The 115,343-nt window shown below is 33.5% G+C and carries 122 protein-coding genes, 6 tRNA genes and 1 pseudogene; 61 read left to right on the top strand and 68 right to left on the bottom strand.

Going from position 1 to position 115,343, the window contains the following annotated elements; genetic code table 11:
- Positions 1-29: 29 nt before the first annotated feature.
- Both BM253_RS07915 and BM253_RS07910 read right to left on the bottom strand, forming a co-directional pair.
- Positions 30-332, bottom strand: coding sequence for a cell division protein ZapA (locus BM253_RS07915; protein WP_091521903.1), 303 nt, complete (start codon positions 330-332; stop codon positions 30-32).
- 6 nt (positions 333-338) lie between these two features.
- Positions 339-635 (bottom strand): hypothetical protein, encoded by a 297-nt coding sequence (locus BM253_RS07910; protein WP_091521901.1) that lies wholly within the window; start codon positions 633-635, stop codon positions 339-341.
- A 158-nt stretch (positions 636-793) separates the two neighbouring features.
- Here BM253_RS07910 and BM253_RS07905 point away from each other — a divergent pair, with 158 nt between their 5' ends.
- The 4 genes from BM253_RS07905 (at position 794) to BM253_RS07890 (ending at position 6,444) form a co-directional block, all read left to right on the top strand.
- Positions 794-2,464: a M23 family metallopeptidase gene (locus BM253_RS07905; protein WP_091521899.1), complete on the top strand. Its 1,671-nt coding sequence runs from the start codon at positions 794-796 to the stop codon at positions 2,462-2,464.
- Between the two features lie 10 nt (positions 2,465-2,474).
- A complete protein-coding gene (locus BM253_RS07900) occupies positions 2,475-4,934 on the top strand; it encodes a TonB-dependent receptor (RefSeq protein ID WP_245758472.1) in 2,460 nt (819 codons plus the stop codon).
- A 40-nt stretch (positions 4,935-4,974) separates the two neighbouring features.
- Positions 4,975-5,697 carry a hypothetical protein gene (locus tag BM253_RS07895; RefSeq protein ID WP_091521896.1) on the top strand — a complete coding sequence of 241 codons (723 nt, stop codon included), beginning with the start codon at positions 4,975-4,977 and terminating at the stop codon, positions 5,695-5,697.
- A gap of 126 nt (positions 5,698-5,823) precedes the next feature.
- A complete protein-coding gene (locus BM253_RS07890) occupies positions 5,824-6,444 on the top strand; it encodes an outer membrane beta-barrel protein (RefSeq protein WP_091521895.1) in 621 nt (206 codons plus the stop codon).
- A gap of 207 nt (positions 6,445-6,651) precedes the next feature.
- On the opposite strand, the gene BM253_RS07885 is transcribed toward BM253_RS07890, so the two are convergent.
- The 3 genes from BM253_RS07885 to BM253_RS07875 all read right to left on the bottom strand — a co-directional run bounded on the left by BM253_RS07885 (position 6,652) and on the right by BM253_RS07875 (position 11,603).
- Positions 6,652-7,878, bottom strand: a complete 1,227-nt coding sequence (locus BM253_RS07885) for an MFS transporter (protein WP_091521892.1) — start codon at positions 7,876-7,878, stop codon at positions 6,652-6,654.
- 34 nt (positions 7,879-7,912) lie between these two features.
- Positions 7,913-10,384, bottom strand: a complete 2,472-nt coding sequence (locus tag BM253_RS07880; protein WP_091521890.1) for a hybrid sensor histidine kinase/response regulator — start codon at positions 10,382-10,384, stop codon at positions 7,913-7,915.
- Between the two features lie 79 nt (positions 10,385-10,463).
- On the bottom strand, positions 10,464-11,603 hold the full coding sequence (locus BM253_RS07875; protein ID WP_091521888.1) for an acyl-CoA dehydrogenase family protein: 1,140 nt from the start codon (positions 11,601-11,603) through the stop codon (positions 10,464-10,466).
- 93 nt (positions 11,604-11,696) lie between these two features.
- Here BM253_RS07875 and BM253_RS07870 point away from each other — a divergent pair, with 93 nt between their 5' ends.
- The 3 genes from BM253_RS07870 (at position 11,697) to BM253_RS07860 (ending at position 15,050) form a co-directional block, all read left to right on the top strand.
- Complete coding sequence (locus tag BM253_RS07870; protein ID WP_091521884.1) at positions 11,697-12,785, top strand: anhydro-N-acetylmuramic acid kinase; 1,089 nt, start codon at positions 11,697-11,699, stop codon at positions 12,783-12,785.
- 52 nt (positions 12,786-12,837) lie between these two features.
- Positions 12,838-14,064, top strand: coding sequence for a Glu/Leu/Phe/Val dehydrogenase dimerization domain-containing protein (locus tag BM253_RS07865; RefSeq protein ID WP_091521881.1), 1,227 nt, complete (start codon positions 12,838-12,840; stop codon positions 14,062-14,064).
- 104 nt (positions 14,065-14,168) lie between these two features.
- Complete coding sequence (locus BM253_RS07860) at positions 14,169-15,050, top strand: energy transducer TonB (RefSeq protein WP_245758471.1); 882 nt, start codon at positions 14,169-14,171, stop codon at positions 15,048-15,050.
- A 52-nt stretch (positions 15,051-15,102) separates the two neighbouring features.
- Here BM253_RS07860 and BM253_RS07855 read toward each other — a convergent pair whose 3' ends face one another.
- The 16 genes from BM253_RS07855 to tamL form a co-directional block, all read right to left on the bottom strand.
- Complete coding sequence (locus BM253_RS07855; RefSeq protein ID WP_091521877.1) at positions 15,103-15,750, bottom strand: NAD(P)H-binding protein; 648 nt, start codon at positions 15,748-15,750, stop codon at positions 15,103-15,105.
- Between the two features lie 69 nt (positions 15,751-15,819).
- Complete coding sequence (locus BM253_RS07850) at positions 15,820-16,842, bottom strand: cytochrome-c peroxidase (RefSeq protein WP_091521874.1); 1,023 nt, start codon at positions 16,840-16,842, stop codon at positions 15,820-15,822.
- A gap of 53 nt (positions 16,843-16,895) precedes the next feature.
- Positions 16,896-17,762, bottom strand: coding sequence for an MbnP family protein (locus BM253_RS07845; RefSeq protein ID WP_091521871.1), 867 nt, complete (start codon positions 17,760-17,762; stop codon positions 16,896-16,898).
- A gap of 93 nt (positions 17,763-17,855) precedes the next feature.
- Positions 17,856-19,814, bottom strand: coding sequence for a TonB-dependent receptor plug domain-containing protein (locus BM253_RS07840; protein WP_397334408.1), 1,959 nt, complete (start codon positions 19,812-19,814; stop codon positions 17,856-17,858).
- Positions 19,815-19,839: 25 nt separating this feature from the next.
- Positions 19,840-20,766 (bottom strand): hypothetical protein, encoded by a 927-nt coding sequence (locus tag BM253_RS07835; protein ID WP_091521867.1) that lies wholly within the window; start codon positions 20,764-20,766, stop codon positions 19,840-19,842.
- Positions 20,767-20,986: 220 nt separating this feature from the next.
- A complete protein-coding gene (locus tag BM253_RS07830; RefSeq protein ID WP_245758470.1) occupies positions 20,987-21,352 on the bottom strand; it encodes a hypothetical protein in 366 nt (121 codons plus the stop codon).
- Between the two features lie 106 nt (positions 21,353-21,458).
- The gene (locus BM253_RS07825) at positions 21,459-22,031 is read right to left on the bottom strand and encodes a YdeI/OmpD-associated family protein (RefSeq protein ID WP_091521862.1); all 573 of its coding nucleotides are present in this window, start codon (positions 22,029-22,031) and stop codon (positions 21,459-21,461) included.
- A gap of 86 nt (positions 22,032-22,117) precedes the next feature.
- Positions 22,118-22,203, bottom strand: a tRNA-Leu gene (locus BM253_RS07820).
- 44 nt (positions 22,204-22,247) lie between these two features.
- A tRNA-Leu gene (locus BM253_RS07815) sits at positions 22,248-22,333 on the bottom strand.
- A gap of 17 nt (positions 22,334-22,350) precedes the next feature.
- Positions 22,351-22,423 (bottom strand) — tRNA-Gly (locus tag BM253_RS07810).
- A gap of 22 nt (positions 22,424-22,445) precedes the next feature.
- Positions 22,446-22,531: transfer RNA gene (locus BM253_RS07805), tRNA-Leu, on the bottom strand.
- Positions 22,532-22,547: 16 nt separating this feature from the next.
- Positions 22,548-22,620, bottom strand: a tRNA-Gly gene (locus tag BM253_RS07800).
- Between the two features lie 67 nt (positions 22,621-22,687).
- Positions 22,688-22,773 (bottom strand) — tRNA-Leu (locus tag BM253_RS07795).
- Between the two features lie 210 nt (positions 22,774-22,983).
- On the bottom strand, positions 22,984-23,838 hold the full coding sequence (gene accD / locus BM253_RS07790) for an acetyl-CoA carboxylase, carboxyltransferase subunit beta (RefSeq protein ID WP_091521858.1): 855 nt from the start codon (positions 23,836-23,838) through the stop codon (positions 22,984-22,986).
- 66 nt (positions 23,839-23,904) lie between these two features.
- Positions 23,905-24,972: a class II fructose-bisphosphate aldolase gene (gene fbaA / locus BM253_RS07785; protein WP_091521855.1), complete on the bottom strand. Its 1,068-nt coding sequence runs from the start codon at positions 24,970-24,972 to the stop codon at positions 23,905-23,907.
- A 60-nt stretch (positions 24,973-25,032) separates the two neighbouring features.
- A complete protein-coding gene (gene tamL, locus BM253_RS07780) occupies positions 25,033-27,591 on the bottom strand; it encodes a translocation and assembly module lipoprotein TamL (RefSeq protein WP_177205748.1) in 2,559 nt (852 codons plus the stop codon).
- A gap of 36 nt (positions 27,592-27,627) precedes the next feature.
- On the opposite strand from tamL, the gene BM253_RS07775 reads away from it, so the two are divergent.
- Complete coding sequence (locus tag BM253_RS07775; protein WP_091521851.1) at positions 27,628-28,359, top strand: TrmH family RNA methyltransferase; 732 nt, start codon at positions 27,628-27,630, stop codon at positions 28,357-28,359.
- Positions 28,360-28,429: 70 nt separating this feature from the next.
- On the top strand, positions 28,430-28,924 hold the full coding sequence (locus BM253_RS07770; protein ID WP_091521848.1) for a hypothetical protein: 495 nt from the start codon (positions 28,430-28,432) through the stop codon (positions 28,922-28,924).
- A gap of 253 nt (positions 28,925-29,177) precedes the next feature.
- Here BM253_RS07770 and porT read toward each other — a convergent pair whose 3' ends face one another.
- A complete protein-coding gene (porT, locus tag BM253_RS07765; protein WP_091521968.1) occupies positions 29,178-29,891 on the bottom strand; it encodes a type IX secretion/gliding motility protein PorT/SprT in 714 nt (237 codons plus the stop codon).
- 4 nt (positions 29,892-29,895) lie between these two features.
- Entirely contained in the window at positions 29,896-30,624 is a 729-nt protein-coding gene (ubiE, locus tag BM253_RS07760) for a bifunctional demethylmenaquinone methyltransferase/2-methoxy-6-polyprenyl-1,4-benzoquinol methylase UbiE (protein ID WP_091521845.1), read from the bottom strand.
- A 135-nt stretch (positions 30,625-30,759) separates the two neighbouring features.
- Here ubiE and BM253_RS07755 point away from each other — a divergent pair, with 135 nt between their 5' ends.
- Both BM253_RS07755 and BM253_RS07750 read left to right on the top strand, forming a co-directional pair.
- Complete coding sequence (locus BM253_RS07755) at positions 30,760-31,350, top strand: hypothetical protein (RefSeq protein ID WP_091521841.1); 591 nt, start codon at positions 30,760-30,762, stop codon at positions 31,348-31,350.
- A 12-nt stretch (positions 31,351-31,362) separates the two neighbouring features.
- The gene (locus BM253_RS07750) at positions 31,363-31,785 is read left to right on the top strand and encodes a hypothetical protein (RefSeq protein WP_091521838.1); all 423 of its coding nucleotides are present in this window, start codon (positions 31,363-31,365) and stop codon (positions 31,783-31,785) included.
- A 32-nt stretch (positions 31,786-31,817) separates the two neighbouring features.
- Here BM253_RS07750 and BM253_RS07745 read toward each other — a convergent pair whose 3' ends face one another.
- The 5 genes from BM253_RS07745 to BM253_RS07725 all read right to left on the bottom strand — a co-directional run bounded on the left by BM253_RS07745 (position 31,818) and on the right by BM253_RS07725 (position 38,208).
- Complete coding sequence (locus BM253_RS07745; RefSeq protein WP_091521835.1) at positions 31,818-32,342, bottom strand: inorganic diphosphatase; 525 nt, start codon at positions 32,340-32,342, stop codon at positions 31,818-31,820.
- 176 nt (positions 32,343-32,518) lie between these two features.
- Positions 32,519-34,993 carry a DUF5686 and carboxypeptidase-like regulatory domain-containing protein gene (locus BM253_RS07740; protein WP_091521832.1) on the bottom strand — a complete coding sequence of 825 codons (2,475 nt, stop codon included), beginning with the start codon at positions 34,991-34,993 and terminating at the stop codon, positions 32,519-32,521.
- Positions 34,994-35,045: 52 nt separating this feature from the next.
- Positions 35,046-36,026 (bottom strand): pyruvate dehydrogenase complex E1 component subunit beta, encoded by a 981-nt coding sequence (locus BM253_RS07735; RefSeq protein WP_091521828.1) that lies wholly within the window; start codon positions 36,024-36,026, stop codon positions 35,046-35,048.
- A gap of 86 nt (positions 36,027-36,112) precedes the next feature.
- A complete protein-coding gene (locus tag BM253_RS07730; protein WP_091521825.1) occupies positions 36,113-37,378 on the bottom strand; it encodes a MutS-related protein in 1,266 nt (421 codons plus the stop codon).
- On the bottom strand, positions 37,378-38,208 hold the full coding sequence (locus tag BM253_RS07725) for a hypothetical protein (protein ID WP_091521822.1): 831 nt from the start codon (positions 38,206-38,208) through the stop codon (positions 37,378-37,380). The genes BM253_RS07730 and BM253_RS07725 overlap by 1 nt, the downstream gene beginning before the upstream one ends.
- Before the next feature lie 187 nt (positions 38,209-38,395).
- Here BM253_RS07725 and BM253_RS07720 point away from each other — a divergent pair, with 187 nt between their 5' ends.
- The 11 genes from BM253_RS07720 to BM253_RS07670 all read left to right on the top strand — a co-directional run bounded on the left by BM253_RS07720 (position 38,396) and on the right by BM253_RS07670 (position 46,425).
- Positions 38,396-39,142 carry an electron transfer flavoprotein subunit beta/FixA family protein gene (locus tag BM253_RS07720; RefSeq protein ID WP_091521819.1) on the top strand — a complete coding sequence of 249 codons (747 nt, stop codon included), beginning with the start codon at positions 38,396-38,398 and terminating at the stop codon, positions 39,140-39,142.
- Positions 39,143-39,167: 25 nt separating this feature from the next.
- Positions 39,168-40,136 carry an electron transfer flavoprotein subunit alpha/FixB family protein gene (locus BM253_RS07715; protein WP_091521817.1) on the top strand — a complete coding sequence of 323 codons (969 nt, stop codon included), beginning with the start codon at positions 39,168-39,170 and terminating at the stop codon, positions 40,134-40,136.
- 135 nt (positions 40,137-40,271) lie between these two features.
- Complete coding sequence (locus tag BM253_RS07710; RefSeq protein ID WP_091521814.1) at positions 40,272-40,499, top strand: type II toxin-antitoxin system ParD family antitoxin; 228 nt, start codon at positions 40,272-40,274, stop codon at positions 40,497-40,499.
- Positions 40,500-40,802, top strand: a complete 303-nt coding sequence (locus tag BM253_RS07705; protein WP_091521812.1) for a type II toxin-antitoxin system RelE/ParE family toxin — start codon at positions 40,500-40,502, stop codon at positions 40,800-40,802.
- A gap of 100 nt (positions 40,803-40,902) precedes the next feature.
- Positions 40,903-41,571, top strand: coding sequence for a bifunctional nuclease family protein (locus BM253_RS07700; protein WP_091521809.1), 669 nt, complete (start codon positions 40,903-40,905; stop codon positions 41,569-41,571).
- A gap of 3 nt (positions 41,572-41,574) precedes the next feature.
- A complete protein-coding gene (locus BM253_RS07695) occupies positions 41,575-42,399 on the top strand; it encodes a thymidylate synthase (protein WP_091521806.1) in 825 nt (274 codons plus the stop codon).
- Entirely contained in the window at positions 42,399-42,890 is a 492-nt protein-coding gene (locus BM253_RS07690) for a dihydrofolate reductase (protein WP_091521803.1), read from the top strand. Before BM253_RS07695 ends, BM253_RS07690 begins: the two co-directional genes overlap by 1 nt.
- 120 nt (positions 42,891-43,010) lie before the next feature.
- Entirely contained in the window at positions 43,011-43,784 is a 774-nt protein-coding gene (locus BM253_RS07685) for a hypothetical protein (protein WP_091521799.1), read from the top strand.
- 6 nt (positions 43,785-43,790) lie between these two features.
- Positions 43,791-44,405: a deoxynucleoside kinase gene (locus BM253_RS07680; RefSeq protein WP_091521796.1), complete on the top strand. Its 615-nt coding sequence runs from the start codon at positions 43,791-43,793 to the stop codon at positions 44,403-44,405.
- Between the two features lie 97 nt (positions 44,406-44,502).
- The gene (locus BM253_RS07675) at positions 44,503-45,582 is read left to right on the top strand and encodes an acyloxyacyl hydrolase (protein ID WP_177205747.1); all 1,080 of its coding nucleotides are present in this window, start codon (positions 44,503-44,505) and stop codon (positions 45,580-45,582) included.
- A gap of 111 nt (positions 45,583-45,693) precedes the next feature.
- Positions 45,694-46,425, top strand: coding sequence for a GIN domain-containing protein (locus tag BM253_RS07670; protein WP_091521791.1), 732 nt, complete (start codon positions 45,694-45,696; stop codon positions 46,423-46,425).
- A 61-nt stretch (positions 46,426-46,486) separates the two neighbouring features.
- On the opposite strand, the gene gldA is transcribed toward BM253_RS07670, so the two are convergent.
- The gene (gene gldA / locus BM253_RS07665; RefSeq protein WP_091521787.1) at positions 46,487-47,383 is read right to left on the bottom strand and encodes a gliding motility-associated ABC transporter ATP-binding subunit GldA; all 897 of its coding nucleotides are present in this window, start codon (positions 47,381-47,383) and stop codon (positions 46,487-46,489) included.
- A gap of 93 nt (positions 47,384-47,476) precedes the next feature.
- On the opposite strand from gldA, the gene BM253_RS07660 reads away from it, so the two are divergent.
- The 9 genes from BM253_RS07660 to queA all read left to right on the top strand — a co-directional run bounded on the left by BM253_RS07660 (position 47,477) and on the right by queA (position 54,988).
- Positions 47,477-48,412 (top strand): T9SS type A sorting domain-containing protein, encoded by a 936-nt coding sequence (locus tag BM253_RS07660; protein WP_091521784.1) that lies wholly within the window; start codon positions 47,477-47,479, stop codon positions 48,410-48,412.
- Between the two features lie 138 nt (positions 48,413-48,550).
- Entirely contained in the window at positions 48,551-49,633 is a 1,083-nt protein-coding gene (locus tag BM253_RS07655; RefSeq protein ID WP_091521781.1) for a chorismate mutase, read from the top strand.
- A gap of 6 nt (positions 49,634-49,639) precedes the next feature.
- On the top strand, positions 49,640-50,608 hold the full coding sequence (rsgA, locus tag BM253_RS07650; RefSeq protein WP_091521778.1) for a ribosome small subunit-dependent GTPase A: 969 nt from the start codon (positions 49,640-49,642) through the stop codon (positions 50,606-50,608).
- Positions 50,605-51,057 carry a D-aminoacyl-tRNA deacylase gene (gene dtd, locus BM253_RS07645; RefSeq protein ID WP_091521775.1) on the top strand — a complete coding sequence of 151 codons (453 nt, stop codon included), beginning with the start codon at positions 50,605-50,607 and terminating at the stop codon, positions 51,055-51,057. The genes rsgA and dtd overlap by 4 nt, the downstream gene beginning before the upstream one ends.
- Before the next feature lie 187 nt (positions 51,058-51,244).
- The gene (locus BM253_RS07635; protein ID WP_091521769.1) at positions 51,245-51,439 is read left to right on the top strand and encodes a hypothetical protein; all 195 of its coding nucleotides are present in this window, start codon (positions 51,245-51,247) and stop codon (positions 51,437-51,439) included.
- A complete protein-coding gene (locus BM253_RS07630; protein ID WP_091521766.1) occupies positions 51,439-51,765 on the top strand; it encodes a nucleotide pyrophosphohydrolase in 327 nt (108 codons plus the stop codon). The genes BM253_RS07635 and BM253_RS07630 overlap by 1 nt, the downstream gene beginning before the upstream one ends.
- Before the next feature lie 141 nt (positions 51,766-51,906).
- Complete coding sequence (locus tag BM253_RS07625; RefSeq protein ID WP_091521763.1) at positions 51,907-52,479, top strand: outer membrane beta-barrel protein; 573 nt, start codon at positions 51,907-51,909, stop codon at positions 52,477-52,479.
- A gap of 95 nt (positions 52,480-52,574) precedes the next feature.
- A complete protein-coding gene (locus BM253_RS07620; RefSeq protein ID WP_091521759.1) occupies positions 52,575-53,810 on the top strand; it encodes a 3-phosphoshikimate 1-carboxyvinyltransferase in 1,236 nt (411 codons plus the stop codon).
- Between the two features lie 128 nt (positions 53,811-53,938).
- Entirely contained in the window at positions 53,939-54,988 is a 1,050-nt protein-coding gene (gene queA, locus BM253_RS07615; protein ID WP_091521757.1) for a tRNA preQ1(34) S-adenosylmethionine ribosyltransferase-isomerase QueA, read from the top strand.
- 61 nt (positions 54,989-55,049) lie between these two features.
- Here the strand turns inward: queA and BM253_RS07610 are convergent, their stop codons facing one another.
- A complete protein-coding gene (locus BM253_RS07610) occupies positions 55,050-55,757 on the bottom strand; it encodes a DUF1003 domain-containing protein (RefSeq protein WP_091521752.1) in 708 nt (235 codons plus the stop codon).
- A 147-nt stretch (positions 55,758-55,904) separates the two neighbouring features.
- On the opposite strand from BM253_RS07610, the gene BM253_RS07605 reads away from it, so the two are divergent.
- Positions 55,905-57,233, top strand: a complete 1,329-nt coding sequence (locus BM253_RS07605) for a peptide-N-glycosidase F-related protein (RefSeq protein WP_091521748.1) — start codon at positions 55,905-55,907, stop codon at positions 57,231-57,233.
- Between the two features lie 277 nt (positions 57,234-57,510).
- Positions 57,511-57,906 (top strand): hypothetical protein, encoded by a 396-nt coding sequence (locus BM253_RS07595; protein WP_091521742.1) that lies wholly within the window; start codon positions 57,511-57,513, stop codon positions 57,904-57,906.
- A 13-nt stretch (positions 57,907-57,919) separates the two neighbouring features.
- Here the strand turns inward: BM253_RS07595 and kdsB are convergent, their stop codons facing one another.
- Together kdsB and BM253_RS07585 are read right to left on the bottom strand one after the other, a co-directional pair.
- Positions 57,920-58,657 carry a 3-deoxy-manno-octulosonate cytidylyltransferase gene (kdsB, locus tag BM253_RS07590; RefSeq protein ID WP_091521739.1) on the bottom strand — a complete coding sequence of 246 codons (738 nt, stop codon included), beginning with the start codon at positions 58,655-58,657 and terminating at the stop codon, positions 57,920-57,922.
- The gene (locus BM253_RS07585; protein ID WP_091521736.1) at positions 58,650-60,074 is read right to left on the bottom strand and encodes an ATP-dependent DNA helicase; all 1,425 of its coding nucleotides are present in this window, start codon (positions 60,072-60,074) and stop codon (positions 58,650-58,652) included. The genes kdsB and BM253_RS07585 overlap by 8 nt, the downstream gene beginning before the upstream one ends.
- 79 nt (positions 60,075-60,153) lie before the next feature.
- Here BM253_RS07585 and BM253_RS07580 point away from each other — a divergent pair, with 79 nt between their 5' ends.
- The 4 genes from BM253_RS07580 to BM253_RS07565 all read left to right on the top strand — a co-directional run bounded on the left by BM253_RS07580 (position 60,154) and on the right by BM253_RS07565 (position 63,872).
- Complete coding sequence (locus BM253_RS07580; RefSeq protein WP_091521732.1) at positions 60,154-60,945, top strand: DUF3822 family protein; 792 nt, start codon at positions 60,154-60,156, stop codon at positions 60,943-60,945.
- The gene (gene rsmD, locus BM253_RS07575) at positions 60,942-61,541 is read left to right on the top strand and encodes a 16S rRNA (guanine(966)-N(2))-methyltransferase RsmD (protein ID WP_091521728.1); all 600 of its coding nucleotides are present in this window, start codon (positions 60,942-60,944) and stop codon (positions 61,539-61,541) included. The genes BM253_RS07580 and rsmD overlap by 4 nt, the downstream gene beginning before the upstream one ends.
- A gap of 152 nt (positions 61,542-61,693) precedes the next feature.
- Entirely contained in the window at positions 61,694-63,061 is a 1,368-nt protein-coding gene (locus BM253_RS07570) for a PQQ-dependent sugar dehydrogenase (protein ID WP_091521966.1), read from the top strand.
- A gap of 94 nt (positions 63,062-63,155) precedes the next feature.
- Positions 63,156-63,872: a hypothetical protein gene (locus BM253_RS07565; RefSeq protein ID WP_091521725.1), complete on the top strand. Its 717-nt coding sequence runs from the start codon at positions 63,156-63,158 to the stop codon at positions 63,870-63,872.
- A gap of 320 nt (positions 63,873-64,192) precedes the next feature.
- Here BM253_RS07565 and bshC read toward each other — a convergent pair whose 3' ends face one another.
- Positions 64,193-65,776: a bacillithiol biosynthesis cysteine-adding enzyme BshC gene (gene bshC, locus BM253_RS07560; RefSeq protein ID WP_091521721.1), complete on the bottom strand. Its 1,584-nt coding sequence runs from the start codon at positions 65,774-65,776 to the stop codon at positions 64,193-64,195.
- A 150-nt stretch (positions 65,777-65,926) separates the two neighbouring features.
- Here bshC and BM253_RS07555 point away from each other — a divergent pair, with 150 nt between their 5' ends.
- The gene (locus BM253_RS07555; RefSeq protein WP_091521717.1) at positions 65,927-68,125 is read left to right on the top strand and encodes a B12-binding domain-containing radical SAM protein; all 2,199 of its coding nucleotides are present in this window, start codon (positions 65,927-65,929) and stop codon (positions 68,123-68,125) included.
- A gap of 156 nt (positions 68,126-68,281) precedes the next feature.
- Here the strand turns inward: BM253_RS07555 and BM253_RS07550 are convergent, their stop codons facing one another.
- The 9 genes from BM253_RS07550 to arsC all read right to left on the bottom strand — a co-directional run bounded on the left by BM253_RS07550 (position 68,282) and on the right by arsC (position 75,768).
- Positions 68,282-68,629 carry an SdpI family protein gene (locus BM253_RS07550; RefSeq protein WP_091521714.1) on the bottom strand — a complete coding sequence of 116 codons (348 nt, stop codon included), beginning with the start codon at positions 68,627-68,629 and terminating at the stop codon, positions 68,282-68,284.
- Complete coding sequence (locus tag BM253_RS07545) at positions 68,626-69,057, bottom strand: DUF3784 domain-containing protein (RefSeq protein ID WP_091521711.1); 432 nt, start codon at positions 69,055-69,057, stop codon at positions 68,626-68,628. The genes BM253_RS07550 and BM253_RS07545 overlap by 4 nt, the downstream gene beginning before the upstream one ends.
- Positions 69,057-69,509, bottom strand: a complete 453-nt coding sequence (locus tag BM253_RS07540) for a hypothetical protein (protein WP_091521708.1) — start codon at positions 69,507-69,509, stop codon at positions 69,057-69,059. The genes BM253_RS07545 and BM253_RS07540 overlap by 1 nt, the downstream gene beginning before the upstream one ends.
- A 1-nt stretch (position 69,510) precedes the next feature.
- Positions 69,511-70,866 carry an alpha/beta hydrolase family protein gene (locus BM253_RS07535; protein ID WP_091521705.1) on the bottom strand — a complete coding sequence of 452 codons (1,356 nt, stop codon included), beginning with the start codon at positions 70,864-70,866 and terminating at the stop codon, positions 69,511-69,513.
- Between the two features lie 11 nt (positions 70,867-70,877).
- Positions 70,878-71,450, bottom strand: coding sequence for a YIP1 family protein (locus BM253_RS07530; protein ID WP_091521701.1), 573 nt, complete (start codon positions 71,448-71,450; stop codon positions 70,878-70,880).
- A gap of 2 nt (positions 71,451-71,452) precedes the next feature.
- The gene (locus BM253_RS07525) at positions 71,453-71,725 is read right to left on the bottom strand and encodes a DUF2089 family protein (protein WP_091521699.1); all 273 of its coding nucleotides are present in this window, start codon (positions 71,723-71,725) and stop codon (positions 71,453-71,455) included.
- 129 nt (positions 71,726-71,854) lie between these two features.
- Positions 71,855-72,781, bottom strand: a complete 927-nt coding sequence (locus BM253_RS07520) for an EamA family transporter (protein ID WP_397334406.1) — start codon at positions 72,779-72,781, stop codon at positions 71,855-71,857.
- An 82-nt stretch (positions 72,782-72,863) separates the two neighbouring features.
- Complete coding sequence (locus tag BM253_RS07515; protein ID WP_091521691.1) at positions 72,864-75,326, bottom strand: TonB-dependent receptor; 2,463 nt, start codon at positions 75,324-75,326, stop codon at positions 72,864-72,866.
- A gap of 100 nt (positions 75,327-75,426) precedes the next feature.
- A complete protein-coding gene (arsC, locus tag BM253_RS07510; RefSeq protein WP_091521689.1) occupies positions 75,427-75,768 on the bottom strand; it encodes an arsenate reductase (glutaredoxin) in 342 nt (113 codons plus the stop codon).
- 60 nt (positions 75,769-75,828) lie between these two features.
- Between arsC and BM253_RS07505 the strand changes: the two genes are divergently transcribed.
- Positions 75,829-76,713, top strand: a complete 885-nt coding sequence (locus BM253_RS07505; protein WP_091521686.1) for a CPBP family intramembrane glutamic endopeptidase — start codon at positions 75,829-75,831, stop codon at positions 76,711-76,713.
- Between the two features lie 2 nt (positions 76,714-76,715).
- A complete protein-coding gene (locus tag BM253_RS07500) occupies positions 76,716-77,759 on the top strand; it encodes an AMP-binding protein (protein ID WP_091521682.1) in 1,044 nt (347 codons plus the stop codon).
- A gap of 116 nt (positions 77,760-77,875) precedes the next feature.
- On the opposite strand, the gene BM253_RS07495 is transcribed toward BM253_RS07500, so the two are convergent.
- Together BM253_RS07495 and BM253_RS07490 are read right to left on the bottom strand one after the other, a co-directional pair.
- Complete coding sequence (locus BM253_RS07495; protein WP_091521679.1) at positions 77,876-78,361, bottom strand: lipocalin family protein; 486 nt, start codon at positions 78,359-78,361, stop codon at positions 77,876-77,878.
- Positions 78,362-78,469: 108 nt separating this feature from the next.
- Positions 78,470-78,889 carry a nucleoside-diphosphate kinase gene (locus BM253_RS07490; protein ID WP_091521677.1) on the bottom strand — a complete coding sequence of 140 codons (420 nt, stop codon included), beginning with the start codon at positions 78,887-78,889 and terminating at the stop codon, positions 78,470-78,472.
- 99 nt (positions 78,890-78,988) lie between these two features.
- Between BM253_RS07490 and BM253_RS07485 the strand changes: the two genes are divergently transcribed.
- Positions 78,989-79,381 (top strand): group III truncated hemoglobin, encoded by a 393-nt coding sequence (locus BM253_RS07485; protein WP_091521673.1) that lies wholly within the window; start codon positions 78,989-78,991, stop codon positions 79,379-79,381.
- On the opposite strand, the gene BM253_RS07480 is transcribed toward BM253_RS07485, so the two are convergent.
- The 11 genes from BM253_RS07480 to BM253_RS07430 all read right to left on the bottom strand — a co-directional run bounded on the left by BM253_RS07480 (position 79,378) and on the right by BM253_RS07430 (position 88,824).
- Complete coding sequence (locus tag BM253_RS07480) at positions 79,378-79,737, bottom strand: VOC family protein (protein WP_177205746.1); 360 nt, start codon at positions 79,735-79,737, stop codon at positions 79,378-79,380. The two genes, BM253_RS07485 and BM253_RS07480, sit on opposite strands and share 4 nt — an antisense overlap.
- A gap of 5 nt (positions 79,738-79,742) precedes the next feature.
- A complete protein-coding gene (locus BM253_RS07475; protein WP_091521667.1) occupies positions 79,743-80,438 on the bottom strand; it encodes a hypothetical protein in 696 nt (231 codons plus the stop codon).
- 83 nt (positions 80,439-80,521) lie between these two features.
- Positions 80,522-80,734 (bottom strand): helix-turn-helix domain-containing protein, encoded by a 213-nt coding sequence (locus tag BM253_RS07470; RefSeq protein WP_091521663.1) that lies wholly within the window; start codon positions 80,732-80,734, stop codon positions 80,522-80,524.
- The gene (locus BM253_RS07465) at positions 80,712-81,821 is read right to left on the bottom strand and encodes a serine hydrolase domain-containing protein (RefSeq protein WP_091521660.1); all 1,110 of its coding nucleotides are present in this window, start codon (positions 81,819-81,821) and stop codon (positions 80,712-80,714) included. Before BM253_RS07465 ends, BM253_RS07470 begins: the two co-directional genes overlap by 23 nt.
- 4 nt (positions 81,822-81,825) lie before the next feature.
- Positions 81,826-82,332, bottom strand: a complete 507-nt coding sequence (locus tag BM253_RS07460; protein ID WP_091521656.1) for a DUF2975 domain-containing protein — start codon at positions 82,330-82,332, stop codon at positions 81,826-81,828.
- Positions 82,333-82,335: 3 nt separating this feature from the next.
- Positions 82,336-82,893, bottom strand: coding sequence for a DUF2975 domain-containing protein (locus BM253_RS07455; RefSeq protein WP_091521653.1), 558 nt, complete (start codon positions 82,891-82,893; stop codon positions 82,336-82,338).
- A 3-nt stretch (positions 82,894-82,896) separates the two neighbouring features.
- Positions 82,897-83,451, bottom strand: a complete 555-nt coding sequence (locus BM253_RS07450; protein ID WP_091521650.1) for a DUF2975 domain-containing protein — start codon at positions 83,449-83,451, stop codon at positions 82,897-82,899.
- A gap of 135 nt (positions 83,452-83,586) precedes the next feature.
- Positions 83,587-85,425: an ABC transporter ATP-binding protein gene (locus BM253_RS07445; RefSeq protein WP_091521647.1), complete on the bottom strand. Its 1,839-nt coding sequence runs from the start codon at positions 85,423-85,425 to the stop codon at positions 83,587-83,589.
- Entirely contained in the window at positions 85,425-87,155 is a 1,731-nt protein-coding gene (locus BM253_RS07440; protein WP_091521643.1) for a phospho-sugar mutase, read from the bottom strand. Before BM253_RS07440 ends, BM253_RS07445 begins: the two co-directional genes overlap by 1 nt.
- Positions 87,156-87,319: 164 nt before the next feature.
- A complete protein-coding gene (locus tag BM253_RS07435) occupies positions 87,320-88,276 on the bottom strand; it encodes a glycosyltransferase family 2 protein (protein ID WP_091521639.1) in 957 nt (318 codons plus the stop codon).
- Positions 88,276-88,824, bottom strand: coding sequence for a DUF4199 domain-containing protein (locus BM253_RS07430; RefSeq protein ID WP_091521635.1), 549 nt, complete (start codon positions 88,822-88,824; stop codon positions 88,276-88,278). The genes BM253_RS07435 and BM253_RS07430 overlap by 1 nt, the downstream gene beginning before the upstream one ends.
- Positions 88,825-89,057: 233 nt before the next feature.
- Between BM253_RS07430 and BM253_RS07425 the strand changes: the two genes are divergently transcribed.
- Together BM253_RS07425 and BM253_RS07420 are read left to right on the top strand one after the other, a co-directional pair.
- Complete coding sequence (locus BM253_RS07425; protein ID WP_091521631.1) at positions 89,058-89,309, top strand: type B 50S ribosomal protein L31; 252 nt, start codon at positions 89,058-89,060, stop codon at positions 89,307-89,309.
- A gap of 112 nt (positions 89,310-89,421) precedes the next feature.
- Complete coding sequence (locus BM253_RS07420; protein WP_091521628.1) at positions 89,422-90,594, top strand: GlmU family protein; 1,173 nt, start codon at positions 89,422-89,424, stop codon at positions 90,592-90,594.
- A gap of 46 nt (positions 90,595-90,640) precedes the next feature.
- On the opposite strand, the gene BM253_RS07415 is transcribed toward BM253_RS07420, so the two are convergent.
- The 3 genes from BM253_RS07415 to BM253_RS07405 are packed head-to-tail and all read right to left on the bottom strand — an operon-like array spanning position 90,641 to position 93,468.
- Positions 90,641-91,120: a GNAT family N-acetyltransferase gene (locus tag BM253_RS07415; protein WP_091521625.1), complete on the bottom strand. Its 480-nt coding sequence runs from the start codon at positions 91,118-91,120 to the stop codon at positions 90,641-90,643.
- A gap of 6 nt (positions 91,121-91,126) precedes the next feature.
- Entirely contained in the window at positions 91,127-92,968 is a 1,842-nt protein-coding gene (locus BM253_RS07410) for a BamA/TamA family outer membrane protein (RefSeq protein ID WP_091521621.1), read from the bottom strand.
- Positions 92,969-93,021: 53 nt separating this feature from the next.
- Entirely contained in the window at positions 93,022-93,468 is a 447-nt protein-coding gene (locus BM253_RS07405) for a DUF4268 domain-containing protein (RefSeq protein WP_091521618.1), read from the bottom strand.
- Positions 93,469-93,498: 30 nt separating this feature from the next.
- On the opposite strand from BM253_RS07405, the gene BM253_RS07400 reads away from it, so the two are divergent.
- The 3 genes from BM253_RS07400 (at position 93,499) to BM253_RS07390 (ending at position 95,682) form a co-directional block, all read left to right on the top strand.
- A complete protein-coding gene (locus tag BM253_RS07400) occupies positions 93,499-94,137 on the top strand; it encodes an NUDIX hydrolase (RefSeq protein ID WP_091521615.1) in 639 nt (212 codons plus the stop codon).
- A gap of 10 nt (positions 94,138-94,147) precedes the next feature.
- Entirely contained in the window at positions 94,148-94,786 is a 639-nt protein-coding gene (locus tag BM253_RS07395; protein WP_091521963.1) for an alpha/beta hydrolase, read from the top strand.
- Positions 94,787-94,866: 80 nt separating this feature from the next.
- Positions 94,867-95,682 (top strand): lysophospholipid acyltransferase family protein, encoded by an 816-nt coding sequence (locus BM253_RS07390; protein ID WP_091521611.1) that lies wholly within the window; start codon positions 94,867-94,869, stop codon positions 95,680-95,682.
- Between the two features lie 50 nt (positions 95,683-95,732).
- Here the strand turns inward: BM253_RS07390 and BM253_RS07385 are convergent, their stop codons facing one another.
- The 6 genes from BM253_RS07385 to BM253_RS07360 all read right to left on the bottom strand — a co-directional run bounded on the left by BM253_RS07385 (position 95,733) and on the right by BM253_RS07360 (position 100,452).
- Entirely contained in the window at positions 95,733-96,176 is a 444-nt protein-coding gene (locus BM253_RS07385; protein WP_091521607.1) for a hypothetical protein, read from the bottom strand.
- A gap of 157 nt (positions 96,177-96,333) precedes the next feature.
- The gene (gene tpiA, locus BM253_RS07380) at positions 96,334-97,083 is read right to left on the bottom strand and encodes a triose-phosphate isomerase (protein WP_091521604.1); all 750 of its coding nucleotides are present in this window, start codon (positions 97,081-97,083) and stop codon (positions 96,334-96,336) included.
- Position 97,084: 1 nt separating this feature from the next.
- Positions 97,085-97,666 carry a TlpA family protein disulfide reductase gene (locus BM253_RS07375; protein WP_091521600.1) on the bottom strand — a complete coding sequence of 194 codons (582 nt, stop codon included), beginning with the start codon at positions 97,664-97,666 and terminating at the stop codon, positions 97,085-97,087.
- Position 97,667: 1 nt separating this feature from the next.
- Positions 97,668-98,744, bottom strand: a complete 1,077-nt coding sequence (locus BM253_RS07370; protein WP_091521597.1) for an ABC transporter permease — start codon at positions 98,742-98,744, stop codon at positions 97,668-97,670.
- The gene (locus tag BM253_RS07365; RefSeq protein WP_091521593.1) at positions 98,744-99,835 is read right to left on the bottom strand and encodes a DoxX family protein; all 1,092 of its coding nucleotides are present in this window, start codon (positions 99,833-99,835) and stop codon (positions 98,744-98,746) included. The genes BM253_RS07370 and BM253_RS07365 overlap by 1 nt, the downstream gene beginning before the upstream one ends.
- A gap of 74 nt (positions 99,836-99,909) precedes the next feature.
- Entirely contained in the window at positions 99,910-100,452 is a 543-nt protein-coding gene (locus tag BM253_RS07360) for a DUF1599 domain-containing protein (RefSeq protein ID WP_091521589.1), read from the bottom strand.
- Between the two features lie 87 nt (positions 100,453-100,539).
- Here BM253_RS07360 and folP point away from each other — a divergent pair, with 87 nt between their 5' ends.
- The 3 genes from folP to BM253_RS07345 are packed head-to-tail and all read left to right on the top strand — an operon-like array spanning position 100,540 to position 102,422.
- Complete coding sequence (folP, locus tag BM253_RS07355) at positions 100,540-101,370, top strand: dihydropteroate synthase (protein WP_091521586.1); 831 nt, start codon at positions 100,540-100,542, stop codon at positions 101,368-101,370.
- Positions 101,360-101,812, top strand: a complete 453-nt coding sequence (locus BM253_RS07350; protein WP_091521583.1) for a hypothetical protein — start codon at positions 101,360-101,362, stop codon at positions 101,810-101,812. Before folP ends, BM253_RS07350 begins: the two co-directional genes overlap by 11 nt.
- A gap of 22 nt (positions 101,813-101,834) precedes the next feature.
- Entirely contained in the window at positions 101,835-102,422 is a 588-nt protein-coding gene (locus BM253_RS07345; protein ID WP_143095606.1) for a hypothetical protein, read from the top strand.
- A gap of 60 nt (positions 102,423-102,482) precedes the next feature.
- On the opposite strand, the gene BM253_RS07340 is transcribed toward BM253_RS07345, so the two are convergent.
- From BM253_RS07340 to BM253_RS07325, 4 genes are all read right to left on the bottom strand, one after another.
- Complete coding sequence (locus BM253_RS07340; protein ID WP_143095605.1) at positions 102,483-103,148, bottom strand: hypothetical protein; 666 nt, start codon at positions 103,146-103,148, stop codon at positions 102,483-102,485.
- 78 nt (positions 103,149-103,226) lie between these two features.
- A complete protein-coding gene (gene rlmH / locus BM253_RS07335) occupies positions 103,227-103,700 on the bottom strand; it encodes a 23S rRNA (pseudouridine(1915)-N(3))-methyltransferase RlmH (RefSeq protein ID WP_091521574.1) in 474 nt (157 codons plus the stop codon).
- A gap of 239 nt (positions 103,701-103,939) precedes the next feature.
- The gene (locus BM253_RS07330) at positions 103,940-104,281 is read right to left on the bottom strand and encodes a tRNA-binding protein (protein WP_091521571.1); all 342 of its coding nucleotides are present in this window, start codon (positions 104,279-104,281) and stop codon (positions 103,940-103,942) included.
- Positions 104,281-105,693 (bottom strand): T9SS type B sorting domain-containing protein, encoded by a 1,413-nt coding sequence (locus BM253_RS07325; protein ID WP_091521569.1) that lies wholly within the window; start codon positions 105,691-105,693, stop codon positions 104,281-104,283. Before BM253_RS07325 ends, BM253_RS07330 begins: the two co-directional genes overlap by 1 nt.
- Positions 105,694-105,878: 185 nt before the next feature.
- Between BM253_RS07325 and nadC the strand changes: the two genes are divergently transcribed.
- The 12 genes and pseudogenes from nadC (at position 105,879) to BM253_RS07270 (ending at position 115,252) form a co-directional block, all read left to right on the top strand.
- Positions 105,879-106,739, top strand: a complete 861-nt coding sequence (gene nadC / locus BM253_RS07320) for a carboxylating nicotinate-nucleotide diphosphorylase (RefSeq protein ID WP_091521564.1) — start codon at positions 105,879-105,881, stop codon at positions 106,737-106,739.
- Positions 106,740-107,669 (top strand): YihY/virulence factor BrkB family protein, encoded by a 930-nt coding sequence (locus BM253_RS07315; RefSeq protein WP_245758469.1) that lies wholly within the window; start codon positions 106,740-106,742, stop codon positions 107,667-107,669.
- Positions 107,666-108,091: a DUF2147 domain-containing protein gene (locus BM253_RS07310; RefSeq protein ID WP_091521561.1), complete on the top strand. Its 426-nt coding sequence runs from the start codon at positions 107,666-107,668 to the stop codon at positions 108,089-108,091. The genes BM253_RS07315 and BM253_RS07310 overlap by 4 nt, the downstream gene beginning before the upstream one ends.
- Before the next feature lie 141 nt (positions 108,092-108,232).
- A complete protein-coding gene (locus BM253_RS07305; protein ID WP_091521557.1) occupies positions 108,233-109,375 on the top strand; it encodes an erythromycin esterase family protein in 1,143 nt (380 codons plus the stop codon).
- 57 nt (positions 109,376-109,432) lie between these two features.
- Entirely contained in the window at positions 109,433-111,883 is a 2,451-nt protein-coding gene (gene priA, locus BM253_RS07300; RefSeq protein WP_091521552.1) for a replication restart helicase PriA, read from the top strand.
- Positions 111,884-111,996: 113 nt separating this feature from the next.
- Positions 111,997-112,353, top strand: a complete 357-nt coding sequence (locus BM253_RS07295; RefSeq protein ID WP_091521957.1) for a four helix bundle protein — start codon at positions 111,997-111,999, stop codon at positions 112,351-112,353.
- A gap of 154 nt (positions 112,354-112,507) precedes the next feature.
- Entirely contained in the window at positions 112,508-112,849 is a 342-nt protein-coding gene (rpsF, locus tag BM253_RS07290; RefSeq protein WP_091521548.1) for a 30S ribosomal protein S6, read from the top strand.
- Positions 112,850-112,854: 5 nt separating this feature from the next.
- The gene (gene rpsR, locus BM253_RS07285) at positions 112,855-113,151 is read left to right on the top strand and encodes a 30S ribosomal protein S18 (RefSeq protein WP_091096943.1); all 297 of its coding nucleotides are present in this window, start codon (positions 112,855-112,857) and stop codon (positions 113,149-113,151) included.
- Between the two features lie 63 nt (positions 113,152-113,214).
- The gene (gene rplI, locus BM253_RS07280; RefSeq protein WP_091521544.1) at positions 113,215-113,655 is read left to right on the top strand and encodes a 50S ribosomal protein L9; all 441 of its coding nucleotides are present in this window, start codon (positions 113,215-113,217) and stop codon (positions 113,653-113,655) included.
- A 67-nt stretch (positions 113,656-113,722) separates the two neighbouring features.
- Positions 113,723-114,292, top strand: a complete 570-nt coding sequence (locus BM253_RS07275) for a methylated-DNA--[protein]-cysteine S-methyltransferase (protein ID WP_091521541.1) — start codon at positions 113,723-113,725, stop codon at positions 114,290-114,292.
- Between the two features lie 120 nt (positions 114,293-114,412).
- A pseudogene (locus BM253_RS17610) lies at positions 114,413-114,472 on the top strand (hypothetical protein); the annotation flags it as partial.
- A gap of 93 nt (positions 114,473-114,565) precedes the next feature.
- Positions 114,566-115,252, top strand: a complete 687-nt coding sequence (locus BM253_RS07270) for a helix-turn-helix transcriptional regulator (protein WP_317040938.1) — start codon at positions 114,566-114,568, stop codon at positions 115,250-115,252.
- The last annotated feature ends 91 nt before the right edge of the window (positions 115,253-115,343 follow it).

Genomic DNA, 115,343 nt, shown 5'->3' with positions numbered 1-115,343 from the left:
CAGTATTTTTTAGCCTTAAATTAAAGCTGTTATTTTATATGATATTTTAATAAAATATGATCTAAACCTTTATTAAATTCAATTAGTTTTTCTTTAGAATTATCTAAACCTTCTTCGTTTTGTATTCTGTTTTGTTCTACTTGCGATGCAAACTGTAAAGCACAAAAGGCTAAAACATCTTGCTTGTCTCGCATTTCAAAATTTTCTTCGAGCTGTAAGGTCATCGTTTCTATTTTTTTTACTGCAGCGCGTATTCCTTCTTCTTGTTCCGGATTAACGGTTAAAGGGTAAACCCTGTCTGCAATAGAAACTTTTATCTTTAATTTTTCCATAAACAATTAATCTATTTTTGTTAATTGTGATATGCAATGATCTATTTCCCGAACTAATGAATTTATCTTTAGTTTTGTTTCTTTTTTAAAATCTTCACTGCCCAATAACGCATTTGCCATTTTTAAATTTTCATATTGTTTTTCTAATTCAATATGTTTTTGTTGCAAAATTGTCTGCTGTGTCTGGTATTGTAAAAGTTCACTTTTTAACTGATTATTCTCTTTTACAACTTTTTCCAAATGCTGTATCAATTTGTTTAACTTCGTTTCAATCGATAAAGTGATATCACTTAGTTTTTCCATTATTCAGCACTTAAATAATTATACAAATTTACTATTCTTTCATCGAAAATAAAAAAAAAAAATGAAATATCCGTGGTTTATTTGTTTTAATTTAATTCTGTATTTTTAAATTAGATAATTAAATTTTTGTTATCTTCTTCTTTATTAAAAAATTAAGTATGATTTACAGATTAATTTGTTTGTTGTTGATGGGTATAAATTGCTTTGCACAGCAAAAAAATATTCCGGAGTTCGATATTCCTATTAAAATTCCATTGCTAGTTGCAGGCAGTTTTGGCGAATTGCGTCCGAATCATTTTCACGCGGGTGTTGATTTTACTGCAAATTACAAAATTGGCGATCCTATTTACGCACCTGCCGATGGCGTTGTAAATCGATTGAAAGTAAGCAGCTTTGGTTATGGAAAAGCACTTTACGTAAAACATAATAATGGCTACACCACTGTTTATGGACATTTAAGTGCTTATGGCGACAAAATTGCTAACTATGTGAACGAAAAACATTACGAAAATAAAAAGTTCGAAATGGAATTATTTCCCCTTACAAACGAACTTCCTGTTAAAAAAGGCGATATTATTGGATACATTGGTAACACCGGCGGATCTGGCGGACCACATTTGCATTATGAAATTCGCGATACCAAAACCGAGCATATTTTAAACCCAATTGCTGTTTCTTTAAAAGATAAAATTACCGACACCGAACAGGCAATTATTAATGGTGTTTACGTGTATCCGTTAACAGATGAAACAATAATTAATAACGAAAATTCGTTTTTTGAAGTAGCTTTAAATAAGGTAAATAATACGTATAACAGCGAAACTATTCAGGCAAAAGGATCAATTGGTTTCGGAATTAACACGCACGATACACAAAATGGAAGTCGCGGTAAAAACGGAATCTATAAAATTGTGACTTATTTGAATGGATCGAAATATTTTGAAGTGGTTTTTGATGAATTTTCGTTTGATGAATCTAAATACCTTAATCAGTATATCGATTATAAATATTATCAATTGACAGAAAATCGAATTCAAAAATTATTCGTTATTAACGATTTGCCTTTAAGTTTAATCAAAACAAAAAAGAATAACGGACATATAAATGTAGAGGAAAACTCAGATTTCAATTTTAAAATAGAAGTTTTAGATGCACACGACAATAAACAAACCATAAATATTCCTATTAAATATTCCGATTATCAAACTGTAGAAAAACCAAAACCAGCAGGTAAGTATATCGATTATTTAAAAGACTATGCGTTTGAAGATAAAAATGTTTCGGTTGAATGGGATGCGCGTACTTTTTTTGAAGACGTTTATTTAAAAATGGATTTTGCAGAAAATATGCTTGTTTTGCATAAGGACGAATATCCGGTTCAGAAAAATATCAGCATAAAAATGATTGTTCCAGATGATTACCCCAACAAAGACAAAACGTTTATAGGAAAAACCGATGGTAAAAAAATCAAGTTTTTTGATAGTTGGAAGCGCGATAATGATTTTAGAATTCGAACAAAAGAATTGGGAACATACAAATTGGTACAAGATACAGAAGATCCCATTGTTAGTTTCACAAGCAGTCAAAGTGAATTTACGGCAGATGATGTTTTGGTGTTTGAAATTGAAGACAAGCTATCGGGAATTGATACTTACAACGGATATTTAAATAACGAGTGGATTTTATTTGATTACGATTACAAAACAAAGAAATTAATTCATAAATTAAGCGATAAAAAATTTACAGCCGGTACCAATACTTTACGATTAGAAGTTACCGACCGTGTTGGAAATAATACTACATTTGAACAAACTATAGTTGTTAACTAAATAAAATATTTTGAACAAAAGCATATATGTTTTTTCGGCTTTTATAATCTCTGCATTTGGGTTCGCGCAAACGGCTCAAATTAAGGGTGTTGTATTAAACGAACAAGATTCTCCCGTACAAAATGTGCTGGTACAGGCACAAGATAGGCAGGTTTACACCAACGCCAACGGATTTTATTTTTTAGAAGTTTCTCCGTCAGATCAAATTACCATAAAATTTCAGGCAGATGCTTACCAAACGGTTACCTATACAGAATCGTTAAAAGAAAATCAGTCTTTTGAGCTGAATATCCGTTTAAGCGATCATTCTGAAGAATTGAAAGAGCTGGTTATCGATAAAAATCTACAGCAACGGTTTGAAGGAACAACCATTATTTCGCCCGATGTTATCCGTAGAATTCCTGGTGCAAATGCCGGTGTAGAGAATATATTGAAAACACTTCCAGGCGTTTATTCTAATAATGAACTTTCATCTGGATATAATGTACGTGGAGGTAACTTTGATGAAAACATGGTCTATGTAAATGAAATAGAGGTATATCGACCTTTTTTGATTCGATCTGGTCAGCAAGAAGGTTTAAGTTTTACCAATAATTCAATGACCGAGAAAGTCGATTTTTCATCCGGTGGATTTCAAGCAAAATATGGCGATAAAATGTCGTCAGTGTTAGATATTACCTATCGCAAACCAAAACAATTCGGCGGTCAGTTAGATGCCAGTATTTTAGGTGGCGGTGTTACGGTTGATTTGGCATCGAAAGATCAAAAATGGACCGCAATTACCGGTTTCAGATACAGAAATAATGCGTTACTGGTAAATTCGCAAGATGTTGAAGTAGATTATAAACCGCGTTATTTAGATGCGCAATCGTTAATAACTTTTCAACCGTCGGCAAAATGGGAGTGGAGTTTGCTTTTAAATGCATCATCTAATGTGTACGAATATACACCGCTGGTTAAACGCACAAAATTCGGAACCATTGGCGATTCTAAAGAAATGTCGGTTTATTACGAAGGTTCAGAAATAGATAAATACCAAACATATTTCGGAGCATTTAAAGGTATTTTTAAACCTAATTTAGAAAACAGTTATAAAATAATTGCATCGGCTTATCATACAAAAGAAGAAGAATATTACGATATTTTAGGTCAGTACAATTTAGGAAACGTGAGTGGCGATTTAGGAGGAAATGCAGGAGAAGTAGAATATACCGTTGGTTTAGGTTCGCAGTTGAATCACGGTAGAAATAATTACGATGCCTTAATTGTGAGTGCCGAAGTTAAAGGGCAACATAAACTAGACGAAAATGAAATAGAGTGGGGCGTGCGTTATGTTAGCGAAGATATTCGCGACCGTTTAGTTGAGTGGGAAGTGGTAGATTCGGCAGGATTTTCGTTGGCACATCCGTATTTTTCAACACCAAACAATCAGCCTTACGAACCTTATCAAGGCGAATTATTACCTTATCAGAATGTTCGTGCGACAAATTTTGTAAAGATTAACCGTTTAAACGGATTTGCACAGTGGAGCAGACGTGGAGCAATCGGCGAGCACGAAACGTTTGTTAATGTCGGAGCAAGAGCGCATTATTGGAATGTTGGTGCAGAAGGATACGAAACATCAAACGCGCAATTTATTATCAGTCCACGAGCGCAATTTGCCATTAAACCTAATTGGGAAAATACCGATATGGTGTTTCGTTTGTCGGGTGGTTTGTATCATCAGCCGCCAAGTTATCGTGAATTACGTGCCATGGATGGATCGATAAATCCAAACGTAAAAGCACAGCAGTCAATACATATCGCTTTATCGAACGATTATAGTTTCAAAATAAAAAACACACCGTTTAAGTTGTTTACCGAATTGTATTATAAAGACTTATCAAACGTAAATACTTATACTTTGGAGAATGTTAGAATAAGATACAGAGCCGATAATAATGCCGAAGCCTATGTTTATGGTGCCGATATGCGTATGAATGGAGAAATTGTTCCTGGAATTGAATCGTGGTTTTCTGTAGGGTATTTAAAAACCGAAGAAAATTATAATAACAAAGGATTTATTGCCCGCCCAACCGATCAGCGTTTAAAGTTAGGATTGATGTTTCAAGATTACATGCCAACAATTCCTAATTTAAAATTGTATTTAAACTTGGTGTACAATACGCCGTTACCGGGCGGATCGCCATCGTATGTTGATCCATATCAATATCAGTTGCGATTAAAAAATTATATGAGAGCCGATGCCGGATTCTCGTACATTTTCAAGGATCAAACGTTCAAATCAGAAAAAAGATGGTTAAAACCGTTTGAAGAAATGTCGGTAGGTTTTGAAATTTACAACCTGTTTAACAACGAAAACGCCATTACAAATACGTGGGTTCGCGATGTTTATGAGAAAAAAATGTACGCCATTCCAAACCGAATGACCATGCGTACCTTTAATTTAAAACTAAATATGCGTTGGTAAACGTGAAATTCGTTATATTTGAATGAAGATTTAAAAGCTTATGAAATCGTACATAGCCCTTTTAGCAGTTAGTTTGGTAGCCGTTGTTTCTTGTAAAAAAGAAACCGAGACGCCAAAAGTAATTTACGAAAACGAAAAAAACACCGCCGAAGTTAATTATCAGAAAATTGATTCTACCGAAATTAAAATTGCCGATTTACCTATAAAATTTAGCGGTACCAATTACCTATTGCATCCAATTGGGAATGTTCGTGTATATAATACGGGATCGTCACGATCGGGAAGTTCAAAAATAAATAATCAGGTTAGTTATAAAATATCCAATTATTCTACTCCTGAAATTACCGGTTTTATCACAAACGTAATGTTTCAGCACAAAGATTCGTTAGATTTAAAACCACTGACAGAAAATAGAATGGAAATTTTGTCGATCAATTATTTAGACGAATTGGCATTAAAAACAAACAAACAGTTTTTGGTGTACACTTTGGTAGATGTTGATACCAATAAGGATGGAAGGTATGACGATAACGATATTAAAACGTTGTACATCTCTAAAATCAACGGAACAAAATTCACAAAACTTACCCCCGATTTGCACGAGTTGTTAGATTGGCAGGTGATTGATGAGAAATTGTATTTCAGATCGATAGAAGATATCAACAAAAATGGAGAATTCGATTCTAAAGATGCTGTTCATTATTCTTCTATAAACTTATTAAGCGAAGATTGGAAACCAGAACCGTATAATCCCTTAAAATAGAACCTTGATTATCAAGGTTTTTTTTATGAAATTGTTAATCTTTGCGATTAATGCAAATAAATTACATTTTAAATACTAAAAATTGTAAATTGTGCGTTTAAATGATTTAATCAAAAACAAAAGTTCATGAAAAGAAATTTTAAAGGTCTTTTAGCCATTGCTTGTTTAACATTTGCAGGTATAAATGTGCAAGCTCAGGCACAAACACAAGGTAGTGTATTCGATAATTTAAGTGTTGAAGCGCAATATGGATTAAACTCTGCATTAAGTCCAAACGAAGGAATTACAACAAGCGATTATAGCGGATTTAACTTTTTCCAATTAGGTCTTAATTACCACCTTAATGATGTTTGGGGAGTTCGCGGAACCTTTGCAAGCTCAAACTTTAAGCATAAAGATGTAGAAGATCATGGTGTAAAGTACAGCAGATTAATGTTAGAAGCTACTTATAATATTTTTGCAGCTGTTAACGGCGGAATGATGCAGCCTTTTGATGTTACCGCACATGCAGGTTTTGGTTTGGCTTCAGGTAAAAGTGAATTAGGAGGTGATAATGATTTGGCAGGTGTTGCACAAATTGGTATCATGCCAAAATACAACTTTACTTCTCAGTTTTCTGTATTTATCGATGGAACTTTTGTAAACCAATTCAGTCAGGATTACGGTTTTAACGGTGGCGCTATTAAACAAGGATCAGGAAGTTACTTTAATGTAGGTTTAGGTGTTCAGTATAAGTTTAAAAAGTAATTAAAATATATATTAAAAAAAAGGGATTGTTTTAAACAATCCCTTTTTTATTTCTTCTCGTTTTTAGGAAGATATTCGTTGGTTTTCTTTGAAGCAGTAAATTTTTTATAGCCAAATAAAGCCAAAACAATAGCAGCCATTGCTAAATATACATATTGCATAATACTTAATTTTGTAAAACAAATGTAGTATATTTTAAAACAGCTTTTACAAATTTTTGTTTTTTGATAAGTTCATTAATGCAGGTGTACAAAAAGAACAGATGCCTATTAAAATAATTACCAATCCAAGTATAATAAAAGTGTGATTAATTCCTATAAAATCGGCAATAAAACCTGTGAACAGTAATCCGATGATTGATGGAAGCACCGAAAAACTGTAATACAAAGAAAAAACACGACCTAACATATTGTGCTGAATTTCCTCTTGAATGATCGTTGTAAAACTGGCGTTATAAAGTGATGCGGAAATTCCACCGATTGCCGTTAAGATTACAAAAAACACAAACTGATTTGCCGATAACCAGCCCGACCAAGCAAACGTAACGCCAATAATTATGTGCATGAAGTTGATAATAATTACTTTGCTTATTGTTGGTTTCCAAATTCCTAACAAACCGCCGCCTACTAACATTCCCACGCCCCAAATGATTTCAATAATACTTATTTCGAATTTATCGCCTTTAAAATGATTGATCGTTAGCAACGGAAAAAGCACTGCAACCGGCATAATACAGAATAACCCCACGATGGAATATAAAAACAGATACCATAAACCTTTGTTGCGCGTAATTTCGTAAAAAGCCGTTTTCATATCGTTCCAGATATTACGGAAACTCGCAGCCGTTTTTTCATCGGGAATAGTATTGGGAATGTAAATAAACAACAGCGAAATAATGGCAAATGCTGCTCCGAAAATATCTAAAAGCAACACGTTACCAATAGATAACATACCAATGGCAAAAGCTCCTAAAGCCGGACCTGCGATTCCCGAAACCGATTGAATAATCTGGTTGATACCTGCGATACGCAATAATTCTGATTGTGGTGCCAATAACGGAATCGAAGCCTGCATGGCGGGCATGTGAAAGGCAGATCCTACCGATCGCAACCCCAGCATTACGTATATAAGCGGTAAACTTTCGTATCCGAAATAAAAACTTATCGACATAGATAATGTGCACAAAGCAACAAAACCATCGGCAAAAATCATGGTCTTTTTTCTATCCCAACGATCAATATAAACTCCCGCAAACGGACCAATCAATGCTTGCGGTAAAAGTGCTGCAATAGCAGCAAAAGCCAATACTTCGGCTGATTCTGTTTTTAAACTCAACCAAATAATTATGGCAAAATTTACGGCAGAACTACTTATTAAAGAAATAAACTGACCAATCCACAGAATGGTAAATTTTCTTTTCCAATTAGTATCCATAACAATAAATGAGTGTTTTATGTTTTGTAAGTTCTTAAACGATTACTTTTTCTATTTCTTTGATTATTGATGGTGTTTTTTCGCTAATTTCCAAAATTGTTTTCTGCATTTCTTCGGTAGATAAATCGGATGTTTTTTGTTCCAGAAGAATTAATTTATCTACAATTTCGTTTATTTTTAACTGACGGAACATGGGCAGCATTTTATGTGCGGTTTGTTTCACGGTTTCAATATCATTATTGGCGAACGAATTGTTTAAAACTTCGATATCGGCTTTAGAACTTGTAAAAAAAGATTCAACAATAAGCTTAACGGCTTCTTTGTCATTTTCCAACAAATTAAATAAATCGGTTAAATCAAAATCATCATAATTTAATTTCATAGTCGGAATATTTTGAGTTGCAGTTATTGCTGGTTCTTTCGTTTTAATACGCAAAATCTTATAAATGGTATTGTATAATGTATTGATATTTAATGGTTTTCTCATATAATGATTAAAACCAAGCTTTTTGTATTCATGTTCGTCAAAATCAATTTTTCCGGTTAGCGCAATTACAGGCGTATCTTTATAATTTTCTAATGATCGAATATCTTCTATCACTTTCAGTCCGCTGTAAAAAGGCATTTGCATATCGGTAATAATTAACTGATATTGTTCTTGTTGCAGAATTTCTTTTGCAAGCGCGCCGTTTTCTAAAGTGGTTAGCTTTTTAACTTTATTACCAAAAATTTCTTCGATTAATTTCAATTGCAGCTGATCATCATCAATAATCAAAATCTTTTTGTTTTCTAATTTCTTGGCATTATCATACTCGTAATCGGCTTCTTTCACCGATTCTGGATCTTCTTCAAAATGTTTTAACGGAATGGTAATATAAAAAATGGTTCCTTTATTGTATTCACTTTCAAAATGGATAGATCCATTTAATAACCCAACCAAACGTTTGGTAATATTAAGCCCTAAGCCAGATCCACCATAACTTTCGTTATTGTTATGCGCCTGTACAAATTCTACAAACAAATCGTCTTTATTTTCAATTTTAATTCCAATTCCGGTGTCGGTAATCTTAATAATTGCCAAATTATTATCTAAATTGGCATCAACACGAACTTCGCCTTTATGTGTGAATTTTATGGCGTTAGAAATTACGTTGGTTAAAATCTGCTGAATTCTAAAGGCATCAGAATTAAAATCTGCATTTAGTTTTTCATCGATATTAAATACCAGATCAATTTGCTTTTTATCGGCACTGTTTCTAAGGTTGTTTGATATGTTTTGAAGCAAATCGTTAAAGTTGAATTTTCCGGTTTTGATCTTAATTTTGTTATATTCCAAATTCGAAAACAATGAAAGATCATCCACCATTTTCTTGATGTATTTTGTTGATTGAATGATGTTTTTAAGGAATTCTTTCTGTTTTGCCGTTTTAAGAGTGTTTTGCAAAAGTGCCGAAAAACCAAGTAACGAATTTATGGGCGAAACCATATCGTGCGAAATAGTTGCCATAAAAAAGCTTTTTTGTTTCATTAAATCCTGCATATCTTGATTTAATTTTTCGAGCTTTTGCTTGTTTAAAGCCGATTTGTTCAAATCACGCAGAATGATGAAACCAAAAAACAATGCGATTACCGAAATTATGATCCCGATTTTGGCAATATTATTACTAACCTTATCTATTACATTTTTGCTTGATTCGTATTTGGTGTTCGATGATTCTACGACAATTTTCTCAACTTCAGACAATAGATCGCGCAAACGATTGCTTAATTCCTGATTTCTTTTAATCAATAACGCTTCTTTGTCGTAATATCTTTTCAGTAATTTTAATTCGTTTTTCTTTGCTGCCGAGAAGATATTTTCTGTTGCTTCATTTATTTTTTGTTGATTTTCTTTTTGAATTGCTTCTTGTTCTTGTTTAATTTTAGCATTTTGACTATCTAATCTTTCTTGGTTTTCTTGATCTTTATTTTTTATAGATCCAAATACCCGACCAAAAAAATTTGTTTTTTCTACAACTGTATCAATTTTTACAATTTTTTGATCTGATTCGTTATGTATGGTTTGTATTTGATTTTTAGCTTCATTATAAATATCAAAATTGATGTATTTTGATTGAACATCTAAAACCTGATCAAAAGTTAAACTTTTTAGATTTATAATGCTGGTAATCGTATCTAATTTGTTTTTAAGGGTTTCGTTTTGAATATTATCTGTTTTTAAAACATTTATTCTTAAAATTAACGAATCTAACTGATTGTGATATACTTTCGCCGCTTTTTTATCGTAAGAAAGTAGCGCCAACCTGCCCGAGTTTTCAGTCGCATACAAATCGCTTACAATAGTACCTAATTCAATAATTTTGGTGTTTTCGGTTAAAAGATCGTCTTTAGAAACATTAAGGTTTTTAACTTCACGCAATATATAAAGGATCGATAAACTGAAAATACCAATTAAAAATATATATCCTAAGGTAAGTTTTACTTTTAAATTCTGCTCGGTTGTCATAGATCAAATTTTTTACTAAAATAAAAAAAGACTACCGAAAACGATAGCCTTTTTATGTTTTGATATTATAAAGTTGCTATTATTTAGCAATTCCTCTTGAAATTACAATTTTTTGGATTTCTGAAGTTCCTTCGTAAATCTGAGTGATTTTTGCATCACGCATCATACGTTCTACGTGGTATTCGCTTACATAACCGTTACCTCCGTGAATTTGAACTGCTTCAACCGTAGTATCCATAGCTGTTTGCGATGCAAATAATTTTGCCATTGCTCCAGAAATAGAAATATCTTCGCCATTGTCTTTTTCAGACGCTGCTTTCATACACAACATACGTGCTGCTGTAATGTTCACCGCCATATCTGCCAATTTAAAAGCAATTGCTTGGTGGTTAATGATTTCTGTTTTAAATGCTTTACGTTCTTTAGCATATTTTAAAGCCAATTCGTAAGCACCTTGCGCAATACCTAATGCTTGTGATGCAATACCGATACGTCCACCGTTTAAAACATTCATAGCAAAAGCAAAACCAAAGCCGTCTTCGCCAATTCTGTTTTCTTTAGGAACTTTAACATCGGTAAACATTAAAGAATGCGTATCACTTCCGCGAATTCCCATTTTCTTTTCTTTAGGGCCAATTTCAAAACCAGCCCATCCTTTTTCAACAATAAAAGCGTTGATACCTTTATGTCCTTTTTCTGGGTGCGTGTGTGCAATAACCAAGTAAGTTGATGCGGTGCTACCGTTTGTAATCCAGTTTTTAGTACCGTTTAACAAATAGTGGTCTCCCATATCAACCGCAGTTGTTTTTTGCGATGTAGCATCAGATCCTGCTTCTGGTTCAGATAAACAGAAAGCGCCGATTACTTCACCAGATGCCAATGGCACCAAATATTTTTGTTTTTGTTCTTCTGAACAGTATTTTTCCATTCCCGCACAAACCAACGAGTTGTTAACAGACATAACAACCGCTGCCGATGCATCAACTTTAGCAATTTCTTCCATTGCCAAAACATAAGAAACACTGTCTAAACCAGCGCCACCATATTTTGGGTCAACCATCATTCCTAAAAATCCAAGCTCACCCATTTTTTTTACTGCATCAGCAGGAAATTTAGAGTGCTCGTCACGTTCAATAACTCCAGGTAATAATTCAGTTTGAGCGAAATCACGAGCAGCTTGTTGAATCATTAATTGCTCTTCAGTTAATTTAAAATCCATCTATTAATATTGTTTTTATAAACACGTTAATTTTTCGCTCCAAATATAATTGAATATTGCGAATTTTTCAAAAAATATCTTTAATTTTAATTTATGAATACAGAAAAATTTAAAGTGCTTGGTGTAATGTCAGGTACTTCTTTAGACGGAATTGATTGTGCCGTTGTAGAATTTACAAAGAATAAAGGTGTTTGGAGTTTTGACTTTATTTCAGGAAAAACAACGGCTTATTCTAAAGATTGGCAACATAAATTACAGCATGCCATTCATCTTTCTGATACCGATTTACATCTTTTAAATATTGAATACACGTATTTTTTAGCCGAATTTTTAGCTGATTTTATTACAGATAATAATTTGACTGATCTGGATTTCATTTCATCGCACGGACATACGGTTTTACATCAACCCGAAAATGGAATTACCCTGCAAATTGGAAATTTACCGACTGTTACCGATATGCTTTCGTTGCCTTTTGTGTGCGATTTCCGTGTGCAGGACGTTAAGTTAGGCGGACAAGGAGCTCCGTTGGTTCCTATAGGCGATCGTTTACTTTTTGCTGATTATGATTATTGTTTGAATTTAGGTGGATTTTCTAATATTTCTTTTGAAGAAAATAAGGAACGAATTGCGTTTGATATTTGTCCGGTTAATACTTTGTTGAATCACTTCGCAAAAAAATTAGGTAAAGATTTTGATGAAAGTGGAAATTTCGCAGCACAAGGAACTATAAATCAAGATTTGTTAAATGATTTGAACAATCTATCGTTCTACAATCAGCAAGGTCCAAAATCATTAGGAATAGAACAAGTAAATGCTGTTTATCTTCCACTGATCGAAAAATATCAATTAACCGCGCAAGATCATTTGGCAACCGTAACAGAACATATCGCTTATCAAATAGCATCAATCCTAAAAAAATCAAATTCAAAATTATTGGTAACAGGCGGCGGCGCATTCAACGAACACCTTATTAATAGGTTAAAGTTTTACGCACCAAATACAACCGTTGTGTTAGGGTCTAAAGAATTAATTGAATTTAAAGAAGCTGTAATTTTTGCTTTTTTGGGTGTGTTGCGTGTTACAAATACAGATAATGTGCTGAGCAGTGTTACGGGTGCATCAAAAAATCATTGTTCGGGTACTATATTTAATAAGGAATTATTAAGAACTAATTGCTAAATTGATTTGTAATGAATTATATTTGTGCAGAAAATAAAAAGTAATCAATATAATGAAAGATTTATTAAAGAAATTCGAAGATAAAAAACCAGAAGTTGTTTTTCATTGGTCTGATTCTGAAACAGAAGCAGAAGGGTGGACAGTAATTAATTCATTGCGTGGCGGTGCTGCAGGTGGTGGTACGCGTATGCGTAAAGGATTAGATATGAACGAGGTTTTGTCTTTGGCTAAAACTATGGAAGTGAAATTTACCGTTGCAGGTCCGGCTATTGGTGGTGCAAAATCTGGTATTAATTTCGATCCTGCTGATCCGCGTAAAGAAGGTGTTTTACGTCGTTGGTACAAAGCGGTTTTTCCTTTATTGAAAAATTATTACGGAACAGGTGGCGATTTAAATGTTGATGAAATTCACGAAGTAATCCCAATGACTGAAGATTGTGGTTTATGGCATCCGCAAGAAGGGGTGTTCAACGGACATTTTAAACCAACCGAAGCAGAAAAAATCAACCGTATTGGGCAGTTACGTCAAGGTGTTTTAATGGAAGTTGTAAATCCTGCGTACACGCCAGATGTTGCTAAAAAAATTACCGTTGCCGATTTAATTACAGGTTACGGTGTTGCCGAAGCTGTAAATCATTACTACAATATTTACGGCGGTAACGTAAACGGTAAAAAAGTTATTGTTCAAGGATTTGGTAACGTAGGTGCAGCAGCAGCTTATTACTTTGCACAAATGGGTGCTAAAGTTGTTGGTATTATTGACCGCAACGGTGGTATTATGAAAGCGGAAGGATATTCTTTCGAGGAAATCAAAACCTTATTCTTAAACAAAAATGGAAATACGTTGGTTGCAGATAACATGATTCCTTTTGCAGAAATTAACGAGAAAATCTGGAGTATGGGTGCTGAAGTATTCGCACCTTGTGCAGCTTCACGTTTAATTACAAAAGAACAGGTTGATGCAATGATTAATGCCGGATTAGAAGTTATTTCTTGCGGAGCGAACGTTCCTTTTGCAGATAAAGAAATTTTCTTTGGTCCAATTATGGAATATGTTGATTCTAAAATCAGTTTAATTCCAGATTTCATTTCGAACTGTGGTATGGCACGCGTTTTTGCTTACTTCATGGAAAGCAGAGTTGAAATGAACGATGCTAAAGTTTTCGAAGATACATCGAACATCATTAAAAAAGCGTTAGAAAAAGCACACGCGTTGAATTCATCTAAAACAGATATTTCTGCAGCAGCTTTTGAAACCGCTTTAAAACAATTAGTGTAGTTTCAACACAATATATACATTAAAGCAAGTAGAAATACTTGCTTTTTTTATACAACTAAATAAAAAATGTATATTTACCTAAAATTTAAGCTTTATTAGAAAATATGATGATGCAGTTTACAAACGAAGAAAAAAAATCAATGGCAATAACAACAGCAGTAGTTGGAGTTTTGTTGATGATTTTAATATTTATACGTTTTGCAAATTCTGTTGCTATATCTGAATTAGCAGGCGGTGGCGGTGGCGGAGTCGAAATTAATTTTGGAGACAGCGATTTGGGTATGGGTCCCGATTTTACAAGCGAAGTATTAAATGTTACCGAAGCTAATAAAAAATCGGCAGCAGCCCGTGAACCCGAAGTTGAAGACGAAATTTTAGCGCAAGAAAATACCAAAGACGTTCGCGATTATACAGTGGTTAAGAAAACGACTAGCACAAAAGATAAACCTAAAACCATTACAAAACCTGTAAAAGAACAACCAAAAACACGTCAGGTTTCCGATTTTGTTAAGAATGCAGCATCAAGCTTGAACGGAAATAAATCGGGTGGCGATGGTAATGACGGCGTTGCAGGTAATAAAGGTAGAAAAGACGGATCGTTAAATTCTAACAATTATTATGGAGATGGAGGTTCTGGTGGTGGAACAGGCGGCGGTCACGGAACAGGAAGTGGTACGGGAATTGGTGCGGGATCTGGATCTGGAACAGGTGGTGGAAACGGTTATTCGTTATCGGGTAGAAAAGCAACATCACGCCCAACACCACAAAACAACTGTAACGAAGCAGGAACGATCGTAGTTCGTGTAGTGGTTGACAGAAATGGAAATGTAATTAGTGCAACACCAGGAATTAAAGGAACTACAAACAGTTCAAGCTGTTTAAAAAATATTGCAAAAGATGCCGCAATGCGTACCAAATGGGAACCAAAGTCATCAGCCGCAGCAGAACAGATTGGAAGTATTGTTTACAACTTTAAATTGAATTGAAAATATAAAACCTCAAATGTTATGTTTGAGGTTTTTTGGTTAATAAGCGGTATTAATTGATACCTAATTTATAAATATCATTCAGTTTTATAACATCATATGAATTTGTCTGATTCTTGGCGGCATTAATCATTGCTTGTGCTAAAACGTCAGTCGATAATGGTTTATGTTTTTTAAAAAGACCTATCGTATTCATAAATCGAAGAATTTTTTCCATAACAACTTCTCCTGATCGGTCGGTATTTTTACGTTGTAGCATACCCGGATTAAAAATGGTTGTTTTTTGAAATTGAAGAACTTGTACAGCTTCTTCCAATTCGCCTTTAATTCGGGAATAAAAAATACTCGATTTTGAATTGGCTCCGTACGATGAAACCAAAATAAAATGCGCTACATTATTGTCTTTCGCTGCTTTCGCAAAATTGTACTGATAATCATAATCAACTTTTCGCTGTGCTTCTTTGCTTCCCGCAGCTTTCAAAGTAGTTCCCAAACACGAAAATGCGACATCGCCTTTTACAAGATGTTCCCATTCTTCAGGTCGATCAAAATTTACCACATGAACCTTTAACTTATCGTTTGTAAGCGCAATTGGTTTGCGCACAAAAATAGTTACTTCATCAAAAGTTGTATCGTTGAGTAATTTTTCCAACAAATCTGTTCCGGTGGCACCAGTTGCACCAATAAGCAATGCTTTCATATAATTTTTATCTTGATCTAAATTTACAAACTTCTTTGCGATTTGTCACAAGCATCAGTTACATTAATTTTAATCACGACCGGTAAATTCGTTATCGCTCAAGGTTTTCATAAAAGCAATAAGATATTCTTTTTCATCTTCGGTAAGCGGAATTCTGTTATCGTTTTCTTTAAAAATAGGATCCAGATTATCAGCAGATAAAACGCCGTTATCAAAATAATCCAACACCTCTTTCAACGTTGCAAATTGACCAAAACTGCCGTAAGGTGCGGTATATTCCACATTTCGTAGTGATGGAACTCGAAAACTCATAAAATCTTCGGGTTTTCCGGTTACACGAGCTCTTCCGGCTTCGTTAGAATTTGTATTTATAGGAAAACCAATGTTTCTGAAACTTTGATCGGTAAATAATTCGCCACTATGACAACTAGCACATTTCTGCTGAAAAATTTCATAACCTTTTGCTTCACTTTCTGTAAATGTTTCGCTTTTGTTTCGAATCACTCGGTCGTATTTGGTGTTTGCCGAAATCAGCGTGTATTCGTATTGCACAATGCTTCGGTAAATACGTTCGGCAGTAATGTTTTCATCGCCAAATGCTTTTTTAAACAGTTCTTTGTACTGCAAATCATCTTTTATTTTACCGATTACTTCCAAAATTGACGAATCCATTTCCTCATGAGTTACAATAGGAAAAATAGGCTGACTTTCCAGATTCAGTTTGCTTCCGTCCCAATTAAAAAACTTCATAAACGCAAGGTTTTGAATAGGAGGCGTGTTACGCAAACCAATTCTGCCTTCAATTCCTATGGCTTGAATGTTGGTATCAGCAAAAGCATTCGATTGTATATGGCAACTGGCACACGAAACGGAATTGTTGGCGCTGAATCTTTTATCGTTAAATAGTAATTTGCCTAATTCAACACCGTATTTGGTGGGTTTGTTTGTATAGATGGAAGAATTCGGCTGTGGAAATCCATCGGGAATATCAAAAGCTATTTCCGGATTTTCGTAAACAATCGGTTCATAATCGTTTGTTGAACAAGCAGACAAAGTCAGTATCAGAATTAAAAATAAAAAGATTTTTTTCATTTTAAAAAAGATAAATTAAAGCCGTTGACTTAGCAACGACTTTAATAGTAAAACTAATTTTGTACGTTGCTAACAGAGAACATTCCGCTGGTATCGTTGGTGCCGTTTCCGCCCAAATTATCTGCAAATTTCAACATTTGTACAGCCGTGTGAACGTTTGGCGTAGCATTATCGTCCATTCCCGTACCCGATGATAGCGTAATGGTGTGCGTTTTTCCACTCAATAATTTGTCAAAATCAGCTTTAATCACAATTTTCGGGGCTTTATTGTCAACAATAGCATTAGTAGGTAGATTCAATGTAATATCGCGATACGCATCAACACCCTGCGTATAATTTCCTTCTTCACCTTCAACGGTGCTGCCTGTGTGAATAGAAAGTTCTTTTTTATCGGTATCGTAAAAACCTTCAATTTTGGTAAAACGATATCCTGCGCCCCATTCCCACATCATTTCGGTATCGTTTGCACCTGCTGCTGCGTAAAAATTAGGAAATCGAACTTGATCCAAAGTGTTCAAACTATTTTTTACACCTAATCCGAATTTAATCTGCTTATATTCGCCTGCGGGAATATTGTTTAAAACGTAGTTTAGTGAAGTTGGTTTTGCCTGATCTATAACCGTTGCGCCTTTATCCAAATCGTTTACGTTGTAAGGAATTTCAGTTCCGTCTGCTTTTATCAAACGGATATTGCTTATCACATATTTCAACTCCGAAAAAGAATGCGTTTGTCCTGCGGTCGATGTATTTACAGTAGCGTTGGTTGCTGTGGCATCGCCTAAAACAATGGTTTGATCTTTAAATGTGTTGTTAAATTCTAACGTTACGTTGTTTGCGACAGGTTGATCGTCGTTGCTGTTACAAGAGATAAATGCTGCAGAAATTACTGCTGATAAAAGATATTTTTTTAGATTTTTCATTTGTTTTGAATTTTTATTATTTGAACTTATTTGATTAATTTTTAGCACATAGTCATGCTTTTTCCTATGTATCTATGGTGGGATATTTTTTAATTAAAAATTGATTTTTAACGATGTAAAAATGTTTCTACCCATTCTTGGGATATTTCCCCAATCGGCATAGGTGCTGTAATATTCGTTCAACAGATTTTCTGCACCAACCTGAAAAGTGGTTTTTACGTTTTTTATGTAAAAGGAATAATCTGCCGATATATTCCAAATGGTGTACGCTGAAGTTTCGTCTTCACCGTATTCGGGGCTGTAGTTAATTTGTGCAAAATCGCCGTTTACCGATGTTTGAAAGTGGAAATCTTTATAATGATAATGCAACGATGTTTGATAACTGAACGGACGAATAAACGGAAGATTATTCTGATTGTAATCCATTACGCGGGCATAAGTTGCCAGCCCTTTCCAATGTAAATGATCGGAAATTTGGTACGATGCATTCAATGAGAAATTAAACAGCGTAGCATAATCTAAAGACGTGTATCCTTTTACACCAACCGACTGATAATTCATTGGGCTGCCCAAACTTAAAATTTTACCGATGATATAATTATCGATATAAAAATAATTCACTTTTACCTGAATGCTCATTTTTTCAGCTTTGAAACCTGCGCTGGCATTAACTTCATACGAGATTTCGTTTTTCAAATCTGGATTTCCAATGTAATCGTATCGGTCAAAACTATTGTAGATGTAATATCCGTAACCTTCGGAAACCGATGGCGCACGATGACCGTATCCGCCACCGACAGAAAAATTGAATTTATTGATGGTAAGCTGATAACCTACATGTAAACTTGGAAGTATTCGTGATTTTTCCTGTGGTGCTCCAGGATGAAAAATCCAGTTAAATTCTACATATTTTGAATGATTGTAATTATATCCTAACGATCCGCCAAAATTCAACCGACTTCTTTCTGAAATACCAAGAGAATTGTTGATCGAAAGTCCGGCGTATGCAGTGGTAACCTCGGGCCAGCTGTATGCAAACATAGTGCGTTTGCTGCGGTCTTGCGGGTACATGCGCATTTCTGCAATAGATTCGTTGGTGTACGCATTCAGCTGAATTTCGCTTGACAAATTGTTATTTTGCAGATTTGCCGTTGAAACCAAACCGTAAGTCGTACTCCAACCCGGCATGTCCATATGCACCAGATTTTCGGGACGAGTAGTATCGTCCATATAATGTTCAACGGCATTAAAATAAACCTTGGTATCCCAAACGCGAACCAATCCGTTTTCAAAAAGCTGTTTGTAGGCTGCCGATGTTATAAGCGCACGCGACAACCACAAATCCATAGGTAGGGCAGGGAAGCCGACATCTTTGGCAACATCGAAAATTGCATCAACCCGAACCGATGACAATTCGCTGGTTTTATAAGCCATTCCCAGCGAAGTGTTGAATTTCTTATATTGCGAATGCTTGATTTCTGTATTATTTCCGTCTGAATAATTTTCTGCTTTTCGATACGAAATACTTGCGTCGGCTACAAATTTTGTTCCCGAATACGAAGCATTTCCCATATTAAAAAATTGCTTGTTGTTAAATTCGAACCCAGATTGATACGCGCCATTCCATTTTTTATCCAAACCAAAAGGCGTGCTTTTTCGTTTTAGGTCGATACTTCCTGCAACGGTAGATCCGTGCATGCTGCCTTCTTGTCCCGATTTTATATCAATTGAAGAAAGATTATTGCTCTCAACATACGACGTAATTGGATCCATTTTATCGGTACAGGCACCAAAAACGTGCATTCCGTCAATGGTCAAGGTAGATCGTTCGGTACTCATGTTGTTCAATAAAGGTTCCCAAGCATACGCGCCACGTTTTATAAAACTTATTTGATCAGACGATGCCAAAAATTCATCAACCGATACCGCCATTTTCATGTCGGTTTCAATCTTCTTTTTAACGGCAACTTCTACTTTAATTTCGTCTAAAACAGTTGATACACTATCAGTTTCTGTAATTTGTGCATTTGCAATGATTCCGCAAAAAAGCATTAGTAGTGTTAGATATCTCATTGCGTTAAAATAAAATATCAATAAAAAGTTCGCTTTTTGCTCCTTCAACACCCGGCGTAAAATCTTTAGAAACTTCGGTACCTTTAATAATCTTGCCGTTTTCGTTAAGCATAATAAAGTTCAAAGTCCAATTGCCTGTCATGGTGTAATTTACAACGCCGTGATAAAATTTGTCGTTTAGCTGAACCAAATCTTTATTGTTTGGCGATGAATGATTTCCCATAGAAGGTTCGGGCATTCGTGGATCTAACTGCAAGGTGTAACCAGAAACTTCTTCAAAAGTAAATTGCGATGGATCGGGGAAAGTTTCGGAAGAATTTGTTGGTTCAACATAACGATAAATTCCTGCAACCAATTCGTTTTCGGCGACTTTTGGTTTTTGCGGAGCCACCAATGAAATAATGTATTCCGAATTATCACTTCCCACAAAAGAAGTCATATTCAGATTTTTATTACTTTGCTGCTTAACTTGAATGGTTGTATTTATACTGACTTTTTCAGCAGAATCGGTAAAGTATACATAAAGCTGCCATTCGTCTGATGGATTACTTTCTGCTGTAAATACTGCATATCCCGAATAATAATTTTTATCATTTTGATAGATCAGGTTGTATTGATGCGGACAGGAAGTTTTATTTCCATTTAAATTTGTTTTTATCGGCAGAAAATAAACTTCTACATTATTTAACGATTCGTTTGTCTGCGTATTGTTAATTTTTAAACGTATTTCGTTGTATCCTTTGTAAAAAGTTCCGTTTAAAGCTTCGATACTTATTTTGTAATTACCGCTGTTGATTGCAACAGCTTCTTTAAACTCGTAATATTCGGTTACTTCGGTGCTTATTTCGGCTTCGTAATCAGTTTTATCTAATGTACACGAAGTTACAGCTACAAACAAGAATGCAGCCGACAGTAAATTAAATACTCTCATGGTTTTATGAATAATTAATTAGTTTGTTGTATTTCGGGTAGGATAAATCGACTCTCATTTTCTAAAATAAGCGCACGATTATTCCTGCCGAATTAACAACTGATATGAAAATAGATCCTATAAATAGTCTTACCGCGTTACTTGCAGTGACGTAAAAAATACGCATAGCAGAAAGTATCTGTATAAAACAGAAATAGCCAAATGGTAAGAATACTAAAAACTAATTAAAAACCGGAGGGTGAAAAATAAGGTTACAGAAAGAGAAACTGTATGTGTTTATTTTTGAAAAAAGTACTTTTTTAAGATGAGGTTTCACAAAGCTTGCTGAAAATGCAGCAAGTAAATCCTGATAAAAAACAATTTGAGTTTCTACGGAAAAAGAATGGTATTTGTCTTTGGTGTCAGCATCGGCGTTTTTAGCCATTTCTTTCATTAAGTGACATTTTCCGTTACATTCCATTTCGGGTTTGTCTTTGTTCACACAAAGTTCTTTTGTGATATAATCGTACAGCACCACGTATTCAACAACCGGAAAGATCGGTTTAAAAAGCATGAATAATGACAATATGAGTGTTGCTGTTTTCACAGCGCAAAGGTCTTGATTTTATTTACAATTAACAAGTTTTATAAGAATAGATATTAGCAATAATCAAACAAAAAATAGAATTATGCGATTTTGGCAATGCAAATTTTTACAAATGCTTCGGTTTTTTGTTCTGTGATGCCAACTCGGCAATTTCATCGATTCTTTTCTGTCTGGTTTCCGGTTTTTTTGCAAGTACAAGCCATAATAAAATTCCTTTTTTGGCAGATTTGCTTAAACCTTCATAAAATTCCATAGCGAAAGGTTTCAATTTAAGCGCTTGCTTTAGATCATTTGGCAAGATAAGTTCTTCAACCGAATCTAAAATAGTCCATGAACCGTTTTGTTTAGCGATTTCAATGGTTTTATAACCAGCATCTGCCATTAGACCTTGTTGTGTAAGTAGTTCAATTTTCTGTTTATTTACTTTAGACCACGTACTTTGTGCCTTACGTTTACTGAAATATTGATGCGAAGTTTCCTTGTCAATTGAGATTTTCTTACTGTCGATCCATCCAAAACATAAAGCAACATCAACAGCTTCACTCCAAGTAATTGTAGGCTTAGCTGATGATTTAGTATGAAAAACAACCCATACCGCCTGATGTGTAAGATGGTTTTCTTGTAACCAATTTCTCCATTCAGCAACATTTGTGGGATAGAATATTTTTATTTCTTTCATGTAGGTGTATTTAGTGCTAATAGCTCTATTATAAATTATAGACAAAAATAAAAAAATCCTAAAGAATTTTCTTTAGGATTTTTTTGTACTCAAGGCGGGACTTGAACCCGCACGAACATTACTGTTCACTGGATTTTAAGTCCAGCGTGTCTACCAATTCCACCACTCGAGCAGAGAAGTTTAAAAATCTATTTATAAGTCTTGAATAAATATTTGTACTCAAGGCGGGACTTGAACCCGCACGAGCATTACTGCTCACTGGATTTTAAGTCCAGCGTGTCTACCAATTCCACCACTCGAGCAGATAAATAGATTTTAGAGCGAAAAACGGGGTTCGAACCCGCGACCTCAACCTTGGCAAGGTTGCGCTCTACCAACTGAGCTATTTTCGCAAATAATATAAAAAAACGTTAGTACTCAAGGCGGGACTTGAACCCGCACGAACATTACTGTTCACTGGATTTTAAGTCCAGCGTGTCTACCAATTCCACCACTCGAGCAGTTGTAGCAACGTTGAGCGAAAAACGGGGTTCGAACCCGCGACCTCAACCTTGGCAAGGTTGCGCTCTACCAACTGAGCTATTTTCGCATATTATTTTTATGTAAAGAACATAGTTTGCAAATTTAAAAACATTTTCAATATCTGCAAATAAAAGTACTCAAGGCGGGACTTGAACCCGCACGAACATTACTGCTCACTGGATTTTAAGTCCAGCGTGTCTACCAATTCCACCACTCGAGCGAATCAAAACAAACCGTAAGTCTGTATTGCGACTGCAAATATAGAACGTTTATTTTATTTTACAAGGGTTTTAAAAAACTAATTTGTAATTATTTTTTAAAGTTTTGATAATGTTTAAAATAGCTTTTGTTTTTTTATTATGCTATTGCAAATTTATCTTGTAAATACTGCTTAATAAGCAAAAAAGCATTGCTATTGCAATGCTTTTTGTTAACGTAATGGTCTGTTTAAAACCAAATCTATGTATAAGTTTACTCTGTTTTTTAACTGTTTTCTGTGAACTACAAAATCTAAAAAGCCGTGTTCTAATAAAAATTCCGAAGTTTGAAAACCATCTGGTAAATCTTTACCTGTTGTATCTTTTACAATACGGGGACCTGCAAAGCCAATTAATGCACCTGGTTCTGCAATATTAATATCGCCCAACATGGCATAAGAAGCCGTTGTACCACCCGTTGTTGGATCGGTACATAATGATATGTAAGGAATTTTAGCATCTGCCAACTGCGCTAATTTTGCCGATGTTTTAGCCATTTGCATTAACGAATATGCAGCTTCCATCATACGTGCACCACCTGATTTTGAAATCATCATGAACGGGATGTTGTTTTTGATAGAATAATCAATTCCACGAGCAATTTTTTCACCTACAACAGAACCCATTGATCCACCAATAAAAGCAAAATCCATACAGGCAACAACTAAATCAGCACCTTTGGATTTTCCAACTGCAACGCGTACCGCATCTTTTAAATTGGTTTTGTCTTTAGCTTCTTTTAAACGTTCGCTGTACTTTTTGGTATCAACAAATTTTAAAGGATCTTTTGCTGTGATAGAACCAAATAATTCTTTGAACTTATTGTCGTCGAATAAAATTTCAAAATATTCTTTACTTCCAATTCTAACGTGGTAATCATCTTCCGGAGAAATCCACAAGTTTTTAGCCAGTTCTTCCGATTCTATAATTTTCCCGGTTGGTGTTTTGTACCATAAACCTTTGGGCGTATCTTTTTTATCTTCGGTTGGAGTTGTAATTCCTTTTTCTTTTCTTTTAAACCAAGCCATAGTCTATAAATTATGATTTATAAATTATGAATTATGAATTTATTAGTAATTCGTAATTCGTAATTTTTATAATGTTTTAACGTTGTTTAAATCGGCAAAAGCTTGTTCTAAACGTTTGTTGAATGTTAATTCGCCTTCGCGTAACCATTTACGTGGATCGTAATATTTTTTGTTTGGTACTTCTTCGCCTTCCGGATTTCCAATCTGTGTCATTAAATAATCTTTCTTCGCAAGAATATAATCACGAGCACCTTCTGTAAAAGCAAACTGTAAATCGGTATCGATATTCATTTTAATAACTCCGTAAGATATTGCTTCGCGAATTTCTTCTAAAGTTGATCCTGATCCACCGTGGAAAACGAAATCTACCGGATTGTTTTTAGTGTTGAATTTTTCTTGAACGTATTTCTGCGAATTGTCTAAAATTTTCGGAGTTAATTTTACGTTTCCTGGTTTATAAACTCCATGCACGTTACCAAAAGCTGCTGCAATGGTAAAACGTGGCGATACTTTCATTAATTCTTCGTAAGCGTAAGCCACTTCTTCTGGTTGCGTGTATAGTTTTGATGAATCTACGTGCGAATTATCAACACCGTCTTCTTCACCACCTGTAATTCCTAATTCAATTTCTAAAGTCATACCCATTTTGCTCATACGCTCAAGATATTTTTTAGAAATTTCGATGTTTTCTTCGATCGGTTCTTCCGATAAATCAATCATGTGCGAAGAGAACAAAGGTTTACCATTTTCTTTATAGAATTTTTCGCTGGCATCTAACAAACCATCAATCCAAGGCAATAATTTTTTAGCACAGTGATCGGTATGTAAAATAACAGTTGCACCGTATAACTCTGCCAATTCGTGTACTTGTTTTGCGCCTGCAATAGATCCTGCAATAGCTGCACGTTCGTTATCGTTGTTTAAACCTTTTCCTGCCATAAACAAACCGCCACCGTTAGAAAACTGAATGATTACCGGTGCGTTTAATTTAGCAGCTGTTTCTAAAACACCGTTAATGGTGCTAGATGTTGTTACGTTTACAGCCGGTAAAGCAAAGCCTTTTTCTTTTGCGTAGTTAAATATTTCCTGAACTTGATCGCCGGTAGCAACACCCGGCTTAATGTTATGTGCCATATTTATAGGTTGTATGTTTTATTTTTAATTTTAGTTTAGCTTACAAAAGTAGTAATTTTATTAAAACGGATAATTAATTCCGACATTTAAAACGGTTTTACTTAAATTCCACTCTTTAAACCACTTTCGGTTAGCTTCGTTTGCGGGATTGTACGTTTTAAAACCTAAATCTAAACGAATAACAAAGAAGTTAAAATCGTATCGAATTCCTAAACCTGTACCTAGTGCCAAATCTTTTAAAGATTTTAATCCGTTAAAAGTCATTTCTTCGTCGGTAATATTATCTAAAGCATTCCAAATGTTTCCGGCATCGGCAAATAATGCCATATTCCAAGGTCCGCTCACATTAAAACGATATTCTGCATTAAAGGCTAACTTCATATTTGCTTCGTTAAAATCTAAAACTCCACCACTGCGACCAGGTCCTAAACGATAAGACTGCCATGCACGGTTGTCGTTAGATCCACCTGCAAAATAACTTCGCGAAAACGGAATGTTGTCGCTGTTGCCATACGGAATGGCGATACCACCAAAAGCCCGCAATGCAATTACGTTTTTATTTCCTAAATCAAAATACTTTATAAAATCTACTTCGCCTTTAATGTATTGCGAATACGCTACATCTAAAACGGTGTGTTTACCATTATCGTTGGTTTTACTGTTTGATTTTGCTATGGCATTTAAAATATTTCCTGCGGATTCGATCTTGGTTCTAAAAGTAAAAAAATCCTGGTCTTTAATATTGAATCGGTTAGAGTAGGTGTACACCACGTTACTTGCCAAGATAAGGTTGTTTTCTGTTAAACGCTGTTTTCTTTCGGCAATACTTAAAACAGTTTGGGTGTCTTGTTCGTTAGCGTTTGTATTTCCATTATAAACATCATTCATAAAGCGATCGGCACCGCCACCTTCAATTGTTAAGTTTCCGTTTTCGTCTAAATAGTCAGGGTTAACATCAGTTCTATCGGCAATCGTATTTAAGGTGTTGTATGAAGATCGATATACCTTAAAATAGTTCCCCGGATTCATGTTGCGGACAAATTGCAGGTTAAAAAGATCAAAACTAATGGTGTTTCTGCGTTTGTACGACCAAGAGTAGTTGTAAATTCCTGTAAGATTCTGTTTATCTAAACCAATATTCTGCTGGTTGAAAAACCCGACACTTAACGAAGTATTTGGGAACGATGTACGATCTACCAGTTTATCGATAATATTCGGAAAGAATAAAAATCTTGGAAAGGTCAGTTTTACATCGGCACCATATTCCAAAATGTCAAAAAAAGTGTTTTGTTCGTTACGATACCTTGATGCCGACGAACCAATGTTTCCTCTGAAACCAATATCTAAAATTTCGGCACCTTTAAATACATTTCTAAAAACAAAACCTATATTTCCCTGAATACCGAAATCTTGAATATTTGAGTGATTTAAATCGATCGAAGGATTAAAAATAATACGTTTTTTAGGATTTAATGTGATATTTGCGATCAACGATTTACCCAAACTGTCGCGCGTATCGGGAACGTATTCAATGGTTGGATAATTAAAAACCTTTAAATTACTTAATGAACGCGAAGTAACTAAACGACGCATATCTGAAAAATAACCGTCTTCATCGATAAAAACGGCATTACGCAACACTTTTGGCTTGTAACTTAACGGACCTTTACTGTAAATGTTTAAATTTTTGTATTGAACAGAATCGGTAATGGTTTCGTATTCTGCCGATGTATTGCTTGTGTAAAGATTTACCCTGCTGATTTTGTAAAGTTTAAAAGGCTCGGTAACCAGCGTATCACCTTGTTTAATGTTTTTATTGTCGATATTCAGGTAAATATCCGTTGTATGGTTGTTTTTTAAGGTATCGGCTTCGTAATTAATATAGGTTTTCTGAAAATCGTAAGCACCGTTGTTTCTAAAAAAAGTAGTAATACGTTCGCGTTCTTCATCTAATTTTGCAGCATTGTACTGATCGCCTTTTTTTACAACACTTGCACGCGTATTGGTTTTGTAAAGTGAATCTAATTCGGGCGATTTCACAATTACCGCAATACTATCGTAAACATAAGGTTTTCCTGTATTGATTGTGTAATGCGCACTGACTTTTTTAGGCTTTAAACTGTCTAACTTGTACGAAATTTTAGTATTGAAATATCCTTCATTAAAATAATGGTTTTTTAAACGAATGACCGATTTTTTGGTTCTTTCGCCATCATAAATAACAGGTGCTTCGCCTAAATCTTTTAACGTTCTGCCCATGCCCGAAACAAAAAACGATGTTCCCAAACGATCTACCTGTTTTGCAGATAAAAGTTTTGCCAGAAAACGTTCGGTATTCGGATGTTTATCTAACCACGCCTGATAGGTAGAATCGGGATTTACCTTTGCCATATTGTACATGTGCAAACGTAAACGGTAACCCAAAAAATTGCTGTTAGGCTGCTGATACAATTGTTTAACAATAACTTCGCTGGTTTCTTTTTTATTGTTTACCAAAATTTCATTTTCCGTTAGCAGTCGTTCATCAGCAGGTACGCGCTTTGTTAACGAACAAGCCAAAAAAATGCTTGAAATTACAGTAATAAACACTAATTTTGATAAAATATTTCTCAAGGACATAACAATTTCAATTGGTAAAATTACAACTTTTCACGAATGCTTACTAAAAACCAAATCAAATATATAACGCAATTAAAGCAAAAAAAATTCCGCGATTTAAATAAAGTTTTTGTTGCCGAAGGATTTAAGGTAATTAATGAACTGCTGAATTCTACTTTGCAGTTAGAACATATCTATACAACCAAGCAGTTAAATTTTAATGTTTCGAAGGAATTTGTAACGGAAATTAGTGAAGCCGACCTTAAGAAAATATCGTCTTTAACAACACCGAACGATTGTTTGGCTGTTTTTAAAATGAAAGATGATACATTGCCACAACCTAACGGATTGAAAATTGCTTTAGACAATGTACGAGATCCCGGAAATTTAGGAACTATTATTCGTTTGTGTGATTGGTTTGGTGTTGCCGATTTAATTTGCAGTAACGAAACGGTTGATGTTTACAACACTAAAGTGGTACAAGCAACTATGGGGTCGTTAACGCGAGTAAATATTTTTTATACCAATTTAGTTGATTATTTAAAGGACACCAATGAACCGATTTTTGGAACGTTTATGGATGGAACCAATATTTACAAAACCAATTTACCTACCAACGGAATTATTGTAATGGGTAACGAAGCCAACGGAATATCAAAAGAAATTGAAGCTTTGGTAACAGCTAAAATTGCCATTCCACGTTTTGGCGATTTACAACAAACCGAAAGTTTAAACGTTGCCACTGCAACTGCTATTATTTTAAGTGAGTTTAAGAGGAAATTTTGTTAATTTTATATTAATTATTTTATGTTAATTATTTTGGTAAATTCAATTTAATTAATCTAAAATACATGATATTATGAAAAAAAGTTTAGTGTTATCATTAATGTTTTTCTTGGGACTTACATTGACAGCATGTGAAGATGCTAATTCAAATTCTGATTTAGGGAGTTTATCGGAAAAAGTAGATAGTCAGAATTCCGAACCTCAAAATTCTACTTTTAGTACGGGTTGGGGTTTTAAAATTTCTGTTGAAAGCGATTTAGTTAGCACAGGAAATGGAAGCGGGTGTTATACTGTAAACGTTCGTGTTTATTTAACCGATATGTCAACAGGACAGAAAGAGTTAGTAGCAAACGACAATGTAAAAGTAGGAGATGGATGTCCTAAAAAAGCAGCAGCTAAAACAGCGGAAAACAGATGTGAATCAGGTTATTTACCAAATGGAGATTATGTTATGGCTAGCGAATTAAGTAGTGATTATAGAGAATGTTTAAAAGATTATCTAACAACAAATGAAGAAGCTTACGGCTTATATTTGGCATCAACAAGAGAACTAATTAATAGTTTATAAAAATATTTACATTACAATGATGAAAGCAGCAGTTCAACTTGAACTGCTGTTTGTTTTTATAGAACGTTGTTCTGCATTTTGAAAAGATACATAAACCGAAAGTTTAAATCTTGCAAATGCTATTATTTTAAGTAAGTTAAAGGCATGATTAGTTTTTTGATAATAAAAATAACTTATAAATCTTGAGAAAAGAAAAATCCTGCAAGTTGAATTGCAGGATTTTTTATGTCTAAAAGCTTATTACTAACAACTATTAATGAAAAGTAAAGTTTATAAACAAACCACGTGTTTTCATAGATTCAATGTCGCCTGTCCATGGGCTATTTGGGTTTTTATCGCGAATTAATTCGTCTTGTAAACCAAATACGCCTCGAACCGACGGAGTAAATTTAAAATGTTCGAAATAAAAATCAATACCTAAACCTAATTCGTAGTTTGCAGTCCATTTTTTCATTCTAAAACGACCTTGGTAGTTATCGTCTTTAGAAGTTTCATTACTACTTAAATTCAACGATTGCGATATCCCTGTTAAAATGTACGGACGAATATTTCCGGCTCTTAAAGCAGAAAATTTTAACAATATTGGAAAATGAATGTATGTTGAAGCTACATCGCGTGTATTTTGATCAGGGTTTTGTATGTGAGGGAAAAACAATTTTCTACGGGTATAATACAAGCCCGGTTCAAAACGTAAATCTAAATATTCCATTAAACGTAAATTTCCAACCAAACCAACATTAAACCCAGTGGTAGGTTCTACCAAAATTTCGTCGCTTCCGTTTTTTTCGTAGAAACTTTTCTTATAATCAAACTTAAAATTGTACGAGCTAAATCCTAAATAATACCCATAATGCACACGCTGCTGATCCCAGTTTTGCTGGTTGCGGTAAGGATTTTTTCCAAACATGCCCTGTGCAAACGAATTTGCGGTTAAAAGAAAACAAGTAGCAATTAAAAGGTTTTTCATACGATTATTTTGATGCTGAATAAATTGTTGCAACGCCCATTGTTTGTGGATTATGTTTTACATTTTTAAAGCCTACTTTTTGCAAAATGGCATTTAATTTTTCACCGTAAGGGAAATTTTTTGCCGATTCTGATAAATACTCGTACGCTTTTTGATCTTTAGAAAATACTTTACCCATTAACGGCATAAAGGTTTTCATGTAAAAATTGTATCCCTGTTTAAACGGAAACTTTGTTGGAACCGAGGTTTCTAAGATAACAAAAATTCCGTTAGGTTTTAATACACGTAAAATTTCAGACAAACCTTTTTCAAGATTTTCAAAATTACGTATACCAAAGGCAACGGTAATTGCATCAAAAGTATTGTCTTGAAAAGGTAAATTTTCAGAATCGCCCTGAATCATTTCAATTTTATTTTGCAGTCCTAAAGCATTTACTTTTGTTTTGCCAACCTCTAACATTCCTGCCGAAAGATCCAAACCAACAATACGTTTTGCGTTAGATTTTGATAGTAAAATAGCCAAATCGCCCGTTCCTGTAGCAATATCTAAGATAGATTCCGGATTGGTGTCAGATACCATTTTTAATACCTTACGTCTCCATCCTTGATCTGTTCCCAGTGAAATCATTCGGTTTAAACTGTCGTAATTACCGGAAATAGTATCGAACATTTGTTCAACCTGTTGTTTTTTACCTAAGTTAGAATCTTTATATGGATTGATTTGATCGGCCATTTTTAAATTGAAATTTTTACAAATATAATTATAATAAAAATAGTACCATCAATATAAAATAGATTGATTTTTTTGTATATTTTTTAAATAATTTTTTATTATATTGTGTAATGTTTAATTTTTTATTTACACTTTATGAAAAAAATATTCTTTTTTACTGCGATTTTTTACAGTAGTATAAGTTTCGCAAATGTAAATTCACAACTTAATAGTTTAAGCTATGAGTATGTGAACGATAACCTTTCTGATGTATCAAAAAAGATCCAAGCAATTGAAAGTTTTAATCATAAATTAAATGTTACGTTCGTAGAAAAATTGTTTGAAAGTGAAGAGGATATGTTTTTATGGATTGATGCTAATTTAGAGCGAACAAAATTTCATTCGTTAGCAGAAGCGAAATCTGAATGGGAATTAATTGATAAACTGCAAGAATTTGAAATAACAGATAATTCAAGCTTAAAATCGGCTTATGAATTAATGATTCGTATTCAGATAAAAACCTTGTCTGGTAAGATGATGATATCAGATGAGTGTAAAGACAATTTTATGAAACATAGCGAAGCTCATTCAGAAATTTATGCTGATCAAATAGATAAACTGTATAGCGAATATAGAGGAAAAGAACATGATGAGCGTTTTGAAAAAATAAAAGCAATAATAAAGAAGAACGATTTTATTAGAATGTACAATTGTACTACTTATTTTAAACAATGTATAGGACTTTAATTTTTTGATGATATGAGAAAGCAATTTTTTTTAATAGCTCTGATTTTAACAGGATTTGTTGGATTTTCGCAAGACATTTTAAATGATCCGTTATTTATAAAATACGAAGAAACATTTAAAACAGCATATAATAATAATGTGATTGATCTTTATAATGCGAAATCTGATGAATATAATCAGAAAATAAATAAGAATAAAAAATTTAATGATACACCTGATAATTTAGAAAATATTCTAAAGGAAGACTTAAAAGAAACAAAGTTTAAAACTGTAGAAGAGGGTGTAAATTTACAGAAAGAAATATTTAGTTTATTGGATGAAGTTCGAGAAGTAACAAAAGAAAATAATATGTTATTTATTGAGTTGCAAAAGAAATATACAGCCAAAGAAATATTTGAAGCTTATGAATTGCGCAACAACCCGTTTAAAATATAAAAAAAAGCCAGAAGTAAATTCTGGCTTTTAATTTATCTTATACTAAAAGATTGTTGTTTTTCTGCTGGTAACTGACCAAAACGCTCTTGGCATTCTTTAATCATTGCAATAGCTGCAGCTTTATCGCCAAAACCGTTGATTTCAACTTTTTTGTTTTCTAAATCTTTATAAACTTTAAAGAAATGTTCAATTTCTTTGATAAGGTGCTTGTTGATATCTCCTAAATCGTTTAATTCACGCATTAAAGGATCGCCGGTTGGTACACAGATAATTTTTTCGTCGTTTCCTTTATCGTCAGCCATATAAAACACACCAATTGGCTTCACTTCCATTAATAAACCTGGAATAGTAGGTTCTGTAGTTAAAACCAAAACATCTAACGGATCGTTATCTAAAGCCAATGTTTCAGGAATAAAACCGTAATCTGTTGGGTATTTCATTGATGAAAATAATAAACGATCGAATCTCATCATTTTTAAATCAAAATCGAACTCGTATTTATTTCTGCTTCCTGCAGGAATTTCGATGAATACATCGAATTGTTCAACGTTTGTCATATCTGTATATTTCTTTATTTCAAAATTGGTTGCAAAAGTACGTTAAAATTCAGTTTCTTACAAAGAAGTTGCTTAAACTTTTAACATTAAAGCTTATAACTAAATTATTAACAACAAAGAATATCGTTTTATAGCTTACCTATAAGTCTTCTCTATGTAGTTATGTGGTTACTGTTTTAAAAATGGAAACCAAAAACAACATTCACACCAACTCTTCTAACATCGGGATTTTCAAGATAATTGCCTCGCCAGTTTACATCAACACGCAGGCATTTAAAAATGTTTCCTACACCCACAAAATATTCATAATAAACTTTATCTGTCGGAGCTATGTAAGGAATATTTGATGCATTAATGTCGATATTTTTCTGCGATACATCGCCCCAAACTCCACGAATACCGACAAATTCACGTAAACCTAATTTTCTTATACCCGGAATTCTCGAAAAAATTCTACCATTAAAATTGTGTTCTAAATGCAGCGCAATATACTCATCGGTAATAAACTCGTAATAATTCATACGGCTAAATGCATTGCCAATAATAAAGTACGATTGGTTTCCGGGAATTACACTCATTAAGCCCAATGGAACGGTTCCGTATGTTTTACCGGCTTCTAAAGTTGGAGTGAACCTACCAAAACCGCCCACTAATATTGGGTGACTGTATAATAACTGAACTTTTTTGTAATCGAAATCGCTGCCCAGCATGCCTTTTACACCTAACGAATAATTAAAGAAAAGGCGTGCGTAATTGTAGTCAACATCGGTGCGGTCAACGCCGTAACCAACTGTTTTTCTGCGCGGTGTATAATCAACCGAAAGATTGATTTCTGCCTGATTTAAATCGTTTCGAATGTTACCGGCTTCGTCATAATATGCCAATGAAAAAGTAGGCGATGCCGATTTTAATGTTTTATAGTTGAATGATGTTGAGAATTTTAAATTTTTTAATGGTTCGATTTCTAAACCTGCCGAAGTAAGATTTATGTTTGATAATTTGGAATTATCGCCACTTGCCAACAAGGCACTCGATGCAAAACTTCTGCCTAATACATCGGTAATAGGCGATAGGGTAGCGGCAATTTGTTCAACATCGCGACGGTTTCCTGCAAAGAAAATAAAGCGCGAATCTTTATCCAGCATAAACCTGCCCGAAATTCCGTACTTAAATTTATTGTCTTTAAAACCGTAAGCGGTGTATCCTTCTAAACGCCACATATCGTTTTGCCCAAAATAGGTTCTACCGCCGGCTCTTAAACGGAAACCTTCGATATCGTTAAATCCAAACGAAGAAAAAATAGGTCCGTAATCAAAATTGCCAATTTGTACATAATCACTGGCTAAAATAGTTCCTAAATTCACGTAGGTTTGAAAGCGTTTATTCTGCTTTAGTTCGCCCAGCATGGTATAAATACCTTTTTCTTCTTCCGACAAAGGTTCAAAACGATATCCTTCCCAAAACTCATCGGGACGGTTCATCAAAGCTTCGTTGTAGCTGTTTACTTCACTTTTGTAGAAGTTTACGGGTTTCTTTTTATCGAACTCAAATTGTTTGTAATAGGTAGTTCTTTTACCGTACATTCCCTTTGATTTTTCATTCTGGCGGATACTGAAATCGGTCATTAAATGATCTTTTGTAAGCAAAAAAACCGAATCGTTCAAAACATCAAACTCTTGTTCAATATAGATATCGCGCACCCAATTAATATTGGCATCTTTACTAATTGCCATATTTATTTTCTTGATAGCCCAAGTGCCATCGTTCACCCAAAAATCGCCTTTGAAAGTTAATTCGCCTTTTCTGCGTGGGTAATACACAATGTTGTAGCATTTTTTGCCGTCTATATCAGCGGTATCGGTCAAAACATAATTATAAACGTTGATTCCGGTGCGTGAAAGCGGACTCACAAAGTCTTTGTCGAACAATTTCAGGTAGTTGTTGTAAATATCATATTCTACATACAAATCCTTTAAAAACGCCATAATGTGTTGGTTGTTTTCAAAGCCTGAATTTTTATTTCCGGCAAGAATTTCTTTTTTCAACTTGGCAACATTATCGCCATAAACGTTCGATGCTTGTTCGTTTATAAAAATAGGTAAGTAGGTTTTTCCGGTGATTTTAGATGTATCAACCTTATCAAAAATAAATTCCATACCTTTAAAAACCCGACTTTTCATGTAAGCACTGTCGATGGAATTTAAATCGAATTCAATTTTTTCGTATTTCTGATAAGCGTATTGGTCGAATTTGTGCAGACCGTTTTTACGACGGTTTTCCCAGATTTTTCGTAGGATATCTAACGCCGGATTGTCTTTTTTGGATGTCTTTCCTGTAAATATTTTTATCTCAGAAAGCACGGTGTCTTCTTCTAAAACAATTTTTAAATCTAAATTAACTGCTTTGGTCAATGGTAAAAAAACATCGTTATAGCCCGTAAACGATATTACCAAAGTGTCTTGCGTGTTGTTAGATTCTAAATAAAACTTACCGTCTTCGTTTGTAATAACGCCTTCGGTAGTATTCTTAAAGTACACACTTGCGTACGATAACGGCTGTTGTTTTTCATCAATTACAATTCCACCAACTTTGGTTTGTGCCACTATTTGCAAGGTGAAAAAAGTAAAAACAACAAATAACAATTTTTTCATAACAAAAAACTCCAACCTTTTTGGTTGGAGTTACAAATGTAAATGAAATTTATTATTTTTTGTACATAACTTTTTTAACAGCTTTTACAACATCTTGTGCGTTAGGCAACCATTCTTTTAACAAGGCTGGTGAGTAAGGCGCAGGAGTATCGGCAGTAGTAATACGTTGTACAGGTGCATCTAAATAATCAAAAGCGCGTTCTTGAACCATGTAAGTGATTTCTGAAGCAACCGATGCAAACGGCCAAGCTTCTTCTAAAACAACCAAACGGTTTGTTTTTTGTACCGATTTAATGATTGCATCGTAATCCATTGGGCGAACCGTGCGTAAATCAATAATTTCACAAGAAATATTTTCTTTAGCCAATTCGTCTGCAGCAATATAAGCTTCTTTAATAATTTTTCCGAAAGATACAATGGTAACATCGGTACCTTCGCGTTTAATATCGGCAACACCTAATGGAATAGTGTATTCACCTTCTGGTACTTCGCCTTTATCGCCATACATTTGTTCCGATTCCATAAAGATAACCGGATCGTTATCGCGTATAGCCGATTTTAATAATCCTTTGGCATCATAGGGGTTTGATGGCACAACCACTTTTAAACCCGGAGTATTTGCAAACCAGTTTTCAAAAGCTTGAGAGTGTGTTGCAGCTAATTGTCCGGCAGATGCTGTTGGTCCGCGGAAAACAATTGGCATGGTGAACTGACCACCACTCATTTGACGCATTTTTGCTGCGTTATTAATAATTTGATCGATACCAACTAAAGAGAAGTTAAACGTCATAAACTCTACAATAGGGCGTAAACCGTTCATAGCCGAACCTACTGCAATACCTGCAAAACCTAATTCGGCAATTGGTGTATCAATCACACGTTTGGCACCAAATTCGTCTAACATTCCTTTACTGGCTTTGTAAGCTCCGTTGTATTCGGCAACTTCTTCACCCATTAAATATATTTTATCGTCGCGGCGCATTTCTTCGCTCATTGCTTCGCAAATAGCCTCTCTAAATTGAATTGTTTTCATAATATCATTATTGATAGGTGCACAAAAATATAAAATTATAATTTGTTAGCCTTTATTTTTATGAATAAAAAAATGTTATTGATTTTTTATAGAAGTAATTCATTTAATTTTTCATTTTCGAAAATTATTTTTCCGAGTTTTAAATCAGAAAATCCTTTTTTAAGTTGATACGTAAAATGTGGTGTTCCATTATCAACTAAACATTCTAAATAATAAGTGTAAATATTGTTTTTATTACTAATACGATCTTTTAACTGATGAATATGACTTGAAATTGCAAAGAATGAATTTTGAAATTTAAGCAATCCGTTTAATGTGGTTGTCGAAATTTCTAACGCATCTTCGAAATTCGTTCCCTTAAACAATTCATCAAACAAAGCAAAACATGTTTTGTGGTCATTACATTTTAAAACAACTTCTTTTAAATTTAAAACTTCCTGCATAAAATAACTGTATCCGCTACTTAAATCGTCGTTGTTATTTATAAAAATATAGATTTCGTTATAAAAAGGAATTTTAGCTTCTTTTGCAGGAACAGGAAAGCCTAAATGTGCCAAGTAAACACACATTCCCAAACTTTTTAGAAATGTTGATTTTCCTGCCATATTTGCACCTGTTAACAATAAAACTCCGTTAGAATTATTAAAAGAATTTGTAGTAGCGTTTTTAAGTCTTGGATGATAAAAATCGGTAAGTGCAATGTCGTTTTTAATAATCTCTGGAAACTGAAAATTATGTTTTAAAGTTTGTTTTGCTATTGATATATAAGCTTCAAACTGGGCAAAGAAATCTATAAAAGGAAATTGTTTTCCTTCTTTATAATGTTCTTGAAATATTTGAATGATTACTAAAACATCATCTGCATTCAGATTTTTAGATCGAATTTTATCTTGATAAAAATCTAAATTATATGATTTAAAATATGCAATAAACTCATTATATTGATTTTTGTAATCATTAGGAAAATCATCACATTTAAAATCCTTTAAATAAGTTGTGTAATAATAATGTAGAAAAATTATTAGTTGCGCTGTTTTGCCCTTTATTGTTTGAAACCTATTTTCATTACTTTTAAGAGCTTTTAAAGGTTTTGACTGCTCTAAAATTGATCCGAAGTTTGATTGTTCGATCAAAAAAAAAACTTCACGGTAATGTAAAATAGGATACTGGTAATTTGTAAACAAATTAAAATTATCTCTAAAACATTTTATGATTTGCTGTTGATTTTTGATAGCAGCAACACTCTCCAATTTATTGTTAATAGTACGCTTTAGTGCATTTTGTGCGTTACTATTTATTGTTCCATTAAAAACATCGAAAATATCGGTAACAATAGCATTTTCTATTTTCATTATTTCACACCTTTATATAGAAACACATCGCCGTTCCATTCGTAAATTAAATTTTTGCTGGTAACATTTTGTTTATCGTCAACCAAAGCAATTTTCAGCCTGTTGTTCTCAAAAGTAATTAATTCAACCGGGCGTTCAGGTCTGTCAACCACGCTAAAAAAATCATATTCAACTGAAATTTTATCTAACGTGTTGGTTTTAGTTTTAAAAACGGCTGTATTCTGTAAATTTTCAGTACCAATTTTATAAGCATTAATATGTTGCACAGAATATTTACTTGAAAGGATACTGTTTGAAATTACCAAATAAATACTTTCGTTGTTTTTGTTTTGAACGGTGTAAATCTTCGAAAAATAAGCTTGCGAATCATTTGATGCCAAACTTTCATTTACCGTGATATTTCCATTCGCATCAAACTGATAAATTTGATTAAAAAAACGCATGGTTCCGCCCGAATTATTATCCCAACTGTAAACTCGGAGTTTTTTATCTGCCGAAGTTGCCATTTTCAAGGCATTTTCTTTCTGTAATTTTTCAAACGGATAATTCAACGTGCTATTGTTGTTCTTAATTAGATAGGTTAGCGAATCGGTAAACTGCTTACTGCTTACCGTAAGCAAACTGTCGTTTCGCATATTTCCCATTGCTAAAAAAATATCATTATGAATTTTTAATAGTTTGTCTTCTTCTGCAGATAAATCAACAGTATCTATTTTTTCTACCGATTGATTATTCTCTGTCGAAGAATTAGTGGTGGTTGTAGTTTCGTCTGCTTTTTTGTTGCAGGCAAAAACCAATAAGGTCAGTAATAAATAATAGGTCTTTTTCATAGTTTAAAATCTAAATTCGCTAATAAAAACTCATTTTTGTGTATAGTAAAGATAGCCTATTCAAAAAAAGATTAGACAGTAACATGAAAATTTTAAGAAATAATTTATATGCACGCATAGTATTGTTATTTGAAATTTTTTTTATCTTCGTAGCTAATTAAGAATTAATCTAAAAAACGTAAAATAGATGAAAATATTAGTTTGCATCAGCCACGTGCCTGATACTACTGCAAAGATTAACTTTACAAACGGTGATACAGAATTTGATACAAACGGTGTACAATTTGTAATTAATCCTAACGATGAATTTGGTTTAACACGTGCTATTTGGTTTCAAGAAAAACAAGGCGCAAATGTAACTGTTGTTAATGTTGGCGGACCAGAAACAGAAGCTACCATTCGTAAAGCATTAGCAATTGGTGCTAACGAAGCTATTCGTGTAAACGCAAACCCTACAGATGGTTTTGCTGTTGCTAAAGAATTGGCAGAAGTTGTTAAAGCAGGAAATTACGATGTGGTTATTTGTGGAAAAGAATCCTTAGATTATAATGGCGGAATGGTTCCTGGAATGTTAGCATCTTTATTAGGTTACAATTTTGTAAATTCTTGTGTTGGTGTAGAAATTGATGGTGCAAACGCAACTTTAGTTCGTGAGATCGATGGTGGTAAAGAAACGTTAACTACAAACTTACCATTGGTAATTGGCGGACAAAAAGGTATTGTTGAAGAAAAAGATTTACGTATTCCAAACATGCGCGGAATTATGACTGCTCGTACTAAAGCATTAAACGTTTTAGAACCGGTTGCTGCAGATGCTAAAACAAAAGCGGTAAAGTTTGAAAAGCCAGCACCAAAATCGGCAGTGAAATTAATCAGCCCTGATAATTTAGACGAGTTGATTAATTTATTACACAACGAAGCTAAAGTAATCTAATTTCTAATCTTTTAAAAAGTAAAAAATGTCAGTTTTAATATATACAGAGTTTTCAGAAGGAAAATTTAAAAAAGTAGCTTTAGAATTAGCTTCTTACGCAAAAAAAGTAGCAGAATCATTAGGAACCACCGTTACAGCAGTTACTGTTAATGCAGGTGATGTTTCTGAATTAGGAAAATACGGTGTTGATAAAATACTAAAAGTAACCGATAGTAAATTAGACAAGTTTAACGCTAAAGCGTATGCCGATGTTGTTAAACAAGCAGCACAAAAAGAAGGAGCAAAAGTGGTAATTTTATCATCTACAACCGATTCTTTATATTTGGCACCAATCGTAGCAGTTGGTTTAGACGCAGGTTACGCATCAAACGTAGTAGCATTACCGGTTTCTACAAGTCCGTTCCAAGTAAAGCGTAATGCTTTTTCTAGCAAAGGATTTAACGTTACAGAATTAACTTCAGACGTAAAAGTAATTGCAGTTGCTAAAAACTCATTTGGTTTGGCTGAAGCATCTGGAGCAGCAGCGACAGAAGATTTCGCGGTAAGTTTGAACGATGCCGATTTTAACATCCACATTCAAAGTCAAGAAAAAGCATCAGGACAAGTTTCTATTGCCGATGCTGAAATCGTGGTTTCTGGTGGTCGTGGTTTAAAAGGACCAGAAAACTGGGGAATGATCGAAGAATTAGCGAGTGTTTTAGGTGCAGCAACAGCTTGTTCTAAACCGGTTTCTGATTTAGATTGGAGACCTCACTCTGAGCACGTTGGTCAAACAGGAAAACCAGTAGCGTCAAACTTATACATTGCAGTTGGTATTTCTGGTGCAATTCAGCACATTGCAGGTATCAATGCTTCTAAGGTAAAAGTGGTAATTAATTCTGATCCAGAAGCACCTTTCTTTAAAGTTGCCGATTACGGAATTGTTGGTGATGCATTCCAAATTTTGCCAGAATTAACTAAAAAGTTAAAAGAATTCAAAGCGAATAATAACTAATATTTGCTTTAAATATAATATTCAAACAGCCGTAATTTTTACGGCTGTTTTTTTAAATATCAATTTTGTCTTGTGTCTAAATTTGCTAAATATCGATATTATTATTAAATTTGAATAGATATAAATAGCTCAATCATGAACATCAGTTTTACAAAAAAGCAACAAGATTACATTGCAGAGCAAGTAACTTCAGGAGATTTTCAAAATGCTAGCGAAGTTGTTCGTGATGCATTGCGTTTGCATGAAATTTATCGAGTTCGAGTGTTAAATGAACTTAAGAATGAGATAGATAAAGGCTGGTCTGGCACATCAAGTTCTCGAAATATAAAAGATATTATTCAGGCAAAAAAAGAAAAATCTTAAATGTCTGATAGATTTTATGTTTTATCGGAAAAAGCAGATGCTGATTTAGAGGAAATATTCGATTATACTTGTGAAGAATTTGGTTTTAATCAGGCAGAGAAATATCTTTTAGAAATCGAAGGCATTTTTTATTTTCTGTTTAAAAATCCTTTTTCTGGTAGAAGTAGAAACGAGATTAAAGAAGGTTTATATAGTTTTCCGAAAGATAATCACATAATTTTCTACAGAATTCATAATGATCATATAAGAATTATCAGAGTACTTCACGGTAGTCGCGATTTACCTAATTCATTTTTAATTTAATAAAGTAATCAAAACCAAACAAAATTATTTTCTAAATAAAGGCTATTAAATTTAAAGATGTATCTTTGTTTAATAGCCTTTTTTGGCTATTTTTATCAATATGAGTTTAGTAAAATTAACAATAAAAGGAATTTCATACAGTCATACGCAAAACGGAGCTTATGCTTTGATTTTGAATGAAGTAGATGGCGAGCGTAAACTGCCAATTGTGATTGGTGCGTTTGAAGCGCAAGCCATTGCCATTGCTATTGAAGAAGATTTAAAGCCGCCACGCCCGCTAACACACGATTTATTTAAAACTTTTTGCGACCGATTTGATATCGTTGTAAAACAGGTAATCATTCATAAGTTGGTTGATGGCGTTTTCTTTTCAAGCATTATCTGCGAACGCGACGGAATCGAGGAAATTATCGATGCGCGCACGTCTGATGCTATTTCACTGGCATTACGTTTTGATGCGCCTATTTTTACCTATCAGAATATTTTGGACAAGGCAGGAATTTATCTTCGAGAACAAGAAGAAGCCGATGCTAAAGATGAGGATTATGATGACGATGACGACGATTTTGATGCAGACGACGATGATAATAATGAAGAATTAAGTGATGTTATTGATGAATTTCTAAATATTGCCCCTGCCGAAAAAGGCAATGAATTCGCCGATTATTCGCTTCAGGAACTAAACGATATGTTAGAACTGGCAGTGTTGAACGAAGATTATGAAAAAGCAGCCCGTTTACGTGACGAGCTATCAAAAAGAAACCTTTAAAAAATGAAACAGTATTTAGATTTAGTTAAACACGTTTTAAAAGAAGGTGTTCAAAAAGGCGACAGAACAGGTACAGGAACCAAAAGTGTTTTTGGTTACCAGATGCGTTTTGATTTAGCCGAAGGTTTCCCTATGGTTACAACCAAAAAAGTGCATTTAAAATCAATCATTCACGAATTGCTTTGGTTTTTAAAAGGCGATACCAATATAGGTTATTTAAAAGAAAACGGCGTTCGTATTTGGGACGAATGGGCGAATGAAAATGGAGATTTAGGTCCAATTTACGGTTATCAGTGGCGTAATTGGAACGGCGAAGAAATAGATCAGATTAAAGAATTAATAGAAACCTTGAAGACAAATCCAAACAGTCGAAGAATGTTAATTTCGGCTTGGAATCCTTCGGTTTTGCCAGATACATCTGTATCTTTTGAAGAAAATGTTGCGAACGGAAAAGCAGCTTTGCCTCCGTGTCACGCATTTTTTCAGTTCTATGTTGCCGATGGTAAATTATCGTGCCAACTGTATCAGCGTTCGGCAGATATCTTTTTAGGTGTTCCGTTTAACATTGCTTCGTACGCACTGTTTACCATGATGGTTGCACAGGTTTGTGGTTTAGGTTATGGCGATTTTATTCATACGTTTGGCGATGCGCACATCTACAACAATCATTTTGAACAAGTTGAATTACAATTGTCAAGAGAACCGCGTCCGTTACCAAAAATGTTATTAAATCCGGAAATAAAAGATATTTTCGACTTTACGTTTGAAGATTTCACGTTGGTTGATTATGATCCGCATCCGGCAATTAAAGGTCAGGTTTCTGTATAATGAAGATTAGTTTAGTAGCAGCCATTGCACAAAATAACGCAATAGGAAAAGATAACGATTTGTTGTGGCATTTACCTGCCGATTTTAAACATTTTAAAAACACAACAAGCGGTCATTTTATTTTAATGGGTCGTAAAACGTTTGAATCGTTTCCTAAACCTTTGCCCAATCGTACACATTTAATTATTACCAGACAGAAAAATTACAATGTTCCCGATAATTGTTTTGCGTTTGCTTCTGTGAACGATGCGTTACAATTTGTTCAACAGCAAAACCGGGAAATTGTGTATGTAATTGGCGGTGGCGAAATTTATAAGGAAACAATCAGTATTGCTAATGAATTGGTGATTACACATGTAAATGCCGTATTTGAAGATGCTGATGCCTTTTTCCCAGAAATAACATCTGACTGGAAAATGATTTCAGAGTCATTTCATAAATCCGACGAAAAAAATCAATTCGATTTTACCATAACGGTTTATCAAAAGTAAGATCACGTTGTCATTCCGATACTTCGACAGGCTCAGCACAGCTCAAGGAGGAATCTCATCAATATTGTTAGATTCTTCATTTCACTTTGTTACATTCAGAATGACAAAATAACATAAACAATGAAAAAAGTAATCACAGCTTTTATTACATTTCTTACTGCATTCTCGGTAAATGCACAAATGGCTGTGTTTAAAAAAGAATTGGTTCGTCCGCCGCAATTAACGTATTATGGGTTGAATCATTTGGGCGATACTTCTTCCATTGTAAGTAACGAAATTGCGAAAGAAACCCTTTTAAAAACATTTACTTTTAAAGATCCGTTTTTAGGAAATATTGCGCAGTACGACGAACGAAATCCTTTAAAACAATTGGTTTTTTACAAAAATACACAGCAATTGGTTTTGTTAGATAATCAGCTAAGTATAAAAGAAAAGATTGTTTTAACAGATCGTTTTCCTGAAATCGATGCAACTTATGCCGCTTTAACATCTCAGGCTTCCATCTGGATTTTCGATTATGCAAGCAAACGTTGGTGCATTGTTTCATCGCAACAAGATCAACCATCGTTTGTAAGTAACCCTATAACAATCTATTCTTTTCTAACAACTTACGGGAATTTCGCCTACTGGCAAAAAGACGATGTTGTGTACGGAATTGATATCTACGGAAAAGTAATTCAAGAACAAAATTTACCTAAAAAAGCACAATTGTTAGCAATTAATGGCGATTTGTTGGTGTATGTATCAAACAATAAATTATTTTTGTTAAACACTAAAAATAAAGAAGCAGAACAATTAGCAGAAGTTCAGTCAACCATTGATTCTGTTATTTTTAACGCAAACAGTTTAAGTGTTTTAACAACAGATAAATTGTATTTATACCATATAAACTAATAAAATATGCAAGTTGCAATTGCCGGAAACATTGGTGCAGGAAAAACTACGTTAACCAGATTATTAGCCAAACATTACAAGTGGGATGCACATTACGAAGATGTAGTTGATAATCCGTATTTAGATGATTTTTATCATTCAATGGATCGTTGGTCGTTTAATTTGCAGATTTACTTCTTAAACAGTCGCTTTCGTCAGGTTTTGGCAATGAAATCAAGCGGAAAAAATACCATTCAAGATCGAACCATTTACGAAGATGCCCATATTTTTGCTCCGAATTTACATGCCATGGGGTTGATGTCTAACCGTGATTTCGATAATTACAAACAATTGTTTGAATTGATGGAAGATTTGGTTGGAGCTCCTGATTTATTGATTTATTTAAGAAGTTCTATTCCCAATTTAGTGGGACAAATTCATAAACGCGGACGTGAATACGAAAATTCTATATCGATTGATTATTTGAATAAACTGAACGAACGTTACGAAAGCTGGATTAAAGGATATGATAAAGGTAAATTATTGATTATAGATGTTGATCCTATTAATTTTGTTGATAATCCAGAAGATTTAGGACAAGTTATTAACCGAATTGATGCCGAAATTAACGGTTTGTTTTAATATGAACTGGCTTTTTGTTAATCATTTTGTCATTTCGAGGAACGAGAAATCTAATTGTAAAAAGTTAGATTCTCCACTTCACTTCGTTCCGTTTAAAATGAAAAACACATATTTATTATTGTTTTTACTTGTTTGTTCATCGGCATTTAGTCAGGAAAACTGGAGCGCATCGCTACAAACTTATCAAGGCGCTATTTTACCGCACAGCCCAAATATATCACATTTAATAACCAATAAGCCTTCGGGTTTTCTGTTTTCGGTTAATCATCAGGTAAACGGATCAAAAGAGTGGCATCATACGTATCGTTTTCCCGAAGTTGGTTTTTCTTTTCATACACAAAACAATCACAACGAAATGTTGGGCGATTTGTACGGTTTGTATGCCCATTATAATTTTTATTTCTTAAACAGACGCTTGCAGTTTCGCGTAGGGCAGGGAGTTTCTTACGCCACAAATCCGTTCGATAAAGAAACTAATTTTCGCAATGTAGCTTACGGATCTAAATTTATGCCGTCAACCTATTTTATGTTGGGTTATGATCAACCTAGAATCTGGCACAACATCGGAATAAATGCAGGTTTACTGTTTGTGCATCATTCTAACGCAACTATAAAAGCGCCAAATACAAGTACCAATACGTTGGGAGTGAATGTTGGATTAACATATCATTTTTCTGATGAAGATCAAAGCGGTAAAGCCAATTCATTTGTTGATTATCCACAGCAAATTCGATACAACCTTTTGTTCAGAACTGGTGTACACGAAAGTCATATTATCGGAATGGGACAAAAACCGTTTTATCACATCACAGCAATTGTAGAAAAACCGTTGAATAATTATGGAGCTGCACAGTTAGGAGCCGAAGTTTTTCTGTCGAATTCATTAAAAGAGCTTATTCCGTTTTTAGCAACATCTTTCCCTGAAGAAGGAATGGATAAAAATACCGATTGGAAACGTGTGGGAGTTTTTGCGGGATACGAATGGTATCTGAACAAACTAACAGCTGAAGGAAATATTGGTTATTACGTGCACGATGAATACAAGAAAAACGGGTCGCTTTATCAACGTTTAGGTTTACGTTATTATGTAACTCCGAATGTTTTTGCAGCAATGGCACTAAAAACACACTTTGCTAAAGCAGAAGCTTTTGAAGTTGGTTTAGGATATAAGTTGTAATTTAAAGTTTAAAGTTTAAGGTTTTTAGCGCCTGATTTTAATTGTAATCTGTGATATTTAGTGTAATCTGTGGTTAAAATAAATTCAGCGTTTACAAATAGAAATAGAATTATGAAAAAAAGTATCGTTTTATTGTTATTGATAATTGCCGGATGCGCTGGTGAAGATGCTTGTTTTTCTAAAAAAGGCGATGCCGTTTCGCAGCAACATCAGTTATCAGGATTTCATACCGTTGATATTCCAATGAATGTTTCTGCAGAAATTATTCCGAATACCACTTTTAAAATGGAAATTCAATCGTTTGAAAACAGAATTGAAGCAATTTCATTTGAAGTTAAAGATTCGATCCTTACAATAAAAAACGAAATTTCGTGTCAAATGCTTAAAAGCCATGAAACCGCTGTTTTAAAAATTTATACTCCAAACCTAAGAAGAATCAATTCTCGCACGCAGTTTAATGTAGTTTCGAATGATACGCTTCGTTATCCAAATTTATATCTGCTGACAAGTATTCCCAATGAAGAAAGTGCATCAACCAACTTTAATTTAAAACTAAATAACAATTCTGTAACTGTTGAAGATAATCAGGTAGGAAACTTTATTTTAAAAGGAAAAACCAATGTTCTGGATGTAAAATTATACGGCGCCAATGGATCAGTTGATGCTAAAAATCTTACCGCCAAAACCGTTTTATCGTACCACCGCAGCAATCAGAATATTCATGTTTTTGCAAAAAATAAATTAGAGGGAGTTATTGCATCTGTCGGAAATATTTATGTGTACAACAAACCCGATACTGTAAAAATTGAACGTTTATATACTGGAAAGGTGATTTATAAATAGTTTTTAGTTATAAGTTTTAGGTTGTAAGTTTCATAGAACCTAAAACTTATAACATAGAACATTACAACGTCTTCTCTCTAAAAATAGTTTCCAGATTTTTATTTTTAAGCTGCATAGATAAAATCTTTACATCTAATTCTTTAGCAAAATCAAAAAGGGCAGGGCGCATATCTGTATCGGCATTAAAAATAAGTTCCCACTGCATATCGTGTATGTTGTGGAACGATTTTAAGTTTGGCAAACGCTTAATAAATTCTTCTTCAATTTTTAAATCAAATTCAATTTCAATAACCTGATCGTTTTCATTGCTAAACATCTGTTGCAATTTATTATCGGCAACAATAACTCCGCTTTTAATAATAATCACTCGGTCACAGATTGCCTCAACTTCCTGCATAATATGGGTCGATAAAAAAACGGTTTTATCTTTCCCAATGTTTTTAATCAAATCACGAATTTCGGTCAGCTGGTTCGGATCCAATCCTGTAGTAGGTTCATCTAAAATCAACACTTCCGGATCGTGCAATAAAGCCGTAGCCAAACCAACACGCTGACGGTATCCTTTTGATAATTGTCCTATTTTCTTGTGAGCTTCGGGTGTTAAACCGGTAAGCTGTATCACTTCTTCAATACGTTTTTTGTCAACCTTATAAACATCGGCATTAAATGCCAAATATTCACGAACGTATAAATCTAAATAAAGCGGATTGTGTTCGGGCAAATAGCCAATAGACTTTTGAACTTCTTTCGGGTGCGTGTTCACATTAAAACCATTCACAATTGCGGTACCGCTATCGGCTTCAATATACGTGGTTAAAATTTTCATTAAGGTTGATTTTCCGGCACCATTCGGACCCAGAAAACCGACAATTTCCCCTTTGTTAATTTTAAAATCAATGGTATCTAACGCCTTTTGCGTTCCGTAATTTTTAGAGATATTTTGTACTTCTATCGACATAGAATTTCTTGTTTTACACAAAAGTAACTATTTTTTTGTAATACAATTTGTTTTATCTTATCTTGTATAGGTTAAGACCAAAAAATAATTCTTATGAAAAATCTTTACATTATTTTATTTTTAATTGCTTTTCAATCAACAAATGCGCAAGTATTGTGGAGTGATGATTTTGATAATCACCCCGTTGGTTTATTAAGTAACGATCCTACAGGTGCAACTCCTGGCTATGGTGGTTGGTATGTAGAAAATGCTCATGGACAAATACAAATCGTTCCTGAATCTGGTAGGGGTTATATGATGGCAGTAGGTTGGGTTGGAGGTACATTTGGTAGTACTCATGAACAAGCTACTCAAGAAAGTATTGATGTTTTATGGAATACCCGTAACAAAAGCAATAATATTTTAAAGTTAGAATTTGAAGTACAAGCAACTAACAATGGACTTCAATCAGGATCCTACTTTCTTTATCAGGTAGCTTTTAGTTTCAAAAATACACCAGGCTTTAATCAATTTAGTGCTGGTGCTGATAAAACAACCGTTCCTTACAATAATAGTTGGATTAAAGTTGAAATTTTTATAGACTATAACACAAACACATTTTATCAATATATTCCAGGATATTCAAACAGAGCAGATAAGAAGAGTTCCATAGGAGAGCCTTATCAATTAATGGTGAGTGGTTACTTTATGTCTCCTAATACTCCTTCATTAATATCATTTAAACTGGACAATATGAAAATTTCTGCAATTCCTGCATTACCTTCTTATTTGAATGTAGATGAATTTTTAGCGTCGAAATTTAATGTGTTTCCAAATCCTGCAACGGATGTTGTTATTATAACCAACAAAGAAAACATTGGTGTTGAGCAGATAGAAGTTTATGATATAAACGGAAAAAATGTAAAGTCACAAAACTATAATCACAAAAACGAAATACAATTGAATATTTCAGATTTAGCGGTAGGTACGTATATGTTTCATGTTAAAACCAACCTAGGTACGGCTGTAAAAAAAGTGGTTAAAAAATAGTGAAACATTTTAAATATTTTTTAATGATTCAACCCCAGTAAAGTATTAAACTTTGTTGGGGTTTTTAAATAAAATCATAAGTGAATATTACATTTTAAATAATTAATAATATTACTGAAATATCTGTAAATTTGCGGTATGACGAAAGTAAGCGAAAAAGCTTTGTGGTTTAAGCAATTATCGGGTAACAAACCTTTGATAATCGCGGGTCCGTGCAGTGCCGAAACTCCGGATCAGGTGCTGGAAATTGCTCATGGTATTAAAGATCAGGCGACCATTTATCGGGCAGGAATCTGGAAACCAAGAACGCGTCCGGGTGGGTTTGAAGGTGTTGGTGCTATAGGTTTAAAATGGTTGCAGCAGGTTAAGACAGAAACCGGAATGCTTTTGGCTACCGAAGTTGCTACTGCAGAACATGTGGAGTTGGCATTGGCACACGAAATCGATGTTTTGTGGATTGGTGCACGCACAACCGTGAACCCTTTTGCTGTTCAGGAAATTGCCGATGCATTGAAAGGAACCGATAAAATTGTTTTCATAAAAAATCCGGTAAATCCCGATTTAAGTTTATGGATTGGTGGTTTTGAACGTTTGCAAAATGCAGGAATCGATAAGTTGGGATTTATTCATCGTGGATTTTCAAGCTACGAAAAGATAAAATATCGTAACAAACCCGAATGGCAGATTCCGATTGATTTGCAGATTCGTTTTCCGGAAATTCCGCTGATTAATGATCCGTCACATATTACTGGAAATCGAGACTTAATTCAACAGGTTGCTCAAAAAGCTTTGGATTTAAATTTCGATGGCTTGATGATTGAAACGCATTGCACGCCCGATTTGGCTTGGAGCGATGCTGCCCAACAAGTAACTCCAAATCAATTACAAGAAATATTATCGAATCTGGTATTGCGCGATTCGCTGAATTTAGAAGATTCGTATGTACACGAAATGAACATGTTTCGAACAAAAATCGATGAAATTGATACACAGATTTTAAAACTATTGCGCGACAGAATGCAGATTGCCGACGAAATAGGCTTGCTTAAAAAAGCAAAAAACGTAGCTGTTTTACAACCCGAACGTTGGCAGGAAGTTCTTATAAAAATGCGTCGCGAAGGCAAAGAAAATAAATTGGGCGAAGCTTTTATCACCTCATTGTTCAAGGCAATTCACGATGAAAGTATTACAAGGCAAGACCATATTATCAATAGAAAATAAAAGTGAATGACAGGAATTGTTTATAAATCTACAGGAAGCTGGTACACCGTAAAAGCTGATATTAACGAGTTTTTTGAGTGTAGAATTAAAGGTAAATTCAGAATTAAAGGTATTAAAAGTACCAACCCAATTGCCGTTGGCGATAAGGTAGATTTTGATTTGGATACCACGGCAGATGTAGTTACGGGCGTTATCACCAACATTCACGAACGCAAAAATTACCTAATTCGCAAGTCGGTAAATCTGTCAAAACAGGTGCATATCATTGCAACAAATATCGATGTACTTTTTATTCTGGTTACAATTGATAATCCGGTTACGACTACAAGTTTTATTGATCGATTGCTGGTAACTGCCGAAGCGTATGGTATTGAAGCGGTTTTGGTTTTTAATAAAGTAGATACTTTTTCTGAAGAAACATTGAACGATCAATTGTATCTGCAATATATTTATGATAAAATAGGATACAAATGTTTGCGTGTATCGGCTGCCGAAGGGAAAGGTTTGGATAAATTGAAAGCCGAAATGATTGATAAAGTTTCTATGTTCACAGGTCATTCGGGTGTTGGGAAATCAACATTGGTAAATGCGTTGGAACCTGGTTTGAATTTAAAGACCAAAGAAATATCAGAACAACATCAGCAAGGTCAGCATACCACAACGTTTGCCGAAATGTACGATTTAAGTTTTAACGCAAAAATTATTGATACACCCGGAATTCGTGGTTTTGGTATTGTTGATATGGAACCACAGGAAGTGGGCGATTATTTTCCGGAATTTTTCAAACTGAAAGATCAATGCAAGTTTAATAACTGTTTGCATCGCGAAGAACCTCATTGCGCGGTGAAAGATGCGTTAGATGCTGATGAAATTCCATGGTCGCGCTACAAAAGTTACATTCAGATTTTAGATGGCGATGAAGATAATTACCGAACAGATGCTTATGGAAACGGTAGAAATCCCGATGTAGAATGAAAGCAGTAATACAACGTGTTTCGCAGGCATCTGTAACTATAAGCAACGAAAAAGTTGCCGATATTGGTTTAGGATTGTTGATTTTAGTAGGAATTGAAGATGCCGATACACAAGAGGATATTGATTGGTTAACCGCAAAAATTGTACAACTTCGAATTTTTAAAGATGAAAACGAAGTAATAAATAAATCGGTTCAAGATGTAAAGGGCGATATCATTGTAGTAAGTCAGTTTACATTGCATGCATCAACCAAAAAAGGAAACCGACCTTCCTATCTAAAAGCATCAAAACCAACTATCGCCATTCCTTTATACGAAGCTTTTGTTGCATCAATGGAAAAATCAATAGGAAAAAAAGTTCAAACCGGGCAATTTGGTGCAGATATGAAAGTAAGTTTGCTAAACGATGGTCCTGTTACAATTATAATCGATACAAAGAATAAAGAGTAATGCTAAAAAAAATCCTTTTATATACCTTAATATATATTGTAATTTCGTTTTTAATGAGTTACAACGAAATACAATGTGCCCTAAACGGCGAAGAATTATGCTGGTATAATTTAATAGGTAAATTTATTATCTTTATATTACTAATCATGTTGTTTGATCAATTTATCAAACCTAAAATTTTTAAAAGATGAAAGAACGTGTAAGTTATATAATTGGGGCATTGATCATATATTTTATAGCTGGAATTTTAGTAAGCTACTTTGGAAATTCATCAATAGATTGGAAATTTGTTATTATTTGGATGTTGGGAATGTCAGTTTTTGACTATTTTATCATCAGAAATATAAAAAAGTGGATTTCTCAAAAAAATAAAAAAGTATAATGGATATTAAAAACGCACAACTAAATGTTGACAATTGGATAAAAGAACACGGTGTTCGCTATTTTAACGAATTAACCAATATGGCGCAACTTACCGAAGAAGTAGGTGAGGTGGCTCGTATCATTGCCCGAAGATACGGCGAACAGTCAGAAAAAGAAAGCGATAAAAACAAAGATTTGGGCGAAGAATTAGCCGATGTTGTTTTTGTGGTTTTATGTTTGGCAAATCAAACGGGAGTAAATTTACAGGAAGCCTTCGATAAAAAAATGGATTTAAAAAGCAACCGCGATCACGACCGCCATCATAACAACGAAAAACTAAAATAAAGGGTTTATTTTTTACTTTAAAAGCGGTACGTTTTAGGTGAGCAGTACTATAAACATGCTATTTTACACCGTAAACACTAAAAAAATAACAGCTTTTTTAAAAAAGCGAATAAATTTGCACCGAATTTAAAGAAAAGAATAATGAAAAAAATTATGTTAATGTTGGTACTTGCTATAACTGGTATGGCAAATGCGCAAGAAGGAACTATTTTAGTGGGTGGTAATGTTGGATTTTCTTCTGATAAAGTAGGAGATAACAAATCAAACTCTTTTGAATTTTCTCCCACGGTTGGTTACCAATTTAATGAAAATATGACTGTTGGTTTACAAACCTCAATTTTAGGATCAAAAGAAGAGCAAGGTACAACCGAATACAAAACAAACGGTTTTAAAATTGGGGCATTTTACCGTTATGCAAAACCATTAAGCGAGCTATTCGCTGTTTATGCAGATGTTTCGGCAGGTCACCAAACACTAAAAGCAGAAACTACCCTGACTGGTTTACCAACTACATCTGTAAAATCTAACGGATTTTACGCAGGTATAACTCCGGCTTTGTTTATTAACATGAAAAACAGTTTTGGTTTAAACTTTTCTATCGGTGGAATTAATTACAATGCTATGAAAAGTGATACTACACCTGAGGTTAAATCATCTGGTTTCGATTTTAATTTTGGAAAAACGGTAAACATCGGTATTTCTAAAAACTTCTAATCTACAGAAAATAAAAAATGAAAATCGGGCACATTCGCACGATTTTTTTTTATAATGTTTAGTAATTTTGATATCGAATTAAGCGGCTAAACACTATGAACGATATCTTGCTGAATAAGAGCGAATTAAAGAACAATCAGGGAATCATCATTTCAGGATCAAAATCCGAAACTAACCGTTTGCTTTTACTTCAGGCGTTATATCCTAACTTAAAAATTGAAAACGCGTCGAATTCCGATGATTCCGAAGTCATGAAAAATGCTTTGCAGTCAGTTGGGAAATCAAGCGAAATCAATGTGTATCATGCAGGTACAGCTATGCGGTTTTTAACATCGTTTTACGCAATTCAAGAAGGTTTAGAGGTTGTTATTTCAGGATCGAACCGAATGCACGAACGACCAATCAAAATTTTGGTAGATGCTTTAAATCAGTTAGGAAGCGATATTTCGTATTTAAACCAAGAGGGTTTTCCGCCGATAAAAATCATCGGAAAAAAAATCCAAGGCAATAAAGTTTTGATTGATGCCAATGTAAGCAGCCAGTACATTACATCGTTAATGTTGATAGGATCAAGCTTACCAAACGGACTCGAAATTCAATTACAAGGCAAAATTACATCAATTCCTTACATAAAAATGACGCTTTCGGTTTTACAATCATTAGGAATTAAAGCCGAATTTGAAAATAACATCATAAAAATTCCACATACAGAAAAGCTTACAAATGATACTTTTGTGGTAGAATCAGATTGGTCATCGGCATCATACTTTTATAGTTTAATTGCCTTATCAAAAATCGATACTGAAATTACTTTGGGATATTTCAAACAAAACAGTTTGCAAGGAGATGCGGTTTTGGCAGAAATCTATCAAAATTTCGGAGTTCAAACTATATTTACAGACAATAAAATCATCCTTAAAAAGATTGAAAATCCATCAATAAAAAATATAAATCTTAATTTAAATAACGCGCCCGATATTGCCCAAACCATTATTGTTACTTGTTTAGGCTTGGGAATTACCTGCAATTTAACGGGTTTACATACCTTGAAAATTAAAGAAACCGATCGTTTGCAAGCTTTAAAAAACGAATTAGAAAAATTTGGAGCATCAGTTTCAATTTCAGCTGATTCTATTCAGTTGATTAATTCTGTAGTTTTTCAAAATGATCCTATAAAAATAGAAACCTATCAAGATCACCGAATGGCGATGGCATTTGCTCCGCTGATTTTAAAACAATCTTTAGTAATAAAAAATGCCGAAGTGGTTTCTAAATCATATCCAGATTTTTGGAATGATTTAAAACTATTGAATGTTATTTTAAAATATTGATATTTAGTGATTTAATGTTTATGTTTTAAAATAAACGATTATTTACTTGACAACCCCTGCTTTCAAATCGTATATTTGCAAGCTTAATTTTTTGATTAAGAAAAACAATTTAATGGATCTTTATTTATATGAAGTTATCAAATTTTAATTTCAATTTACCAAACGAATTATTAGCAGAATTTCCTGCCGAAAATCGCGATGAATCTCGTTTAATGGTAGTTAACCGTAAAACAGGTACAATAGAACACAAGTTTTTCAAAGATTTAATCGATTATTTCGATGAAGGCGATGTGATGGTGCTTAATAATACCAAAGTTTTTCCTGCACGTTTGTATGGTAATAAAGAAAAAACCGGTGCCCGTATCGAGGTTTTCTTGTTGCGCGAACTAAATTCAGAACAACGTTTATGGGATGTTTTGGTAGATCCAGCAAGAAAAATCCGTATAGGTAACAAATTATATTTTGGTGACGATGATTCTTTAGTTGCCGAAGTTATTGATAACACCACATCACGCGGACGTACGTTACGCTTTTTGTATGATGGATCTTACGAAGAATTTCGTTTAAAATTACGCGAATTGGGTGAAACGCCGATTCCTAAATATATTAACCGCGATGTTACTCCGGAAGACGAAGATCGTTACCAAACAATTTATGCTACCGAAGAAGGGGCTGTTGCAGCACCAACTGCAGGTTTGCACTTCTCTAAACACTTATTAAAGCGTTTGGAAATTAAAGGTGTAGATTTTGCAAAAATCACTTTACATATTGGTTTAGGAACTTTTAATCCGGTTGAGGTTGAAGATTTATCTAAACACAAAATGGACTCTGAAGAGTTAATTATTACTCAAGAAGCATGCGATGTTGTTAACAAAGCAAAGGCAAACAAAAATAAAATTTGTGCTGTGGGAACTACGTCAATGCGTGCGTTAGAAAGTTCGGTTTCATCAAACCACACATTAAATCCTTACGAAGGTTGGACAAATAAATTCATTTTCCCTCCATACGATTTCAGCATTGCAGATTGTATGATTACTAATTTTCACATGCCAAAATCGACGTTATTAATGATGATTTCTGCATTTACAGGTCACGATTTAATGATGAAAGCTTACGACGAAGCAGTTAAAGAAGGATATAAATTTTATTCGTATGGCGATGCCATGCTAATTTTGTAGTTTTTTTATTTAGTTATATAGTTAAAAGAAAACTCATCATAAAGATGAGTTTTTTTTGTTTTTACAGTTTTTTATCTTTCTTTATTTCTTCTAAAATAGTGTGCATCAATTCGGTTTGAACTTTTTGTATTTCCATTAATTCTTGTTGTTGATGCATTATTAAATGATCTATTTTTTCATGAAGAATTCTAATTTCTAATTCCGATTTTAAATTTACCATGTAATCATTCTTGGCACGCTCTCGATCCTTGGCTTCTTGTCGGTTTTGAGACATCATAATTATTGGAGCCTGTAAAGCCGCAACACACGAAAGAATTAAATTTAAAAGTATAAACGGATACGGATCAAAACCTTTATTCATAAAAATAAAAGCATTTACTCCAATCCATAGTAATAGAAAAAAAACAAATGATAAAATAAAAGTCCAACTTCCACCAAAATCGGCAACTTTATCGGCTATTTTTTCTCCAATAGCGTCCTTTTTCGTGTCACTTTTTAATGATTCATCGCTAATTAATTCCGATTTGGAAATAGAATCAACCACCTGCTTTTTTAAGTCGTTCAATTCGCCAACTTCATTTACAAGTTTTTCTGAAATAAATCTTTGTCGGTAAAAATTCAATTCATCAATTGATAGTTCCGCATTTTCGTCGAACAAGTTATGTTCCTTTTTTATAAAATCAAAAATAGATTTTCGAATGGTTTTCGCTTTAACCATTTCATCAATAGAGAATTCTTTTCCGGAAATATCGCTAATAAATGTTTTCATTTAGGAGGTGCTATAAATCAATTTAATGGTAATTGTTGTTTTTTATTATTTGTAAAAATGCGTTAGAAATGATTAAATATAAAGCGATAATTAATTGGCTTATATTTTTTTTATAATTTTAGAAAATTAAATATAAGTAATTAAAATATGATAAAAAAGTACTTTTTATTTTCTCTAATTTGTTTAACAGTTAGTTTAAATACTCTTGCCCAAAATTACCAGTTAAATGCTTTTAATAATGTTATTTTTTATGATGGTTATGCAGCAACAAAAACAACAGCGACTCCTGCAGGAATTGTTCGTTTAGATAATTCAAGATATGCCCGAAAAATAACTTCAACAGAGATTGCAAGTTTTAACAATATGCTTTCATTAGAAGTAAAGATTAACGCACTTTGCGATAATTACGATCGTCAAGGTGGTGTGTTCTTTTCATTTGTTCCAACAGGAGAAAATATCACCTCGCCTAACAAAAAGACAATAGAAATTGGTAGATACATTACGCCATTTATGAATATGAATGTAGCACCTAATGAAGTTACTTATCAGTACGATTTAAATCACTTAATTGGTATTTTTAAAGATGCTACTTTTCTACAGAATAATGATATTTGGGTGGAGTTTTTCTTGTTTGGTGTTCCTTATGCAGCGCATAAAGAAATACCGGGATGTGCAGGAAGAGAAGATGTTTTTCAAGGTACCGTAAATTTTACCTCTGCTGTTAATACTTCTGTAGCTCAAGATTACCTTCCAAAACCATTATGGAGTAGAAAACGTATAAACAAAACAACTGATAGCGATTTCCCGGGAACAGCAGCAAGAATGGTTTCTTTTTCGACAGATCAAGATTTAATTGATGCGCACATACACCTTATAACCTCTGCTCACGGAGCTAACACTGGTGGTGAAGAGTATGTTCGTAGAGAGCATTTGGTTTATTTTGATGATGTAGAAATTTTAAAATATACTCCCGGAGGTTTAAGTTGCGAACCTTTCCGTAAGTACAACACCCAGCCCAACGGAATTTATGGTAGTTCGGTACAGTCTACTGCTTGGTGGGCAAGCTGGAACAATTGGTGTCCGGGCGATAAAATACCAAACAGAATTATTCAATTAGGAAATGTAGCTACAGGTAATCATTCCCTTAAAATAAGTATTCCTACAGGGAAATTTCCTAACAGTAATGATGAGATCTTTTTATCGGCATTCATATATTCAAAAGACAACGCATTGTTAAATAACAAAGAGGTAGATGTAATTGACTATGTAGTTTTTCCAAACCCGACAACAGATCAAATTACAATCAACGCATCTGTTGATGTTAAGAAAACAACCTTAATTGATTTGAACGGAAAAGTATTGTTGAATGGATCTAATAAAACATTAAACGTACAAAATTTACCTGCAAGTACCTATATTTTAAATATTGAATTTGCAAACGGAGTAAAAACAACAGAAAAAATAGTTAAAAACTAATATTTTCTCTACATAAATTAAATCCCGTTAGTTCACTAGCGGGATTTTTTGTTTTTCGGGCGTTCCCCTTACATCCAGTTTCAAAAGCAAAAACCAAAGAAACGATGTAACGAAACGAATATTTGTAATTATGATTGAATAATCACAATTTGTAAAAGTAAGATGTTTTTTAAATGCAGTAAATTTTATTACATCGCTTAAAAGCATCAAAACTTCACAAATGATAGAAAATTAATTTAAAATCATTTTTTATACTTTTGTATTTTATTTACTTATTATGAGTGTTTCATTTGAAGAAGATTTAAAGGTTGAAATCTGTAGCGAATTGAAAAGCGAGCTTTTACTTTTAAGAGATGAAGAGCAGCAGGTAATTGTTCATTGTTCTATTTACGGAATGGATGTAGGTGATGCAGCACGCATTTGGAAAAGTACTTATTTGATTGATAAAGAAAAAGGTAAAACATATAAACTGCTTTTTGCAGACGGTATTAGTTTTGCGCCACAATGGACATTGATTCCGTTTAATAAGCCTTTAGAATTTACCCTGATTTTTAAAGGATTACCTAAAAGTTGCGAAATGTTTGATTTGATTGAGATTATTCCAGAAGAAGGCGGTTTTGAGGTTTTAAACGTAAAGCGTAACACAACAGATGTTTATTATGTAACAATATAAAAATTCAAGGTTTTTATTCCCAAAGCAACCGTGCCTTATCTAAATCTTCTTTGGTATCAATACCTACACCTGTGTGGTTTGTAAGTACCATTTGTATGGTTCTGCCGTATTCCAGATAGCGTAATTGTTCTAATTTTTCGGTAGCTTCTAAGCCTTTCATTTGCCATTTGGTAAAATCTAAAAGTGCTTGCTTTCTGTACGCATAAACACCTATGTGCTGATAATACGGAACGTAGCTTTTACCATCGCGCGGAAAAGGTATCGCTGCTCGGGAAAAATACAAGGCTTTTAAGTTTTGATCTACGACTACTTTTACGTTATTGGGATTATTGATAGTTTCCAAATCATTAATTTCAAACATTAAAGATGCCAAATCGATTTTTTGTTCGATATCTTTCTTAAATATATCAATTAAACTTTGTAGATTTTCTTTGTTTACAAAAGGTTCATCGCCTTGAACATTTACTACAATATCGCAATTTATATTTTCAATAACTTCTGCAATACGGTCGCTTCCGCTTTCATGAGAATCGCTACTCATTACCACATTTACGTTGTGTTCTTTTAGTAAATCGAAAATAATCTGATGATCGGTTGCTACCAAGACCTCATCAAACAACTGTGTTGCAACTGTTGCCAAATATGTTTGAACCACAACGGGTTTTCCGCCTAAATCTTGAACCAATTTTGCTGGAAATCGTGTAGATGCATACCTTGCCGGAATTACTGCTATTATTTTTAAACTATTCATTGAAAAAATCGTCGTTAAATCCTATTAAATAAACTTTTTCTTTGGCGCGTGTTAATGCCGTGTACAACCAACGCATATAATCTTTACTAATGCCGTCGGGCAAATAAGGTTGTTCAATAAAAACGGTATCCCATTGTCCACCTTGCGATTTATGACAGGTTACTGCATACGCAAACTTAATCTGCAAGGCATTAAAATATTCGTTATTCTTAACTTTTTGCATTCTGCGGAACGCCGTTATTTCATCTTGATAATCCAATAAAACTTCCTGATACAGTTTATTAGATTGTTCGTACGTTAAACTTGCCGATTCGGAATGCAGTGTATCCAACAAAACAATGGTATCAAAAGGCAACATATCGGGGTAATCAATCATGCGGACTTTTACCGATGCAAACCTAAAACCATACAATTCATGGTGCTTGTAAATCTGCAAAATTTCTAAAATATCTCCGTTTGCAATAAAATCGGTTGTTTTAGAATCTTTCAACCAAAAGTAATTATTTTTCACCACCATTATGTAATCGCCGGCACTAATTTCGCTTTCGTTGTCTAAAATCCGCGTTCTAATTTGTTGATTGTATTGGTTGGCGCGTTTGTTAGATCGAACAATAAAAATGGTTTCTTCGGATCCTTTTTTAGAATACGCATCGTGAATGGCATCTAATGTTTCGTATCCATCTTGCAAACGCACAATGTCTTTAAATGGTTTTACATCGAACTCAAAAAAATCATAGAATTCTTGTTGCAGCTGTTCGCGCAATTCGGTGGCATTGTACAAAATACCCGAATCTTCTTCCTGACGCATTACTTCGGTCAATTCAATAAAATCGACTTTCATGTGATAATTCAATGCCAATTTACTTTCATTCAAAGCCGGGCTTTCATCCATTCCAACAGGTGGTAACTGCGCGGTATCGCCTACAATAATCAGTTTGCAATTTTGTCCGGAATACACATAATACATTAAATCGTCTAACAACGAACCATGTGTGTACATGGTAGCATCAGTCACATTATCGGAAATCATAGACGATTCATCGACAATAAAAATGGTATTTTTATGTTTGTTAGCCTGCATGGTAAATGCCATGCCCGAGTTTTTATCTTTTTTAGGATAATAGATTTTTTTGTGAATGGTAAATGCCGGCTGTTTGGCATAATTTGATATTACTTTTGCAGCCCTACCGGTTGGCGCCAACATAACGTATTTTTTGTTTATCAGCGGCAACTGATTGACCAAATTTGACAATAACGTGGTTTTACCTGTACCGGCGTATCCTTTTAAAACAAAAACTTCGTCTTGATTTTCGCTTAAAATAAATTGCGAAATCTTTTTTAAAAAGACATCCTGTTTTAAGGTAACGTTAAACGGAAAGCTATTTTTTATGTGAAGGTAAAATTCGGTAATGGTCATTTATCTGGTAGCGTTTTCACAAAGATACTATTAATCAGCAAAAAAATTGTACTTTTGATTCTTATACATTTTATGATTTATGACTAACGAATCGTTTCAAAAATTATACATACAAGTATCGTTACAAAACTTTAGTTACTGCGTTAAAAATCAGGTAAACAACCAGGTTATTCAGTTTAAATCGTTTGCTTTAGATCAATACAAAACCATTGAACAGCAGTTAGATGTTTTTTTTGATAAGGAAGAAGCACTGCAAACCGGTTTTAGCGATGTGCTGGTTTTGCACGATAACAACTTAAATACTTTTGTACCAACGGCTTTGTTTGATGAAACTGCTTTAGGAAGTTATTTGCAGTACAACACAAAGGTTTTCCCAACCGATTATTTTGATTTTGATTCGTTAACGCAACATCAAATGGAAAATATTTATGTGCCGTATGTTGCCTTTAACAATTATTTTTTAGATGTTTTTGGAAGCTTTAATTTTCAGCATATAAACACCGGTTTGGTGCAGCATTTTTTAAATAAATCTGCAAACAACAATCAAGTAGAATTTTTTGTGCACGTTGCCGATACGCATTTTGAAGTAGTTTTACTGCAAAACAAAAAACTGTTGCTTTTTAATAGTTACGAATATCAAACTCAAGAAGATTTTATTTATTACCTGCTTTTTGTGTTTGAACAATTACAGTTAGATCCGCAAAAGCAACTTGTAAAAATTGTTGGTAACTGCACCAAAGAAAGTAATTTATACCAAATTACCTATAAATTTATTCGCAATGTAGAAGTTGCTGATTTAAAAACCATTGCGCAAACACTATCGGTAACCAACGAACAATTACAACAACATTACATTTTATTACACGCATGAGAATAGTTTCTGGAAAATTTAAAGGCCGACGCATAACCGCTCCAAAAAATTTACCTGTTCGCCCAACAACCGACTTAAGCAAAGAGGCACTTTTTAATATATTAAATCATCAGTTTTCGTTTCACGAATTAAAGGTTTTGGATTTGTTTGCCGGAACGGGTAACATTAGCTACGAATTTGCATCGCGCGGTGCCGAACCTATTACGTGTGTTGATGCTGATTTTGGCTGTGTGAATTTTATTAAGAAAACAGCGCAAGAGTTCGATATGGATATCACAGCGATTAAAAGTGATGTTTACAAGTTTTTAGAACGCAGTAAAATTAAATACGATATTATTTTTGCCGATCCGCCTTACGATTTTTCTCAGGAACAGTTTGATAAGATTTATCAGATGATTTTTGAAAATGAATTGTTAGAAGACGATGGTTTACTAATTATTGAACATTCTACCCAAACAAAAATGGAGCATTTAGAACATTTTAGCAACAGCAGAAAATACGGTGGTTCTATTTTTTCGTTTTTTGAATACGAACAAGAAGAAACCGAAGATGACGATGATTTCGACGACGATGAGTACGATAACGAAGAGGAATAGATTTTCTCTTTTTTTATTTCGTTTTTAAGTATAATATCTGAAATTTTCTAATTAAAGCAAAATAAATATCGATATAATATTTAATATTTTAAATAATGTGTAATCATTTTTAATTTTTACTAAATTTATAGAAATATATAAAATATATGGCTATGAAAAAGATTATACTTATAATTTGTTTTATAATATCACCGTTTTTATTTGCACAAACCTTCAATTTACAAAGTTTTGCCACTGGTTTTACTAGCCCGGTTGATATTGCTCATGCGGGCGATTCTCGGTTATTCATCGTTCAACAAAACGGAATTATCCGAATTGCGCAATCAAATGGAACTGTTAATACCACAAACTTTCTTGATATTAGTTCTAAAGTTTTAAATAGCGGTGAACAAGGTCTTTTAGGTTTGGCTTTTCACCCGCAATACGCCACTAACGGACGATTGTATGTCTATTACAATGCAATTGGTACAGGTAATATCACTATTTCAAAATATACGGTTAGTACTACAAACCCCGATGTTGCCAATGTAAATTCCGAAGAAGTTTTAATGAGTATATCCAAATCATTTTCAAATCACAACGGTGGATGCTTAAAATTTGGTCCCGATGGTTATTTATGGATTGCAACGGGCGATGGTGGTAGCGGTGGCGACCCACAGAACAATGCTCAAAATTTAAGTTCTCATTTAGGTAAAATGTTACGTATAAATGTAAACGGAACTACAGGCTATACAATTCCAAGTGACAATCCTTTTACAGGAACAGCTACACAATTAGATGAAATTTGGGCATACGGATTGCGAAATCCTTGGCGCTTTTCTTTTGATACGTTAACAGGAAATGTACTGATTGCCGATGTGGGACAAAATAATTCAGAAGAAATTAATAAGGTTGCTGCAACTCAAGCTGGTGTTAATTACGGTTGGCGATGTTATGAAGGGAACGATCCGTACAATACTACAGGTTGTGCTGCTGCAACCACCATGACCTTTCCTGTTGCTACTTATAGTTTGGCTGGTATTTATTGTTCTATAACAGGTGGCTATGTTTACCGTGGTGCAACATATCCTTCTTTAGCAGGACTTTACTTTTTTTCAGATTATTGTGCCAATCAAATTGGAACAATGGATGCGAACAATACTATTACGTGGAGCTCCACTTTTTCTAATGTTGCCTTTACAACTTTTGGAGTAGACTTTCAAAATGAATTATATGTCGCATCAGCTCAAAATGGAACAATTTATAAAATTACTGCACCAAACGCTAGTATTGAAGATATTGATAATCAAAACAAAATAAAAATTTACCCTAATCCGGCATCTAATAAAATTTATGTAGAAGGTATAGAAAATGAAAATCTAAATGCCGAATTTATAACTTTAGAAGGAAGGATAATCTTGAATAAAAACTTAAATGCTAACAATTCGATTGATATATCAGGTTTAAAAAACGGTGTATATTTTGTAACTATTAAATCGAATCAAACTAAAATATATACTCAAAAAATTATAGTGAAGTAAGGCGTTCTAAATCTGTCATTCTGAATAGCAATAACTATTGAAGATGAATAGATTTTCCTATTTTTTTGTATATTTAGGTTTTTGAAAAATATTTATGATTGAAACAATGTCTTCTCTTTCCCCTTACATCATTGCATTTCTGCTTGCTATAATTGGTATCTTTCTGAAAGCTTACTTACAAGAGAAAGGAAAGTTAAAAGCTACAATCTCAGAAAATGAAAAATTAATTTTTCAAACGGAAAGAATTAAATCGGAATTTAATTGCGAGTTAGAAAGTTTAAAAAAAGATCATCAATTAGATATTACAAAACGTAAATATCAATATGAAAGTAAAAAAGATAGTTATATTAATTTTTTTAAATTAATTGATTCATTTACTCATGATACAAATATAAAGAACACTCGAAAATTAGGTGAGGTGTTAGGAATTTTTAGTAATGATTATATTAATGCTGTTACCGAAAATGATCTTGAAAAACAAAACGAATCTGTAATTAACATGTCTAATCAAATATTACAAATGACTTTCGAAGGAAGTAATGAGTTAAATCGTATTAGACAAGAAACTAATACAATAAGGCTTATAGCAAGTAAGAAAGTAATTGAAAAACTCAATGAGTTAGAAATTGCCTTTCATGATTCTATTGAAACAGCAAATAAAACAATGAGAGAATTACCCATTCTAATGGAATCCAAAAGTGATAATCAAATTCTTTTAAATCAAAATGAATTGCAGTTAAAAGCTAATTTAACTAATTTAAAAACTCAAGAATTAATTGAATTGATGAGATATGAATTAGATGAAATTTAATTATGTAAACTAAAAAAAAGCCTCATTTAAAGTGAGGCTTTTTGTTTTATAAAACATCATTAATAATACTTTCTACAATTTCTGGATTTAGCAACGTACTAGTATCACCTAGATTTGAAAAATCTTTATTGGCAATTTTTCTTAAAAAAAAACTATTTCACACAAGCTGTGTAATTTGAAAATTATTCTAAAAGTTTTTTTAAATAGTTTTAGATTCATATTTGGAATTAGTTTTGTGTAATGGCTACTCAGGTATGCTTTAAAACTCCAGCATTTGAATTGAAGTGACGCTTATCTAAATACAATGAGTCTTTGTAAACCTATAAAGTAATTATCGCATAATTCTGATCCAAAGGATTCAATTTTTTAAGTAAAATATCAATCATTTCTTTGCCATAATCTACATATAAAGTCGAAAAATTGTCAACGCGTTCCTGCAGACTGTTGTTTGGAAACAAAGCAATTTTCAAATCAAGCATTCTGTCTAACTGATCTTGGTTTTTTAAGCGTTCGGCTTTAAAATAACGTTTTTCTAAATTTTCCAAACCTTTAATCTGTTTGGCTTCTTGTGCATTTACCGCGCCAATAAACGATTTGTTAGTTTGTAGGGTAACTTCTTTTAAAGCAGTAAACTGTTGTTTTAAAAACTGTTTTTGCTGTTCGAAATCGAAAGCATGTTGAGCAAAATCTTTTGTTTTCTTTTGCAGGAAATCATCAGTTTTTAAGAATAGCTCTTCCCAAGAAAGCTTTAATTTTTCTCGTTTTTGGTTTTGTTTTTCGGTTGTTAATAGCACAGAATTCCTCAGCAAAAGCATTGGGAAAGTTATCTTATGCAGTGTGAAAACTTCTTTCAGTTCTAACCAATAAGCTAGTTCGCCACCACCGCCAATGTAACACAAATTCGGTAGAATAACTTCCTGATACAACGGACGCAAAATTACATTCGGACTGAATTTCTCCGGATTGGTTTCAACCAAAGTCAACAAGTCGTCTTTTGTAAACTGTATTTCGGTATTTAAAACTTTATAAAAATCATCTTCAAAAACAATACGTTCACGCAAACCATCTTCAATAAAAAACAAGTTGATTTCGCGCGGATTCACCTGAATAATGTAATCCTTTAAAATATCGTAACTTTTTTCGACTTCCTTGAAAGACGACAAATTGTTCAGTTCTTCCTTAATATGTGGAACAAAAAGTTGTTTTAACGCTACATCATCGCCATCAACAATAATCAAACCTTCGTTTCCAAATAATTTATTAGCTAAAAATCGGGTAGCATCGGCTAAATTGCTGTATTTTAAATAAGCGTTTTCAAACAAAAGGGATAGTTCGTTGGCATTGTTTCCTAAAGGTAAATGCTTTTTTAACTGATCAAAAACTGCCTGTAATCCATCGGTATTCAATCTGCCAACCGGACCCGAAACTTCCTTATTCCACTGAAATTTCTTTCGGTTGAAGTTAAAAAAGTTAATCTCATCAAAATCATGATCTTCCGTCGCCATCCAATAAACAGGCACAAAATCATAATCAGGATACGTCTTTTTCAACTCTTTACACAAATTAATCGTAGAAACAATTTTGTATAAAAAATACAGAGGTCCCGTGAACAAATTCAGCTGATGCCCCGTAACAACAGTAAACGTATTGTTGTTTTTAAGGTTGTTGATGTTATTTTGAGTGGCAGCTGTTACCGAAAATTTTTTATATTGATTTTGCAGGCTGTTTGCAAGTATTTGTCTGTTTGCTGAAGGAAAGTTAGCCTGTTTTTCTAAAATCTGGTCTTTAAAATTTTCTATGGAAGGAAAACGGTTATATAAAGTGCTTAACTGATTGCTTTTACAAAGGTAATCAATCATTAATTTAGAGAAATAGCCGGTTTGTTCGTATGGAATTTGGAACATTTATCTGATTTTTTTCAAATTTAATAAAATACTAAAACCATTGCACCATATAAACTATAAATTATTGGTAAAATTAGTGCGCTACATTAAACGAAAATCTTATCGTAAAACCGACAACTAAATCGTACTTTTGCCTAAATTTTTCATTGTTTGGAAACACAGATTTTATTAGTTACACCGCCTTTTACGCAACTGAACACGCCTTATCCGGGCACGGTTTACCTTAAAGGCTTTTTAAATACAAAGAACATTTCTTCCTATCAGTCCGATTTGGGAATAGAGGTTATTTTGAAGTTGTTTTCCAAGCAGGGATTAATTGATTTGTTTGATTTTATTGATCGATCCAATCCAGTTTTAGGCGAGAATTCCCAACGGATTTTTGCTTTAAAAGATGATTATATTCATACGGTAGATTCGGTTATTTCGTTTCTTCAAGGGAAAAATCCAACATTGGCAAATGCTATTGTTCAAGACGATTTTTTGCCACAAGCTAGTCGATTTTCGCAGTTAGATGAATTGGATTGGGCTTTTGGATCTATGGGTTTTCAAGACAAAGCCAAGCATTTTGCAACGTTGTATTTAGAAGATTTATCGGATTTTATCATTGAAACCGTTGATGAAAATTTCGGTTTCAGTCGTTATGCCGAACGTTTGGGAAGATCTGCCAATTCGTTTGATGAATTATACGAAAAGTTACACAGCGAACCAACCTATATCGACCAAATCACCCTTAAAAGTCTGCATAATTTAATAGAAAAAACAAATCCTAAAATTGTAGGGTTCTCAGTTCCTTTTCCGGGAAATCTGTACAGTGCGTTTCGTTGTGCGCAGTTCATCAAACAAAATTATCCGCAGATAAAAATTGTCATGGGCGGTGGTTTTCCAAATACCGAATTGCGTTCTGTGTCTGATGTTCGAGTTTTTCAGTTCTTCGATTTTATTAATTTAGACGATGGTGAAGCTCCAACCGAACAACTGATTCGTTTTGTAAACGGAGAAATTTTGGCAAACGAATTAAAACGTACTTTTTTGTTGCAAGATGATGAAGTATCGTACATAAACAATCCGTTAATAAAAGATTACAAACAAAGCCAGGTTGGTTGTCCCGATTATACCGATATTGATTTATCGCAATATATTTCGGTGATCGAAGTGGTAAACCCAATGCATCGTTTGTGGAGTGATGGTCGTTGGAACAAATTAACCATGGCGCACGGCTGTTATTGGGGGAAATGTACCTTTTGCGATATTTCGTTAGATTATATAAAGATTTACGAACCTATTGCTGCCAAAGAAATTGTTGACCGAATGGAACAATTAATTGCCACAACGGGCAATAGCGGTTTCCATTTTGTTGATGAAGCAGCACCGCCGGCACTGATGCGCGAAGTGGCTATAGAAATCATTAAACGCAAGTTAACCGTTTCGTGGTGGACGAATATTCGTTTTGAGAAGAATTTTACCTTAGATTTATGTCGATTATTAAAAGCATCGGGTTGTATTGCGGTTTCGGGCGGATTAGAAGTAGCATCAGACAGATTGTTACAATTGATTGATAAAGGCGTTACAGTTGAACAAGTGGCGCGAGTGAATAGAAACTTTACCGAAGCAGGAATCATGGTGCATGCGTATTTAATGTACGGTTTTCCTACGCAAACGGCTCAAGAAACGATAGATTCGCTAGAAATGGTTCGACAAATGTTTGAGGTCGGAATCATGCAATCGGGCTTTTGGCATCAATTTGCAATGACGGCTCACAGCCCCGTTGGATTGGAACCTGAAGCGTTTGATGTGATCAATCTATCAAAAGAAATAGGAACGTTTGCAAATAATGATTTGGTTCATAAAGAAAAATCAGGTGCGGTTCACGACAAGTTTTCTTTCGGATTAAAAAAATCTCTCTTTAATTATATGCACGGTTTGTGTTTTGATTTTGAACTGCAAGAATGGTTCGATTTTAAAATTCCGCGTACAAAAATTCCGCATGATTATATTGTATCGGTTTTAGAAAGTGAAGGTTTTCCTACATTTAAATCGACTCAAAAAGTAGTTTGGTTGGGAACAAAACCCGTGTTGGAACATTTTACCAAATCTAAAAAAGGCAGAACGTTCGAAAAAGCTCGTATCAGTGTTCACTCTAAAAACGATTTACTGCAAATTGATGTTGATAAAGAAGTAGGCGAGTGGTTTGTACAGTTTTATAACGATTTAAAGATAAGCCCAAAAGGAACACTTTCTTTCCAGCAAATGAAAACCAGTTTTGAAGCACAAACCAACGAAGATTTTGAACCTTTTATCTTTTCAAAACAAGGTGAACAACTGCGCGATTTTGGGTTGTTGATTGTTTAATAAAAAACGAGAAGCTTTTCGTTGCCAAACAGGAAGCTTCTCATTGTATATTTAGAAGCATCTCGTTCGTGAATAAGAAGCTTGATGAGGTTTATAAATATGTTTGTCATTCCATAGGAATCTATAAAATGTTTACAAACATGAAAAAGAATTCACTTATTCAATCTTTCTTAAAGCCTTTTCAACCACCACAATCATTAAAATACTGCCAACAATCATACAAAACATACCAATTGCTAAATCTATACTGTCATTAGTTTTAAACAATCCTTTTGATGGAGCGATCAATGTAAAGATCAATCCTGTAAGCATCATTATTTTAGCGCTGTATGTTTGAGCGAAATCCCATTTTTGCTGACTTTGCATTGATGTTTGGGTTCGGTATCCATACAAACCATTGATTTTTTTAGGCGGATAAGCATACATCATTACACCGGCAAGTATAAAAACAATACCCACGCAAAGCAGCATTTGGTTGCAGTATTCTAAAATAGTATTTATCATAAGTTATTAGATGTTAATTCGTTTAAAGGTGTTGTGTAAATAAGGTAAGTGACAAATAATCCGCCTAAGAACAGAAAAGCAACCATAAAGCGTTGAAACCATAGTTCCCAAGGTTTGTAAACGTTTTTATCGTAAGTTGATCCTAAAAAGAATAATGGAATAAATCCCCAGCTTAATCCTAATGTCATGGCAATGAAGATGAATTTTAAGTTGTCTATGAACAGATTTATTAAACTAACAAAAACCAGATAAGCGGAAATGCTGTAAAAAACAATTTTGTAAATTTTTACAATTCCTTTAAAATCTACCTTCTTTTTTCGTTCATCGCTCATAGTATTGTAACCAGAAAGTAAACTGCCTGCGTTTTCTTTGTTTAAAAGACTTGTAAAAAAGCAAAGAATAAAAGCAATGACGAAACCTGCGTACATTATTTACTGTTTAATTGTGCTACTACATTTTCTAATTCTTGTGGTTTTTGTGTACCAATTACCAGTTGTTTTCCATTTTTAAGCCTTATGTGTAAACCTTTGTTTCCACGAACATTGTAAACCGTTCCATATTTTGTCCATAATCGAATTCCCCAGCCGCCAACAAATCCGTAATTAATTACTTTCATTGTGTCGATATCAGACAACTTTATTGTTTTCCATACAAACGGGAAGTACGTTAATTGAATGTTTTGTTGTGTAATTGTAGTTTTTAGTTGCATTATTACAAAAAGTATAATGACTAAAACGATTATTATTATACCTGAAAAACCACCTGATTTTATGGTTGCTTCTTTAAAAAGTAACAGTACTGGCACTGCTAAGCTTATCATTAACAAAAGCCACAACCACCATTGGTTAAAGCGTTGTTTTTCTATAAATAGAGGTTTCATGTTATTTTACTTTTTCATTTAACCACTTGGTAATATCTTCTAAAACTTTAGGTTCAATAGTGGTTTCAATTTCTCCATATTCGCTATCTAAACCTGTTGTAGCTGGCTGAAATAAATGATTTAAACCATCGTACGAAATAATTTGTAGTTTTCCTTTTGAACCCAAACCTTTTGCGATTCCAGCCAAATTTTCAACACTAGTAACTTGTAAATCTTTTGTACCATTTATTGCTAATACTTCACAATTTATCTTTGGCAAATAGTCTATTGGATCAAATAATAATAATTGGCGAATATGTTCAGAGTACAAACCTTTAATTCTTTCATCCAACTCTTCATCGGTTGCGTTTTTATAATGAACAGTTGTTTTATAATATTCTTTTAGTTCTTTATTGGCTTTTTCTTTTGAATCATTTCTCATAATGATTTCATACGTTTTCTCGTTTAACTTTTTATTTAAAGCACGAGTAAGTTCAGGAAGCCCCATTGCCTTTGCAAAAGCATCATTTTGTAAGACCAATCCATCGCTTCCTTTAATTCCAAGAGATGCCATTAAAATGATAAAATTTACAGAAGAATCTTCAGAAGCTATAATTTGTGCAACCGATCCACCTTCGCTATGACCTAAAACACCAATTTTTTTAGAATCAATTTCTTTTACTGTTTTAAGATATTTAATAGCTGCTTTGGCATCGCTTGCAAAATCAAATACGGTTGCTTTAGCAAAATTACCTTCTGATGATGCTACACCACGTTTATCATATCGTAAAACAGCATAACCATTTTTAGTTAGGTGATCGGCAATAACCATGAACGGTTTGTGCCCGAAAAGTTCTTCATTTCTATCATTAGTTCCGCTGCCTGCAACCAAGACAATGGCAGGAAATTTACCTTTGCCATTTGGCATAGTCAATGTTCCTGCTAATTTAATTTTTGCTTCTTTGTTTTCAAAAGTAACATCTTCTGTTTTATAGCTAAATGGTGGTTGAGGTTCTTGCGGACGATTTAGCTTGAATTCACCTTTTTCTAAATTTAAAGGAAATGACATGCCGCGTTGACTAAATTTTCCTTCAATTTGTTTCGGATTCTTTAAAACACCAACATAATTCATTCCTAATTTTGAATCGGAGATTTTTAAAGTATCGTTTTGAAACGTGATTTTTTCAAGTGGAAATTTTTCATCGGTTTGCATAGGGCTTTCACCCATAACTTTCAATTGGTTGTTAGCTTTACTGATGTGAATTACAAATGGTAATTTTTGATTTGGAATTTCAATGTTTCCGTTCCATGTTCCTTCGATTTGAGCAATTGAAGTAAAGCTGAATAATAATGTAATAAGTAAAATAAAGTTTCTCATAATATGTTTGATTACAAATTTCTAATAATTAAAGTTGATATAATAATGAATGCTAGAATAATTAATACCAATATTAAATAATCAGTTGTTTTCTTTGCGTTGGCAATGGTCTTAAAACTTCGATAGATTATGATACCTTGAATAATTAAAAAACCAATGAAAAATAAGATCATTGAATATACCAAAACCATTTCGATTAGTTGATTTTCAGAAAAAACATAATTTTTTTCAATATTTAGAATTGTTTTTTCATCACTTAAAAAATGCGAAATATTTATAAAAGCTAAAATGTAGTACGGTATTCTAAAATACATACTCAAGTTTAGACAATCAATTACCCGAGTTTTTTTATTTATTATTCTTCCAGCTAAAAAAAAAGCTAAAAACAAGCTAAGAGTAGATATGAAATTCCCTAGAATAGTTAATTTTAATTCTATTTTATCAGAAAAATGCATATCAATTGGAGATTCAAATGTTGTTTGTAAAAAGACTGCTGAAGTCGTACCAACCAAAAATATGATCAAATTTGCAATTAATAGTTTTCTATCATTATAAAATTCAATTGGGTTTAATAGTTTCTTCATAGTTAAATATTAAGGTCTTTAATGTGTTGAATCATATCGTCTAACTGGTTGCGAACCGTTGGGTAGCTTATTCCCAACTGTGCTGCCATTTCTTTTAAACTGCCGCTTGTTAAAAAAAACTGCAAGATAAATTCCTGTTCTTTGGGTGACAGTTGAAGGAATATTGGCAAAGGATAATTTCCTTGAACCACCGTTTGACAACTTTCGCAGGTTAATTGCGTTACACTTAATAAGGTTTCGCAACTAGGGCATTGAGTCGGTAATTTTGCTTTCATTTGAATAAAATTAAAATATAGTTTAATTTTGTTAATTCAAATATAAATAAAATTTAAGTTTTATGCAATAAAAAAATCCATCAAAATTGGAATTGATGGATTTTAGTTTGATATTATTTAAGTAGGCTTTTACTTTTTTGATATTAAATTCCAATTGATTAATAACACTGCGCCTAGAATTATTATAATTCCGACCCATTGTGAAAACAGAACTTGTTCCTGCAAAAAGATGAATGCAAATGTTACCGAAACAGGAAGTTCAACTGCCGAAACAATACTACCCAAACCAACACCCGTTAAAGGAAATCCTTTGTTTAACAAGATAGGCGGTAAGACTGTTCCGAAAACCGAAAGTAAAATTCCCCAGGTATATAAAATGGAAGCATCAAATGTTTTTATCGAAATAAACTCTTCGTTAATCAAGTGTAAATCAAAATAGGTTGGTAGTAATTGCGTTAGCAAACTAAAAATCAATACAATGGTTCCTCCGCCAAAAAGCATAAACAAACTGCGTTTAAAAGCATTCAACTCTTTTGCAACGCTGTTGGTACTATATAAGGTTATAGAAAAAGATACTGCTGCAAGAAATCCAAACAAAAATCCCTTGAAATCAAACTTAATTTCGCTGCCAAAAATACTGGTTGCCAAAGCTGTACCAAATAAAACAAACACAACAGCTATTATTTTTGCAAATGATGGAACTTTTCTACTGATAAAAGCTTCAATTAAAACTCCGATCCAAACCGACTGCATTAATAAAACCACCGCGATTGATGCGTTAATGTATTTTACGCACAGGTAATACAAAACACTTGTAAATCCCATTGACGTACCGCTTAACACCAATTTAAAAATGTTTTTCTTGGTTGCGGTTTGTGTGTTTTTAATGAAGAAATTTATTACAAGCAGACAAATAATCGCAAAAACGTATTGCGATATGGTAACTTCGGCAGTTGTAAAGCCTTGTTTGTAAGCCATTTTTACAAACGATGCCAGCATACCGTAACTGCTGGCTCCCAAGGCTACAAACAATATTCCTTTTAATGTTGAATTCAAAATGTTGGGTCTTAATTTAATGATTGAACAAAAAAGCCTGAAGATTTTTTTCCTTCAGACTCTTTTTATAATACTTTAGATTTTACATCATTTCATCCATATCTTCAGACGACGATTGTCTTTTTTGATCTTTTTGTCGGTCTGTTTTGGTTTGGTTAAAACGGTACGTAAACGATAAGTTTATAGTACGTTCTCTCCATTGCATTTCGGCATAAGAATTTACTTGTGCAATATTGGTTTCCATAATACGTTTTCTCGAATTAAATACATCCTGAACGTTTAAGGCAATTGTACCTTTATCTTTTAAAACATCTTTGCTTAATGCCGTATTTAATGATCCTACACCTAAAATTTTACCTTGTGCCGTTTTTTGTCCGCCGCTGTACATAAAATTTGCTTGCCAGTTAATTTTTGCAGGTAAGGTAATGGTAGAGTTAATTCTACCGTTCCATGTAAAGGCATCATTATCGAAATTCTGAGTTTGTGTAGTTCCTTCAAAATCAACATACGAATAATCGCCGCGTGTTGAAACCTGGAACAAGTTGGCGTTGGCATTAATACGCCACCAACGCAACGGACTGTAATTGGCGTTCAATTCTAAACCATAACGGTATTCGGTAGCTAAATTAATTGGCCCGCTGATAGTTATAGGAATTCCTTCTTCGTTTACACCATCAACTCTGCGTACAAACTGCGTAGCATCGGTAGTATGGTTGAAATATAACGAGGTGTTTAATGTAAGACGACCAATTCGTTTCATGTATCCTAAATCGATTGCATTTGTGAACGAAGGATCTAAATCTGGGTTACCCATGAAGAAATTGATCGAACTTGAATAATTTGAAATTGGATTCAACATACGTCCGCGAGGTCTGCGTACACGTCGGCTGTAACTTGCCGTAACGTTTTCGGTGTCGCTGAATTCGTAATTAATAAAAGCACTAGGGAAAAAGTTATTGTACTTTTTCTTGTTGAAATCCATGGTTGTCATTTGGTTAACATCAATTTCGGTATATTCCCAACGTAAACCTAACATATAGCTGAATTTGTTCAACTTATTGCCAAATTGAGTGTAAAAAGCGTGAACTTGTTCTTTATACTGTAAATCGTTTCTAAACAAATCGTTCGGCTCTAAATCGCCATCTTCGTTTAAAGTATTTATGTTGAATTTGGTATTTAAATCGTTGAAATTTCCTAAATATCCGGCTTCAAACTGACTATTTTCATTGAAAGGTAACACGTAATCTACGCGGGCAATATGTCGTAATTCGTTTTCGGTTGCTCTGGTAACATCTTGCGCCAAAACAGCATTTGCCTCATTCGTTGTTGTAATTGCCGAATCTTCGATATCGCGGTTTTTGTTGATACTTCCCGAAACAAACAATTGATGTCCGCTTTCGTTGAACTTATAAGTAAAATCGGTATTGTACTCTACACTTTCTTTAAAATCGTCTTCTTCGGTCTGGCGAACATTTCTGTATAATAAATTTCTGCCGGCATCGTAATTAGAATAGTTCAGCGTTCGCGGATTATCTCCGGTACTTTTTCGGTAGGTTAAATTATTAGTCCACGTTAATTTATCGGTTAAATTATAATCGATACCAATGTTTCCGTTGATGCTTTCACGCTCGCGGGTGCTTTTAGAATATTCGTCAACAAAGCTTGATGTATTTCCGTTTTCATCGAAATACTGCGATTCGTTTAACGAGTTTCCAAAGGTTTTATTTTTAGCATAACCAAGGCTTGAATATAAGTTGAATTTATCTTCGCGGTAGTTAACCGTTGCATTTGCACCGTAACTTGTAGGATCGCCCACATTTGCAGTTACACTTCCGTTGATACCCGCATTGCTTCCTTTTTTAAGGATGATGTTAATGATTCCGGCACCGCCTTCGGCTTCGTAACGTGCAGACGGATTTGTAATAACTTCCACACGATCTAAAGATTCTGATGGAATCATTTTCAACGCATCACCAATATTAGCAGCCATTCCCGATGGTTTTCCATCAATCAAAACTTTAACTGATTCGTTTCCACGCAAACTTACGTTTCCTTCCGAATCTACTTCAACAGACGGAATATTATCTAACACATCGCTGGCATTTCCACCTTTAACAATGGCATTGTCCCCTACGTTGTAAATACGTTTGTCTAACTTAAGTTCAACGGCAGCACGCTGTGTTTCAATAACAACGCCTTCTAAAACTTCGGCATCGCCTTCAATTTTTATCGTCCCTAAATCAAGTGTAGAAGTAATTTCTTTTGCATCAATAATAAAGGTTTTGTAACCCAAATATTCAATACGAATTTGGTAGGTGTCTGGCGTAACAGGAATATTAAATTTACCCGAACCATCGCTCATATCACCCGTAATATTATTTGCATCGGTAGTACTTTCAATAGTAATACTTGCGTATTCAAGGGGCGTATTGCTGCTTTTTTCTACAATGGTTCCGGTAACGAAAACCTGATCTTTTTCTTGAGAATATGCAGCAGAAGTGGCTAAAGCAAAAACGGTAAAATAAACGTAATTTATTGCTTTCATATATTATCTTTTACTTTCTATTTCTTTGTTCCACAAAAGTAACACCACTTTAAACATTAATTCTAAATTAATTGTTAAATGGTCTTAAAAATGCGGTGAATTATAAGATTTCGTCGATTTTTTCAATCGGTCTTGCAATAACCGCTTTGTTACCGTTTACAACAATTGGTCGTTCAATTAGCTTTGGATTTGCCACCATGGCTTCGATAATTTCCTCATCGGTTAAATTTTTATCCTTGAAATTTTCTTTCCAGATAGCTTCTTTTACACGCACCAATTCAATAGGTTTTATGCCTAAAAGTTTAATAATATTTTTTAATTCGCTAACAGTTAACGGATTGTTTATGTAGTTTATAATTTCGATTTCTTTGTTTAAATCTTGCAGTATACTAAGTCCTTCACGTGATTTGCTGCATTTTGGGTTATGGTAGATTTTAATCATTTTTAGCTGTTATTTTCTTTTACAAATTTAGTTAACTTCGTAGATAAAAATTAGCGATTTATGTATTTAGAACAATTCAACAGAGATTCTTCAAGCATTTTAAAATACCTGCCGTTTGTAGTTTGCTTTCTTGGTTTTATGGCATTAAACATTATTGTATCAAGCTTAATGAATTTAGATTCAAGCACAATGATTCAGGATTCTATAGATCAATGGGGCAAAAATTTTACTTTTTTTACGTTTGTGGTTCCGTTTGTATTTTTTCTGGCATTATTGTTTTTATGGTGGAAATTTATCCACAGATATTCTATTACAAAGCTAACAACCGCTCGCGAAAAGATCGATTGGAGTCGCTTTTTTTTCTCGTTTGGCGTTTGGGCAGGCATAAACTTAATCGTACTTTCTGTAGGATATTTTATAGATCCAGATAGTTTTCAGTTTCAGTTTAATTTAAAAGCATTTTTGCCGTTGCTTTTTATTGCATTAATTTTTATTCCGATACAAACTAGTTTCGAAGAATATTTTTTCCGCGGATATTTTATGCAGTTTACAGCGTATCTGTCAAAAAATAGGGGAGTGGCGTTGGTTGCAACATCGGTAATTTTTGGATTGATGCATTTAAGCAACCCCGAAGTTTCAAGCATGGGCTTAACCGTTATGATTTTTTACATTGGTTGCGGTTTACTTTTGGGAATTATGACATTGATGGATGATGGTTTGGAATTGGCATTGGGATTTCATGCAGCAAATAATCTTTTGGGTGCATTGTTGATAACGTCTGATTCCGCTGTTTTCCAGACCGATGCACTTTTTATTACAACCGCCGATTCAAATATTTATGAATTATTGATACAGGTATTCATAATTTTTCCTATCTTGTTATACATTTTTTCAAAAAAGTACAATTGGGCAAATTGGAAACAAAAATTATTTAAATCTGTTTAATTATGGAAAAGAAGCTTTGTATACATCCCGATTTTAAACTTAATGGACACACTTACAATAAAGAGAGCATCAGCGAATTGGCAATTACCTTGATACGTGATGGTGAAGCGCACGAAAAAGATCTGGGAAATTTAATTTTGCAGTGGTTTGATGATTACGATTATATAACCTTAACAACTTCGGGTACAACCGGCAAGCCTAAAGAGGTAAAACTGAGTAAAGAAGCCATGGAAGCATCGGCTTTGGCAACTGGCGAATTTTTTAAATTACAACCAAAAGATAAAGCATTACTTTGTTTACCAACACATTATATTGCAGGTAAGATGATGTTTATTCGAGCAGTTGTTTTAGGCTTGGAGCTTGATTTTGTAAATCCTACCAAAGAACCTTTAAGAAATAACGATAAAATTTACGATTTCGTAGCGATGGTTCCGTTGCAGGTACATAATTCAATAACGCAGATCGAACAATGTAAAACACTCATTGTAGGCGGAGCCAAATTGAATGATCGTACAAAAGATATTTTAAACGAAATGATGGTAAATGTGTACGAAACTTACGGTATGACCGAGACTATTACACATATTGCTGCAAAGCGTATTAGTGAAAATTATTTTACCGTTTTACCACATGCCAATATTTCACAAGACGAACGCGGTTGTTTGGTAATTGAAGCTCCGTTGGTTTCAAATCATTTAATTGTTACAAATGATCTGGTAGAAATGCCAAACGATATTCAGTTTGCTTGGATTGGCAGATATGATAATTTGGTAAACAGCGGCGGAGTAAAATTGGTTCCCGAAAAAATAGAACAAAAGCTTTCTGATTATATTCCTTACCGATTTTACGTGATTGGAAAAGAAGATGCCGAATTAGGACAAAAGTTGGTTTTGGTAATTGAACACGAACCTTATACTTTATTACCCGAAGCTTTTGGAAGTCTGGATAAATTTGAAAAACCCAGAGAGACAATTTTTGTAGAAAAATTTAAAGAAACCCCAACAGGTAAAGTTCTAAGAAGAGAAACGATTAGTGCGTTGGTTTGAACTACAAAATTTAGAAGGTGCCAGCGTTTTAATCGACAATTTTTTTAAGGTTAATACCACTTTTTATAAAGAATTTGAAAATGAAAAAATCCCGAGTAATCGGGATTTTTTATTAATTATTTTATTCTTTCGAATTTGTCAATACTTTCAGATTTTATATAACTACCTTCAGATTCTACTTCAAACATGCTGTATAAATGCAATTTGTTTTCTTCTGATACTAAAATAGTATAAGATTCTGGAAAATAATTTTTAAGAATCAATTGATTGCCTTTACGCTCATAAGTTGTAGTACCTCTTCTTTCAATAGCTTCATTAGATCCAGATGCCGGGCTATAAATGTAATATTCAACAATATTATCTGCTTTAAATTCATATTGATGAGTTCTTCCGTACATAGAACCTTCTTCTTCATCTAAATTATCAATAAGAATTTCGCCATCCATTTCTATTTTCATGTGTGTAGATGTCGCATTCCATTTTCCTAATAAATGATTTTTTTCTTGTTCAACTACCGGAGCGGTGCTGTCATCTGACGAGCAGGCTGTTAAAGAAGTGAAACCCAATACTGCCATGAATATTAAAATACCGACTTTTTTCATAAGGTTTTTGTTTTAAGTTAAAATTTAAGAATTACGAATATAGTTAAATTTAATAAAATAAAAAAATCCACCTTTATCGGGTGGATTTTAAATATCTGTATCAGTTGATTAAAACTGCTCTCTTCCTGCAAAGTGGAAAGCTGCTTCAATTTCAGCATTTTCGTCAGAATCTGAACCGTGAACTGCATTTTCACCAATTGATTTTGCATATTTTTTACGGATTGTTCCTTCTGCAGCATCAGCTGGGTTTGTAGCACCAATTAATGTACGGAAATCCTCCACAGCGTTCTCTTTTTCTAAGATAGCAGCAACGATTGGTCCTCTTGACATGAACTCTACTAATTCACCATAAAACGGACGCTCTGCATGAACTTCGTAAAATTTCTTAGCATCAGCAACTGTTAATTGCGTTAATTTCATTGCAACGATTCTGAAACCACCTTCAGCAATCATATTTAATATCCCACCAATACTTCCAGCTTCTACAGCGTCTGGCTTAATCATTGTAAATGTTCTTGTACCTGCCATTTTTTTAAGTTTAATTTGTTTGCAAAAATAACTATTTTATAAAAATATAAACCATTTTAATTTAAATACTTTGTAAATTTATAGAAACTTATTTACGCAATGAAACACGATGTTGAAAGCAGGGATGATTTAGAAAAACTGGTTCGAACTTTTTATGATAAAGTACGAAAGGATGAAGAAATTGGTCCGATTTTTAATTCGATAATTACCGATTGGGAACCTCATCTACAAAAGATTACCGATTTTTGGGAACAGCATGTTTTCGGAGTTCAAAAATATAAAGGAAACCCGATTGAAGCACATAATAAGGTTGATGCCGAAACGAACCACAATGTAACGGCACACAATTTTGGAACTTGGCTTTTTTATTGGATGCAGACTTTAGATGAACTTTTTGAAGGATCTAATAAGGAAGTATTGAAGTTTAAAGCACGCAAAATGCAAACCGTTTTCTTTGTAAATATGGTTCAAGCGCGTTCAAAAAAGGTTTAAATTTTCGATCCGAATTGTAAAATATAACCGTTATTGTCTTTAATGGCAAATTCCATCATTCCCCATTCAAAAGTTTCTAAAGGATATACAATTTCAACAGAATTTTTTAAGATGTTCCAAAATTCTTCTGCGTTTTCAACTTCAAAATAGAATGATCCTGTAAAACCAATTTTATCAAACTTTATGTGAGTATTTGGTTTCGATAGCATAATTTCAATTGCGTTTTTATGCAAAGAAGTCCATTGCCAGTCTTCATTAAATTCGGCACAAGTAAAACCCAAAACTTCGGTATAAAATTTTATGGTTTCAGTTATATTTTCTGTGTAAAGTATCGGGGTTAATCTTTTAAAATTCATATCAATTAAATTAAAATATCACTTTCTAAATCAGATTTTTCAATTAAAAATTCAAAACCTAAACGTTCAACAACTTCAATCACCAATTTTTTGTACCAGTTTTCTGATTTTGGATGAATATACAAGCGTTCAATCATTTCGTTTACATCAATCAACACCTTAACACCTTCGTTTACGTGAAGATCTAAATGGGTAACATCGGTAATTACTCGGACTTCGTGTTCGTACTGAAAACTTTTTCGTTTGAAAAGAAATGGGAAAAAATCATCATCAAACGGAATGTGTTCTTTTTTATAGTCGATATAATTTACCTCGCCAATAAACTGATCGGCTCTTGGTTCAATCAACGCTTTTTTTAAACTACCAATAGTTGATTGTATCGCCAAACCTTCGTTGTTCTTTGTGAAAACCTGCCACATAGCATAACTTTCGTACGAATTAGCATGCCAACTGCTTATAACAATGTTCTTTCGTTTTGATTTGTAAGCATCTAAATATTCCGGATTATCTGCTAACAGTTTTTTAATTTCTTCGTACGTTGGTTCACTAAAAGTTCCTTCAAACTGGTCCTCAAACTTATCAGATCGAGCCATAAACATACGCTTAGACAGCAATAAATCCAGAAATTTAGAAAGATCTAAATACTTCCAGATTATAGTATCATTTTCAGGAATATGCAGCTTTTGGTTTTCTTTAAACATTTAGAATTTCTTTCTTTTAAAGATAATAATTTACAGATGATTTTAAAGTCAGAAATTGTTATTTAAAAATAAAAAATCTGAAACTAATCTGTATCTGGAATATACTCTAAAATATCACTTGGCTGGCAGTTTAGTTCTTTGCAAATGGCTTCTAAAGTAGAAAAACGAATGGCTTTGGCTTTACCTGTTTTTAAAATAGATAAGTTGGCAGTTGTTATACCAATTTTGTCTGCCAGTTCTTGCGACTGCATTTTGCGTTTTGCCAGCATAACATCAAGGTTTACTATTATTGCCATTTGTTATTTTTTTTAATTGAGAAATTAACTGCTGTTGCATTTCGTAAATTGCTTTTACATGATTTTCATCGGCAGCGTTTGCAAAAATCGTGATTCCTAATTTATTTTCAGGAATTAAAATGGCGTGCGTGTAAAAAGTGCCTGTGGTTCCATCGTGAAAACTTAATTTTTGATTTCCTTGAACGGCATTTCCCCAACCATAGCTGTAATTATCCACCTCAAAGTGCATTTTTTTAAAGTTTTCTTGTTTTAATATTCCAGTTTCAGAATTATATCCTTTTAAATGGAGTTGCAACCATGCAGCATAATCGGTAATGTTCATTGATAAATCGCCTGCCGAAAGCATAAAATCTTCAAAGTTATAAGAATGTGTTGGTGGTAAGGCTGTTAATTCATTGTTTTCAACCCAATGTCCCCAAGCATTATTTAAACTTTTTTTGTTTGGAAATCCAAAACTGTAATCCCAATTCTGTTTCTTCATGAAATCTGCCAATAAATCTTCGTACGATTTTTTTGTCGATTTTTCAATCATCATCGCTGCCAAAACATAACCTGCGTTTGAGTAAGTTCCTTTTTCTACCGTTGGTTGTGCCAAAACTTGTTGAGCTAATTCAACTCGTTTTAATTCGGTTGTTTTAGCAGTTATTTTTAATGAAAGAAATTCCTCACCTGCTGTGAATGGTTGAACTTGTGCGTTGTGCGACAATAAATCTTTTAATGTGATGGAATGATATGCCGAGTTTTTATCGTTTTTCAACTCAGGGAAAAGTGACAAAAACGTAGTTTCTAACGATAAATTTCCTTTTTCGATCTGTTGAAATGCCAGAAATGATGTAAACGCTTTGGTGTTTGATCCTATATGAAACAAGGTTTTATCAGTAACAACCTCGTTGCTTTTGTTTGAAATTGTTCCGGATGTTCCGTAAAATACATTATCGCCGTTAATTACAGCGGCTGCCATTGCAGGAATATTATTTTGTTTTATCGATGCCTGTAATAAACTGTCGATTATTTTACTGTGTTGTGTATTTTGTGCTAACATTAAAGTTGTTGTTAATGTAAAACAAAGTGTGATTATTTTTTTCATGATATTATATAGTTAGTTCGTTTTCTTGTTGTTGTTTTAAACCTAATTCGAATGCCTTGCCGATTCCTAATAAAAATAAGCCAATAAAAAGTTTACTACTAGCTAAATATAAGATTTCAACAAAATTTACAAATATTTCTTTTCCTGATATTCCTTCTATATATGGTATTATGTATGGCAGCAAAATATCATCAATTAAAAATGTAATAATGATTACCCAGCCTATTTGTTTAATGTATTTTGAATTTTCGAGATTAAAGTAATTTTTGTTATAAAAATTAGATACCACAATTTTCATTCGCTGTAAAATGATAAAAAACAAAACGTAACTAAATAATTCAACAACAAAAGAAATAGTAAACACATAGGTAGTATCAAAATCTTCGTTAAATAAAGCAATTAATTTTTCAGGCGTATTTGTCCAAATCATTGCTAAAACTATAAACATTAATACCGTTAAAACGATAAAAAAGTTGTAGGTAAATGAAATAAGGCTTTTTAATAGTTTCATAAGTTATATAGTTAATTCGTTTTCTTGTTTTAGTTCGATGTTTTCCTCTTTTTGTTTTTTGGCTTCTTTAAAAACCTGACTTAATACCAAAAAGAAAAAGCCAATGATTAGTCCGCCTAGAGGCGCTTCCAATTCGTTTAAAATTACTTTAGAAAAATTTGTAGATTCATGAAAATTTTTTTCAGAATGGATTACAAAAAACTTTCCTAATAGAAATACAATAATATAATTTGTAATAAATATCAAACCTATTCTTCGGAATCGTTTAATAATCTTTAAATCAAAAAATATACGACTTTCAAATTTTCTCACACATAAATTAAATAGAGTTACAGCGTAGAAATAAAGTAAGTATATAATGTAGCAGATAATCATAAATACTTTTACGTAGCCCTTATTATCTTCAATTGGGACTTCCCTTCCAAAAAAGCTTATAAACCATGTGGTTTGATCTTCATTTATAAATTCTGAATACACAAGCATGCCAAAAAATATACATAAAATAAGCATACTTGCCCAAAGAAAATGTGATAGCCAGCCAAATATTTTTAATGTTCTCATAAGTTATATAGTTAAATCGTTTTCTGATTGAATTTCAATACCTTTTTTAATAATCTGGGTAATTACCAAAAGAATAATCGCCATGAAGAACCATACATCGGATCCTGTTAAATTTAAAGATTCCAAACTTGCTATTTTGGCACCTTCGCTTGTTAACCATAAGCAGAATTCGGATCCGCAATGTGTAAACAAACCAATCCCGAATGACAAGTACGATAGTTTCAAGATAAAATCTTTTAAATGCGTATTGAATGGTTTTGTGAAATCTAGTTTTTTCTCTGATAACAGTTTAAGAATAATATAAAACATAACTGCTTTTAGCACGGCTATGATTATCATTACAATTGCCAACACAACAAAATGATTGGTGTTGAGCTGGTAAATGACCAATATATCTGGACCTTCCCAAAAATTCTTTACAGCATCGGGATTAATAAACAGCGTGATAAAAGTATTAACGATGATTGCTCCGGCTTCTACACACAAACCAATAAAAATGATCCACGTTAGCAAAAGCAATACTTTTAAAATATGACTTGTAGTAATTCTAATTTCCATATCTTTCAATTTTTAGATTAATGATAAAAAGTATTTATTTATTGACAAAGATATATAAATTATCGAAAAACAATAATTTTATAGATAAAAAAAATCACTCAATTGAGTGATTTTTGAATACTATTTTGTAACTAATTAACTTTCAAATGATTGTAATGAAACTAATTTTGCATACGTGCCGTTTTTAGCTAATAATTCGTCGTGTGTACCTTGTTCGGCAATTTCGCCACGGTTCATCACCACAATTAAATCGGCTTTTTGAATGGTTGATAAACGGTGTGCAATAACAACCGATGTGCGGTTTGCCATCATTTTTTCCAACGCATCTTGTACCAAACGTTCGCTTTCAGTATCTAATGCCGATGTTGCTTCATCTAAAACCATAATCGGAGGATTTTTCAACACCGCACGTGCAATAGAAATACGCTGTTTTTGTCCGCCCGAAAGTTTTCCACCTGCATCACCAATATTTGTATTGATTCCTTGAGGAAGATTTTGAACAAATTCAAACGCATTGGCAATTTTTAGGGCATCAATTACTTCATCATCAGTAGCGTTCAATTTTCCAATTCTAACATTATCTGCAATACTGCCATTAAACATGATACTGTCTTGCGTTACCAAACCTAACTGATCGCGCAATGAAACCAGTTTAATATCTTTAATATTTGTACCGTCGATTAACAATTCACCTTGTTCCACATCATAAAAACGCATCAACAAATTGGCAATAGTACTTTTACCAGAACCCGACTGACCAACTAATGCAACGGTTTTCCCTTTAGGAATTTCCAAATTGAAATTCTTCAAAACATTATATTCGCCGTTGTAAGAAAAGGTAACATTTTTTATAGCGATTTTATCATTAAAATTTTTTAATTCAACCGATTGATCTGTATCTCTGATAACATTTGGCGTATCCAATATTTCAAAAACACGTTCTGCAGCTGCCATACCGTTTTTAACCTGATAACTTGCTTTTGAAATAGCTTTTGCCGGAGTTAAAATATTGTAAGCCAAGCCAATGTAAGCGATAAAATCAGATCCTTTTAAAGATCCTTCTACCAAAACCAAATTTCCGCCATAAATTAGCAAAACACCAATAACCACAATTCCCATAAACTCACTCATTGGTGAAGCTAAATTATTTTTTTTGGCGATGGCATTTGTTAGGTTGTATAAACGATTAATAGAATCGTCAAAAATTTTTGAAAAATAGTTTTCTGCATTATACCCTTTTACCACTTTTAAGCCGGAAAGTGTTTCTTCGGTAATCGATATTAAATAACCGTTTTCTTGTTGTGCTCTGGTTGATTTTCCTTTTAAACTTTTACCAATTACCGAAATAATTAATGCGGATACTGGAATAAATATAAAAACGAAAATAGTTAGTTTCCAGCTTAAGGAAATCATTGCAATTAATGAGAAAATGATAGTCAAAGGTTCTTTTACGATTAATTCTAAAATCATAAAAAACGAATTTTGAACTTCATTAACATCGCCCAACATACGCGCCATTACATCTCCTTTACGCTTCTCGGAATAATAAGACACGGGTAACGAAATAATTTTAGTGAACATTTTTTCGCGTAAATCTCGCAAAACTCCGTTTTTAAGCTTGGTTAAATTTTGAAGAGCGAAATAATTCGATAAATTTTTAAGTAAAAAGGTAACCAAAACCAATCCCACGGTTAGCATTAAGCCATATTGCACGCCATATTCGGTAGAATATTGATCTACATAGTACGAAATGTAGGTTTTCCAGTTTCCTAAAGCATCAAAAAATCCTTCGTATTTGGGTAAGGTAATTACTTCTTTTTTCTTCTCATCAAAAAGTACCGAAAGAACCGGCATGATAAAAACCATTCCTAAAGTTCCAAACAGCGCATATAGAACGTTAAACCCAATATTTGCAACAACATTGAATTTGTAATTTTTAGCAAATGGAAAAATCTTTTTTAAATTATCGTCCATTAATTTAAATTCATATCGTTAATAATGCTTTGAATTTTATCGGTTAGATATTCATCGGCATCTTTTATTTCTTCAACGTTTTCAATAGGTGTGTTGGTACTGAAATAAAACTTGATTTTAGGCTCGGTTCCACTTGGGCGCGCACAAATTTTAGATCCGTCTTCTAAATAATAAATCAACACGTTAGATTTTGGTAAGAACAAAGGCTCTGTTTCGTTCGAAAACAAATTTGTAGCTATCGAACTTTGATAATCTTCTACAAAAACAACACGCTCACCAGCAATTTCTTTAAGCGGATTGTTGCGTAATTCGGTCATCATGGTAGCAATTTCTTCGGCTCCGTCTTTTCCTTTTTTGGTCAACGAAATTAAATGTTCTTTGTAATAACCAAAATCGGCATACAAGTTTTGCAGTTCTTTGTAAACCGATGAACCCGATGCTTTTGCAATAGCGGCAATTTCACAAATTAATAAGGTTGATGCAACGGCATCTTTATCGCGAACGGCATCGCCTACCATATAGCCGAAACTTTCTTCGCCGCCTCCAATAAATTTCTGTTCAGGGAAATCTTTAATAAATTTTGCGATCCATTTAAAACCGGTTAAACCAACTTTACAATCCACTTCATAAGCTTCGGCAAGTGCCAAAATCATTGGAGTTGATACAATGGTTGATCCTATAAAATGTTTTTTACCTTCAAATTTTCCGTCGCGTTTCCATTGTTCCAACAAAAAGGCAGTCATAACAACCATTGCCTGATTTCCGTTCAATAAAATCATTTTTCCTTCGTTATCGCGAACCGCAATTCCCAATCGGTCAGAATCTGGATCAGTTCCAATAACAATATCGGCATTTGTTTCGTTTGCCAGATCAATTGCCATTTTCAACGCTTCAGGTTCTTCCGGATTAGGCGATTTCACCGTAGGGAAATCTCCGTTTGGCTCTGCCTGTTCCGCCACAATATTTACATTGGTGTAACCCGCTTTTTCTAAAACATTCGGAATAGCTTTAATCGATGTTCCGTGTAACGACGTGTAAACGATTTTTAAGTTTTCGCGCGCACCTTCAGGAAGATTGAACGTAGCATTTTCTATTGATGATTGTGCAAAGGCTTCATCTATTTCTGCACCGATATATTCGATTAATTCCGGATTTGAATCGAACAAAATATCCGAATAATCCAAACTGTCAATTACCTGAATAATTTCTTTATCTTGCGGTGGGACCAACTGACCGCCATCCTGCCAATACACTTTGTAACCATTATATTCTGGTGGATTGTGCGATGCCGTTAATACAATTCCCGCATGACAATTTAAATATCGAACTGCAAAAGATAATTCCGGTGTTGGACGTAAATCTTCAAACAAAAAAACCTTGATTCCGTTTGCAGAAAAAACATCGGCAACCACTTTTGCCAGCGATTTACTGTTGTGGCGGCAATCATAAGCAATGGCTACCTTAATTTGTTCGTTTGGAAAACTCTGTTTTAAATATTGAGATAATCCTTGTGTGTTTTTACCTAATGTGTATTTGTTGATTCGGTTGGTACCAACGCCCATAATTCCGCGCATTCCGCCGGTTCCGAATTCTAAATTGCGGTAAAAAGCGTCTTCTAATTCTTTCGGAGAAGAAGTCAGCAATTCTTTTACCAGGTTTTGTGTTTCAACATCAAAAGGATCTTGAATCCATTTATTGCTGTGTTCTAATATGTTTTTTGGGATTTCCATTGTATTTTTATTTGTCTATTCGTTTAACTGTTGATTCGTTTATTCGTCAGTTCGAGCTTGTCGAGAACTTCTCGACACAATTTTTCTTCGTTTTCACTACCAAAAATCAATCGAAATAACGAAAGTTTAAAGACTTTTAATAATCATTTTTTCAGTTTTTTTTCTTAAATATTTAATTTTCCTGAAATTTTATAACGCGGTTCGTTGTTTTTTGTTCTAAGGATGATTTCGCCCAAGAAACCTGCTAAAAAAAGCTGTGTACCTAATATCATTGCGGTAAGCGATATGTAAAACCACGGGTTGTTTGCTACCAAAATTGCGGGTTCGTGCATAGATAGTTTGTACAGTTTGTAAACGCCGATAAACGCCGCACTGCAAAAACCTACAATGAACATGATAACGCCTAATGCACCAAATAAATGCATTGGTCTTTTGCCGAATTTGGATAAAAACCAAATGGTAATTAAGTCTAAAAAGCCGTTTACAAACCGGCTCATTCCAAATTTTGAAACGCCATATTTTCGAGCTTGATGCTGTACTACTTTTTCACCGATTTTATTGAAACCTGCATTTTTTGCCAACACGGGAATGTAACGGTGCATTTCGCCATAAACATCAATATTTTTTACCACTTTATTGCTGTAAGCCTTTAACCCGCAATTGAAATCGTTTAGTTGAACGCCCGATGTTTTGCGTGCTGCCCAATTAAATAGTTTTGACGGAAGGTTTTTGGATAAGATGGAATCATAACGTTTCTTTTTCCAACCCGAAACCAAATCAAATTTTTGATTGACGATCATGTTGTATAAATCGGGAATTTCATCGGGACTGTCTTGTAAATCGGCATCCATTGTAATAACAACATCGCCATTGGCAATGGCAAAACCGGCATGTAATGCCTGCGATTTTCCGAAATTTTTCTGAAAACGGATTCCTTTTACATTGGCATCGTTTTTAGAAAGATTATCGATGATATCCCAAGATTCATCGGTGCTTCCATCATCAATAAAAACAACTTCGTACGAATAGTTATTCTGCTGCATTACTTTTGTAATCCAACGGTACAATTCGGGCAGCGATTCGGCTTCGTTCAATAAAGGAATTAAAATCGTAAGGTTCATTATTGGTTTCTTGGTGTTGAAAGTTCTGATTTGTTTTTAAATGTCAATGCAATTAACAAACCTGCAATTGATGAACCTAAAATGGTTTGCGCGTAACTGAAAAATAATGTTTTTAATGAAAAATTATCATCGGCATTATTATTAACAACGTTGATTTTATCGTTAATTTCAGCTTCGGATAAATTTAAATCTTTACCAATTTTCTGCGTCATTTCAATCATTAGCTCATTGTTAACTATCTTTGCTTCAGGATTTACAAAGTTGAACAATATATACTGTATAATGTAGTTTGCCAGAAATCCTAAAACAATCATTATAAAAAAGGCAGTAAAACCTTCTTTAAAAGTTATAAGGTTATTTAAGCGTCTTTTGGTGATCCAAACGCAGCAAATTCCTAAAATTAAAACAACAACCATATTTACAATGGTTAGGTACGATTTTACGAACAACGTATAATCTGCAAAGAAAACAATTAGGTTAACCAACGCGTAGTAAGCCATTAAAATATAGCCGAATGTTAAGCCTGTTGTTTTACTGATAGTATTCATGGTTTTATGAATTTTATAAAATCTTACAAATATACAAAAATAGGCGGTAGAAAATTTTGCTGTTTCATGATAAAAAAAGTATAAAGTTATATTTGCAGATTAAAAATATGTTATTAAATTTGCATTCTGAAAAATAAACAATTACATAAAAAGCTGTTGTTTTGTTTATACCTTTTTGAAAGATAAAAGCATCAGAACAAGAAACAGCCAATTAATTTAAAACAAGATTTACAATGAAACAAGGTCTTCACCCAGAAAATTACAGATTAGTAGCGTTTAAAGATATGTCTAACGATGACGTATTCATCACAAAATCAACAGTTGATACAAAAGAAACAATTGAAGTTGATGGAGTAGAGTACCCAGTTTATAAAATGGAGATTTCGCGTACATCGCACCCATTCTACACAGGTAAATCTAAATTAATTGATACAGCAGGTCGTATCGATAAATTCAAAAACAAATACGCTAAATTCAAAAAATAATTTTTGGATTCATCAAAATATCAAAGCCTTACTTTTTAGTAGGGCTTTTTGTTTATATTTACCTTAACTTAATAAAAACTTTGTAACTTTAAGCCTTTAAAAAAGCATAAAAATGAACTACATATTATACGACGGATCTGTGCGTAACAACCTGTTGCCGTTTACATTTACCCGACCTGTTGCCGATATCCGCATTGGAATTTTAACCATTCGTGAAAAGTGGGAAAAGTATTTGGGAACTACAACAACTACGGTAACCGAAGAATATTTGTCTGATAAATTTCCGATGGTTGAAATGGCAGAAAACGTAATGATTAACGCATCATTTAGTCCGAATGAAGTTTTGGTGGAAATGATTCAGTTTTTACAACCCAATCAGGCAATTGTTCAAAACGATGAAATTATTGCTTTTTATACCACAGATGAACAGGAAGAAGTAGTTTTTGATGATTATGATTTATTAGAAATCGAAGAAGATTGTTTGCAGGTTGAACATACGTGGGATATTTTTCAAAAGAACGATCAGGCAATTCGCGAAGATTTTGAATTGCTTACACAAGACCGTAAATCGCACCCCATTCCTTCAACCGTAAATGTTTTAGGAGCTGAGAATATTTTTATTGAAGAAGGTGCTGTTTTAAACTTTTGCACCTTAAACGCCACAACCGGACCTATTTATATTGGGAAAGATGCCGAAATTATGGAAGGATCTGTCATTCGCGGACCGTTTGCATTGTGTGATCATGCGCAGGTTAAATTGGCTACAAAAATTTACGGAGCAACAACGGTTGGCCCGCATTCTCGTGTTGGTGGTGAAATTAACAACTCAGTTCTTTTTGCGTATTCAAACAAAGGGCACGACGGCTTTTTAGGAAATGCCGTTTTGGGCGAATGGTGTAATATTGGTGCAGACAGTAACAATTCTAACCTTAAAAATAATTACGAATCGGTTAAATTATGGAACTATGAAACTGAACGTTTTGAAAATACCGGTTTGCAGTTTTGCGGTTTAATGATGGGCGATCACAGTAAATGTGGTATCAACACCATGTTTAATACAGGAACGGTTGTTGGTGTGGCTGCAAATATTTTTGGTGCAGGTTTTCCAAGAAATTATATTCCGAATTTTACATGGGGTGGAGCACAAGGAACGCAGGCATATTTGCCGGTAAAAGCCTTTGAAACCGCTAAAATTGTTATGAGTCGCCGTAACATTGATTTTACCGATTTAGATGAAGATATTTTAACCCACATTTTTAACGAAACTAAAGAGTGGCAGAAATAAATAAAAGCAGCGAATTATCGCTGCTTTTATTTTTCTATTTTATAAATTACGGCTTGTTTATTATCAAGTAAGCTTTTTTTTCAAATTGTAATCCAATTTTTTCTAAAACTTTTATCGATGCTTTGTTTTCTTCCATAGCTCGCCCAATTATTCGGTTTAATTTTAAAACTTCAAAACCATATTCTAAACATGCAACTGCGCTTTCGGTTGCGTAACCTTTGTTCCATTCTTCTTCAAAAAATCTGAAACCTATGTCGGTTTCATTTTCTAATTCACCGTATTTCAAACCGCACCAACCTAAAAATTCGTTATTATTTTTATTAATCGCAGCCCATCGTCCGTAACCATTTGCTTTATAATCATTGTAGTTTTCTAAAAACGATTTTGCTTCATTAATACTTTTAAAGGCAGCATTTCCGGTATATCTAATTACATTCGGATTTAAATTCAGTTGATAGAACTTTTCAGCATCATCTAAAATAAATTCCCTTAAAAACAATCGTTCGGTTTCAATGATAAATTTCATACTACATTAATTATAAGGAACCAATTCCGGTTTACCGTAGTTAAATTGTTGTAAATCGAAGTTAGTATTACGCAAATTGTTTGTTTTAAAAATATTATGCCCATTACCCGGAATACTTGGATAAAAAGCAAGCGATAACTGAAAATTGTTAAACACCAAATAATCGTTACTAATTACTACACCCAAACCAATTTTACTGTACATGTCTTTAGTTACAAAACGGTTGTGGTTATCGCCCATAAATCCTATCGAAGTACTAAAAAACGGACTAAAACGAAAGCCTAAAACTTCGTATGGTGCGTACGATTGCAGTTGTAAATTCAGTAAAACTTTTTTAGTTCCACGCAATTCGTAACTGTCAAACCCATCAATACCGTAAGCACCATTTAAGGTGATTTTATCCATTGCATAATCCCAACGGTTTAATCCAACCACAATTTCCGGATTAAAAAAATGTCTGAAACGCCATTTTCCCCAATGATACAATTTAGAAAAATACAAACCTTCGATCCTTAAAACACCTTCTTCAAAATGGTTTCCGTTCATAAATGTTCCCCATTGAATATCGCCCCCAAAATAACCTGAATTGGTATATTTTCCCAATGAAAATTTTGCGCCGATATACGGTCGGTTTATGTTGTTTTTTTGCTGAATACCTGCAGTAACCATAAATGTTTTACCAACGGCGATATCTTCAATCACATCATAATAAAAAATATAACGGTCTTGTACATAATTTAACGACGCCAAACCAACAGTCGCCAAATAAAGTTTTTGATTGGTGTAATAATTATACGGATCGTATTCGCCAATGGGATGTTCGGTGTAATTTCGAGAAAAATAACGCAGCGATGTTACCAAGTTAGTTTGCACTTTGTGCAGGTTGTTGTAGCGGTAATAAAGCGGCATGGAATGCCCCAACCAAAGATCCAGATCATTCGATTTAAAACTTTGAAGTCTGCGTAAACCTTCTAAATTAGGTACCGAATCTCTGTACGAATTTTGCAACAGCGTAAAACCACCGGCTAACCGCGTCATGGGCGTAAAAAACCTACGGTTGGCATAAATTTGCTTTGTGTAATTTTCTGCCAGATCTAAATTGTAAAAAACTCCGGCATCAATAAACGTTTGCCCGATATTATTTACCTGATATTGCGTTCTGTACGCATGTCTGCCTTCTTTAAAACGGGTACGGTATTGGTTGTTGAAATAATGACCCAATCCGCCAAAATTACGGGTTGTTAGGTTTAATCGAGCGCTTGATGTTGATAATGATCCGGTGGGATACCAGCTCCAAGAATCTAATACTTTAATTTCAATATCAACAGAGTCATTGTTTTCTGAAAGATTGATAGGTTTTACCGAAACCCTACGAATATACCGCTGGGTACGCAATAAACGTTCAGATTCTTTCAATTTAATGGAATCTAAAGGTTGGTTACGTTTAAATAGCAGTAAACTACGCACGGTAAATTGTTTGGTTTTTAAATGCAGCCTGTTTCCTAATTTTTCTATTTGTTTGGTAGGCACACGGGTAGAATCCTGAATAGAAAATCCAAAAGGATCGTAGGTTTCAATATTGATGTTGCGAATAATCTTCCCTTGAAACTTTTCAAAATCGTAGTCAATATCTGCTTGCTTTACCGCCTGTACGTTGGTATTTACATTTGTTGTCTTTTTGCGGACAAGCAGTTTGTGCAGTTGCCTTGTAAATTTTCCTTTTTTAGAAAGTTCTTCCAGTTTTTGCATTTGCTGCTGTGTAGTTACAATGCTGTCTTTCGTTTGCGAAAAACCACTGCAACAACATAAAAATGCAAACAACACTAAAAACTGATAATATCTTTTCAAGGCTTAATTTTAAAAACATTAAAGTACTAAAAGTTTTTATATGTGTAGATTTGTTAGGTGTTAATTTCCAAATCTTTAATATAATCTTCGTATTCGTAGAAAAACAGCTCAAAATTAGTCATTTTCTCTGCGAAAAAATCATAAATTTCCTGCCATGTGTTTTTATTGTTCACACTTACGCTTTTATCGATATCAACCCAAATTCTACTGATTAATTTTCCGTTTGGCAGGTAATAATTCCGTTCTAAAACCGCATCAGGCAAAAATTCTTCCAACAAAATAGCCTTTAACGATTCTACTTTTTCAAAATAAATGATACGTTTTTCATCGTCTTTCGGTTCAATTTCTAAAGCAACCTGTGCTGTTTTGTTGTCCACAAAAAATTTAAAAGTAACGTCTTTGATCTTGGTGTTATGCAACAGCCATTTACGCGGATAAGCCTCGGCAAAACCGGTCCAGAAATCTTTTTTTATTTGTAGGGCTTCTTGTTTACTAAACATTGAGTATATTTAAAAATATTTTTGTGAACTATGCAATTTGAACAGTTTTTAGATAAAATAAGCGTTGTGGCAAAACAACCGTTATTTGCCTTGGATGCCCATTTAAAAATGGCTCCGTTAGAGCGTGTTCAATACCTTCAAAATTACGATTATTCTGCAAAAAATCCTAAAGCATCGGCAGTTTTAAGTTTGTTCTATCCTAAAAACGGTTTGGCGCATCTGCTATTAATCGTTCGGTCGTCTTATCCGGGCGTGCATTCTTCGCAAATTGCTTTTCCGGGCGGCAAGAAAGAATTAGAAGATTTAAATTTGCAAGAAACCGCTTTGCGTGAAGCAAATGAAGAAGTAGGTATCAGTCCGACAGAAATTGAAATTGTGAAGCAATGGAGCGATTTATACATTCCGCCAAGCAATTTTATGGTTTCTGCCTTTATGGGAATAGCGCAACAGCCCCAAAATTTTGTGATGCAACCCGATGAGGTAAGCGGAATTATAGAACTTCCCGTGGAAGATCTGCTGAACGATTCGTTGGTACAAAACGTGCGAATGACTACATCGTACGCAACCGATATCGAAGTGCCGGCTTTTGTAATTAACGACCATATTGTTTGGGGTGCAACTGCCATGATTTTGAGTGAAATTAAAGAAACTTTTAGAGCTGTTTTTTAATTTTTGGTTGATGAACAAAATCTACATTTTTAGCGGGTTAGGGGTTGATGAACGAGTGTTTGATAATATTGATTTTTCAGGTTTGAACATTTCTTTTGTTGATTGGATCGATCCTTTTAAAAACGAAACATTTGAAAGGTATGCATTTAGAATTTCTAAAGATTTTGAAAAAGACAGTATTTTAATAGGATTGTCTTTTGGTGGCATGTTAGCTGTTGAAGTTTCTAAAATCATTCCGGTTAAAAAGGTTATCTTAATTGCATCTGCAAAAAATAAAAACGAATTGCCTAAATGGTTTCTGATAGCCGGGAAATTAAAATTGAATAGAATAGTTCCATCTTCACTTCTAAAAACAACAAATTTTATTACAAATTGGCTTTTCGGAGCAACCACTTCAACAGAAAAGTTGTTATTGAAAAATATTATAAAAGACACTGATACTACATTTTTAAAATGGGCAATTAATCAAATTGTTAACTGGAACAATTTATCTGTACCACAGAACTGGATTCACATTCATGGTACAAACGATCGTATTCTTCCTGCGAAATACCTAAAAGTTGATTACAAAATTAAAAACGGTGGACATTTTATGACAGTTAATAAGGCGAAAGAGATTGAAGTTATTATTAAAAAGCTATGTTCTTAATGATTTATTCATTTTCGTGTTTGTTAAAAACCAAAAATCTATAATGTTTAAAATGTATCTTTGTTCTTTCAAACGAAAATATGAGCTTGTTTAAAAAAGATCCGTTCGGACATATAATATTTATCAAAAAGTGGTTAATCAGAATCTTTGGTGTTCTTACGCATAAGCGCTACCGTGGCTTTAACCAGCTGGTAATTGATGGATCTGAAATCATAAAAAATCTTCCCGAGACAAACGTCCTTTTTATATCGAACCACCAAACCTATTTTGCCGATGTAGTGGCAATGTTCCATGTTTTTAATGCCAGTTTAAAGGGTAGGGTTGATAATATTAAGAACGTATTTTATATATGGAATCCTAAGTTAAACTTGTATTACGTTAGTGCGAGAGAAACAATGGAATCGGGTATTTTACCAAGAATTATGGGTTATACCGGAGCAATAACTGTTGAAAGAACTTGGCGTGCGAAAGGGAAAGATGTGGAAGAAAAAAAAGCGGTAAACCCCAACGATACCGAAAATATTAAAAAAGCTTTACAAGACGGCTGGGTAATTACGTTTCCGCAAGGAACCACCAAATCGTTTAAACCGGTGCGTAAAGGAACGGCTCATATCATTAAAGAACACAAACCTATTGTGGTGCCTATTGTTATTGATGGATTTCGACGTTCGTTTGATAAAAAGGGGTTGTGGCTAAAAAAGAAAGGTATTTTACAGACTTTTACTATTAAGGAACCTTTGCAGATTGACTATGAAAACGAAACCATTGAACAGATTGTAGAAAAAATTGAGTATGCAATTGAACAACATCCGTCGTTTTTAAAAGTAATTCCTACCGAAGTTATTGAAAGCGATAAAAAACTGAATAAAGAACGTCGATTTCCGTTTGATTATTAATAGAATCAAGCCCAAATATTAAAACCGTCACTTCGAGCGGAGTCGAGAAGTTAAAAAGCATTCAGCGGAATATTAAATCCTAACGAAAAAGTAAAGCCTTCAATAGGTTTTAAATCTTGTTTTGTTTTAATATCAAAACCGTATCCAAAACCAAATTCAACAATACTTGCAACAGATAAACCCACTTTAGGTGTGGCAGTGTATGGAGTTAGTTCTCCTTCTACAAACGGAACTATTAAATTATTAAACGTAGGGTAAAACGTAAAACTTCCTTCGGGAATCACCAAAAACTGATCTCTAAAATATGCCAAATTAGCATTCGCTTCTAATTTAATTCCAACAGCGTTTCCTGCCAACGGCTGTAAATAATAACCACCTACCTTTAGCATGTTACCTGCCTGCGACTGGTAAGCCACCGACGGACCAACTAAAAAATCTTGGGCATTTGCTAACAAAGGAAATGCTAAAGTAATGATGTATAAGAATTTTTTCATTGTAGATATTTATTTTAGCCGTTTTGTTTGAATTTAAGACCTCACAGGTTTTCAAAACCTGTGAGGTCTGCTTTAATTAGAAGCTTCTCGTTCGTAGAAACCAAGCTTCTTGTTTATAAATTAGAAGCTTCTTGTTACCCAACGAGAAGCTTCGTTTTTATATCGCGTTAATAATCGCAGTAAAATCTGTTGTGTTTAAAGCAGCACCGCCAATTAAACCACCGTCAACATCGGGTTGTGAGAAAATGGTTTGTGCATTGTCTGGTTTTACGCTGCCACCGTATAAAATGGTAACATTGTTTGCCAAACTGCCGTAATGGTGTGCAATTTGTTCGCGGATAAACTGGTGCATTTCTTGTGCTTGTTCCGGCGTAGCAGTTTCGCCTGTACCAATTGCCCAAACAGGTTCGTAGGCAATAATAATGTTTTCCCAAGCTTCTTTTGGTAAATGAAACAATGAATCTTTTAACTGATAAAACACCACGTTTTGAAACTGTTTGCTTTTACGGTCTTTTAATTCTTCACCTACACAAAAAATCACGCGCATTTTATGGCGTAAAGCCGTATCAACTTTATTTGCTAAAAGTGCCGGAGTTTCCTTAAAATACTGTCTGCGTTCGCTATGACCCAAAATAACGGTTTCAACACCCACACTTTTTAGCATATCGGCAGAAATTTCGCCTGTAAAAGCACCGCCTTCTGCCTGGTGCATATTTTGTGCAGCTACCGTAATATTGGTGTCTTCTAAAATTTGCGTTGCCAGCATTAAGTTGGTAAAAGCGGGTGCAACCATAACTTCGACCTCTTTACCGGTTGGCATATTGTTTACTAAATCGTTTAAAAAAGTTGTTGTTTCTGCGGCATTTTTATGCATTTTCCAGTTTCCTGCAATAACTTTATGTCTCATATTAAGGTTGTAATTTATCTAATGTTTTAATTAAAAGGGTATCGTTTGCAACAATTGCTTTTCTAAGGGCGATGTTTCCTTGGGCATCGACCAAAATATAACGCGGAATCCAATCTAATTGAATTGACTGACCGAATTCGTCTTTCATTTTTTCGTTCAGATAGTAATGATCGCCTTTTAAATCGTATTTTTTAATCGCTTCAGTCCATTTGTCTTTTGTTTTATCTAAGGATATAAATACGTAAGACGCGTTTGGATATTTTTGCTGAAGATTCTTTAATTCAGGAAATCCTTTGATACAATCAGGACACCATGATGCCCAAACATCAATAACGATTGGTGATCCTTTGTGTTTCTCTAAAATGTTTTGAAACGAAATTTTGTTTCCTGAAACATCATCAAATTCTTTGTTTAAAGTTATTGATTGAAATTTAGTATCATCAAGAGAAACGGTATCACTTTTAATAGATAACGAATCTTTAAGATTATCAATTTCGGTTGCAATTTCTTTGTCAACTTTTTTAGTATCGCAACTTATTGCAATAAACCCTAAAGCTAAAAGGGTTATAAAAATCTTTTTCATACTATTTTAATTTAATTCTTGGGTCTAAATAAGCGTAGATTAAATCTACTAAAATGGTAATTACTACAAATGTGGTGGCGACAACAATCACCGATCCCATGATTACAGGAAGATCTAAATTGTTCAGCGCATCAACTATTTCTTTCCCTAAACCATTCCATCCGAAAATATATTCCACAAAAACCGCTCCAGCTAACATAGATGCAAACCAACCCGACATTGCTGTTACCACCGGATTCATTGCGTTTTTTAAGGCGTGTTTGGTTGTGATTTTATAGGTTGATAATCCTTTGGCTCTTGCCGTACGAATGTATTCTTGGTTCAAAACTTCTAAAAGCGAATTTCGCATTAACTGTATCACAACACCCAACGGACGAATGCCTAAAACTACTGCGGGTAGTATCGCGTTTTTCAATGCTAAATGCGTTCCTTCGCCAAAATCATCTACTTCGTACAAACTGCCGGTCATGTTTAAACCGGTATAATTGTGCAGCACGTAGCCAAAAATCCATGCGAATAAAATGGCACTGAAAAACGATGGAACACTCATACCCAACGTACTAATCAAGGCAATTAATCGGTCAAACAAACTGTTCGCGTTCAAAGCCGATAAAACACCCAACACTACACCAATAAGCAATGCAATTACTATAGAAAGTACGGCTAAAACCACGGTACTTGGCAGGGTGTGTAAAATAATATCGGTTACTTTTTTGCCGTTTTTCTGAAAACTTTCGCGCAGATAAGGTGTTTTTAAAACGACATCGTACTTTTTTGTGCTGAATAAAACGTTTCCGCCATATTTTTCTTCGGTATAAAACGTATAATGATCGTTTTGAGTTTTATGGAACGATAGCGGCGATAAATCGTTCAGATAATAAAAATACTGGTTTAAAACAGGCTGGTCAAAACCATACTTCTTTTTGATTAATGCCAATTGTTCCGAGTTTTCGTTTTGATCTAACATCATTCTGGCAGGATCGCCCGGCAAAATGTTGAACAAAATAAACACAACAGTTACTACGCCAAAAAGCGTAAAAAACGAATAGCCTAATTTATTTAGAAAGTACGAAAACACTATTTTTTAATTTCGGAATAATTCTTTTTCAAAATGGATTTTAGTTCAGATCCAACGAATTTTTTCTCGTTAATGCCGTCCCATTCTTTGATTTTGTTCCCATTCCAAAAATAGATGATTCCAGGTGTATCTTTACCGCTTCCCAACAATTTCCAAAACGGAATTACTTCAATAATTTTGTAAGGATAGGTTGCGCCGGCGAACGAAAAGAAATCAGGAATTTTCTCTGGTTCTTCGTTCATAAAAACAATTTGAATTTGAGGGAAATCCTTGTTCTTTTTCTTCATCTCTGTCAGTTCCTTCGCTACATCTCTACAATGCTCGCAACCAGGAACAAATAACGCGAATATCTTTTTACCTTGATCGATATTCGAGAAATACTGTGCATAACCCGATTTTACTTGTGCAGGTTCGTCAACAACCGGTTTAGCTACTTCGGTAGGAACTTCTTTTGTAACCTGAGTTTCAGCTGGAGTTATATCAACCGGTTCAGTTGGTTGTGTTTCTATTGTCTCTGTGCTTTCTAAAGGTGTTTCAATTTCTTCTGTAGCAACTTCAGCTACTTTTGGCTGAATTGGAGCCAACATAAACAATGCTAAAATTGATGCAAATGTTATGGTTGATAATACCCAAAAATTGCTGCCTTCTTTTGCCGATTTCGGTGTAACGTATAAGTAAATTACCAATAAAATAATGGCTACAACGTTCTTGATAATTGCTTCGATAGGTGTCATTGGTAACAAACTTCCAAAACATCCGCAGTTACCAGAATTTCCACCGGTTTGTATGGTATCAATCGTTAAATGAACCGTAAAAACCACCAGCATTAACATGGTTGCAGGAACTACTATTCTTCGCAAAAAGTTATTTTGTAACAGTAAAATTCCCAATGCTAATTCTATTCCAATTAAAATTCGAGAGAAAAACACTGCAAAATCTTCCGAAAATCCCATTGGATACAATTGCTTTACTTCAAAAGTTGAAATAGCGAAATACGGACTCGGGTATAACTTGGCAACGGCAGAAATCAAGAATAAAAACGAGATGATTATTCTAATTGTCCACGGTAAATATTTTTTAAAGTTTTCCATTTTTTATTTTTTTACTTTTTTCAAAAATAAGATTTGATATAAATGTAAGTTGTTAATCGCTTGTTAATAGGTTGTTATTGGGCAAAATCCATTAAAATTAATGCGAAAACCGCGTAGTTGATCATGTCTTGGTAATTAGCATCCAATCCTTCAGAAACAATGGTTTTTCCGTTATTGTCTTCAATTTGCTTAACACGCAACAATTTTTGTAGAATAATATCGGTGTGCGACGAAATACGCATATCGCGCCAAGCCTCGCCGTAATCGTGGTTTTTATTCAGCATTAATTCTTTGGTAATCGCAATGTGTTTGTCGTACAAATCAATAGCTTCCTCATTCGTTAAATCGGCTTCTTTAGAAACACCTTTTTCCAACTGAATCAACGCCATAATACTGTAATTAATGATTCCGATAAATTCCGAAGTTTCGTCTTCATCAATTTTTCGTACATCATTTTCCTGTAAAGATCTAATTCTGCACGCTTTAATGTAAATTTGATCGGTTAATGACGGTAACCTTAAAATGCGCCACGCACAACCGTAATCTTGTAATTTTTTAATGTATAATTGTCGGCAAATAGCAATTATTTTATCATATTGTTCCGCTGTAGAAAGCATATTAAAGTATCTTTGTGTAAATTTTATCAAAAATAACAATCTGTTTTCACAATAAAAATTAAAAGCAGGTATTTATTCCAATAAATAATGAAATCGATCAAGTGTAAAGGCAAATTAATCACGTTTGAAGTTCCAAAAGTAATGGGGATTTTAAACGTTACACCCAATTCTTTTTTCGATGGCGGATTGCATCATTCGTTAGAAAAAATCGAACAACAAACCGAAAGAATGTTGCTGGAAGGTGTTGATATTATTGATGTTGGCGCGTATTCTACCCAACCAAACGCACCTTTTGTTTCGGAAGATGAAGAGTTGCAACGGATTGTGCCGGTTGTAAAACATTTGATTGATAAATTTCCTGATATTATTTTATCTGTTGATACGTTTCGGTCTGAAGTTGCCAAACAGACGTTAGATTTGGGTGCAGCGATGATAAACGATGTTTCGGCAGGCAATTTAGACGATAAAATGATGCCCGTTGTTGGCAGTTTTAAAGCGCCATACATTATGATGCACATGAAAGGAACACCACAAAACATGCAGCAGTTTACCAATTATGATGATGTTATGCACGAAATGATTTATTATTTTTCTGATAAAATAGCACAGGCACAACAGCACGGAATTGTTGATGTAATTGTGGATCCTGGTTTTGGATTTTCGAAAACGTTGGATCAGAATTACGAAGTTTTAAATAAATTGGATTTGTTGCAAAATTTGAATGTTCCTGTATTATCGGCACTTTCAAGAAAATCGATGATTTATAAATTTTTCGAAACCACACCACAGGAAGCCTTAAACGGGACTAGTGTTTTAAATACCATTTCATTAATAAAAGGAGCCAATTTGTTGCGTGTGCACGATGTGAAAGAAGCGGTAGAATGTGTAAAATTATATACGAAAACATATGAAAACTAAAATCCTAATTATATTATTCTCATTGGTTTTATTTATAGGTTGTTCAGAAAAACTTCCCAATGAAGTATATTTTTTTGAGAATTATGAAGTTGAAAATGGTAAATACAAATTGTTCGTAATTGGAACTGAAGGCGAATGGATTGATGATTATAAAGATTTTTATATTGATGATATTGAAACATTAAAGAAAATGAAAACTCAATGGATTTTTAGTGAGAAATCAGAGGTTATGCCTTGCGGATATGGATATATTATATATTTAGTAAATAAAAAAGAAGTATTGAAAAGCGAGGCTATAAATATAGAATGCGAATATATGTCGGGTTGGATAAAATTTCCTAAAAAATATATTACTGAATATAAAGATAAATTTGTAAGAATGAGTGAATCTGAAAAACTGAATTTTGAAAATAAATATCTTAATAATCAAAACGTTAAATAAGAATTAAAGTTTATTAATGATTATGAAAACTAAACTGTTTACCTTGATTTTTGGAGCGATCTTATTCGCATCGTGTCAACAAAAAGAAATGAAAATTAGTCGGTCTGATTTTTCTGTTGTAACAGAAATGACTGATTTTAGTCCGGCTTATATTCTTAAAAATGAAGTAGGTAAAGTTGAAATCAAAAAAAACAGCTTGATAGGAAATACACATTGGGTGCTTTCAGTTGATAGAGATATAACAATGAATGAAGTTGCTCCATTTTTACATGATTTGACTGAGAAAAAGCATAAAGTTGGCGGTATGCACGAAGATACCAAAGATATTTACATGGTTTACAGCGATACCGTTCACAAGCAAAATGCGTATGTAAAAGTGCCGTTTAAAAGTTTTGCTTTAGAGAACCAGCCTGTTTACGAATTAGCAGAAGGAGTTGAAAGTTTGTTGTTAAAATCGGTTGCCGATGCTAAAAATCCGTTAGATAAAACACAAACTTATTTGGTAAGAATAGATAAAAACATAAGTGTTGAAAATTTTGTGAATATTCTAATTGAACTAGAAAAACAAAAGATTTCACAAAGCTTGAATAGTGAGGTTTATGTGAATTAAAAATATTTTATGGATAGGATGAGCTTATCCAAATTTAATTTTTACTAATTTTTTGTTTTATTAATCGAACTCTATTTTTGGAAAATAAGGTTTCCATACTTTTCCTATTTGCTCTTTATTTTCTGCAAATGAAATATCTGTTATATTTTTACTTTCGAGTTTACTTTTTAACGCTTCAGAAACATAAATTCCCCAAGAATAATAAGGTATTTTAAATAGATCTATTTTTGAGTTAAAGTTTTTATTGAAGACAATTTTTAATGTCTCAAAAGAGTAACTTTTCTCTGGATTTGATTTGTTTATTTCAATTAAATCCAACGTTTCCTGATGTGATCTTATTTTTATTTTTTTCTGTGAACTTTCAACAGCAAAAACTTCGCTCTTTTCAAAGTCTATCCATTCATAACATTCTTCCGCCTTTTCATCAAGCAAATCAAGTTCATAGAAATCATATGATTTATATTTTCTTATAAAGCCCATTACTTTTTCTTTTCGCAATACTTTTGCCTTAGATATTTTAAAAGGAATCGTATTACTTTCTTTGAAAATATTTAATGCCTTTTCATTCAGAACGTAACCTTTTAAGGAGTGTAAAATATCATTTAGATTGTTAAATTTAGGATCATCATACATTTTACATATTAAAATTTTTTCTCCTGCGATATTCTTTATATCAGTATCTTCAATTGCTCCTGAATCATTAATGTGAATTGTATAGTATTTCATAATTGTAATATGGTTCATAAATTTAAAATATACAAAACCGATTAGAATGTCGATATTTTAAAAAATATCAACAAAAATCTACTGATGATGATACGGTTCATTCTTTAAAATAGTAAAACCGCGGTAAATCTGTTCAATCACAAACAAACGAACCATTTGGTGCGAAAACGTCATTGCCGATAGCGAGATTTTACCGTTTGCTTTTTTGTAAACATCGTCTGAAAAACCGTAAGGTCCGCCAATTACAAATACCAAAGTTTTAATACCTGCGTTCATTTTCTTTTGAAGTTCATCGGCAAAACCAACGCTCGAAAAACTTTTCCCGTTTTCATCTAACAAAATCAAATGATCAGTAGCAGTAAGTTTACTTAAAATCAATTCGCCTTCTTTTTGTTTTTGTTGCGCTTCCGAAAGGTTTTTAACGTTTTTAATATCGCCAATAATTTCTAAATCAAACTTAATGTAAAATCCCAAACGCTTGGTGTATTCATCAATTAACGCTTGCAGATTTTTATTATCGGTTTTACCAATTGCCAAAAGTTTGATATTCATAGAAATTTGTTTTTGCAAAAATAGCTTTAATACACAACAAAAAGAACAATGATATTGAAAAACATACCATTTAACAACATAGACATATAGGTTTTACGTTTTGAAAGGCAGAGTGATTCTTATCTTTGATAAAACAAATAGTGCAACAAAGCTATGTTTTTGTCAATAACGAACTATAAAAACGTTTATGCAGTATTTATAGCTATGTTCTATGTGTTTTGAATAAAAAATAGTTTAGTTTAGCCAATTGCCAAACCATTTTCTACAGCTTTTCCTGGAGTGAGCAACGTAACTTCTTTATCACTGCCAACAGCACCCAAAACAAGACATTCGCTCATAAAATCGGCAATTTGTTTAGGTGGAAAATTAACCACAGCAACAATTTGTTTGCCAATTAAATCATCAGTACCATACAAAACGGTAATTTGTGCCGATGTTTTTCTAGTGCCTATTTCTGATCCAAAATCAATCCACAGTTTATAAGCCGGATTTTTAGCTTTTTCAAACGGTTGTGCATCAACAATCGTTCCTACACGAATATCGATCTTTTCAAAATCGTTCCAAGAAATTTCTGTTTTCATTATTGTTCAGTTTCTCTAATTAATTGTACCCAACCAGTAAAGGTTTCGTTTTTATAGGTTACAATATTATAAAAATAAACACCAGAAGGCAAAATATTTCCACTGTTAGATTGTCCATGCCATTCGTTTTTGTAATCTTTTTTATTAAAGACAATTGTACCAAATCTATTAAATAGACTAATGTTCTTTACATTTAAAGTTGTAAGATCAAAATAATCGTTTGAACCATCTCCATTTGGCGAAATACCTTTTGGTATCATACATTGATTGGGATTTAATGTAATATTAAATTCTTTAGTTTTTGAACAACCATATTCACTAATTACTGTGACACTTCCTGAAATGGAATTGTAATTGTTGATATTAAGTTCTTTGTTTTCGAACTTTACACCATTAACTTCCCATATTATTTTTGAATTTTCAATATTAACCAGACTATTTCCTGTAACGCTTAACCAAGCAGAATGATTTTTACAAAATTGATTTATTTCAAAATCAAACTCTGGTATAATTTCTATCGTGATTTGGGTTGAAGGGTACGTATCATCATTAGGTGTAAATGTGTATGTGGTTGTTTGCGTATTATTTATTTCAGGAGTCCAAGTTCCCTTTATACCATTTAACGAAGCTGTTGGTAACGTAAATTCAGATCCTTCACAATAAGGTCCCATTTCATCGAAAATAACAGTTGGAACTTTAGTTATTGAAACATCATCAACTAAGTTATAATAAAAATCGGTTATTAGACTACCTTCTATAAGTTCAAAATCAGTGTTTTCACCATCAAAGAAATTCCCTATAACAAAGTACCTTAAATTTGAATCAGTGGGAGTAAAGTCGAATGTAATTTCTGTCCAATCATCTTTGTTAGCAAGAGGTTTACCATCATAATTTGCATCAGGTACAATATCTATAACAGAAGTTGTTTGAAAACTTTGTTCAGAATCAAAAAATTTAATACCTATATTATTTGTAGTTCTCCCAGATGTAGCTCCTAACGAAATATAAAATTTAACCTTATAATTAATCCCTGCTTCCAAATTACTTGATAATGTTCCTTGAATATACTCTCTGAATGTTTCATTTTCAGAATCTCTATTAATCATTGCAGAATAGGATTTTCCGGTTCTGGGTAATTGATCTGACATACTTGTATTTAAAGCATAAGTTAGACAGTTTGGGGCTACATCCATACTTATGATGTCTGGTGAACCTACAGAAGGTGATTTCCAATGCATAATAGTTTTTGAAAATTTTTCGGAAGTATATGCAGTACAACTTAGTTCTTCATCCGGATTAAAGTCTTCGAAACTGGGGTTTAACACTAAATTTTCTTGAGCCTTACTATTAAAGGGAATGATAAAAAGGTGTAAAATAAATATTTGTGTAAATAGAGAATTGAATCTAATCATAAATTGTTTTTTTTCAATTTACGGAAATTATTTTAGAATATCAAATTAATGTGCGATCAATTAAATTTCAATTATGATGATTTCAAAATCGTTCCAAGAAATTTCTGTTTTCATAGTTGTTTTTACTAAAATTGCATCTCAAAAATACCAAAATTTCGTACTTTAGCCATTAAAGATAGAAAAAAATGATATCCAAAGAACAGTTTAATAAAGAATTAGAATTAATTATAGAAAATGCAATTCGCGAAGATGTTGGCGATGGTGATCACAGCTCGTTAGCTTGTATTCCCGCAGATGCTATGGGAAAAGCAAAATTGTTGGTAAAAGATGAAGGGGTTTTAGCCGGAGTTGATTTTGCCAAAATGGTTTTTAATTATGTGGATTCGGAAATGCAGGTGGAAGTTTTGATAAACGACGGAACTCCCGTAAAATATGGCGATATCGCTTTTTATGTTACAGGTAAATCACAATCGATCTTAAAAGCAGAACGTGTGGTTTTAAATGCTATGCAGCGTATGAGTGCCATTGCAACCAAAACCAAGTTTTTTGTGAATTTAGTTGAAGGAACTAAAGCAAAAGTGTTAGATACCCGCAAAACTACACCCGGTATTCGAGCTATTGAAAAATGGGCGGTAAAGATTGGCGGAGGCGAAAATCACCGTTTTGCGTTGTATGATGTGATTATGCTGAAAGACAATCATATTGATTTTGCAGGCGGAATTACTCAAGCAATCACTAAAACCAAACAATATTTAAAAGACAATAACAAAGACTTAAAGATTATTGTTGAAGCCAGAAACTTGACAGAAATTGAAGAAATTCTTACAAATGATGGTGTTTATCAAATTTTAATCGATAACTTTAATTATGAAGATACCAAAACAGCTGTTGCAATGATTAACGGTAAGTGTTTTGCAGAATCTTCGGGAAACATTAACGAAAATACCATCCGTAATTATGCAGAATGTGGTGTAGATTTTATATCGAGCGGCGCGTTAACACATTCGGTTTATAATATGGATTTAAGTTTAAAAGCTGTTTTATAATTGGGGAAATCATCAGTTAAAATAACAAAACTGCCGGTTATTGGCAAATTGATTAAGCTTTCTATGCGGACAAAACTGCCCGGTTTAGAAGGCTTAACTTTATATGAATTGCTGCGAATTTACATTGCCGGAATCGTAGAAGGTGCCTTGAATTACAAAGCCGGATCTATTGCTTTTACCTTTTTTATGGCGCTTTTTCCGTTTGCGTTATTTTTGCTGAATCTTATTCCGTATATCCCAATCGATAATTTTCAACAGAGTTTTTTGTTGTTCGTAGAAGAAAATGTTCCGCCGAATACGTATGATGCTATTGAGTTGATTTTGGTCGATATTATGAGTAATTCTTACAAAAGCTTGATATCAACCGGGGTAATCATGTCGGTTATTTTCATGGCAAATGGTGTAAACGCAATTATCAACGGATTTCAGTCTTCATCGCATTTATCAATCTCTCGAAATTTTTTCAGACAATATTTAATAGCCATCGTTTTATCGGTGTTGTTAAGTTTAATGTTGGTTTTATCGGTAGCCGTGTATTTATCGGTTGAAGTGTTGATGCATTTTTCTGAATATCCGTATTTGGCTGATATCGGCAGAAATATTTTCGTGGTTTTAATGATCTTGTTAACCGTATCCATTCTTTATAAATTCGGAACAAAAGAAACCAAACATTTGGCATTTATTTCCTACGGATCTGTTTTTACAACCGTGCTAATGTCTTTAACTTCGGTAGCTTTCGGGTTTTATGTATCAAAATTTGCAAAATATAACGAGTTGTACGGATCAATTGGTACACTTTTGGTTATAATGATTTATATTTGGATTAACTGTATGATTTTATTGTTGGGTTTTGAATTAAATGCAGCGATTTATACAGCAAAAAGAAGAAATTTGTATATTAGTAACAGTAAAACAAAAAATAACGTATGAAAAATGTAATTGCAACTTTTGTGTTAACAGCATTTGCAGCTTTAAGCATGCATGCGCAAACAGTAACGGGTAAGTGGAAAACAATTGACGATGAAACCGGTAAACCAAAATCGATTGTAGAAATTTCTGAAAAAAACGGAAAAATTTATGGAAAAGTAGTAGAAATTTTAACCGATAAAAAAGATGCCAAATGCGATAAATGTCCGGGTGCCGATAAAGGCAAACCAATTAAGGGGTTAACAATTATAAAAGGACTTTCTAAAGATGGCAAAGAATATTCGGGTGGTACAATTACCGATCCTTCATCAGGAAAAGAATATAAATGTGCCTTAAAATTAAACGGATCCGATAAATTAGACGTTCGCGGCTATGTTGGTATTCAAGCTTTAGGACGCACACAAACCTGGGTTCGCGTTAAGTAATTTTCAAATAAACAATTTAAAAGCACTTCTTTAACATATTTTAATGAAGTGCTTTTTATTTTAACAACAGTTTATATTTTATTACTTCTAACATACTTACCTAAAATATTAGATTTGTCATAACCTTTAAAAACTTAAATTATGACAAAATATTTGCTTGGCTTTCTATTGCTATTTAATTACTCGTTTAGTCAAAATATCAATTATCCAATAAATAAAACCATAGCGACTTCTATTCCCAATGAAGTTAAAATTATAGGGCTTGGAGATCCTACGCATCAAGAAAGCACCTTAACAAAGTATCGTATAGATTTAATTAAAAAATTAGTTCAAGAAAAAGACTTCTCTATAATAGCGATTGAAGGAAATTTCTATGAAATTTATCATGGTTTTAAAAGTTTCTTAAAAACCAAAGATTATTCGTATATAGAAAAAGCAATGTACAGCCAATTAAATGCTGATATTATGAAAGAGTTGTATGACTTTTTATATGAGCAGAATAAAAAGGGGAAAACCGTTTTATTTACAGGGTTTGATGTACATTTTTCAGGATCAGTATTTAGTACCTATTTAAAAGAAGATTTAAAAAAAGTAAGCAGTTTATCTGCAGAAGAAAAAGAAGATTTTGTCAATATAGTTGAGAAAGGCTCACATACAGACCATAGAGTTTTTTTAAGAAATAATAAAAAAGTTCGTTCTAAAATGCATTATTATTCTAAAAGAATTCTTGAAACGTTTAATCCTGTTAGTATAGATGATAAATATTTTGTTCAGGCACTTACAATATTATCTTATGATCCTGAAAATCTATCTGGAGATAGTCACAACAACAGAGATTTTATGATGGCAAAAAATGTAGGTTTTTTAAGAAAAAACTTTGCAGATAGTAAAATTATTCTCTTTGGATCAAGCACTCATTTATTAAAATCACCTAAAGATATTTATACTCCGGGTTATTTGGATAATAGATATCCGTTGGGTTGGTATTTAAACGAAGCATTTTCTTCAGAATACTATTTTATAGCCTATTCAGCATTATCAGGCAATAAATTAAGCATGTTTAATAAACCGGTTAAAATAGATCAGGTAATCGATAATTCAATCGAAGCTCTTATCAGCAAAGAACGTAAGCATGAAAACTTTGTAACTTCGCAAAATTATCCACTTAAAAATACTATTCATTCAAGATTGTTAGGGCATACTTTTTACAATATGAATTTATGGAATGTTGTTGACGGATTAGTTTTAATTGATAATGTTGAACCTTTTAGAATTATAAGATAAAGCAATTCTAATACAAAACAATGTCAGAGTTTTTTGTTATTATTATATCTTTGTTTTATGGACTATTTTATAGATGTTATTGTACCCATAGCAGTAACAACTACTTTTACATATAGGGTTTCGCAGGCAGAATACAATTTTTTGCAGCAGGGCATGCGCGTTGCCGTTCCGTTTGGCAAACGTTTAGTTTATACCGCATTGGTGTTGAACAAACACAACCAGAAACCACAGCTTTACGAAGCTAAAGATATTCATACGATTATAGATGAAAAACCGATTGTAACTCAAATTCAAATAGAATTTTGGCAATGGATTTCGCAATATTATATGTGTTCGTTGGGCGAAGTTTACAAAGCGGCATTGCCGAGTGCTTTTTTGTTGGAAAGCGAAACAATCTTGAGTTTAAACCGTGATTTAGTTGTTGATTTAAGATCATTGACAGATGATGAATTTTTATTATACGAAGCTTTTGAACAGCAGCCCATTCTTCGGTTTGATGAGGTTCAGAATATTCTAAACAAAAAGAAAGTTTTTGGTGTTATTGATGAATTATTGAAAAAAGATATTATCTATTTAAACCAGCACATTCACGAAAAATACAAACCAAAACTGGTTAAATACGTTGCATTACATGATAATTATAAAGAAGAAAGTAAGCTAATAAATCTTTTAGATAACGAATTAAAAACCGAAAAACAACGAGCGCTTGTTCTAAAGTATTTTCAGTTAAGTACGCAAAAAGCAACAATCGAGTTAAAAGAATTATTAAAAGAAGCAGAAGTTTCAACTGCTATTTTTAGTAATCTGGAGAAAAAACAGATTTTCACGGTTTATACGTTAGCCGAAGATCGCGTGCAGTTTACCGATGCTTTTTTGAATGATATTCAGTTTACCGAAGCACAAACAACAGCTATTCAATCAATAAAAAATCAGTTTGAAAAGCACGATGTAACCTTGTTAAACGCTGTAACGGGTGCCGGAAAAACCGAAATCTACATAAAATTGATACAAGAATGTATCGAAAAAAATCAGCAAGCCTTATTTTTAGTTCCCGAAATTGGTTTAACTACTCAATTGGTGCAGCGTTTAACGGCTTATTTCGGAAACAAAGTTGCGGTTTACAATTCTAAATATTCCGAAAACGAAAGGGTAGAAGTGTATCAGCATGTGTTGAATCATACCGAAAATGCCCAAGTTGTCATAGGTTCACGTTCATCGGTTTTTCTTCCGTTTAAAAATCTGCAGTTAATTATTGTCGATGAAGAACACGAAGCAAGCTACAAACAGGTCGATCCTGCACCACGTTTCCATACGCGCGATGCTGCTATTGTTTTGGCGAAGATGTTTCAAGCAAAAGTTTTATTAGGATCGGCAACTCCAAGTTTAGAAAGTTACTACAATTCGTATCAACAAAAATATGGCTATGTAGAATTAAACCAGCGTTTTACAAATGTGCAATTGCCTGAAATTGTTTTGGTCGATCTAAAAGAAGCACGCAGAAAAAAAGAAATAAACGGAATTTTCAGTATAAAATTGATCGATGCCATTACCGAAGCACTTTACAACGGTGAGCAGGTTTTATTGTTTCAAAACCGTAGAGGATATTCGCCTGTTTTAGAATGTTTAACCTGCGGAAACGTGCCGCATTGTACTTCATGCGATGTAAGTTTAACCTATTATAAACGACAAAATTATTTAAAGTGTCATTATTGCGGCTACACCATGTCAATGCCTACAAAATGCCATAGTTGCCATAGTACTGAATTGACTACCAAAGGATTGGGAACCGAACAGATAGAAGATGCGTTACGATCAATTTTTCCAAACAAACAAATTGCCCGAATGGATCAGGATACCACCCGAGGAAAATTTGCTTTTGAGCGATTGATAGATGGATTTAAAAACCGTGAAATTGATATTATGGTTGGAACACAGATGTTGGCAAAGGGACTCGATTTTGACAATGTTTCACTCGTGGGTATCATGAATGCCGACAGTATGCTTACCTTTCCCGATTTCCGAGCTTATGAACGTGCGTATCAGTTAATGACTCAGGTTGCGGGTCGTGCAGGTAGAAAAAACAAACAAGGAAAAGTATTGATCCAAACTTATAATCCGTACCACAACACCATACAACAGGTTACCCAAAACGATTATAAAGCAATGTTTAAAGAGCAGATGTACGAACGATTGAACTTTAAATATCCACCGTTTTATCGTTTGATACGTTTGCAAATGAAGCATACCGATTTTAATAAAGTAAAAGAGGCATCAACTTGGTTGGCAACCAATATGCGGAACAATATAAACGGAATTTTAGTTTTGGGTCCACAAGAACCATCAATAAACAGAATCCGGAATCAGTATATCCAGATTGTTTTAATAAAACTTCCGCTTAACAAACCGGTAAATGTTTTAAAGACAGCTATTCAAAAAAGCATTAATAGTTTAGAAACAATCGGTATGTATAAAAGCGTAAAAACAACTATAAGCGTTGATTTTTATTGAGATGTTGGGTGTTGGGTGTTTGATGCAGGATCTTTGAAGAGGTATATTTGAAGAGGTATGTGTATGTTTGAAGAGGGATGTTTTTTATTATCTTCATTTTAAATATCGTTATTATGAGTTTTAAATTTGAAAAGCTACAAATTTGGCAAAAGGCTATGAGTTTTGGAGAGGATATTTACAAATTATCCTTACAGTTTCCAAAAATAGAAATCTACAATTTATCATCTCAAATAATTCGTGCATCAGATTCAATAGCCTTAAATATCTCTGAAGGATCCATTATGCAATCAAATACAGAGTATAATCGATTCTTAAATTATTCTGTTCAGTCATTAGCAGAAGTAGTAACTTGTTTGTATAAAGCTAAATACAGAGGGTATATGGATAATCAATCTTTTGAAAAATATTACAACGAAGCTTATCATTTAATGAATATGATTATTGCTTTCAAAACAAAACTTAAAAGTTAATGGTTTATTCAATTTTACCAGCAATCATATTAAACATCCAGCATCTTACACCCAACATCCCACATATCAAAAATAAATTTCAAAACCATTTGCTAAAAACAATAAACTGTTATATATTTGCACCCAATTTTATAACAAATTAAATATAGTTATTATGAATCATTATGAAACTGTTTTCATTTTGAATCCCGTTTTATCTGAAACTCAGGTAAAGGAAACAGTACAGAAATTCGAAGATTTTCTTGCTTCAAAAGGGGCTAAAATGATCTCTAAAGAAGATTGGGGCTTAAAAAAATTAGCTTACGAAATTCAAAACAAAAAAAGTGGTTTTTACCATTTATTCGAGTACACTGTACCAGGTGATGCAATCATTGGTTTAGAAACAGAATTCCGTCGTGACGAAAGAATCATGCGTTTCTTAACAGTAGCTTTAGACAAGCATGCTATTTCTTGGGCAGAAAGAAGAAGAGAAAAATTAAAAACTAAAAAAGCGTAATTATCATGTCAAACATTGAGCAATCTGCAAAAGGTAAAAAAGACGGAGATATCAGATATTTAACGCCTTTAAACATTGAAACTAACAAAACTAAAAAATATTGTCGTTTCAAAAAATCTGGAATCAAATACATCGATTATAAAGATGCTGATTTCTTATTGAAATTCGTTAACGAGCAAGGTAAAATTTTGCCACGTCGTTTAACAGGAACTTCTTTAAAATACCAAAGAAAAGTATCTGTAGCTGTAAAACGTGCACGTCATTTAGCTTTAATGCCTTACGTTGCAGATTTATTAAAATAATAACAAATTAAAGTTGTTGCCTCGCTACTGGCGGGCTAACTTCTTATTAAAAAGGACAACAACATGGAAATTATCTTAAAACAAGATGTTCAAAAATTAGGATTTAAAGACGATGTAGTAACTGTAAAACCAGGATACGGTCGTAACTTTTTAATTCCTCAAGGTATGGCTGTATTGGCTACACCTTCTGCAAAAAAAGTTTTAGCAGAAAATTTAAGACAAAGAGCTCACAAAGAAGCTAAATTAATTGCTGACGCTAACGCAGTTGCTGATGCATTAAAAGCTTTAGAGATCAAGATCGCTGTTAAAGCTGGTGGTGAAAAATTATTTGGTTCGGTAACGAACGCTGATATTGCTGCTGCTTTAGAATCAAACGGTCAGTCAATCGACAAAAAATTCATCACTTCAGGTACAATCAAACGTTTAGGTAAATATGCTGCAAACGTACGTTTACACCGCGATGTAATTGTTGAATTACCTTACGAAGTAGTTGCTGCTGAGTAATTAGTTGCAAAACAATATTCTAAAAACCTTCTTTTTAAAAGAAGGTTTTTTTTATTAAATTTATCGAATGAATTTTATAGATCTAAACCAAAAATTGACCGGTAATTTAAATCGTATTGCCATAACAACCTATGATTCTCGATTAGGTTTGATGTTTTTGGGGGCTACCGAAAACGGAATTTGTCTGGCTGAATTTCACGATCGAATTCATTTAGAAAAAACACTTTTAAAGTTAGCCGAAAATTTAAAGGCGCAGTTTGCTGAAGAAGAAAACCAACATCTAAATCAATTAAAGGAAGAACTTACTTTATATTTCGATAAAAAACTGCAGGAATTTACTGTTCCATTGGTTTTCACAGGAACCGATTTTCAGCAGAAAGTGTTTCAATCGTTAATTAAAATTCCGTATGGAAGCACATCAACCTATAAAAATCAGGCAATTGTTTTGGGCGATTTAAAAGCGATTCGAGCCGTTGCTACTGCCAATGGTTTGAATAAAATTGCAATTGTAATTCCATGTCACAGAATTATTGGAAGCGACGGTTCAATGGTTGGTTACGCAGGTGGAATCTACAGAAAAGAAGCCTTATTGCAGCTTGAAGGTGCTTTGCAGCAAACCCAGTTAAGTTTATTGTAGTTTATGAGCGAGCTTGATGTAAAGAAATTCAACCGTATTTTAAGCATTTACGTGCAACTTCAATCACGAAACTGGATTACGGCACAACAATTTGCAGATCGTTATTAGGTTAGTGTTCGAACCATTTATCGCGATATAAAAGCATTGGAAAATGCTGGGGTGCCCATTTATAATGAGCAGGGGAAAGGTTATGCTTTGGTTGAGGGATACAGAATTCCACCTACCATTTTTACAAAAGATGAAGCGTTTAGTTTTGTGATAGCTGAAAAGCTGATGGAAAAGTATGCCGATAAAAAAATGAGTTTTAATTTTTCGTCTGCCTTACATAAAATGAAAGCGGTTTTACGATCAAGCGAAAAAGAAAATGTAGCTTTAATTGAAGATCAGTTTTTAATATTCGATACCACATCAAACGAAACTTCTAACGAAGTTCTTTCAATTTTGCTGGAAAGTATTGTATCGAAAAAGCAAATAGAAATTTTATATCAAAAACCTGGGGAAAGTAAAGCTGATAAGCGACTTTTAGAACCCATCGGAATTTTTTACGAACATGATTATTGGTACTTTATGGCTTTTTGCTATTTGCGGAATGATTACCGTCAGTTTAGAATTGATCGTGTAAAGCAAATTTTAAATACTGATGTTACTTTTAATCGCGAACACAAACAATTAGATTATTTTCTGAATGCAAAAAAGCAGACGGAAGTTTTAAAAACAACGGTTAAAATTTTAGCACCTAAAAAATCGGCACATTATTTTAATTGGGATCGAAATACCTATGGCTTTGTATCAGAAAAAGAATTAAATGATAAAATGGAATTGACGTTTGAAACTACAACTCATTTACAATATTTTGCCCGCTGGTTTTTAATGTTTTCTGCCGAAGCTGAAATCACTGAACCTTTAGAATTAAAACAGATAGTTGCCGATTTATTAAAAAAGGCAATTGAAAAGATATAAAAAGAGGCTGTCTAAAAAGGTCTTTGGTATAATCCCCGACATGTTTTTTGTCGGGGATTTTTTTTATTGTCCTCAAATTTTGTTAACTTGA

Source organism: Paenimyroides ummariense, from assembly GCF_900115115.1.
GTDB classification, from domain to species: domain Bacteria; phylum Bacteroidota; class Bacteroidia; order Flavobacteriales; family Flavobacteriaceae; genus Flavobacterium; species Flavobacterium ummariense.
The sequence above is the reverse complement of the archived record's forward strand: the minus strand, read 5'-3'. Positions and strand labels throughout refer to the sequence as shown.

Coding starts and splice junctions, on each gene's coding strand:
- tamL (WP_177205748.1), bottom strand. CDS start 27,591: ATGTCCTTGAGAAATATTTTATCAAAATTAGTGTTTATTACTGTAATT.
- BM253_RS07770 (WP_091521848.1), top strand. CDS start 28,430: ATGAAAAAAAGTTTAGTGTTATCATTAATGTTTTTCTTGGGACTTACA.
- BM253_RS07610 (WP_091521752.1), bottom strand. CDS start 55,757: ATGAAAACATTTATTAGCGATATTTCCGGAAAAGAATTCTCTATTGAT.
- BM253_RS07695 (WP_091521806.1), top strand. CDS start 41,575: ATGAAACAGTATTTAGATTTAGTTAAACACGTTTTAAAAGAAGGTGTT.
- BM253_RS07895 (WP_091521896.1), top strand. CDS start 4,975: ATGAAATCGTACATAGCCCTTTTAGCAGTTAGTTTGGTAGCCGTTGTT.
- BM253_RS07525 (WP_091521699.1), bottom strand. CDS start 71,725: ATGAAAGCAAAATTACCGACTCAATGCCCTAGTTGCGAAACCTTATTA.
- BM253_RS07720 (WP_091521819.1), top strand. CDS start 38,396: ATGAAAATATTAGTTTGCATCAGCCACGTGCCTGATACTACTGCAAAG.
- BM253_RS07385 (WP_091521607.1), bottom strand. CDS start 96,176: ATGAAAAAATTCTTATACATCATTACTTTAGCATTTCCTTTGTTAGCA.
- BM253_RS07580 (WP_091521732.1), top strand. CDS start 60,154: ATGACTAACGAATCGTTTCAAAAATTATACATACAAGTATCGTTACAA.
- BM253_RS07745 (WP_091521835.1), bottom strand. CDS start 32,342: ATGACAAACGTTGAACAATTCGATGTATTCATCGAAATTCCTGCAGGA.
- BM253_RS07390 (WP_091521611.1), top strand. CDS start 94,867: ATGAGCTTGTTTAAAAAAGATCCGTTCGGACATATAATATTTATCAAA.
- BM253_RS07690 (WP_091521803.1), top strand. CDS start 42,399: ATGAAGATTAGTTTAGTAGCAGCCATTGCACAAAATAACGCAATAGGA.
- porT (WP_091521968.1), bottom strand. CDS start 29,891: ATGAAAAACCTTTTAATTGCTACTTGTTTTCTTTTAACCGCAAATTCG.
- BM253_RS07400 (WP_091521615.1), top strand. CDS start 93,499: ATGCAATTTGAACAGTTTTTAGATAAAATAAGCGTTGTGGCAAAACAA.
- BM253_RS07680 (WP_091521796.1), top strand. CDS start 43,791: ATGCAAGTTGCAATTGCCGGAAACATTGGTGCAGGAAAAACTACGTTA.
- BM253_RS07605 (WP_091521748.1), top strand. CDS start 55,905: ATGATAAAAAAGTACTTTTTATTTTCTCTAATTTGTTTAACAGTTAGT.
- BM253_RS07850 (WP_091521874.1), bottom strand. CDS start 16,842: ATGAAAAAAATCTTTTTATTTTTAATTCTGATACTGACTTTGTCTGCT.
- bshC (WP_091521721.1), bottom strand. CDS start 65,776: ATGTTCCAAATTCCATACGAACAAACCGGCTATTTCTCTAAATTAATG.
- BM253_RS07340 (WP_143095605.1), bottom strand. CDS start 103,148: ATGAAATACTATACAATTCACATTAATGATTCAGGAGCAATTGAAGAT.
- BM253_RS07750 (WP_091521838.1), top strand. CDS start 31,363: ATGAGAAAGCAATTTTTTTTAATAGCTCTGATTTTAACAGGATTTGTT.
- BM253_RS07505 (WP_091521686.1), top strand. CDS start 75,829: ATGTATTTAGAACAATTCAACAGAGATTCTTCAAGCATTTTAAAATAC.
- BM253_RS07705 (WP_091521812.1), top strand. CDS start 40,500: ATGTCTGATAGATTTTATGTTTTATCGGAAAAAGCAGATGCTGATTTA.
- BM253_RS07365 (WP_091521593.1), bottom strand. CDS start 99,835: ATGGAAAACTTTAAAAAATATTTACCGTGGACAATTAGAATAATCATC.
- BM253_RS07350 (WP_091521583.1), top strand. CDS start 101,360: ATGAAAACTAAAATCCTAATTATATTATTCTCATTGGTTTTATTTATA.
- BM253_RS07310 (WP_091521561.1), top strand. CDS start 107,666: ATGAAAAATGTAATTGCAACTTTTGTGTTAACAGCATTTGCAGCTTTA.
- BM253_RS07425 (WP_091521631.1), top strand. CDS start 89,058: ATGAAACAAGGTCTTCACCCAGAAAATTACAGATTAGTAGCGTTTAAA.
- BM253_RS07725 (WP_091521822.1), bottom strand. CDS start 38,208: ATGAAAAAGACCTATTATTTATTACTGACCTTATTGGTTTTTGCCTGC.
- BM253_RS07655 (WP_091521781.1), top strand. CDS start 48,551: ATGACGAAAGTAAGCGAAAAAGCTTTGTGGTTTAAGCAATTATCGGGT.
- BM253_RS07685 (WP_091521799.1), top strand. CDS start 43,011: ATGAAAAAAGTAATCACAGCTTTTATTACATTTCTTACTGCATTCTCG.
- BM253_RS07755 (WP_091521841.1), top strand. CDS start 30,760: ATGAAAAAAATATTCTTTTTTACTGCGATTTTTTACAGTAGTATAAGT.
- ubiE (WP_091521845.1), bottom strand. CDS start 30,624: ATGGCCGATCAAATCAATCCATATAAAGATTCTAACTTAGGTAAAAAA.
- BM253_RS07740 (WP_091521832.1), bottom strand. CDS start 34,993: ATGAAAAAATTGTTATTTGTTGTTTTTACTTTTTTCACCTTGCAAATA.
- BM253_RS07455 (WP_091521653.1), bottom strand. CDS start 82,893: ATGAGAACATTAAAAATATTTGGCTGGCTATCACATTTTCTTTGGGCA.
- BM253_RS07475 (WP_091521667.1), bottom strand. CDS start 80,438: ATGTTTAAAGAAAACCAAAAGCTGCATATTCCTGAAAATGATACTATA.
- BM253_RS07825 (WP_091521862.1), bottom strand. CDS start 22,031: ATGAAAGAAATAAAAATATTCTATCCCACAAATGTTGCTGAATGGAGA.
- BM253_RS07465 (WP_091521660.1), bottom strand. CDS start 81,821: ATGAAAAAAATAATCACACTTTGTTTTACATTAACAACAACTTTAATG.
- BM253_RS07885 (WP_091521892.1), bottom strand. CDS start 7,878: ATGGATACTAATTGGAAAAGAAAATTTACCATTCTGTGGATTGGTCAG.
- BM253_RS07515 (WP_091521691.1), bottom strand. CDS start 75,326: ATGAAAGCAATAAATTACGTTTATTTTACCGTTTTTGCTTTAGCCACT.
- BM253_RS07730 (WP_091521825.1), bottom strand. CDS start 37,378: ATGAAAATAGAAAATGCTATTGTTACCGATATTTTCGATGTTTTTAAT.
- folP (WP_091521586.1), top strand. CDS start 100,540: ATGAAATCGATCAAGTGTAAAGGCAAATTAATCACGTTTGAAGTTCCA.
- BM253_RS07330 (WP_091521571.1), bottom strand. CDS start 104,281: ATGAAAACAGAAATTTCTTGGAACGATTTTGAAAAGATCGATATTCGT.
- BM253_RS07585 (WP_091521736.1), bottom strand. CDS start 60,074: ATGACCATTACCGAATTTTACCTTCACATAAAAAATAGCTTTCCGTTT.
- BM253_RS07625 (WP_091521763.1), top strand. CDS start 51,907: ATGAAAAAAATTATGTTAATGTTGGTACTTGCTATAACTGGTATGGCA.
- BM253_RS07480 (WP_177205746.1), bottom strand. CDS start 79,737: ATGAATTTTAAAAGATTAACCCCGATACTTTACACAGAAAATATAACT.
- BM253_RS07440 (WP_091521643.1), bottom strand. CDS start 87,155: ATGGAAATCCCAAAAAACATATTAGAACACAGCAATAAATGGATTCAA.
- BM253_RS07500 (WP_091521682.1), top strand. CDS start 76,716: ATGGAAAAGAAGCTTTGTATACATCCCGATTTTAAACTTAATGGACAC.
- BM253_RS07635 (WP_091521769.1), top strand. CDS start 51,245: ATGAAAGAACGTGTAAGTTATATAATTGGGGCATTGATCATATATTTT.
- BM253_RS07670 (WP_091521791.1), top strand. CDS start 45,694: ATGAAAAAAAGTATCGTTTTATTGTTATTGATAATTGCCGGATGCGCT.
- BM253_RS07375 (WP_091521600.1), bottom strand. CDS start 97,666: ATGAAAAAGATTTTTATAACCCTTTTAGCTTTAGGGTTTATTGCAATA.
- BM253_RS07545 (WP_091521711.1), bottom strand. CDS start 69,057: ATGTACGCAGGTTTCGTCATTGCTTTTATTCTTTGCTTTTTTACAAGT.
- fbaA (WP_091521855.1), bottom strand. CDS start 24,972: ATGGCACATAACATTAAGCCGGGTGTTGCTACCGGCGATCAAGTTCAG.
- BM253_RS07870 (WP_091521884.1), top strand. CDS start 11,697: ATGAATACAGAAAAATTTAAAGTGCTTGGTGTAATGTCAGGTACTTCT.
- BM253_RS07530 (WP_091521701.1), bottom strand. CDS start 71,450: ATGAAGAAACTATTAAACCCAATTGAATTTTATAATGATAGAAAACTA.
- BM253_RS07395 (WP_091521963.1), top strand. CDS start 94,148: ATGAACAAAATCTACATTTTTAGCGGGTTAGGGGTTGATGAACGAGTG.
- rsmD (WP_091521728.1), top strand. CDS start 60,942: ATGAGAATAGTTTCTGGAAAATTTAAAGGCCGACGCATAACCGCTCCA.
- nadC (WP_091521564.1), top strand. CDS start 105,879: ATGATATCCAAAGAACAGTTTAATAAAGAATTAGAATTAATTATAGAA.
- BM253_RS07540 (WP_091521708.1), bottom strand. CDS start 69,509: ATGAAACCTCTATTTATAGAAAAACAACGCTTTAACCAATGGTGGTTG.
- BM253_RS07675 (WP_177205747.1), top strand. CDS start 44,503: ATGAAAAACACATATTTATTATTGTTTTTACTTGTTTGTTCATCGGCA.
- BM253_RS07910 (WP_091521901.1), bottom strand. CDS start 635: ATGGAAAAACTAAGTGATATCACTTTATCGATTGAAACGAAGTTAAAC.
- BM253_RS07345 (WP_143095606.1), top strand. CDS start 101,835: ATGAAAACTAAACTGTTTACCTTGATTTTTGGAGCGATCTTATTCGCA.
- BM253_RS07595 (WP_091521742.1), top strand. CDS start 57,511: ATGAGTGTTTCATTTGAAGAAGATTTAAAGGTTGAAATCTGTAGCGAA.
- BM253_RS07445 (WP_091521647.1), bottom strand. CDS start 85,425: ATGGACGATAATTTAAAAAAGATTTTTCCATTTGCTAAAAATTACAAA.
- BM253_RS07660 (WP_091521784.1), top strand. CDS start 47,477: ATGAAAAATCTTTACATTATTTTATTTTTAATTGCTTTTCAATCAACA.
- BM253_RS07490 (WP_091521677.1), bottom strand. CDS start 78,889: ATGGCAGGTACAAGAACATTTACAATGATTAAGCCAGACGCTGTAGAA.
- BM253_RS07270 (WP_317040938.1), top strand. CDS start 114,566: ATGGAAAAGTATGCCGATAAAAAAATGAGTTTTAATTTTTCGTCTGCC.
- rplI (WP_091521544.1), top strand. CDS start 113,215: ATGGAAATTATCTTAAAACAAGATGTTCAAAAATTAGGATTTAAAGAC.
- BM253_RS07890 (WP_091521895.1), top strand. CDS start 5,824: ATGAAAAGAAATTTTAAAGGTCTTTTAGCCATTGCTTGTTTAACATTT.
- BM253_RS07430 (WP_091521635.1), bottom strand. CDS start 88,824: ATGAATACTATCAGTAAAACAACAGGCTTAACATTCGGCTATATTTTA.
- kdsB (WP_091521739.1), bottom strand. CDS start 58,657: ATGAATAGTTTAAAAATAATAGCAGTAATTCCGGCAAGGTATGCATCT.
- gldA (WP_091521787.1), bottom strand. CDS start 47,383: ATGTCGATAGAAGTACAAAATATCTCTAAAAATTACGGAACGCAAAAG.
- BM253_RS07360 (WP_091521589.1), bottom strand. CDS start 100,452: ATGCTTTCTACAGCGGAACAATATGATAAAATAATTGCTATTTGCCGA.
- rpsF (WP_091521548.1), top strand. CDS start 112,508: ATGAATCATTATGAAACTGTTTTCATTTTGAATCCCGTTTTATCTGAA.
- BM253_RS07415 (WP_091521625.1), bottom strand. CDS start 91,120: ATGAAATTTATCATTGAAACCGAACGATTGTTTTTAAGGGAATTTATT.
- BM253_RS07880 (WP_091521890.1), bottom strand. CDS start 10,384: ATGACAACCGAGCAGAATTTAAAAGTAAAACTTACCTTAGGATATATA.
- BM253_RS07915 (WP_091521903.1), bottom strand. CDS start 332: ATGGAAAAATTAAAGATAAAAGTTTCTATTGCAGACAGGGTTTACCCT.
- tpiA (WP_091521604.1), bottom strand. CDS start 97,083: ATGAGACATAAAGTTATTGCAGGAAACTGGAAAATGCATAAAAATGCC.
- BM253_RS07855 (WP_091521877.1), bottom strand. CDS start 15,750: ATGAAAGCATTGCTTATTGGTGCAACTGGTGCCACCGGAACAGATTTG.
- accD (WP_091521858.1), bottom strand. CDS start 23,838: ATGGCTTGGTTTAAAAGAAAAGAAAAAGGAATTACAACTCCAACCGAA.
- BM253_RS07845 (WP_091521871.1), bottom strand. CDS start 17,762: ATGAAAAATCTAAAAAAATATCTTTTATCAGCAGTAATTTCTGCAGCA.
- priA (WP_091521552.1), top strand. CDS start 109,433: ATGGACTATTTTATAGATGTTATTGTACCCATAGCAGTAACAACTACT.
- rsgA (WP_091521778.1), top strand. CDS start 49,640: ATGACAGGAATTGTTTATAAATCTACAGGAAGCTGGTACACCGTAAAA.
- BM253_RS07420 (WP_091521628.1), top strand. CDS start 89,422: ATGAACTACATATTATACGACGGATCTGTGCGTAACAACCTGTTGCCG.
- BM253_RS07275 (WP_091521541.1), top strand. CDS start 113,723: ATGAATTTTATAGATCTAAACCAAAAATTGACCGGTAATTTAAATCGT.
- BM253_RS07775 (WP_091521851.1), top strand. CDS start 27,628: ATGCTTACTAAAAACCAAATCAAATATATAACGCAATTAAAGCAAAAA.
- BM253_RS07840 (WP_397334408.1), bottom strand. CDS start 19,814: ATGCTTTTTTGCGGAATCATTGCAAATGCACAAATTACAGAAACTGAT.
- BM253_RS07710 (WP_091521814.1), top strand. CDS start 40,272: ATGAACATCAGTTTTACAAAAAAGCAACAAGATTACATTGCAGAGCAA.
- BM253_RS07495 (WP_091521679.1), bottom strand. CDS start 78,361: ATGAAAAAAGTCGGTATTTTAATATTCATGGCAGTATTGGGTTTCACT.
- BM253_RS07470 (WP_091521663.1), bottom strand. CDS start 80,734: ATGGCAATAATAGTAAACCTTGATGTTATGCTGGCAAAACGCAAAATG.
- BM253_RS07865 (WP_091521881.1), top strand. CDS start 12,838: ATGAAAGATTTATTAAAGAAATTCGAAGATAAAAAACCAGAAGTTGTT.
- BM253_RS07570 (WP_091521966.1), top strand. CDS start 61,694: ATGAAAAAGATTATACTTATAATTTGTTTTATAATATCACCGTTTTTA.
- BM253_RS07405 (WP_091521618.1), bottom strand. CDS start 93,468: ATGTTTAGTAAACAAGAAGCCCTACAAATAAAAAAAGATTTCTGGACC.
- BM253_RS07735 (WP_091521828.1), bottom strand. CDS start 36,026: ATGAAAACAATTCAATTTAGAGAGGCTATTTGCGAAGCAATGAGCGAA.
- BM253_RS07715 (WP_091521817.1), top strand. CDS start 39,168: ATGTCAGTTTTAATATATACAGAGTTTTCAGAAGGAAAATTTAAAAAA.
- queA (WP_091521757.1), top strand. CDS start 53,939: ATGAAGTTATCAAATTTTAATTTCAATTTACCAAACGAATTATTAGCA.
- BM253_RS07875 (WP_091521888.1), bottom strand. CDS start 11,603: ATGGATTTTAAATTAACTGAAGAGCAATTAATGATTCAACAAGCTGCT.
- BM253_RS07550 (WP_091521714.1), bottom strand. CDS start 68,629: ATGATAAATACTATTTTAGAATACTGCAACCAAATGCTGCTTTGCGTG.
- BM253_RS07305 (WP_091521557.1), top strand. CDS start 108,233: ATGACAAAATATTTGCTTGGCTTTCTATTGCTATTTAATTACTCGTTT.
- BM253_RS07325 (WP_091521569.1), bottom strand. CDS start 105,693: ATGATTAGATTCAATTCTCTATTTACACAAATATTTATTTTACACCTT.
- BM253_RS07450 (WP_091521650.1), bottom strand. CDS start 83,451: ATGGAAATTAGAATTACTACAAGTCATATTTTAAAAGTATTGCTTTTG.
- rlmH (WP_091521574.1), bottom strand. CDS start 103,700: ATGAATATCAAACTTTTGGCAATTGGTAAAACCGATAATAAAAATCTG.
- dtd (WP_091521775.1), top strand. CDS start 50,605: ATGAAAGCAGTAATACAACGTGTTTCGCAGGCATCTGTAACTATAAGC.
- BM253_RS07700 (WP_091521809.1), top strand. CDS start 40,903: ATGAGTTTAGTAAAATTAACAATAAAAGGAATTTCATACAGTCATACG.
- BM253_RS07835 (WP_091521867.1), bottom strand. CDS start 20,766: ATGAGAGTATTTAATTTACTGTCGGCTGCATTCTTGTTTGTAGCTGTA.
- BM253_RS07630 (WP_091521766.1), top strand. CDS start 51,439: ATGGATATTAAAAACGCACAACTAAATGTTGACAATTGGATAAAAGAA.
- BM253_RS07295 (WP_091521957.1), top strand. CDS start 111,997: ATGAGTTTTAAATTTGAAAAGCTACAAATTTGGCAAAAGGCTATGAGT.
- BM253_RS07435 (WP_091521639.1), bottom strand. CDS start 88,276: ATGAACCTTACGATTTTAATTCCTTTATTGAACGAAGCCGAATCGCTG.
- BM253_RS07620 (WP_091521759.1), top strand. CDS start 52,575: ATGAACGATATCTTGCTGAATAAGAGCGAATTAAAGAACAATCAGGGA.
- BM253_RS07460 (WP_091521656.1), bottom strand. CDS start 82,332: ATGAAACTATTAAAAAGCCTTATTTCATTTACCTACAACTTTTTTATC.
- BM253_RS07565 (WP_091521725.1), top strand. CDS start 63,156: ATGATTGAAACAATGTCTTCTCTTTCCCCTTACATCATTGCATTTCTG.
- arsC (WP_091521689.1), bottom strand. CDS start 75,768: ATGATTAAAATCTACCATAACCCAAAATGCAGCAAATCACGTGAAGGA.
- BM253_RS07905 (WP_091521899.1), top strand. CDS start 794: ATGATTTACAGATTAATTTGTTTGTTGTTGATGGGTATAAATTGCTTT.
- BM253_RS07860 (WP_245758471.1), top strand. CDS start 14,169: ATGATGATGCAGTTTACAAACGAAGAAAAAAAATCAATGGCAATAACA.
- rpsR (WP_091096943.1), top strand. CDS start 112,855: ATGTCAAACATTGAGCAATCTGCAAAAGGTAAAAAAGACGGAGATATC.
- BM253_RS07535 (WP_091521705.1), bottom strand. CDS start 70,866: ATGAGAAACTTTATTTTACTTATTACATTATTATTCAGCTTTACTTCA.
- BM253_RS07485 (WP_091521673.1), top strand. CDS start 78,989: ATGAAACACGATGTTGAAAGCAGGGATGATTTAGAAAAACTGGTTCGA.